The organism is Streptosporangium pseudovulgare (assembly GCF_014648055.1).
Taxonomy (GTDB): domain Bacteria; phylum Actinomycetota; class Actinomycetes; order Streptosporangiales; family Streptosporangiaceae; genus Streptosporangium; species Streptosporangium pseudovulgare.
Map to the genome: position 1 here is coordinate 226,932 of NZ_BMQJ01000007.1, position 115,343 is coordinate 342,274.

At 71.3% G+C, this 115,343-nt stretch carries 82 protein-coding genes, 1 tRNA gene and 1 pseudogene (1 of these 84 only partly in view); 27 read left to right on the plus strand and 57 right to left on the minus strand.

Annotated features, from left to right (window positions below; all coding sequences use genetic code 11):
- The 4 genes from IEZ10_RS16340 to IEZ10_RS16355 all read right to left on the minus strand — a co-directional run.
- Positions 1 to 1,230: the start of a GmrSD restriction endonuclease domain-containing protein gene (locus IEZ10_RS16340; protein WP_189247354.1), read on the minus strand. 1,299 nt of this gene lie to the left of the window's left edge; 1,230 of the gene's 2,529 nt are visible here — the first part of the coding sequence; it begins with the start codon at positions 1,228 to 1,230; its stop codon lies beyond the left edge, outside the window.
- A 431-nt stretch (positions 1,231 to 1,661) separates the two neighbouring features.
- Positions 1,662 to 2,021 (minus strand): hypothetical protein, encoded by a 360-nt coding sequence (locus IEZ10_RS16345; RefSeq protein WP_189247355.1) that lies wholly within the window; start codon positions 2,019 to 2,021, stop codon positions 1,662 to 1,664.
- 182 nt (positions 2,022 to 2,203) lie between these two features.
- Positions 2,204 to 5,098, minus strand: a complete 2,895-nt coding sequence (locus IEZ10_RS16350; RefSeq protein ID WP_229811325.1) for a DNRLRE domain-containing protein — start codon at positions 5,096 to 5,098, stop codon at positions 2,204 to 2,206.
- Between the two features lie 17 nt (positions 5,099 to 5,115).
- A complete protein-coding gene (locus IEZ10_RS16355) occupies positions 5,116 to 6,114 on the minus strand; it encodes a hypothetical protein (RefSeq protein WP_189247357.1) in 999 nt (332 codons plus the stop codon).
- A 563-nt stretch (positions 6,115 to 6,677) separates the two neighbouring features.
- On the opposite strand from IEZ10_RS16355, the pseudogene IEZ10_RS40555 reads away from it, so the two are divergent.
- A pseudogene (locus tag IEZ10_RS40555) lies at positions 6,678 to 6,755 on the plus strand (Lsr2 family DNA-binding protein); the annotation flags it as partial.
- 223 nt (positions 6,756 to 6,978) lie between these two features.
- Here IEZ10_RS40555 and IEZ10_RS16360 read toward each other — a convergent pair.
- Entirely contained in the window at positions 6,979 to 8,214 is a 1,236-nt protein-coding gene (locus tag IEZ10_RS16360; RefSeq protein ID WP_189247358.1) for an McrC family protein, read from the minus strand.
- A complete protein-coding gene (locus IEZ10_RS16365; protein WP_189247359.1) occupies positions 8,211 to 10,334 on the minus strand; it encodes an AAA family ATPase in 2,124 nt (707 codons plus the stop codon). Before IEZ10_RS16365 ends, IEZ10_RS16360 begins: the two co-directional genes overlap by 4 nt.
- 307 nt (positions 10,335 to 10,641) lie before the next feature.
- Between IEZ10_RS16365 and IEZ10_RS16370 the strand changes: the two genes are divergently transcribed.
- Positions 10,642 to 11,142, plus strand: a complete 501-nt coding sequence (locus tag IEZ10_RS16370; RefSeq protein WP_229811326.1) for a hypothetical protein — start codon at positions 10,642 to 10,644, stop codon at positions 11,140 to 11,142.
- A 177-nt stretch (positions 11,143 to 11,319) separates the two neighbouring features.
- Here the strand turns inward: IEZ10_RS16370 and IEZ10_RS16375 are convergent, their stop codons facing one another.
- Positions 11,320 to 11,976, minus strand: coding sequence for a DUF433 domain-containing protein (locus tag IEZ10_RS16375; RefSeq protein WP_189247361.1), 657 nt, complete (start codon positions 11,974 to 11,976; stop codon positions 11,320 to 11,322).
- Between the two features lie 171 nt (positions 11,977 to 12,147).
- Entirely contained in the window at positions 12,148 to 12,792 is a 645-nt protein-coding gene (locus IEZ10_RS16380; RefSeq protein WP_189247362.1) for a hypothetical protein, read from the minus strand.
- Between the two features lie 177 nt (positions 12,793 to 12,969).
- On the opposite strand from IEZ10_RS16380, the gene IEZ10_RS16385 reads away from it, so the two are divergent.
- Positions 12,970 to 13,668: a DUF6461 domain-containing protein gene (locus tag IEZ10_RS16385; protein ID WP_189247363.1), complete on the plus strand. Its 699-nt coding sequence runs from the start codon at positions 12,970 to 12,972 to the stop codon at positions 13,666 to 13,668.
- A gap of 129 nt (positions 13,669 to 13,797) precedes the next feature.
- On the opposite strand, the gene IEZ10_RS16390 is transcribed toward IEZ10_RS16385, so the two are convergent.
- Both IEZ10_RS16390 and IEZ10_RS16395 read right to left on the minus strand, forming a co-directional pair.
- Positions 13,798 to 14,064, minus strand: coding sequence for a hypothetical protein (locus tag IEZ10_RS16390; RefSeq protein WP_189247364.1), 267 nt, complete (start codon positions 14,062 to 14,064; stop codon positions 13,798 to 13,800).
- Between the two features lie 130 nt (positions 14,065 to 14,194).
- Entirely contained in the window at positions 14,195 to 14,812 is a 618-nt protein-coding gene (locus tag IEZ10_RS16395; protein WP_189247365.1) for an ATP-binding protein, read from the minus strand.
- A 359-nt stretch (positions 14,813 to 15,171) separates the two neighbouring features.
- Between IEZ10_RS16395 and IEZ10_RS16400 the strand changes: the two genes are divergently transcribed.
- From IEZ10_RS16400 to IEZ10_RS16420, 5 genes are all read left to right on the plus strand, one after another.
- Positions 15,172 to 16,065: a helix-turn-helix domain-containing protein gene (locus tag IEZ10_RS16400; RefSeq protein ID WP_189247366.1), complete on the plus strand. Its 894-nt coding sequence runs from the start codon at positions 15,172 to 15,174 to the stop codon at positions 16,063 to 16,065.
- Between the two features lie 13 nt (positions 16,066 to 16,078).
- On the plus strand, positions 16,079 to 16,288 hold the full coding sequence (locus IEZ10_RS16405) for a DUF397 domain-containing protein (RefSeq protein ID WP_189247367.1): 210 nt from the start codon (positions 16,079 to 16,081) through the stop codon (positions 16,286 to 16,288).
- Positions 16,289 to 16,822: 534 nt separating this feature from the next.
- A complete protein-coding gene (locus tag IEZ10_RS16410; protein ID WP_189247368.1) occupies positions 16,823 to 18,583 on the plus strand; it encodes a methyl-accepting chemotaxis protein in 1,761 nt (586 codons plus the stop codon).
- Entirely contained in the window at positions 18,580 to 19,116 is a 537-nt protein-coding gene (locus tag IEZ10_RS16415) for a hypothetical protein (protein WP_189247369.1), read from the plus strand. The genes IEZ10_RS16410 and IEZ10_RS16415 overlap by 4 nt, the downstream gene beginning before the upstream one ends.
- A 204-nt stretch (positions 19,117 to 19,320) precedes the next feature.
- Positions 19,321 to 19,740, plus strand: coding sequence for a PPOX class F420-dependent oxidoreductase (locus IEZ10_RS16420; protein ID WP_189247370.1), 420 nt, complete (start codon positions 19,321 to 19,323; stop codon positions 19,738 to 19,740).
- A gap of 128 nt (positions 19,741 to 19,868) precedes the next feature.
- On the opposite strand, the gene IEZ10_RS16425 is transcribed toward IEZ10_RS16420, so the two are convergent.
- From IEZ10_RS16425 to IEZ10_RS16460, 8 genes are all read right to left on the minus strand, one after another.
- Complete coding sequence (locus IEZ10_RS16425; RefSeq protein WP_189247371.1) at positions 19,869 to 22,049, minus strand: N-6 DNA methylase; 2,181 nt, start codon at positions 22,047 to 22,049, stop codon at positions 19,869 to 19,871.
- A 13-nt stretch (positions 22,050 to 22,062) separates the two neighbouring features.
- Positions 22,063 to 22,968: a serine/threonine-protein kinase gene (locus IEZ10_RS16430; protein WP_189247372.1), complete on the minus strand. Its 906-nt coding sequence runs from the start codon at positions 22,966 to 22,968 to the stop codon at positions 22,063 to 22,065.
- Positions 22,965 to 25,205 (minus strand): UvrD-helicase domain-containing protein, encoded by a 2,241-nt coding sequence (locus IEZ10_RS16435; protein WP_189247373.1) that lies wholly within the window; start codon positions 25,203 to 25,205, stop codon positions 22,965 to 22,967. The genes IEZ10_RS16430 and IEZ10_RS16435 overlap by 4 nt, the downstream gene beginning before the upstream one ends.
- 61 nt (positions 25,206 to 25,266) lie before the next feature.
- Positions 25,267 to 31,815 (minus strand): DEAD/DEAH box helicase, encoded by a 6,549-nt coding sequence (locus tag IEZ10_RS16440; RefSeq protein ID WP_189247374.1) that lies wholly within the window; start codon positions 31,813 to 31,815, stop codon positions 25,267 to 25,269.
- A gap of 124 nt (positions 31,816 to 31,939) precedes the next feature.
- Positions 31,940 to 37,225: a class I SAM-dependent DNA methyltransferase gene (locus tag IEZ10_RS16445; protein WP_189247375.1), complete on the minus strand. Its 5,286-nt coding sequence runs from the start codon at positions 37,223 to 37,225 to the stop codon at positions 31,940 to 31,942.
- Entirely contained in the window at positions 37,222 to 40,056 is a 2,835-nt protein-coding gene (locus IEZ10_RS16450; RefSeq protein ID WP_229811327.1) for a DEAD/DEAH box helicase, read from the minus strand. Before IEZ10_RS16450 ends, IEZ10_RS16445 begins: the two co-directional genes overlap by 4 nt.
- A gap of 110 nt (positions 40,057 to 40,166) precedes the next feature.
- Entirely contained in the window at positions 40,167 to 41,183 is a 1,017-nt protein-coding gene (locus IEZ10_RS16455; protein ID WP_189247465.1) for a serine/threonine-protein kinase, read from the minus strand.
- A 166-nt stretch (positions 41,184 to 41,349) separates the two neighbouring features.
- A complete protein-coding gene (locus tag IEZ10_RS16460) occupies positions 41,350 to 43,194 on the minus strand; it encodes a serine/threonine protein kinase (RefSeq protein WP_189247376.1) in 1,845 nt (614 codons plus the stop codon).
- A 258-nt stretch (positions 43,195 to 43,452) separates the two neighbouring features.
- On the opposite strand from IEZ10_RS16460, the gene IEZ10_RS16465 reads away from it, so the two are divergent.
- Positions 43,453 to 44,187: a DUF4352 domain-containing protein gene (locus IEZ10_RS16465; protein ID WP_189247377.1), complete on the plus strand. Its 735-nt coding sequence runs from the start codon at positions 43,453 to 43,455 to the stop codon at positions 44,185 to 44,187.
- A 162-nt stretch (positions 44,188 to 44,349) separates the two neighbouring features.
- Entirely contained in the window at positions 44,350 to 49,074 is a 4,725-nt protein-coding gene (locus IEZ10_RS16470) for a PDDEXK-like endonuclease domain-containing protein (RefSeq protein WP_189247378.1), read from the plus strand.
- 42 nt (positions 49,075 to 49,116) lie between these two features.
- On the opposite strand, the gene IEZ10_RS16475 is transcribed toward IEZ10_RS16470, so the two are convergent.
- From IEZ10_RS16475 to IEZ10_RS16505, 7 genes are all read right to left on the minus strand, one after another.
- Complete coding sequence (locus IEZ10_RS16475) at positions 49,117 to 50,550, minus strand: FAD-dependent monooxygenase (RefSeq protein ID WP_229811328.1); 1,434 nt, start codon at positions 50,548 to 50,550, stop codon at positions 49,117 to 49,119.
- A gap of 155 nt (positions 50,551 to 50,705) precedes the next feature.
- Positions 50,706 to 51,296 (minus strand): TetR/AcrR family transcriptional regulator, encoded by a 591-nt coding sequence (locus tag IEZ10_RS16480; protein ID WP_189247379.1) that lies wholly within the window; start codon positions 51,294 to 51,296, stop codon positions 50,706 to 50,708.
- 175 nt (positions 51,297 to 51,471) lie between these two features.
- On the minus strand, positions 51,472 to 51,882 hold the full coding sequence (locus tag IEZ10_RS16485) for a YybH family protein (protein ID WP_189247380.1): 411 nt from the start codon (positions 51,880 to 51,882) through the stop codon (positions 51,472 to 51,474).
- 307 nt (positions 51,883 to 52,189) lie between these two features.
- The gene (locus IEZ10_RS16490; RefSeq protein WP_189247381.1) at positions 52,190 to 53,395 is read right to left on the minus strand and encodes an ARPP-2 domain-containing protein; all 1,206 of its coding nucleotides are present in this window, start codon (positions 53,393 to 53,395) and stop codon (positions 52,190 to 52,192) included.
- On the minus strand, positions 53,392 to 54,903 hold the full coding sequence (locus IEZ10_RS16495; protein WP_229811329.1) for a hypothetical protein: 1,512 nt from the start codon (positions 54,901 to 54,903) through the stop codon (positions 53,392 to 53,394). The genes IEZ10_RS16490 and IEZ10_RS16495 overlap by 4 nt, the downstream gene beginning before the upstream one ends.
- A 289-nt stretch (positions 54,904 to 55,192) precedes the next feature.
- Positions 55,193 to 57,091 carry a serine/threonine-protein kinase gene (locus IEZ10_RS16500; protein ID WP_189247382.1) on the minus strand — a complete coding sequence of 633 codons (1,899 nt, stop codon included), beginning with the start codon at positions 57,089 to 57,091 and terminating at the stop codon, positions 55,193 to 55,195.
- A gap of 375 nt (positions 57,092 to 57,466) precedes the next feature.
- Positions 57,467 to 58,621 (minus strand): ROK family transcriptional regulator, encoded by a 1,155-nt coding sequence (locus tag IEZ10_RS16505; protein WP_189247383.1) that lies wholly within the window; start codon positions 58,619 to 58,621, stop codon positions 57,467 to 57,469.
- Positions 58,622 to 58,692: 71 nt separating this feature from the next.
- Between IEZ10_RS16505 and IEZ10_RS16510 the strand changes: the two genes are divergently transcribed.
- Positions 58,693 to 59,859 carry an MFS transporter gene (locus tag IEZ10_RS16510; RefSeq protein WP_189247384.1) on the plus strand — a complete coding sequence of 389 codons (1,167 nt, stop codon included), beginning with the start codon at positions 58,693 to 58,695 and terminating at the stop codon, positions 59,857 to 59,859.
- 174 nt (positions 59,860 to 60,033) lie between these two features.
- Complete coding sequence (locus IEZ10_RS16515) at positions 60,034 to 61,149, plus strand: YncE family protein (protein WP_189247385.1); 1,116 nt, start codon at positions 60,034 to 60,036, stop codon at positions 61,147 to 61,149.
- 86 nt (positions 61,150 to 61,235) lie between these two features.
- Here the strand turns inward: IEZ10_RS16515 and IEZ10_RS16520 are convergent, their stop codons facing one another.
- The 5 genes from IEZ10_RS16520 to pdxR all read right to left on the minus strand — a co-directional run bounded on the left by IEZ10_RS16520 (position 61,236) and on the right by pdxR (position 66,802).
- On the minus strand, positions 61,236 to 61,901 hold the full coding sequence (locus IEZ10_RS16520; RefSeq protein WP_229811330.1) for a class I SAM-dependent methyltransferase: 666 nt from the start codon (positions 61,899 to 61,901) through the stop codon (positions 61,236 to 61,238).
- A gap of 63 nt (positions 61,902 to 61,964) precedes the next feature.
- Complete coding sequence (locus IEZ10_RS16525; RefSeq protein WP_189247386.1) at positions 61,965 to 62,558, minus strand: hypothetical protein; 594 nt, start codon at positions 62,556 to 62,558, stop codon at positions 61,965 to 61,967.
- The gene (locus tag IEZ10_RS16530; protein ID WP_189247387.1) at positions 62,555 to 64,783 is read right to left on the minus strand and encodes a hypothetical protein; all 2,229 of its coding nucleotides are present in this window, start codon (positions 64,781 to 64,783) and stop codon (positions 62,555 to 62,557) included. Before IEZ10_RS16530 ends, IEZ10_RS16525 begins: the two co-directional genes overlap by 4 nt.
- On the minus strand, positions 64,780 to 65,034 hold the full coding sequence (locus IEZ10_RS16535; protein WP_189247388.1) for a hypothetical protein: 255 nt from the start codon (positions 65,032 to 65,034) through the stop codon (positions 64,780 to 64,782). Before IEZ10_RS16535 ends, IEZ10_RS16530 begins: the two co-directional genes overlap by 4 nt.
- A gap of 235 nt (positions 65,035 to 65,269) precedes the next feature.
- Entirely contained in the window at positions 65,270 to 66,802 is a 1,533-nt protein-coding gene (gene pdxR / locus IEZ10_RS16540) for a MocR-like pyridoxine biosynthesis transcription factor PdxR (protein WP_189247389.1), read from the minus strand.
- 81 nt (positions 66,803 to 66,883) lie between these two features.
- Here pdxR and IEZ10_RS16545 point away from each other — a divergent pair, with 81 nt between their 5' ends.
- Positions 66,884 to 67,495 carry a LysE family translocator gene (locus tag IEZ10_RS16545; protein ID WP_189247390.1) on the plus strand — a complete coding sequence of 204 codons (612 nt, stop codon included), beginning with the start codon at positions 66,884 to 66,886 and terminating at the stop codon, positions 67,493 to 67,495.
- Between the two features lie 26 nt (positions 67,496 to 67,521).
- Positions 67,522 to 68,220, plus strand: coding sequence for a B3/B4 domain-containing protein (locus IEZ10_RS16550; protein ID WP_189247391.1), 699 nt, complete (start codon positions 67,522 to 67,524; stop codon positions 68,218 to 68,220).
- On the opposite strand, the gene IEZ10_RS16555 is transcribed toward IEZ10_RS16550, so the two are convergent.
- From IEZ10_RS16555 to IEZ10_RS16580, 6 genes are all read right to left on the minus strand, one after another.
- Positions 68,217 to 70,274: a hypothetical protein gene (locus tag IEZ10_RS16555; RefSeq protein ID WP_189247392.1), complete on the minus strand. Its 2,058-nt coding sequence runs from the start codon at positions 70,272 to 70,274 to the stop codon at positions 68,217 to 68,219. The two genes, IEZ10_RS16550 and IEZ10_RS16555, sit on opposite strands and share 4 nt — an antisense overlap.
- Before the next feature lie 120 nt (positions 70,275 to 70,394).
- A complete protein-coding gene (locus IEZ10_RS16560; RefSeq protein ID WP_189247393.1) occupies positions 70,395 to 71,564 on the minus strand; it encodes a Gfo/Idh/MocA family protein in 1,170 nt (389 codons plus the stop codon).
- 72 nt (positions 71,565 to 71,636) lie between these two features.
- The gene (locus IEZ10_RS16565) at positions 71,637 to 73,262 is read right to left on the minus strand and encodes a type 2 periplasmic-binding domain-containing protein (protein WP_189247394.1); all 1,626 of its coding nucleotides are present in this window, start codon (positions 73,260 to 73,262) and stop codon (positions 71,637 to 71,639) included.
- Positions 73,263 to 73,285: 23 nt separating this feature from the next.
- The gene (locus IEZ10_RS16570; protein ID WP_189247395.1) at positions 73,286 to 74,152 is read right to left on the minus strand and encodes a carbohydrate ABC transporter permease; all 867 of its coding nucleotides are present in this window, start codon (positions 74,150 to 74,152) and stop codon (positions 73,286 to 73,288) included.
- Between the two features lie 11 nt (positions 74,153 to 74,163).
- A complete protein-coding gene (locus tag IEZ10_RS16575) occupies positions 74,164 to 75,126 on the minus strand; it encodes an ABC transporter permease (RefSeq protein ID WP_189247396.1) in 963 nt (320 codons plus the stop codon).
- A 206-nt stretch (positions 75,127 to 75,332) separates the two neighbouring features.
- Positions 75,333 to 76,478: an ROK family protein gene (locus tag IEZ10_RS16580; RefSeq protein WP_189247397.1), complete on the minus strand. Its 1,146-nt coding sequence runs from the start codon at positions 76,476 to 76,478 to the stop codon at positions 75,333 to 75,335.
- Positions 76,479 to 77,122: 644 nt separating this feature from the next.
- Here IEZ10_RS16580 and IEZ10_RS16585 point away from each other — a divergent pair.
- The 3 genes from IEZ10_RS16585 (at position 77,123) to IEZ10_RS16595 (ending at position 79,824) form a co-directional block, all read left to right on the plus strand.
- On the plus strand, positions 77,123 to 77,551 hold the full coding sequence (locus IEZ10_RS16585) for an ATP-binding protein (protein ID WP_189247398.1): 429 nt from the start codon (positions 77,123 to 77,125) through the stop codon (positions 77,549 to 77,551).
- A 176-nt stretch (positions 77,552 to 77,727) separates the two neighbouring features.
- Positions 77,728 to 78,702 carry a D-isomer specific 2-hydroxyacid dehydrogenase family protein gene (locus tag IEZ10_RS16590; protein WP_189247399.1) on the plus strand — a complete coding sequence of 325 codons (975 nt, stop codon included), beginning with the start codon at positions 77,728 to 77,730 and terminating at the stop codon, positions 78,700 to 78,702.
- Positions 78,703 to 78,924: 222 nt separating this feature from the next.
- Positions 78,925 to 79,824 carry a phosphotransferase family protein gene (locus tag IEZ10_RS16595; protein WP_229811331.1) on the plus strand — a complete coding sequence of 300 codons (900 nt, stop codon included), beginning with the start codon at positions 78,925 to 78,927 and terminating at the stop codon, positions 79,822 to 79,824.
- 144 nt (positions 79,825 to 79,968) lie between these two features.
- On the opposite strand, the gene IEZ10_RS16600 is transcribed toward IEZ10_RS16595, so the two are convergent.
- Positions 79,969 to 80,823, minus strand: a complete 855-nt coding sequence (locus IEZ10_RS16600) for a PHP domain-containing protein (protein WP_189247401.1) — start codon at positions 80,821 to 80,823, stop codon at positions 79,969 to 79,971.
- A gap of 378 nt (positions 80,824 to 81,201) precedes the next feature.
- Between IEZ10_RS16600 and IEZ10_RS16605 the strand changes: the two genes are divergently transcribed.
- Positions 81,202 to 83,466: a serine/threonine-protein kinase gene (locus tag IEZ10_RS16605; protein ID WP_189247402.1), complete on the plus strand. Its 2,265-nt coding sequence runs from the start codon at positions 81,202 to 81,204 to the stop codon at positions 83,464 to 83,466.
- Positions 83,467 to 83,513: 47 nt separating this feature from the next.
- On the opposite strand, the gene IEZ10_RS16610 is transcribed toward IEZ10_RS16605, so the two are convergent.
- From IEZ10_RS16610 to IEZ10_RS16620, 3 genes are all read right to left on the minus strand, one after another.
- On the minus strand, positions 83,514 to 84,695 hold the full coding sequence (locus IEZ10_RS16610; RefSeq protein ID WP_229811332.1) for a M20 metallopeptidase family protein: 1,182 nt from the start codon (positions 84,693 to 84,695) through the stop codon (positions 83,514 to 83,516).
- Positions 84,696 to 84,729: 34 nt separating this feature from the next.
- The gene (locus IEZ10_RS16615) at positions 84,730 to 86,220 is read right to left on the minus strand and encodes an amidohydrolase family protein (RefSeq protein WP_229811333.1); all 1,491 of its coding nucleotides are present in this window, start codon (positions 86,218 to 86,220) and stop codon (positions 84,730 to 84,732) included.
- A gap of 129 nt (positions 86,221 to 86,349) precedes the next feature.
- Positions 86,350 to 87,531, minus strand: coding sequence for an FAD-dependent oxidoreductase (locus IEZ10_RS16620; protein ID WP_189247403.1), 1,182 nt, complete (start codon positions 87,529 to 87,531; stop codon positions 86,350 to 86,352).
- Positions 87,532 to 87,593: 62 nt separating this feature from the next.
- On the opposite strand from IEZ10_RS16620, the gene IEZ10_RS16625 reads away from it, so the two are divergent.
- Entirely contained in the window at positions 87,594 to 88,166 is a 573-nt protein-coding gene (locus IEZ10_RS16625) for a PadR family transcriptional regulator (RefSeq protein WP_229811334.1), read from the plus strand.
- Between the two features lie 40 nt (positions 88,167 to 88,206).
- Here the strand turns inward: IEZ10_RS16625 and IEZ10_RS16630 are convergent, their stop codons facing one another.
- The 3 genes from IEZ10_RS16630 to IEZ10_RS16640 all read right to left on the minus strand — a co-directional run bounded on the left by IEZ10_RS16630 (position 88,207) and on the right by IEZ10_RS16640 (position 91,056).
- A complete protein-coding gene (locus IEZ10_RS16630) occupies positions 88,207 to 88,665 on the minus strand; it encodes a DNA-binding protein (protein ID WP_189247404.1) in 459 nt (152 codons plus the stop codon).
- Positions 88,666 to 88,992: 327 nt separating this feature from the next.
- Positions 88,993 to 89,724 (minus strand): ATP-binding protein, encoded by a 732-nt coding sequence (locus tag IEZ10_RS16635; RefSeq protein ID WP_189247405.1) that lies wholly within the window; start codon positions 89,722 to 89,724, stop codon positions 88,993 to 88,995.
- A gap of 375 nt (positions 89,725 to 90,099) precedes the next feature.
- Positions 90,100 to 91,056: a TIGR03885 family FMN-dependent LLM class oxidoreductase gene (locus IEZ10_RS16640; RefSeq protein WP_189247406.1), complete on the minus strand. Its 957-nt coding sequence runs from the start codon at positions 91,054 to 91,056 to the stop codon at positions 90,100 to 90,102.
- 110 nt (positions 91,057 to 91,166) lie between these two features.
- On the opposite strand from IEZ10_RS16640, the gene IEZ10_RS16645 reads away from it, so the two are divergent.
- Positions 91,167 to 92,156 carry an SCO6745 family protein gene (locus IEZ10_RS16645; RefSeq protein ID WP_229811335.1) on the plus strand — a complete coding sequence of 330 codons (990 nt, stop codon included), beginning with the start codon at positions 91,167 to 91,169 and terminating at the stop codon, positions 92,154 to 92,156.
- Between the two features lie 108 nt (positions 92,157 to 92,264).
- On the opposite strand, the gene IEZ10_RS16650 is transcribed toward IEZ10_RS16645, so the two are convergent.
- Positions 92,265 to 92,633: an STAS domain-containing protein gene (locus IEZ10_RS16650; RefSeq protein ID WP_189247407.1), complete on the minus strand. Its 369-nt coding sequence runs from the start codon at positions 92,631 to 92,633 to the stop codon at positions 92,265 to 92,267.
- 415 nt (positions 92,634 to 93,048) lie between these two features.
- Positions 93,049 to 96,018 carry a glycosyl hydrolase gene (locus IEZ10_RS16655; RefSeq protein ID WP_189247408.1) on the minus strand — a complete coding sequence of 990 codons (2,970 nt, stop codon included), beginning with the start codon at positions 96,016 to 96,018 and terminating at the stop codon, positions 93,049 to 93,051.
- Positions 96,019 to 96,451: 433 nt separating this feature from the next.
- On the opposite strand from IEZ10_RS16655, the gene IEZ10_RS16660 reads away from it, so the two are divergent.
- On the plus strand, positions 96,452 to 96,799 hold the full coding sequence (locus tag IEZ10_RS16660) for a hypothetical protein (protein WP_229811336.1): 348 nt from the start codon (positions 96,452 to 96,454) through the stop codon (positions 96,797 to 96,799).
- 126 nt (positions 96,800 to 96,925) lie between these two features.
- Here the strand turns inward: IEZ10_RS16660 and IEZ10_RS16665 are convergent, their stop codons facing one another.
- The 3 genes from IEZ10_RS16665 to IEZ10_RS16675 form a co-directional block, all read right to left on the minus strand.
- A complete protein-coding gene (locus IEZ10_RS16665; protein ID WP_189247410.1) occupies positions 96,926 to 97,375 on the minus strand; it encodes a DUF6098 family protein in 450 nt (149 codons plus the stop codon).
- Positions 97,376 to 97,635: 260 nt separating this feature from the next.
- Entirely contained in the window at positions 97,636 to 98,649 is a 1,014-nt protein-coding gene (locus tag IEZ10_RS16670; protein WP_229811337.1) for a cytochrome d ubiquinol oxidase subunit II, read from the minus strand.
- A gap of 4 nt (positions 98,650 to 98,653) precedes the next feature.
- Positions 98,654 to 100,156, minus strand: coding sequence for a cytochrome ubiquinol oxidase subunit I (locus IEZ10_RS16675; protein WP_229811338.1), 1,503 nt, complete (start codon positions 100,154 to 100,156; stop codon positions 98,654 to 98,656).
- A 268-nt stretch (positions 100,157 to 100,424) separates the two neighbouring features.
- Here IEZ10_RS16675 and IEZ10_RS16680 point away from each other — a divergent pair, with 268 nt between their 5' ends.
- A complete protein-coding gene (locus IEZ10_RS16680; protein ID WP_189247411.1) occupies positions 100,425 to 100,982 on the plus strand; it encodes a dihydrofolate reductase family protein in 558 nt (185 codons plus the stop codon).
- Between the two features lie 15 nt (positions 100,983 to 100,997).
- On the opposite strand, the gene IEZ10_RS16685 is transcribed toward IEZ10_RS16680, so the two are convergent.
- From IEZ10_RS16685 to IEZ10_RS16715, 7 genes are all read right to left on the minus strand, one after another.
- Positions 100,998 to 102,608: a beta-N-acetylhexosaminidase gene (locus IEZ10_RS16685; protein WP_189247412.1), complete on the minus strand. Its 1,611-nt coding sequence runs from the start codon at positions 102,606 to 102,608 to the stop codon at positions 100,998 to 101,000.
- 203 nt (positions 102,609 to 102,811) lie between these two features.
- Positions 102,812 to 104,377 (minus strand): NEW3 domain-containing protein, encoded by a 1,566-nt coding sequence (locus IEZ10_RS16690; RefSeq protein ID WP_189247413.1) that lies wholly within the window; start codon positions 104,375 to 104,377, stop codon positions 102,812 to 102,814.
- Between the two features lie 13 nt (positions 104,378 to 104,390).
- On the minus strand, positions 104,391 to 105,932 hold the full coding sequence (locus IEZ10_RS16695) for an alkaline phosphatase D family protein (RefSeq protein ID WP_189247414.1): 1,542 nt from the start codon (positions 105,930 to 105,932) through the stop codon (positions 104,391 to 104,393).
- 175 nt (positions 105,933 to 106,107) lie between these two features.
- Positions 106,108 to 107,442 (minus strand): ABC transporter substrate-binding protein, encoded by a 1,335-nt coding sequence (locus IEZ10_RS16700; protein ID WP_189247415.1) that lies wholly within the window; start codon positions 107,440 to 107,442, stop codon positions 106,108 to 106,110.
- A gap of 18 nt (positions 107,443 to 107,460) precedes the next feature.
- Positions 107,461 to 108,342, minus strand: coding sequence for a carbohydrate ABC transporter permease (locus IEZ10_RS16705; RefSeq protein ID WP_229811339.1), 882 nt, complete (start codon positions 108,340 to 108,342; stop codon positions 107,461 to 107,463).
- 9 nt (positions 108,343 to 108,351) lie between these two features.
- Complete coding sequence (locus tag IEZ10_RS16710; RefSeq protein WP_229811340.1) at positions 108,352 to 109,365, minus strand: carbohydrate ABC transporter permease; 1,014 nt, start codon at positions 109,363 to 109,365, stop codon at positions 108,352 to 108,354.
- Complete coding sequence (locus IEZ10_RS16715; protein WP_189247416.1) at positions 109,362 to 110,696, minus strand: glycoside hydrolase family 36 protein; 1,335 nt, start codon at positions 110,694 to 110,696, stop codon at positions 109,362 to 109,364. Before IEZ10_RS16715 ends, IEZ10_RS16710 begins: the two co-directional genes overlap by 4 nt.
- Positions 110,697 to 110,867: 171 nt before the next feature.
- On the opposite strand from IEZ10_RS16715, the gene IEZ10_RS16720 reads away from it, so the two are divergent.
- Both IEZ10_RS16720 and IEZ10_RS16725 read left to right on the plus strand, forming a co-directional pair.
- Positions 110,868 to 112,043: an ROK family transcriptional regulator gene (locus IEZ10_RS16720; protein WP_189247417.1), complete on the plus strand. Its 1,176-nt coding sequence runs from the start codon at positions 110,868 to 110,870 to the stop codon at positions 112,041 to 112,043.
- A 172-nt stretch (positions 112,044 to 112,215) separates the two neighbouring features.
- The gene (locus IEZ10_RS16725) at positions 112,216 to 113,064 is read left to right on the plus strand and encodes an NAD(P)H-binding protein (RefSeq protein ID WP_189247418.1); all 849 of its coding nucleotides are present in this window, start codon (positions 112,216 to 112,218) and stop codon (positions 113,062 to 113,064) included.
- Between the two features lie 69 nt (positions 113,065 to 113,133).
- On the opposite strand, the gene IEZ10_RS16730 is transcribed toward IEZ10_RS16725, so the two are convergent.
- Positions 113,134 to 113,207: transfer RNA gene (locus IEZ10_RS16730), tRNA-Lys, on the minus strand.
- Between the two features lie 326 nt (positions 113,208 to 113,533).
- Between IEZ10_RS16730 and IEZ10_RS16735 the strand changes: the two genes are divergently transcribed.
- Positions 113,534 to 113,902 carry a PRC-barrel domain containing protein gene (locus IEZ10_RS16735; RefSeq protein ID WP_189247419.1) on the plus strand — a complete coding sequence of 123 codons (369 nt, stop codon included), beginning with the start codon at positions 113,534 to 113,536 and terminating at the stop codon, positions 113,900 to 113,902.
- A gap of 87 nt (positions 113,903 to 113,989) precedes the next feature.
- Here the strand turns inward: IEZ10_RS16735 and IEZ10_RS16740 are convergent, their stop codons facing one another.
- Positions 113,990 to 114,586: a nucleotidyltransferase gene (locus IEZ10_RS16740; protein ID WP_189247420.1), complete on the minus strand. Its 597-nt coding sequence runs from the start codon at positions 114,584 to 114,586 to the stop codon at positions 113,990 to 113,992.
- A gap of 66 nt (positions 114,587 to 114,652) precedes the next feature.
- Between IEZ10_RS16740 and IEZ10_RS16745 the strand changes: the two genes are divergently transcribed.
- Both IEZ10_RS16745 and IEZ10_RS16750 read left to right on the plus strand, forming a co-directional pair.
- Entirely contained in the window at positions 114,653 to 115,168 is a 516-nt protein-coding gene (locus tag IEZ10_RS16745; RefSeq protein WP_189247421.1) for a DUF6328 family protein, read from the plus strand.
- A 22-nt stretch (positions 115,169 to 115,190) separates the two neighbouring features.
- Positions 115,191 to 115,340, plus strand: coding sequence for a GPGG-motif small membrane protein (locus IEZ10_RS16750; RefSeq protein WP_175593845.1), 150 nt, complete (start codon positions 115,191 to 115,193; stop codon positions 115,338 to 115,340).
- Positions 115,341 to 115,343 lie beyond the last annotated feature (3 nt).

Consider the following 115,343-nt stretch of genomic DNA (forward strand, 5'->3'; position numbering starts at 1 on the left):
CCGGGCGGGCGAGAGCCCGGCGCGTACGGCGTCGGCGGGCCTCTCCCCGCTCAGCTCCCCCGTCAGCCGCATGAAGATCCTGCTAAGGCTGCTGGCGCCGACTCTTCCGATGAGCCGGCGGACCAGGAAGCTCTCGATGTAGCGCTGCGCCTCGACCACCTCGTCCTCGGTGGCCTGGCCGTTGTCGTGCAGCTCCAGCAGGCGCATGATGACCGGATAGGCGGGGATGCCCTTCCACTCGTTGAGGAAGCGCAGACGGGCGTCGATCTCCGACTCGCCGCCGGGTTCGAGGATCCGGTGCAGATAACGAGCACGGCGGGCGAGGTCTTTGACGTAGCTCTCGACCCGGGCCTCGACGTCCCGGTTGTTCAGGATCACGGTTCGGAGCAGTTCCTGGTGGCCGCGGTAGGTGTCGTTGTACTGCGCCTCGTCGCCCCGGTCGAGGATCAGGGCGAGATACATCAGCTGATCCATCCCCTTCGCCCCGAGCAGCCTCTGCATCGGCAGCCAGTGGACGTTGTAGACGTGCTGTCCCCGGGTTGGCAGATGCATGAAGACGTAGTTGCGGATCAGGTCGACCTGGCTGAGCCGCATCCCGGTGTTGTTGATGGACTCGAAGATCCGGAAGGCGTTGTCGTCGTCCTCGACGACGATCTGCACGAGGTTCAGCCGGTTGAGCACGACACTTTCGATGCGCCTGATGTCGTGGGGGTCCGCCGGGTCGTCGACCGCCGCCAGCTTGCCGCGGAAGAACTGGTAAGCGCTCGCGATCCGGCTCTCGGTGTCGCCGAACGGCTGCCCCTCGACGCAGTCAATGAACGCCTGCCGGTCCACCTGGGTCGGCAGCAGCCGGTATCTCCGTTCGTCGGACTGGAATTTGTTGATCAGGTGGGTCTCGTTGATCCGGTCCCGGTGCAGAGGGTCCTCGGCCACCTGGTAGTCGCGAAGCGCGCATAGGGCCACCATGAGCGTGGTCAGGCGCTGCTGGCCGTCGACCACCAGCCACTGTGACCTGCCGGGCGAGTTGTCCGGGCCGGGGGCGAGCACGACCGAACCGAGGAAATGACTGTTGTCTCTCCGCCGTTCGAGCTGCTCGGCCTGCAGTTCGATGTCCCTCCACAGCGCGGTGAGTTGCTCGCGCTCCCAAGAGTAGGGGCGCTGGTAGAGCGGCACCAGCAACTCCTGTTCACCGTCGATGAGCTTCCGCAGCGTTGTCTCGTTGGCCTTCACACCGACCCCTTCCGGAATGCCGCTACCACAAAAGATCAACAATCCTTACACAATCGGTTGCCTTCTGCATACGGAAAGTCAAAAAACGCTGGGAAAACCCTCATGCCGTCACATGGGATTCCGGATCTCCACGAGCAGGCCGGATCCTAATGGGCCGGGGCGACCCTCCTGATCCGGCTGGTCTGGGGCAGCCACGACCGTATCGCCGACCGGGACTACGGTCGCACCTGCGCCGAGGCCGCCTCGAATGCCGAGTTCACACCGCTCACCAAGACCGGCCACCTACCGCAGCTGGAGACCCGGAGCGACTGGTGCCGGCGATCTGGGACTTGGCGGAGTCTTCAGGGTGCTCGACATCGTGAAAAGGACAACGGAACCCGATGCAAGGCTTCATCGCCGCGTCGGAACACGGCCGGGCAGTCGCCCGGTGATCAGCCTTGGCCGTGGCCGTTGATCAGCCAGCGGCCGCCGGTTCGCTCCAGGAAGAACCTTTCACTGTAGGGGCCGTCCTCCGTCGTGTAGAACTCGCACTGCTCGAAGGTGTAGCTCACCGGCACCCGCACACACCGCCGTATGTCCCCGCAACTCTCCACCTCGGGCTCGCCGACCTCCACGTCGGTCAGGCTGGTCCAGTTGGTGAAGCTGCTGTCCACACTCCCGAACTCGGCCTCGTACTGCGGACTGCGACGATCCCACATGGTCCGGCCGGTCCTGTCGTCATGGCCCGCCACGGCCTCCAGGTATCTCCGGACCACCTCGACCGGAGATGCCTCCTCGGGTGGCGGCGCCACGCGATGCACCTCGGCCTTCCCCCCGCATGTTCCGCACCCGGCCACCGAGCCGGAACCGAGCACGACGCAAACCGCGAGCGGCAACCCGATCCTCTTCATCACAACCCCCGGTCGTCGGCGGGCACGTGGGCGACGCCCGCCGACGACGATCGAATCACATCACGAAACCGGTGTTCCGCTGTTCACCAGTTCACTTTGGCGAACATCAGCCCCTTGAACTCTTTGGAATCGTAGCGTTCGCTCAACGACATGTAGGGTCCGCTGCCGGTTCCGTTCTGGCCACCGTGCTGTGCGAAATAGATGTCCCGGATTCCCTCGTTGTAGGGGAAGCGGTAGGTCACGATGCCCATGTGGGAGACCAGATCGGTCTTCCTGTTGATGAAGTAGATGAGGTCCCCCTTCTGGACCTCGGAGACGCTCTTTCGCATCGTCACCCGCTTCTCTCCCGCGAAGTGGTTGTAATTCTTCTGCGCTCCGGTGAATGTCCAGGAGTCGTTCCCCACTCCCGAGCTCTCCCACCAGGAGGCGTTGCTTCTCTTGTCCAGCCAGCTCCAGGAGCTGTCGTGGATCTGCCGGTAACGACCTCCTCGGGCCAAGGCCTTGGACACGAAGTTGGCGCAGTCGTTGGGATACTCCCAACCCGCACGAGACGGGCCTCCCACGTTCTTGACCGCCCAGGAAACGGCGGCGTCCAAATTGCCGGCCAGCGCGACACTCTTGCTCGCCGCACCGTTCCCTTGAAGCTCCGTCAGGGGAAGTGCGGGATCGTCCGGTATGCCACCGGCCCAGGCGTTGATCTCCATCTCATCGATGCCGGTTGACGCGTCAGAGGCTTCGCTGCCGTCCTGCCTCGTCAAACGGATGTTCGACCCGCTGACGGCGAACACGAAGTCGCTCTGGTCCTCCCAGCCGTTCTCCAAGGGAGTACCACTGACGTCGTAGGTGGTCTTCCCGGTGATACGTGCGCGCACGATGACGCTTCCGTCCGCGGCGGCCGACACCAAGGTCTGAGACAGCGAGATCTCTGAAGTGTTCCGCCCTGGAGTCCCGCCGCCCAGCAGGCTGTCCTCATTGGTGTAGAGGATGGGGAGGATGGCCGCGGCCTGGGAGTCACCGCTGACGGCCTCGGCCACGTCGGTGTAGCGCCTGTCCCGCAACCCCTCGGTCGCCTCGACGAACTGTTGAGCCGCCCCGACGAACTTCGCCGAGTCGATGACGGCACGGGGCGTCACCGAATCAGACGCCTGCCACGGGCCGGTGCCGTACGTCGTTCGGGCCCGCACCTGGAACCGGTAGCTCGTCCCATTGGTCAGACCGCTGATGATCGTGCGGTCTTCTTCCGCGCTCAACGTGCGCAGCACCCCGCCGGCCGCGTTCAGGACCTGAATATCGTATCCACTGATGGACGCATCCCCACCAGGAGTTTCCGGCTTGCCCCAGGCCAGCAGGGCACCTCCGTCTCCCTCCCGCGCCCGGACAGCGGTGACCTTTCCGGGAGCCGTCGGGGGAAGATACTTGACGACGAGGGAGATCGGCGTCTGCCCGGAGGCGGCGCCCATGGTCGTCACCGGAAGATTCTCGTCGGCGAGCAGGACGAGGCCGGGATCGACGAAGACGGTGGCCTCGGGCGTCTCACGCCGCCATTGGCGCGCGTTACCGGTGACATCGAACTGTGCCGCACTCAGATCGGTCTGCTGTTCCGGATCGGAAATCAGGTCAGAGACGAGTTCGGCGCCGGTGGGAGAGCCCGACAGCTCGGTTTTCTTCGCGTACACCGAGATCTTCGCACCCGCGGGGCACGTTCCGCCGCAGTCAGCGCTTCCCAACGCCAGGATCGCGGAAGTGATCTGAGCGCCCTCCGGAATCCCGGTGAGATCCGGCTTGAGCAGAGAGATCCGGCGGTCCGGTCCAGTTCCGCCGAGCTGTACGGCGGTCGCGTCCGTCAGCGCGCAGGGAGCGCTGCCACACCCGTCCGCCGCGGTCTTGGCGGTCCGTATGGCCAGCTTGCTTCCGTCCAGAACAATGGTGTGGGTACCTACCGGGTCCTGGGGTGCGGAACCGGCGGTGGCGAAACCGACGGCCGAGGACTTGGCCGAGCAGACCTCCTCCACGCACGCCTGCATCTGCCAGCTGTACGAACGGTTCGCCGTCAAGGTGCCGTCGGGTACCTGCAACGAGACGCGGCCGCCGCCCTTGGCGACTCCTTCGCCGAAGGGGCTGCCACCGACGGCGTTGCCCTGATCGTCGTAGAGGAAGAACCGTCCGGTGACCAGCCCGGCCGAAGGACGCGAGACCACTCCCGAAAGGATCGGTTTAGTAGGTTCGGTCAACCCGGTGACCAGGCCGGTGGGCGGGTGAGGCGCATTGGACGTGATCCGGTATGCCGGAGTCTGGCTGCACACCGGGGGCGTTCGGCCGCTGACGCATGCCTTGAATGACACCTTGAAGGAATCAGGATTCCCCATGGCGAAGGTGTATTCGTTGACCTGCCCGGACGGGATACCGGTCAGGTCCGGTGGTCCGGTTATCGGCCCCGATGCGTCAGAGATCGTCGTGGAGTAGTCAAGGTTCTCGCCGCCGGAGGATGCCGAACCGTAGACGACCCGCACCTTGTCGCTCCGTGAGATCACGTCGTTCCCGGTGACGAGGTCCGCGCTGTTCACCGTCACTTCGGGGACATCGGGCGGGGGAAGATATGTCACCGTCAGCTTCGGAGGCATATTGAACTCAAAGGCCTCCTCGGACGACGGGAAGACCCGGTAGTTGGCGCTCTTGGTCTCGGATGGAGACATCAGAACGAGACCGTTGTTACTGGTGCCACCGGCCCATTGCCGCGCCATGGCGGTGATGTCCCAGTTCATCGGAGCCGGAGCACACGAGCTTGAGGACACGCTGCTGGTGTTGATGACGGCGTTCTCTGTGGTGTTGCCAGGCTGGTTGGACCAGATGATGCCTAAAGGATCCCAGGTGCCGGTGACGCGGCGGACCTGCACGCCGGCTCCCACTTTTGTGCCACAGCTGGGCCCATCGATGTTCAAGAGGGACAGGGTGGCGTTACTGATGGACTGACCGGTCATCGATGAGAGATCGAACTTCAGATAGGCACGGGACTCCCCCCGGATGACTCGGTCCCTGCCTTGAGGTATTCGCTGTCGGCGTTGTTCCAGTCACCCAGGCTGTAGACGTCGGTGTCGGCTGTAGGCACGGTGCTGAAGACGGAGCTGATGGTCACCGGGTAAGAAGTCGCCGGATCGGCGAGGAACGATGCGTCGGGCTTGAGAACCAGTACTTTGTTCTTGCCGCTTGCATCGAGCTTGGCCGTGACCGCTCCGGCACGCCCCCGGCCCCCATGGCGGCCAAGGGATCCGGCGGCCTGGCTGGCGGGACCCGCTCCCCACATCGCCGGCGTGTCCAGCGATGCGATCCGCTCTTTCTTGTCTCTTGCGAACAGAAGCCGACCGTCTTCTCCCGATTCTGCGCTCAGTCCGTTCAGTTCGAGCGGGATCCTGAACTCGACCGGCTCAGTCGCACGTTCTCGCAGAACGACGTCAAAACGCATACCGCTCGGCAGAGCCGTAGCAGCCAAGTCGCCCTTCGCCCCTGCCGCTCCCTGATAGACAGCGGTGTTGCCCTTGAGTTGCGGTTCGGGCAGGCGCGAGGGCCAGAGCAACGCGATGGACTTTCCCCCATCGCGCCTCGCCTGTGCGAAGGGACCACGTCCGCCGGCCGAGAACCGGACATCGGCTTTGGCGACCTTGGGAACGAGGACGCCTTCGGACTCGACGAGGGTCGTATCGATTTTTGCCCAGGAGCCATCCGCTTGCTTGATTTGGACGGCTCCGGCATAAACATCGGTGACGAGTCGACCATCCGGCTGGGCGAAGGTCGTGGTGGTCTCCGTGGTGAGGCTCTGCACTTCCACGGGCTTCTTCTGCTTCTTCGCCGCCGCCAAGGCCGCCGCCTGAGCAGCATGGTTCGCGACTTTGTCGGCCGGACGCGGCAAGGTCACTCCAGCTGGAGTTTTCTTGCCGGGGGCGGGAGCCGGGGCGGCCAAGGCGGGGACGGTGACCTGCCCCGCCGCCACCATGGCCACCACACTGATGATCGTTAACCGACTGGCGATTCCGTCTGATGTTCGCCGAATTCTGCGCACTCCGCTCCTAGGCAGGTCGATGCTGGAAAACCGAAGGCCGAAAGAAGGTCAACGCAGAAAGTAAACGATCAAGAGAGCGATGTAAATGATCTTTTCCTCCACCAGTCGCGCACAGTAAGTGTTCTTGCAAGAACAGATCAAGGTCAGGCCGCCGAGCCAGACGCGAGCCATCCGTTGGAGAAGAATAAAAATAACGAAACCGTTACAAAGTCTTGGATTCCGGAGCGCCCGGCGGCGGATTTAGTGGCATCCGAAACAGGTGAAAATGGAAGAGTAGAGCCGGCGGCCGATCTCGGCGGGCGCGTCCGGCGCAATGCGAGCCAAGCGATCCAACACGACCGTCAACGAGCAGGATTCGGACTCTCAAAAGTGAGTCGTTTCGGCTCATCCAAGGTTCGAGAATCAGGATTCCCGGCCCATGTATTTAAGGACAGGTGGAGTTGAAGTGAAGACTCCGAATGCGTCGAGGGAAGCGATGAGCCGATGGCATCGGGAACGGAGCCTTGTCGCCGGACTCGTGGGCGCAGGAGAAGGGTCACCCCGTCAGCGAGCGTGGCCGCCTCGCGCGGGAGATCCCGGATGCCTTCTTCACCGCCCACCCCGAGGTCCACGAGCAGGCGGAGAAGTTCGAGATGGTCCACGCCGCCGCAAGAACCCTCCGTGAGCCACCGGATGACTACGGATGTAAGGGGACGATCGACTCGAGGACATCTACACGATCGTTTTCGTTCGCGGGCTCGACGAGCACGAGGTGCTGCGCCGGCTCGGCGCCGCCATACCTGGCGCCTCCTCCTGACCCGGCCGCTACGTCCGCCTCGGTGAGACCTCCGCCCGGAGATCGAAGCCGGCCGGGGCTTCGCGGGCGATCGATTCCGCGAGCCGTTCGACGGCCGAGAGCAGCCCGGCCGGCGGCAGGGTCAGGTCGAGGGCGTGCCGGACGATCTCGATGCCCGCGCCGCGCACCACGTGCCGGTACGGCTCGGCCTCCCCCTCGGCGTACACCAGGTGGCCCCGGTCGAGGCCGAGCACCGTGCAGTACGCCAGCATCTGGTACAGGTCGGCGTTGTGGCCGTCGGGGCCGGTGGAGATCTTGTACTTGGCGTCCACCACCCCCGCCGGGACCTCCCGCCCGTCGGGACCGGCGGCGTAACGCACCAGGTCGGGCCTGAGGCGGACCCGCTCGCCGTGGTCCAGGTGGTGGCGGCGGTCCTGCGGGTCGCAGCGCCCGCCGTACGGCCGCAGCGCCTCGGTCAGGGCCACCGTCACGAAGTCCTCGAACACCCGCCACATCTCCACGAGCAGGCCGTCCACCCGGACGGCGGTGCCGTCGTCGAGCTCATAGGAGGCGCCGCGCAGCACGAGCTCGGCCAGCCCGAGCGCGGTGTGGTAGCGGGTGTTGAGCCGGCTGGGCCGCCAGACCGGCGCGGGGCGCCCCGGCGTCGGCGGGGTGACGCCCGCCAGCCTGGCGATGACGTGCCGCAGCGTCCTGCGGGTCGGTACGGCGAGGCCCGGCAGCCGCAGCAGCCGCACCGAGGCGGCCAGCAGCAGCCGGTTCTCGGCGATGTCGACGGTGTAGTCGTCGTAGCGGACCTCGACCGGCAGCGGCAGGCCGTACCGGCGGCGGAGCTGGTCGGCCTCGCGGATCCGGCCGCGGACGACCGGCAGCGCCTCCTCCACCTCCCGGTACCCCTGGAGCACCCCCTGCCGCAGGGCACGGTCGGCGGCCCTGGCGTAGGCGTGCGCGAGCGCGGGAAGCAGGTCGGGGTGCTCCCCGGCGTCCACCTCCTCCTGCCGCCGGCCGCCGGGCCGACGGGCGTATCCGAGGAGGAAGAAGACCCGGTCCACCGGGATCTTCGGGGCGATCCGCACCTCCACCCCACCGATGACGGCCGCGCCGACGTAGCCGTTGTCGCGGACCCGCCACAGCCCGGCACGCGGGCCGGGGCTCACCCGGACGGCCTTCGTCGCTGTCAGGACCGCCGCCTGTTCGGCCGTCAGCTCGCACTCGACCGGCGGACCCCCCTCCACCAGCTTGATCACGAAGTGGACTCCCCGGCCGCCTCTTCCGGCTCCTGGCCGAGTTTGAGGGCCTTCCGCAGCGCGGACAGGCCGTACCGCTGGGAGACGTCGACGCCGTCGCCGTAGTGGTGCTCCTCCAGCAGCGGCAGGATCTGCGTCCGCCAGACCCGCTCGAAGCCTTTTCCGTCCCGGTGAACGGCCTCCCGCATGAGGTAGGAGGGACCGATCTTGAAGTCGCGGTCGTCGATGCGGGCGTTGAGCTCGGCCAGGAGGCGGGCCGCGTCGCCCGGCAGGTCCCGCTCCCCGAGCCACCGGCCGAGCATCTCCCGGGTCGGCGTCTCCTCCGGATGCAGCTCCACGAACGCGAACCGCCGCCGCATGGCCGCGTCGACCAGGGCGATCGACCGGTCGGCGGTGTTCATCGTGCCGAGGATAACGAGGTTCTCCGGCAGGGTGAACGCCTGGCCGGTCCCCTCGGCGGAGGAGTAGAGCAGGTCGATGGCCCTCCTGCGGTACTCCAGCAGGAAGTACAGCTCCCCGAAGATCTTCGCCAGGTTTCCGCGGTTGATCTCGTCGATGATCAGGACGTACGGCTCCTCGGGCCGCTGCCGGGCGGCGTCCACCAGGCGCAGCAGCGGTCCGGGCAGCGGCCTGAACGTCACGCCCTGCCCATCGGGGGTCTGCACCGGCCGGAACCCCTCGAAGAAGTCCTCGTAGGAGTAGGCCGGATGGAACTGCACGAGCTTGACGTTCTCCGGCCTTCCGCCCGCCAGGAAATGCGCGAGTTCCTGCGCGAGATAGGTCTTGCCGGTGCCGGGCGGCCCGTAGAAGACCAGCTGCGGGCGGTCACGGAGCAGCTCCACGCACTCCTGCAGCCAGTCGCGGTCGACGAGCAGCCTGCCGGCCAGTTCGTCATCGACGTCGGGGAGCGTCATCTCCCGGACGACCTGAGGCCTCGACGGTTCCGGCCTGCCCAGCTGTTCCAGCTCCTCGGCGAACTCCGTGAGGTCGAGCACGTCGTGCTGGGTCGCCAGTTTGGCCGAGATCTCGTCCGGCAGGTCGTCGGCGAAGTCCAGCGGCGAGTCCGCGTTCAGCCAGGCGACCGGGCGTTGCAGGTTGGCGCGGTTGCCGACGCTGACCCGGAACGCCGGGCCGCCGGCGAGGCGTCCGACGTAGACTTTGCCCCCGTCGTTGGTGATCACCAGGTCGTTCTCCCGCATTCGCGACAGGAACGCGTGGAACTCGGCCGTCTTCTTCAGCCGCTCGTTGTAGGAGCCGTGCGCGTAGTCCTCGGCCACGGCCGCCTGGACCGCCTCCTGGCTCACGCCCGGCGGCAGCTCACGCAGCTTGGCCGCCGGAAGCGAGCAATAGCCGTCCACCAGCCAGTCCGGCACCAGGTTCACGCCCTGCACGTTGGAGCCCCGGACGAACCAGGCACGGCGCGGGCGCTCCGAGCCGTCGTCGGGATCCACATCCGTATCCGCGTCCTCGTCGAGGAGCTGGCGCAGGTCGGCGCCGGAGATCCGCCGCCCCGGCGGCGCCATGCCGAGTACGGCGTGCAGCCCCTCCTCATCGAGGATCTCCTGCCAGGTCTTACGCAGGCGTCCGTCGGCGTGGGAATCGTCCGGGATGCCGCCGTCCCGATCGAGCACACGGTGCCAGCCCTCGGGCCGCTCCCCCTGAAGCCACCCGACCAGGTGGAGAGCGTCCACCCCCGTCTGGGCCGCCAGGTCCTCGGCCGCGACCCAGTGCCCTACGGGTACGGCCTCCAGCAGCCGCTCCGCGGCCTCGAACCCTTTCCTGTTCTTCTCCCAGTAGACGTATCCGGCCTGCGCTTCGGCCATGAAGGAGGAGCCGTCGGCATGCCGGCCGAGAGCGAGCCGGCCGAGCGGGGTCAGATACCAGCGGCCATGCGTCTTGGTGATCCAACCGGGCTTGACCAGGCGGCCGCTCTTCCACTGGAGGGCCTGCTTCGGCGTGTTGCTCACCGGCCCTCCCCCGTCCCACTCCTGGGCCAGGCCCGGCATCCGCTTCTCGACCAGGGGCCATATCCCGGAGGCGGGCAGGCCGTCGGGATGGTCGGTCAGGATCCGGGCGGCCATGAACAGGATCTGCCGGGTGAGCTCGGTCCGCGACGCCATAGCTACAAGATCGCTCAATCCGCCCTGATCATTACACCTGTGACCGAGGCAACGGCGGTCGGTTCGTACAAAGCCCCGCGCTTCCGCATCAGCCCCGCCTCTTCTTGATGGTGTCACTGCCGAACCCGGGCGAACCTCGCTTCACCTTCCATGACCTGGCGGGAGTCATCACCTGGCGAATCGCCGTCGGGGCAGGACAGGAGAAACATCCAAAACTCGCTCTGAGTGACGATATCTTTACCCAGTGCTTACGGCCTATATTGACGAGAGTCTCCGCCGTCGCTCTGACGACTGCCACGTTTATGCGATGGCGGCGGTCATCGTGGACTCCACCGATCACGACGACATCCGCGTCAGTCTGCAGGCCCTCCGCATCGGCAAGAGCCCTCGTCTGCACTGGCGAGAGGAAACCCCCGCGAGGCGGCTTGCCGTCACCAAAACACTCACCGACCTACCGATACGCGGGATCGTTACGGTCTACCTCCACGAAAAGGAGACCCGGACCGAACGGGCCCGTCGGAGGTGCTTGGAGGCACTGCTGATCGAACTCGATCAGGCCGGGGTGGCATCAGTCCTCATCGAGAGCCGCTCACCCAGTCAGGACCACTTGGACCTTCTCCTTCTGATGGGTGCCCGCAAAGCCCGTGTCCTGTCGAAGGAGATCAGGGTCTCTTGGAGGTCCTCTCACAAAGAACCACTTCTCTGGGCCGCCGACACCGTGGTGGGAGCCACGACCTGGTGGCTTGACGGATGCGCGGACTGCTTCGATCTATTGACCGACCAGGTACGTGTGATCTGTTTGGAGTGAGAGAAACGCGAAGGCCGGACGCCCGATTCCATCGGGAGGCCCGGCCTCACTTCCGACACCCACCGGGGGCGCGGCACACTCAGTTTGCCTTACCAAGTGTGCTCAGGCAAGTGCAATCAGCCATATCCGCAACGCGACGGAAGGTGGAAGGCGGCGTGAGACGGCCTGGATACGCTCTCACCCGGCACTCGCCCAACGCGGCTCTCTTCGGCGGGGGTCGTAGCTGTCGATGTAGTCGGCGAAGTCGGCGGCGTCGCGCGCCGCCGACGCCGTGACGCTCGGGTAGTAGTCGGAGATCCGCTCCGGGGGGATCCCGTCCCTGAGCAGCGCGGCGACCTCGTCGTAGGGGACGCGGGTACCCTCGATCACCGGAACCCCACCGCGGATCGCCGGGTCCACCGCCACATGCTCGCGGGGCTGCAGCAGGTCGGGGATGTGCCGGCCGTCGCGGTAGAACGGCCGTAGCACGTCCGCCATCTCGTGGATTACCACGTTGCCCTTCGTCCGCACCAGGTCGACCGCCTGGTCGGGGGCGGTGAGGTAGATGATGCTGCCGTCGGCGACCAGCGTGCAGGACGACAGGTGGTCGCTCTCCTTCAGGTCCTCGCGGAGGGTGTCGAGCGCACGCCTGATCTTCTGCAGGAAGGCGTCGTCACGCAGGCTGACGCAGGTCCACAGTGCCACCACGTCGCGGAAGGAATAGAGGACGGGCCGGGTGCCGGAGATCTCCGGCATCAGCACCGCGCCCTGGCTCGCTCCGGTCTTGCGCCAATGGGCGAGTTGGCGGAGCGTGGCGCCCGAGAGCGCCGCGACGAGCTTCGGATCGTACGCCACCGTCCCACCCCCTTCGTCTCCTGCAAATGCCGAGGAGACCGTCATAAGCGGTTGATACGTGCGATGGCCTGGTTAAGCTGAGCAGTGCGCGAGCGAGTACGAACCGCGAAGTGAGGCCGGGTTTCCCGCCGTATGACGGGCACCCGGCCATCGCGTTTCATCGGATGGCCCTCACCGGTCACCCAGGATCTTCGTGTTGGCCCGGCGCAGGCCGTCTCTCGCCTCCAGGAACTCCGACCTGAGCGCGTCGCCGACACCGGGGTCGTCGTGCTGCGGCGGCCGGGCCTCGCGTCGCGCCTGGAATCGCTCGCGGAGCGCGCCCGCCTGCCTATGGCGACGCGCCCGGTTGAGGTCGAGCAGGACTCCCCGCTCACCGGCCGCGCACGCCTCCACGATCGGAGCGGTCTCACGGAAGAGGTCACTCAGGTCGGCCTCACTCCGGCCGCCGTGGAGGTGGATCACAGCTCGTACGCGATCCATGGTGGACGGGCTGAGCGGGTCGTCGATGTCAACGGTCAGGGAGAGGGCGCGCGAGCCGTACTCGGCGGGCGGCGAGTCGCGGCGCTCCGCCAAATCGCTCTTCACGGTCCACTCCTCGGCGAGGATGAGCGCGTGGTCGTAGGGGCCGTGACCGTCCCAGCGCCAGGCGGCACCGCTGAACCGGGTGCGCCCCGACTCGATGGCGTCCAGGTCGGCCAGGTAGAGAAGCGGCGCGAGCTTCGTCCTGGTGATCTCCACGTACAGCTCGCGAGCCACTTTCAGCACCGCCAGCACGGCGCGCGCCAGAGGGGTGGGTGAGTCAGGGAATCCATCCATCGTCACTCCTTCGCGAGAAATGCTGAGGATGCAGCCCGAACCGGGGCGTAGACAGTCTTATGAACTGGTTCTGTCACCAATACCGGGTTTTGGGTTCAGATCCGGACACCGGAGCAGACATCAAGCATGCCTTCGGAAAATTTTACGTTACTGTAGCCAATAGTTCATCACAAATAGTTGATCGTCGCGAAGCACCGACGGCGCTTCGCGACGATCGGCCGTATTAAGACACCTGATACCAGTGGAAGGGCCGGAGCATTGCTCACCGACGCCGAGAAGCACTACAAAGACCTCATCGAGCGCAGCATTATTCTCGGTGAGCTCTGCATAACGTGGTGCCGGGCAGACTCCGCCGATGAGGTGATCCGGGCTCTCGATGTCGAAGTGCTCGATATCACTAATAGCGGGTTTAAAGGACTGTCCGACGAGTCGTACAAGGAGCAGATCGAGGGCGGATTCGGTGGGTTCCTAATGCTAGGAGAGGAGCCGCCCTGGTTCCTCGCGATGGAGTACACCGGCGATCGGGCTTATAGGGCGCTCGATCGACTCTCCTCCGGCGGCGAGGCGATCTGCCTCATCGGGAGCGCGACCCTCTATCGATTTGCGTTGTTCTACGCGCGTGATGGCAGGAAAATATGCAAGTTCGACTACGCGGGCGATATTTTTGGTGAAACGGCGGCCATCGATGAGCATCTCCAGGGCCTGTTCCATCTGCACGAGCGATACGCCGACACCGAGGCAGGTCGCGCCCCGGATGGAGGGCTGCTGGACGACTGGCGCATGCACGCATTAGTGCTGATGGAGCGGATCACCGGAGTCCGTCTATCCTTCGAATGGCTGACACGAGGACACGCGCTTTATCGTTTCCGAGTCTAGGGTGTGCATTCGGTTGCAATTGAGCTTGATGGGTTGAAGTCACCTCGCGCCCGATCGGCGATTGGACATTGATTGTCGGCGATCACCGTTCCGCGCCCCGGGTCGCGCCCGGAATCGCTCGCGGAGCGCCTACGCCCGCCTATGGCGACGCACCTGGTTGAGGTCGAGCAGGACTCCCCGCTCACCGGCCGCGTACGTCTCCGCGATCGGAGCGGTCTCACGAGAGAGACCGCTCAGGTCGACCTCGCTCCGGCCACCGTGAAGGTTGATCACGGCTCGCACGCGGTCCATGTCCGCCGGGCCGAGCGGGTCGTCGACGTCGACGGTCAGGGAGAGGATGTGCGGGCCGTACTCGGCGGGCGGTGAGTCACGGCGCTCTACCAGGTCGCTCTCCACGGTCCACTACTCGGCGCGGACGAGCGCGTGGTCGTAGGGCCTGTAGCCGTCCCAGCGCCAGGCGGCACCACTGAACCGGATGTGCCCCGACTCGATGGCGTCCAGATCGGCCAACCTGAGCCCAGAGCGTTCAACCGACCTCCTCGGCACCGAGCGTCTCGCGGGAAAGCATCGAAGGGGCGGTCAGGGTGCACCAGACGACTTTGCCGCCGGTGGCGAGGCGGTAGTGGCCCCAGCTTCGGGCGAGGAGGTCGACGAGGCAGAGGCCGCGGCCGCCCTCGTCGTCCGGGCCGGGGTCGCGCAGGACCGGCGGGGTACGGCCGGCGGCGTCCCAAACGCGCAGCACGACCAGGTCACAGGACCGTCGGGCGTCCTGAGCGCTCCCGGGACTTTCGGGGCTTCCGGGCTCTTCGGCGGCCTCGGTGTCCCGGACGGCTCCGGTGAACCCTTCACTTCCGGTGCTTTCAGGGGCTTCGGTGTGGTCGGGGTCGCCGGGGCGGTAGAGGTCGAGCCAGATGTGGTCGGGGGGCGGGGGTGCCGCCGTGTCCAGGTCCGCGCCGGGGACGGGGGCGAGGTGGGCCTTGATGGCGTTGGAGACCAGCTCGGAGACGATGAGCTGGGCCGTCTCGACCAGGTCGCCCCGGCCCCAGCCCTCCAGTACACGCTGGACGTGGACGCGGGCGTAGTAAGGCGAGGTCGGGAAGAGGGAGAGTTCCAGGTGGTGCTTTCCGGTGCTGAACTCGGTCATCGGCTACCCGTTCCTGGTCGGCATGACAGGCGGCAGGGCATGGGACCGGCGCCGTTCGCAGACGGGGGCGGCTGCTCTCCCCACGGGGGATGGGAGCACGGCGCCGGTCCCATGAGGGCACGACCTGGGACGCGGCAGGGGGCTGCCGCGGGTCATGCCGCTTGAGCCGGACGGACCCCGAACGGGGTGGGCCGTTTCGGGAGGGAAGATCATCCGTCCGGCTGACTCGGGAAATCACTGATTCCGCCATCCGGAATGCGCCCGATCCGGAAAGCTTGACTCTGCGAGCATGCACCATCACCCTAAGTAAGTGCAAGGGCTACATTCGTAGTGACTACATCGTCCAGAAAGGTGCAGAAATGCGAGATGAGCAGGGAATCGGCGGAAGCGTTTCTCGCCTGTCGGGTCGGCGTCAGCCGCCCACCGTTCGCCTGCGCCGACTGGCGGCAGAGCTGCGCCGCCTCCGTCAGGAAGCCGGCCTCTCCCAGGACGACGTCATGGAGAAGACCAACGTCAACAGCGTCACGCTCTACCGGATCGAGACGGCCAGGACAAAGCCGCAGCTCCGCACCCTCATAGCCCTGCTCGACGCCTACGGCGTCACCGGAAGCGAACGCGTCGACCTACTCGCCCTGCAGAAGGAGGCCAAGCAGCGCGGCTGGCTGCACGGCCTCGAAGCAGACCTTCCCGACAAGTACAGCACCTACATCGGGCTGGAAGCGGAGGCGCAGAAGGCCATCAACTACGAGTCACTGTTCGTCCCGGGGCTGCTTCAGACCGAGGACTACGCACGGTCGGTCGTCCGGGGCGTGCTGCCGACAGCCACAGAGGCAGAGGTCGAAAGCTTCGTCACCGCCCGAATGCAGCGCCAGGGCCTCCTGGAGAACGAGACGCCTCTGCGGCTATGGACGATCATCGATCAAGCGGCCCTGTGCAGGACAGTCGGCAACCACGCCATCATGCGTGACCAACTCACGCACCTCATCCAGCAGGCTCAACGCCCGCACGTCACCGTCCAGGTGATCCCGTTCTCCGCAGGAGCCCATCCCGGCATGCCGGGCAGCTTCATCGTGCTCAAGTTCGGCACGGACGGTCCCGACGTTATTCACATTGACAGCATGGCCGGTGATCTGTTTCTTGAGAAAGAGACAGATATCCAGCGGTACAACCAGATTTGCGAGCATCTGCAAGCGGTAGCGCTCAGCCCGAATGACACCACAGCGCTCATCGCATCCCTATGTAAAGATCATTAGAGAAGGAAGCAGGATGCAGAAGCCTGACCTCTCCGATGCGCTCTGGCGCAAGAGCAGCCTCAGCGGTAGCGGCCCGAGCTGCGTCGAGGTGGCGTTCGTCAACGATGCCGTCGCCGTCCGCGACACCAAGGACCGCGACGGCGGCACCCTCCTCTTCCGCCACGACACATGGGCCGCCTTCGTCGGCGGCATCAAGGCCGGCGGCTTCGACCGTCTCTCCTGATCGGCAGGCCCGCTCCAGGACCACCACCGCCTTCCGGAGGTGTGCCGTCGCGTCGCGGCACGCGCCTTCCGGAAGGCGACTCGAGCATGACGAGGAACGCGGCATACGAGGCCGCCTGAGACCTTCGGCCACAGGCCGGCCAGGCGACCGATGACGGGCCGTCCCGGTCCGCACCCATGTCCGTGTCCGTGTCCGCTTCCGGGAGGGGCGTGCCCTCGGGGGTGTCGCGCCGATGGGGAGCGCGCTGGTCACCATTCACTCCTCACCGGCGGCTGCCCCGCGGCGCCCGCCGTACGGCTCGCCGGTCTGTGACCCGTGAAGGGAGAGGTCGCCGGAGGAGAAGGCGGCCCGACCGGGTCACCGGAGGGCGACGAACGTTCCGAGACGGCCGACCGAGAGCCGGGACTCGGCTCTGCCTTCGTTGAAATGCGTGATATCTGACATCATGATCACGCAGGCCACCTCCTGGATCGATCCATCGGAACCGTCCAGCCCCGCCGTACTCCCCCGCCCACGAGAGGAGGTCGGACGTCCGTGACCGACCACACGCTCGTCACCGAGCTCCGCGATCTCGCCGACCACCCGTACCTGGCGGCGCGCGGCGAGCAGCTGCGTGACCTCGCCGACGCGATCGCCGAAACCGGGCAGAACGACATCCCGGAGAACGGGAAAGCGGTCCGCTGGTGCGAGGTCGATCTCTTCTCGGCCTTCGCGCCCGGCGACACGGTTCTCCCGTCCGGCGCCGGGGACCACCCGGGGGACCTGTCCGGCTCTCCGGAGGCGAAGCCGTCCTCCCGGGGCTCCGGCTTCCGGAGGTGGGTGCCGATCCTCAGCCACGTCCTGGTCTTCCTGCCGATCGTCGTCACCTGGCTCGGGTTGAAGATGGCGACCGACGCCTACGGCCAGACGCTCAAGGCCGACGGCGTCGAGGCGGCCCGGCACCCCTTCCTGGAGATGTGGCAGCAGGGTTTCGGCGGGCGGCTGGCCGAGTTCTGGGAGTTCGACAACGTCGCCCTGCTCACCCTGGGAGCCATCGGCGTCCTCGTCGTCGTCACGGTGGCCGACCACCGGCTCCGCAACGGCGAGGAGGACGCCGCCGACCGGCGGCAGAGGGACCTCGACCGGGAGCTGGCGGTACTGCGCGGCAGGCTCAGGAACGCCCTGACCCGGGCGAGCCTCACGCTCGGCCAGGTACGGCTCGCCTCCCCCGCGCGCTTCACCGCCGAACTCACCAAGGCGGCGACCCAGATCAACAGGGTGGGGAACACCACCCGCCGCGCCCAGACGGAGTTGGTCGACGCGCTGACCCGGGCACTGGAGGCGACGCAGAAGACCACGGACGCGCTCGTGGCCGGCGCCGCCGACGTGCAGGGCTCCATCGGGTCACTCGACCGGCACCTCACCGGCATCAACGCCGCCTGCATCGACCTCGCGACGGCGGTCGACCGTACCTCCTCGGTGGTGGACGACGCGGGGACCAGGGCCACCGAGGCGGTCGGGCAGGCCGGGGACCAGCTGGCCACCGCCATCTCGCAGACCACCCTGGGGTTGCGGGAGTCGTTCAACGAGGAGCTGGTCCGCTCCGTCGAGTCCATCCGGAAGACGGTCGCCGTCCTCGACGCCCGGGTCGGCGAGCTGGCTGGCAACGCCGCCGGCATCGGCGTCGCCGTCGACCGCGTCGCGGTCTCCGTCGGCGCGATGGGCGCCGGCACCGAGCGGGCGGTCGCCTCCGTCGGCGACCGGCTGGCCACCGCGCTCACCGGCACGTCGGCCGACTTCCGGGACGCCTTCGGCACCGTCGGCGCCGAGATCCGCGACGCCCTCGGCAACTGGTCGGACGCCGCGGGCGCGCACGCCTCCCGGATCGAGATCGTCTCCGGCATCTCGGGCCGGACGGCCAACGTCCTGGAGGACACGCGGGACGCCCTGGACCGGCTCCCCGCCATGCTGGACGGCGTCCTCGCGGGCCTGCCGTTCCGGATCAAGGAGGTCACAGAGGGCGACTTCTCCGACCTGACGCACGCCATCGTCCGGCTCCAGGACGCGCTGGACCGGGCTATCGACGTGATCGGCGGCGCCGTACCGAACGGTGCCGCGGCGGGCCTCGTCACCTCCGATGGCGTCGCGTCCGGTGGGGTCGTTCCGGACGGCGCCGCTTCCTGCGGCGTTCCCGGCGGAGTCGTGGCCGGTGGCGCCATGGCCGGTGGTGTTCTCGGCGGAGTCGTGGCCGACAGCGTCGTGGCCAGCGAAGTCGTGGCCGGCGGTGTCCCGAGCGGCGCCGGTGGACCCGTATGAGAGTCGGCCCGAGTGTCTCCCGCCCGACGCTGCTGGCCGGCTGGCTCTTCGCCGACCTGCTCCTCGGCTTGACGATCATCATGCTCGGCGCCCAGGCCCCGCCCGAGCCGCCGAAGGCGCCGGCCGGGCCGGAGACCGGCAGCGCCACGGCCACTCCGGCCCCGAGCCCCTCCCCGTGCGCGACCCGCGTCGCCGGGGTGAAGGCCGAGCCGGTGAAGGTCACCTTCCGGGTGAGCCCCGGGGCCGACGGTAAGGTGCTGAACGCGCAGGTGAAGAAGGAACTGCTCACCTACCAGGACCGCCTCACGGGGCGGCACGCCGGCATGGTGCTGACCTTCGGCGCGGGCAGCGGCCCGGGAGAGGGCGCGCGCCTGGCCACCCGGGTCAACAAGGCGGCGCGCAAGGCCTACCCGAGCGTCTTCGGGGCCGCCGCCACCCGGAACTTCCACGACCTGTCCGCACCGGGCGGAATGATCTCCATGGAGATCTACTTCGTCTCGGACGGCTGCGCCCCGGCGACCGACAAGAGCTGAGGATCATGCGATGAGCGGGGAGATGCTCCCCCGCCGCCCTGCCGGAGTTCTTCCGGCAGCTCAGCCTCCACGCAGAGCCACCACGACGACAGATGGGAAGCGTGAGATCTGACGGTATTCGAGTGCGACGCCGTGGACATACTTCTCATGAATCACACGCGTCACCCGTAACTCGGGGAACGCCGAGCCGAAAGAGGAGAGCCCATGTCGAACCCGCCGCTTCCCGAGGGCGCCGTCGAGATGCTGAAGAAGGCGAACCCCGCCGTCATCGCGACGCTCCGGTCCGACGGCCAGCCCGTGTCCACGGCCACCTGGTACCTCTGGGAGGACGACGGCCGGATCCTGGTCAACATGGACGAGGGCCGTAAGCGGCTGGACCACCTGCGTAACGACCCCCGGGTGACGCTCACCGTGCTCGACGAGGGCAACTGGTACACCCATGTCAGCATCATCGGGCGCGTCGTCGAGATACGTGATGACGAGGACATGAGCGACATCGACCGGCTGTCGCGGCATTACGGGGGCAACCCGTACCCGCGGCGGGACCGCAAGCGGGTCAGCGCCTGGATCGAGGTCGACCGCTGGCACGGCTGGGGCGAGCACAAGGACAGCAGCCAGGCCTGACGGCCGCGGGCCGGGACGGGCCGGGAAGACGCGCGTCGCGGGTCGGCGCGGGAGCACCCTGGAGAGCCGGGGAACCGCGCGTCACGGGTCGGCGGGGCGTGCCCTACAGCTATCGGGCCGGAAGGCGGTCAGCCGCGGAGGGTGCCGTCGCCGAGGCCCTGGATGCCGAGCCGTACCAGGGTCGAGCCCCGCTCCGCCAGGCCGGACGTCGCGGCCTCCACGGCGGCCAGCCGCCGGAAGGCGTCACCGAGGCGGCGCTGCTCCGCCAGGGGCAGGCGGGGCAGTTCCACGCGGCGGATGTCGGAGCGGGAGCTGCCGGTCTGGCCACGCCGGGAGGTCTGGGAGCCGGCGATCCGGAGGAAGCCGGCGAGGCAGTCGGGGTCGACCCGCTCGGGGTCGGGGCGCAGCAGGTACAGGCCGGGTCCGAGGAGCGCGCCGCCCTCGGTGACGACACGGGCGGCGAAGGACCGGCTTCCGGCCGGGACGACGACGTCGCCGGGTTCGAGGATGACAGAGCCGGGGGCGGACGGGGCCGAGGAGCCGGAGGTGGACGCGACGGAGCCGGGGGCGGGCTCGGCGCGGCCGGTGGGCGGGCGTCCGGCGATCACGTCCTCGACGGTCAGCATCGGGGTCGTGCCCGCATCGGGCTCGCCGGGGGACGCCTGCTGAACGGTGACCGCGCCCGCGCCGGGCTCGCCGCGGGGGGCCTGGAAGACGACGATCGTGCCCGCCCTGACCTGCTCGGCGACCGTGGTCCTGGGCAGCTCGTCCGCCGACGCGGTGAGCGTGCGCAGTTCCTCGACGGCCCGCTGGAGCGCGGCGGCGGAGGCGGCCAGCGCGTCGAGCGAGGCGGTGAACTCCTGTCCGGTACCCGCGGCTGACCGGCCCGTGACGTGGCGGGCGGGGGTCAGGTCGACGTCCTCGTCCAGCAGCTCGATGAGCGGTACGGCTCCCGGTGTGTCCACGCCCACCTGCGTTTCCGCGGTCCCCCGAAGACCCGCTCCCCCCTGTGCGTTTGCGGCTCCCCCGGGGACGACGGTGAAGGACCGCCAGCCGTCCAGGACGGTCTCCCGTACCCGGGGCCAGGGCAGGTCGGCGGCATCGATCATCAGGACGTGGGACGGGATCGGGTCGCCATGCTCGGGCTTGCGCAGGACCCACAGGTGAGGTGAGCCGAGGGCGTTCGGGGCGGTCCCGGCGGGCAGGGCGACCACGGCGCGCAGCGCGCCCGCGCGCAGGAGCTGGGCCCGGATGCGGCGTCCAGAGCGGCGGTCGGCGGCGGCCGAGGGCATCAGGACCACGGCGTGGCCGCCGGGCCTGAGGTGGAACAGCGCGTGCTGAACCCAGGGCAGCTCCGGCTCGCCGCGCGGGGGCAGGCCGTACTGCCAGCGGACGTCCCCGGCCAGCTCCTCGTAGCCCCAGGCGCGTTCGGCGAAGGGCGGACCGCAGACGACGGCGTCGGCCTGGAGGGAGGCGAACCGGTCGTCGCGCAGGGCGTCGCCGACACGGACCGTCGCCGGGTGACCGTGCAGCAGGAGCCGTACGGCGGCGATGCGGGCGGCGTGCTCGTCCCGTTCCTGGCCGGAGAGGGCGGTCGCGCCCGAGGCGGCTGCGGACAGCAGGAGCGTTCCGAGCCCGCACAGCGGGTCCAGGACCACGCCGTCCCCGGCGGCGGACAGGGTCGTCATGAGGTCCGCGACGTCGGGTGACAGCGTCACGACGCGCCGGGAGTGGGCGTCGAGGTAGCGCTCGCAGAGGAAGTCGAAGGTCGCGGCGGCACCCCGTTCGGCGGCCAGCTCGGCGACGGAGCGCAGCAGCGGGACGGACACCGTGGAAGGCCCGGCGGCCTCACCCCGCTCCGGGCGGTCGTCCAGGGCGGACCCGGCGGCGGGCGGCCTGCCGGGAGAGGCACCTGTCGGCCCCGGGAGGTCGTCCATGGCGAGCTCGGCGGCGAGCGGCGCGGACAGCGCGTCGTCGTCCTTCCTTGCGAGCTTCGCCCACGTCTTCGGGGACCGGTCGAGGAAGAGCAGGAACGCGCCGACCTGGCCGACGGCCTCGGCCAGGCGCAGGTCCTCGACGCCGGCCCGCAACTCCTGCCACACGCGCTCGCCGAGGGGGACCTCGGCCAGCTTGCCCTGGCGGCGCAGCCACTCCTCCACCTCGGTCAGGGAGAACAGCGGGCTGCTGGACGTTCCTCCCACCGGCACGGGGAAGTCGTCGAACCGGCGGCGCCAGTTGCTGACCGCGGCCCGCCCGACCCCGGCCAGCCGCGCGATGTCCGCGGCCGCGACCGTGGCGCTGTCACCCATGGGAACCCCAAACCTACGTACCGACGCGCTGGACGGCCGCCGCGTACATGTGCACGGGATCGGTGGACAGATCCCTGTTCACCAGCCCCGGCAGCGGCGGCACCGTCCTCACCAGGGGTGCCAGTATCTCGAAGACCCGGGCCACGTCGTCGGGGCGCCCCTCCGGAGACTTGGCGAGCAGCCGGAACGTCAGTTCCTTCAGCTCGCGGGGGACGTCCGGCCGCCTCATGGGGGGCGGGTCCTCGCGCCGGCTCCGGTCGATCTCCGTCAGCAGGTCCCGGGAGGCGAACGGGCGCGAGCCGGTGAGCAGCTCGTACAGCAGGCATCCGACCGTGTAGAGGTCGCTGGACCGGCTCGCCTCCGCGCCGTCCAGGAGCTCCGGGGCCATGTAGCGGGCCGTTCCGGGGATCTGCCCGGCCGCGGTGATCTGTGAGAACTCCGTGGGGCCGAAGGAGGTGGCCACCCCGAAGTCGATCACCTTGACGGTGGCGTCCGCGCAGACCACGAGGTTGCCGGGCTTGATGTCCCGGTGGATCAGCCCGGCTCCGTGCGCCGCGGCCAGGACGGCGCAGACCTGCGCCCCGATGAGGACCACCCACGGAACCGGCAGCGGCGTGTGCTCGGCGAGCACGTCCTGCACCATGTGGCCGTCGAGGTACTCCATGACCATGAACAGCTCATCGTCGTCGCTGCCGAAGTCGTAGACGACCGGTACGCCGGGGTGGCGCAGGCGGGCCGTGATCCGCGCCTCCCGATAGAAGCGGCGGGTCGCGTCCTTCCTGGCCGTCAACTCCTCCTCGCAGATGAGCTTGACCGCCACGGGACGGTTGAGCCGCAGGTCGGACCCCTGCCAGACCGTTCCCATGCCGCCGCGAGCGATGGGGCCGGCCAGCTTGTAACGCCCGGCGATCGTCCTCAACCCGAAAGTCCTGGGTGTCCCGGCGATTCCTGGGATCCCAGGAACCTGCTCTTCTGCCCGTGCCAGGAGATCACCAGGGTGTCCCTGGCCCGGGTGGCGGCGACGAACAGCAGCGACCGGGCCTGCCGCAGTTCGCGCCGGTAGCGCAGCGGATCGGTGTGCTCGTACTGCAGGGCGCGGCCGGAGGGGACCAGTCCGTCGGCGACCCCGGCGAGGATCATCCGCTGGTACTCCAGACCCTTGAAGCGGTGCATCGTCCCGACGTGGACAGCATCCCAGAGCTTGGGTCCGTCCGGCCCGATGGCCACGGCCTTGATGCCGGCCTTGCCCAGCCGGTTCTCGACCTCCGCGACCATGCGGCGCTCGGGAACGCAGACGGCGATCGACGAGAGCGCCGGGGCGTCCCACTCCCTGATCTGGTCGGCGAGGGCGTTCAGTTCCGCCGCCCAGGTGGACGCCGGGCGCAGCACGGGGCGCGGGCCGGAAAGGACCGACCGGTACCCGGACAGGTCCTCGCGCTTGTCGTCGAGGTCGTCCCACTCCTCCTCGCCGAGGATGCCGAGGGCGGCCTTGAGGTTCTCCTGCGTGATCCGGTAGCTGAGGGTGAGCTTGGAGGACCGTCCCCGGATGTTGACACCGAGGCTGCCGAGCGACACGTAGTTGCCGTAGATCCGCTGGTGGGTGTCACCGACGAGGAAGATGTCGTTCGGGCCCTCGGGGACCATGGCTCGGAGCATCTTCCAGTGGGCGGCGCTGAGGTCCTGCGCCTCGTCCACGACGATGTGCCGGTACCGGGGGCGGTGCCAGATCCCCGACTCGCGCTGCACCTTGACCGAACTGATCTGGTCGGTCTCGTAGGAGGCCCGCCGCCGGGCCCGTTCGATCTCCAGCCGGGCGGCTCTCTCGGCCACCTGCCGGTAGGTCCACACCTCCTTCTCGTCGAGCCGCTTGACGTAGCGCTCGACGAGCTGCCAGATCGCCGCCCGGTCCTCCCGGCTGATGGGCCGGCCCCGGCCCGCGCGGCGGGCGCGGAAGTAGTCGGCGCGCGAGTTGATCGACTGGCCGAGGATGACGTGGGACCACTCGGCGTGCAGGAACTCCGCGTCCCACCGGGTCTCCCCCTGCTCGTCGAGCAGGTGCTCCCACTCCTGCAGCGCCTTGGTGTCGTCGATCCATCGGCGGTGCCCGCCGGGTTCGGCGTCGGCGACGATCTGCGTGGCGAGCTTGTCGATGTTGACGATCTCGACTCGCCTGGCCGTCTCGTTCCCGGCGAGCACCAGCAGGCGCTGGCGCAGGTCCGCGGCGAGGTTCTTGTTGAACGTGGTGAGCAGGACGGGGGTGTCGTCTCCCGGGCCGAGCCGGTCGACCAGGTGTCTCACCCGGTGGAGCGCGACGATGGTCTTGCCGGTGCCCGGTCCCCCGCTGACCCTGGCGGGCCCGCTGTACTCCCGCTCCACCACCTTGCGCTGGGCGGGGTGCAGGAAGACGCGCCAGCGCTCGAAGCCCTCCTCAAGCGCCTCGCGCAGGGCGGTGTCGTCGGTGGTGACCTGAGTGGCGGGCCGGGTCAGGGCGGTCTGGTAGTCCTCGGCGTCGACCGGTTCGTCCGCGGCCACGGGGGTGGTGACCTGGTCGAGGACCTCCTCGTAGGTCCTGCCGTCGTGCAGGGCGAGCAGCACCTCGGTGGTGAGCTGCGGCGCGTACTCGGTCAGGCCGAGCAGCTCGTCCTCGGTGGTGATCTTCGCGATCAGCCCGATCAGCGGCTCGGCCACGCCGAGCGAGAGGAGCTGTTCGGCGGTGAAGGCGGCGAACAGCGTCTTCGGTTCAGGCGCGGGCACGGGCTCCGGCGCCGGGCCGGGCCGGGGATCCGGACGGGATGCTCCGGAGTGGATCGTCTCCTCGATGGAGACCAGGTCGAGGAACTCGATGCCGCCGGTGACCGGGTTGATCTGGTAGGCGAACCGGTCGAGGTTGTCGTAGACGTCCTTGCGGTGCTTGACCGCCACCAGGATGTAGTCGGAGTCGCCGGCGTGCAGCAGCAGCGCGCGGTAGTCCTGGTTGACCCGCGCCGAGTACAGCCTCGGGTGCCCCTTGAGCTGCTTGAAGCGCAGGCCCGGGTTCGCCGGGTCCCTCCGGAATTTGTGCTGGAAGTCGTAGATGGCGCCCTTGACCTCGCGGGGAAGCTTGAAGATCTCCCTGTCCGCCTTGTCGAGCAGCCGCAGCGTCGCCTCACCCTGCATGTTCACTCCGTCTCGTCTCCGCGTCCGCCGATGAGCGCGGCCGGCCCCTCACCCCGCATGGTCACTCCGTCCTGTCTCCGCGTCCGCCGATGAGCGCGGCCAGCTCCCCGGGGTCCCAGCCCCCCACGTCCCGCACGTCCCAGCCGGCCGCGGCGTACGCCTCGTTCCGCCTGTGCGCCTCGTCGTCGTCACCGGCCAGCACGACCGCGACGTTGGCCGACGGCCAGGCCAGCTCCGCCTGCCATGCCTGCTCGCCCAGCTCGAACCCGACGTCGCCGGAGGCGGGGGCGGGCACGCCGAGCCGGGCCAGTTCCCGGGCGAGTTCGGCCAGGCCGGGCTCCTCCGGGTCCAGCAGGTCGTAGACCTTCTCCCAGCGCGGATCAGGCCCCGCGATCACCTCCTCCGGCGCGGCCGGCGCCGGTACGGCCGGCTTCGGTACGACGCGTGTCCCGGAGTCGTCCGATGCGGGCCGTACGACCCGCATCGGGACCGTCTCCGCCTCGTCCGCCTCGTCCTGCTCGTCCGCCGGGTCGTCAGCGGGCAGGAGGCTGAGGACCGCCCGGACGCCCGCTCCCCCGGTCACGGCGAGCAGTGAGGGATCGAAGGCGTCCAGGTCGCTGAGCGCGAGCTGGCCGCCGTCCCCTCCCCCGGCGTCCAGGAACTGCAGCACGTTGCCCCAGTGGAGCCAGGCCGCCCAGCGGCGCCGGTGGCCCTCCTCGTCGGCCCGGATCGTCTCGTCGGTGTCGTCGATCACGGCGAACGCCGTCACGACCAGGCCGCCGCGCGAGTCGGCCACCACGGCGACCGGGCAGCCGGAGTGGTCCACGGCGCGCGCGGTCGTGATGCCGCCCTGGCCTTGAGCCCCGGCGGGCAGCGGCTCTCCGCGGAGCGCGGCCGTCAGCCGTTCCGGCACCCCGTCCGGGCCGGAGGTGCTCCTCTCCGCCTGCGTGAGCAGCCCGCCGGCGGCGGCTCCGGCACGGTGCAGCCACAGGTCGAGGTCCGGCTCCCGCAGGAATTCGAGCAGGGCGTCGACGGGGTTGGCCCACACCGTGCGGACCAGCTCCTCGGGGTCGCGGTCGCCGGTGAACATGCGGTAGAGCTGCCGGGCGGCGGCCTGGGCGTTGCCCAGGTAGGGGGCGCGGGCCGGCTCACCCCTGCCGAGGGGGGCGTGCCCCCGCTTCTCCCAGTCGTCGAGGTCGTCCCAGGTGAGCTGGAATACGGGACGGCCGTGCGCGCGCAGCACGGCGCGCTTCGCGGCGTCGCCCGCCAGCCGGTTCTTCTGCGGCGACGCGTGGTAGTTGTAGCCGTCGAGGTAGACGGCGACCTCCAGCGGCGCGTCGTCCAGCCGGCGGAACAGCACGTCGGGGCGGGTGCCCTTGATGGTGTTCTGCAGGATCATCTGCCAGTGCACGATCGAGCCGTCGGCGGCCTCGACGCGCAGGTCGGCGGTCTTCTTGCCGCCCACGACGCCGCCCCGGCCCAGCGTGCCGGGGGTGTCGGCCCGCCGCGCCCAGGCGTCGAGCCCGCCGAGGAAACGGGCTTCCAGCTCGCTCTCCACCTGGTCCCACAGGGAGATGGCGCCGGTGGTGGCGACCGTTGCGGTGCCCCAGTCGTCGAGCAGCTCCCGCAGCATGATGAGCGCCTCGGCCCGGCTGACCTTGTCGTACCTGTTGCCCGGCACGTGGGCGAGCAGGCAGCGGTGGCAGGCCGCCTTGACCGTGTCCTCCCCGCAGGAGCACCCGGCCACGATCTCCAGCGCGGCCTCCAGCACCCGGCGGAACCCCTCGTCGGTGGAGAGGCGGTGGAGGTAGCCGGTGCCGCCCGGCAGCGTGTCGTGCAGGACGAGGAAACGGCGCCGCCGCCCGGTCTCCTGGTCGGGCATGGTGGCCGTGACGACGGCGAGGTGCGCGGGGTCGCCGCCGTACTCGGCCGCCACCCCGGCCATCAGCGCGGCCTCGAACGAGGCCATCCGCTCCTCGATCAGCAGCGTGGCGACCGGCAGCAGGATGCGCAGCGCCTCGGTGCGCAGCTCGTGCGCGAGGATCAGCCTGACGTGTTCGGCGTCGTGGGCGGAGCGCCGGTGGACGCACCAGGGCCGGTGGTGCCTGCGCGCCGGGTCGGCGAGGGAGGTGGCGGTCAGCGCGGCCTGGGCGGCGGACTGCGGCGGCCCGTCCACCGTCGTGCCGCCGCAGGCGGGGCAGGTGTGGAAGGGGTTGATCCGGACGTCCTCCCCGGCGAACCTGTCGGTCGCCGGCCGGTCGTAGCGGGTGGTGCCGAGGTTGAAGCGCCGGATGACCGCCTTGCGGGTGAAGTCGACGCCGAAGACCGCCTTCTTGTGCCGCCACGACCCGGGCGCGATGTCCTCCGGCGCGATGTCCACCGCGACGGCCGTCTCGTAGTAGCGGCGCTGCCGGTCCTCGTGGTCGTCGCGGATCTGGGCGTCGTCGCGGCGGTCGTGCGCGGTCACCCGGGTCGGGCGCAGCACGCCGTACAGCGAGTCCAGCTCTCCGATATCCTGGCCGCCGCAGCGCGGGCACGGGGCGGTGTCCTTCTCCGCGAGGGTGGTCCGGACGTGGCCGCAGTCGGGGCAGACCCGCCACTGCTCCCACGCCTGCCGCGACGGGGTGCCGATGTCCAGGCCGGTCACGCGGTGCTGGTAGCCGCGCATGTAGAAGGAGTTGCCGGGGGCGAGCTCGGTGAGGGCCAGCCGGGCCGGGCGCTGGTATTCCCTGACCTCGCTGTGGTAGCGCTTGCCGCCCTCGACCTCCTCCTCCCAGGTGATCGTCGCCTCCAGCGCGGTGGTGGAGTCGATCAGGGAGTAGTTCGGCAGCAGGCCCAGCTCGACGAGCGCGCCCTGAGCGTTCTGCCGGCCGATCTCACCGATGCGCCTGGCCACGGCCCGCCGTTCGGCGGTCAGCGCCCGCTTCTGGGCGCGCTGCCCGGGGTCCGACTCCAGCAGCGCCTCGATCGCGGCGTCGATGGCGTCGAGCCGTTCCCGCAGGTCCGTCAGCCGCTGCCCCCACGTCCGCCTCGCCTCGTCCACGACCCGCGCCAGGTCCTCGGTGGCGAACCGCCGCAGGTCCCCGGCGGCCTCCGGGTTCACCGAGTCGCCGAACAGCCCGAGGAAGCCCTCGGCGAGGGCGGCGCCGTCCGCGAGCGCGGCGGCGGTGAACCCGGCCATCCAGCCCGTCTCCCCGAACAGCGCCGACGCCAGCCGTGGCAGCGGCGGCACACCACCGAGGCGGCCCCGGGCGCAGAGGTCGACGAGGTGGGCGACGTACTGGCGGCGCAGGATCTCCACCGCCGACAGGTAGCTGCCCGGCGGAATGATCTCCCCCGCGATCATGTCGCGCGGCTCGTTGAGGAAGTACAGGTCGCGCGGGGACCGGCCGACCATGGTGACCAGGAACGCGTTGCCGGTACGGCGGCCCGCGCGGCCGGCCCGCTGCACGTAACTCGCCGGGCCGGGCGGCAGGGACGCCAGGATCACCGCCGACAGGTCACCGATGTCGATGCCCAGCTCCAGGGTGGGCGTGCAGGCCAGCGTGTTCGGGTCGTTGTAGCGGGTGCCGTCGCGGAAGCGCTGCTCGACCTGTTCGCGCTGCCTGCGGGTCAGCGCGCCGGTGTGCTCGGCGGTGACCACCCGGAACGCGCCCCGGCCGCCCCGGGCGAGGTACAGGTCGCGGTAGTAGTCGAGCCGGTGGTCCTGGGTGCCGCGGTCGGTCAGTCGGCCGTGGCAGCGGTAGCGCGGGCAGGGCTGGCCGTACCAGTCGTCGAACAGCAGCGGGTGGACGGTCTGGACCCAGGCGCACGTGTCGCAGCCGATCCCGGCGTCGTTGACCTGGGAGTCGGTGAGGAGACGGACCTGGATGTGGCCGGGCTGCAGGCCGTACACCCGGGTCGCGCCGTCCTCGGCGGTCCGTACGGAGATCACGCCCTCTCCGGCGAGCAGCGGCAGCAGCCGGGAGAGGTACTCCCCCGAGGCGCCCCGGCCGAGGCCGAGGCAGCGGGTGGTCCAGTCCTGGTACCAGCCCTGCTCGGCGTCGATCCGGTCGAACTCCGACCTGCGCTTCTGCCGGTCGAGGAGGAACGCCGGCGCGGACAGCCCCTTGGGGAAGGCGGGCATCCCCTCCGGACGCCTGCCCCAGATCGCGCCGTACCTGCTGGTCCCGGCGTTGCCGATCCACCGGTCGAGCCAGAGATGCTTGATCGCTCCGCTGCGGCGCAGCCGCTCCAGCAGGCCCCGGACGTAGACGAGGTAGCGGTCGTCGGCGGCCAGCTCGATCATCCCGGCCATGCCGGTGTGCGCGTCCCTGGCGAGGGCGGCGATCTTCTCCGGGTCGGCCAGCACGACCTCGGCGGCGGCCGTGCGGGTCAGCTCCAGCGTGCGACCCTGCCGGGAGCGCAGACCCAGCTCCATGACGGTCGCGAAGGCCAGCCGCTCCCCGATGAGGTCCCACGCCGTCTTGGAACCGGTGGTCTCCTGCGCCAGGATCGCGTCGATCTCCGGCCGGTCGTGCAGGTCGGGCGGGACGACGGCGGGCAGCACGTCCGCCTCGCTGGCCGCCGCGGCCAGGTCGGCCATCAGGTCGTTGAGCAGCGTCGGCGTCTCGGGGTCGAGCCGGCCGGCCAGCAGCCGGCGCAGCGAGAACGCGTACGACCGGTTCGCCACGAACCCGGCCCGGTGGGCGGCGTCCTGCACCGAGTCGTTGAACAGCAGCGTCTTGCGCTGCTCGACCTCAAGCTGGTTGCCCGCGAAGAGCTGGGTGACGGTCACCGCCGCCAGCGAGGCGAGCCCGGAACCCAGGAAGCGGATGCCCTGGTCCACCCGGCAGGCCGGGCAGCGGTCCTGCTCGGCGGCGTTGTTCGCCTCGGGCCTGGTGTCCAGGTCGGTCAGGACGAACACGATGCCCTCCCGGCCGTACTCGTCCCTGGCGGGGTCGAGCGGCCGGACCCGGTCGGATTCGAGGATCGCGAGGTTCTGCACCCGCCCCTCGGCCTCGCTCCGGGTGGCCAGGATCAGCGGCCGGACGCGCTTCTTCTCCGACCCGACGGCGGCGCGGTAGATCCGCTCCGGGCTGGTGACCAGCTCCGCCGGGTCGCGTTCCGGGGAGAGCGCCGCCCAGCCGGACCGCCCGCAGTGGCGGCAGTACACCGAGGGCAGCAGGCTCTTGCCCATCACGTTGAACGTCGAGTCGGTGTCCAGCACGGGCAGCTCGCCGATCCAGGCGAAGGCCGGGGTGTGGTCGACCAGCCGCATCAGCCGGGAGACGGCCCGCACCCAGACGTGGGTCTCGATGTGCAGGAACGGCCTGCGGGGGTCCTCCGGGTCGCGGGCGTGCGACAGCAGCGCCACGAACCTCGCCAGCGCGGTGGCCGCCTGCGCGGGCGAGTTGCGGATGGCGGTGCCCCAGCCGTAGGCGCCCCGGCGCGGCAGCAGCTCCAGCATCTCCGCCGGCGTCTTCGGGCCGTCGCCGAGCAGGTCGAGCACCGCCTGGGTGAGGATGTGCTCCTTCAGCACCGCGCCCAGCGCCTGCGGGTCGAGGCCGTTGCGCCCGGTGACCGCCGCGGCGACCAGGTCCATCGCGCCCGGGTCGCGCAGCGGGTCGGGAAGGCCGGAGAGGTCCTGCACGTCGGGCAGCGGCAGCGTCACGTCGATGTCACCGACGAACTCCTCGGCGGCGAGCCGGTCCTCCCCGACCACGGCGTCCTCGGGGAACGGCGTGCCGAAGACCTGCTCGGCGACCCGGCGGACGGCGGCGGTGCCGGCGGCCCCGCCGTCCTTTCCGCGGCTCTCGCCGAGGGTGGCGGAGGTCGCGACCGGGCAGATGCCGCCGAGCGGGCTGCCCGGCCGGGCGTGACCCGTCGCGGCGGCCAGGCGGCGCAGCAGCATCGCCACGTCGGTGCCCTGCGCGCCGTCGTAGGTGTGGAACTCGTCGACCACGACGTACGCCAGGGCCGCGTCCCGCCACAGCGGCAGGTCGTCGGCGCGCTGGAGCAGCAGGTCGAGCATCTTGTAGTTGGTGATGAGGACGTCCGGCGGGTTGCGGCGGATCTCCGCCCGCTGCGTCATCACCTTCTGATAGCCGGTCTCGGGGGTGTCGCCGATGTAGAGGGCGGCGGTCACGTCGTGCAGGTCCTGGTGGAGCAGGTAGTCGTTGATCCGGTGCGCCTGGTCGGTGGCCAGCGCGTTCATCGGGTAGAGCAGCACGGCCTTCACCCCGTGCCGGCCGTTCGCCCGCTCCCTGCGGCAGTGGTCGAGCACCGGGACGAGGAACGACTCGGTCTTGCCGGAGCCGGTGCCGGTGGTGATCAGCGTCGGCTCGGCCGCCTTGCCGAGCGTGCTGAGCCGCCGGAAGGCCGCCGCCTGGTGCCGGTACGGTGTCCAGTCGCCGGGCGGCGCCCACTCCAGGACGTCGCGCCACCCTGGTTCCGCCACCCGGAACGGCGTGCGGATCCGCAGGTAGGGGCCGCGGAAGATGCCCTGCTCGGGGTGGTTGAGAAACCGCTCCAGGGCCTTGCGGACGGGTTGCTCCGCCAGGGCGAAGGTGGTCGTGAGGTACTGCGTCAGGCTCCGCCGCAACTCATCGGCGGCCAGCGTCGGTCTCACCCGACCTCCAGGTGGTGTCGTACGGTCCGCCGGCACCCGGACGTGGCCCGTGCCCGCGACACCGTCTGATCAGGATTGAGGAGGGCCGCGCCCGGCCGGAACGGGGTGACGGCGGCGGTTCCCGTCATGACGCGCCGCCCGCGTCAGGGGCGGCCGGCGACTGCCAGTCGGAGCGGCGGAGCCGCTCGGAGAAGACGGCGTGCGCCTGGCGGTACTCGGCTTCGCGGTCGGCTTTGTAGAAGGGGGCGGTGTAGCCGTCGGGGACGGGGCCGTTGACCTCGGGGTCTAGGTGGGCCATGAGCTGCTTCCATGCTTCAGATGGTTGCCCAAAGCCTTTTTGCTTTCGACCAACCTGTCGACCTGCAGCGTCGAAATACATTTCGCTTTCGTAGCCGCTTAGAACGGGGAATCTCGATGTGTAAATAGCAACAAGGTCTTCGACAGCAACCCCAAGCCATACAGCGACAATTGCATCAAGTTCGACGAGCGCTGCACGGCGCTCATACTCTGCACGAAGCGGCGTACTCCACTCCCAGCGGCCGCTAACAGCACCGAGCTCCATCAAGCCCCACCCGCGAACCCATTTTTCCTGAGTCCACATATCATCAAACAGCTCTTCCCAGATGTCTTTGTAAGCATCCGTTAGACAGTTGAGCCGAAGGGTACGCAGCAGGAGTGGACCCGCAAGTGGATGGTGGGGGCTTGGAGCGGGCATAGCCTGAGCATCACTGCCATGAAAATTCTTTTTCCCCAGCAGGCGAAGCATGTAGTCCAGTGGTAGTGATGCTAGAAACCCCGCAGCGAGAGCCGTTTCACGCAGACCTGGAAGCGACATACTATAGACGCCGTCTATATGAGCAGGACCGGGGGGGATCAAGGCAGCAAACAGAGAGCGCTCGGTATTATCAGCCACCATTTTACGCCATGCGATCCGATAGAAGTCCACATATGGCCGCATGGCCAAACTCTCCAATTCACCCCTTGTCAAATTTGAGGATTCCACCTCACTAAGTTTGGCTTTGAAATTCAGGAGATCTTCAAGATAAGAATGATCAACCCAGATTTGGCGATGCGCTTTCCGATACTCATCCTTAGGCAGGGCTCGCTGATAATCCGTACATGGAACCGCATCGACTGGAAGTTCCCTTAGGTCCCATACATCATAGTCGCTCTTGCCCAATCCTGACATATTAGGCTGTTTTGCAAAGGGTGTCGCTACAGAGAAATGTGGCCCCTTTAGAACCACCTCAGACCAATCTCCTGGGTCCGCAGTCTCCCACTTAATTATCTTACGACTTTTTGCCCCCTTTTCATGGAATCCATCACTAGTCTGAGCTCCGGCCTCACCCAGTCGCTTCTCAATTCGCCCAAGTCCGGCAATTACCCCTAACTCTTGACGCAGGATTGGATAGAGAAGCTTTGTTCTATTCAGAGGCACTCCCACATCGCCAGTAATAGGCTGCCACATCCTGAGGACATCCTCATTTACTTCAATTAGGCGATCTCTATGCGGCCGCAGGTCCCAATCCCCATTGAATTTTACACCAGGAAGAGCGCCTAAGCCATCGTGAATAAGCGACTGCTCCAGAACGGAGGGCCAAAAGAGCCAACTAAGATGCAAAAATCTTATTTTACGTGGCTCTCCATAAATGTGGACACCAAAATGCTTTGTGTGGCTAACGGGGTCGGAAAAAATCCTCTTTTCATTTACAAATTCCGCATGAATTCTGAGGCGCGGATAAGCTTCGGCCCGGAGAGCGGCTTCGCCTCGCGCGCCACCGAAATGGCTATCGGGATGAATTAAGCCGATTATTCCAAAACGTCCAGAATTTGTCCAACATTTGACCATGAATGCGCGGTAGAGGTCAGGCTGGGTTCCTGATAGCGGCGGATAAATTATTGGAGACCCTAGATACTCCGCCAATCCAGAATTAATGGATCGCTCTCTAAGGTAGTTCCACCTAAACTCGCTTCCCAACAGATCTAGACGGCGGCTAGAGTAAATGTTGGTCGAAGCGGTATCAAGCAGCTTAAACCAAGGCTCTTGCTCAGCAAGAACCTCCGGTTCATCCCATTCGGGACGCACCCATGGCGGGTTACCTGCCTGAAGGTCAAAACCGCCCTTGTGGAAGACCTGGGCGAACTGAAGCTCCCAGTGGAAGAAGCCCTGCTGTTCAGTGATGTCCTCGGTGACGTCGAACCACGGAAAACGCTCCGGCAGCCGATTCGCCGATTCCATGCCCATCCACGCCGGAAGCTCGTCCTCGTACACCTCCAGGTCCGCCAGGGAGGCGAAGCTCTCCACCAGCGAGTCCGCGGGGATGTCGGCGCGGCCCAGCATCGCCTCGGCGAAGTCGAGCCAGTCGTCCAGGTTCGCCAGCGGGATGACCGGGCGCAGCGGCTCGAAGACCGGGCTCGACTTGCGGCCGACGCTGCGGCGGGACTCACGGGCGAAGCCGTCCAGGCTCGTCTGCTTGGGCAGGCCGAGGTCGAACAGCGACTCCGTCTCCCAGCTCCCCCCGAAGCCGGGCGCCTCCACAGGCTCCACAGGCTCCACAGGCTCCACAGGCTCCACAGGCTCCACGGCCTTCGCGGACTCCGCCGGCTTCGTGGCCCCCTCGGCGGGCTCGGGCCGTACCTCTCCCCGTACGGCCGGAGACACACCGTCTGATCCGTGATCAGACGGTGCATCAGCGGCGCGACGCGCATAGACATCGGCGGTGCCGTCCAGCAGGCCCGCGCGGTCGAGCGGCCAGAACCACAGCGCGCACCAGGCGTCCATGACCTTCTTCAGCCGCCAGTACGGCGTGCCCGGCGCGACCAGGTCGCCGTAGACCTTCTCCTTCCGCACGGCGTCGGCGGGCTGGTCGATCCAGTCGGCGCCCCAGACGTCGATCCGGCGGCTGATCTCCCGCTCGGAGATGGTCAGGCGCTGGACGACGAGGTCCCACAGGTACTCGGCCCGTCCGGAGAGCGCCTGGAGCCGCTGGAGCTGGGAGGACTTCCGGCCGCCGGACTTCTTGTCGGAGACCTTGGCGCGCATCCGCCTGCGCCAGTCGCCCAGTTGCTTCACCTCGGCCGGGGCCAGCTCGCGGGCCTCCTTGGCCCCGGCGACCGCGCCCCAGCCCTCGGCGGGCAGCAGGAAGTGGTGGACCTTGCCCTTGGGCAGCGGGCCGGCCGAGAACGGCAGGTCCTCGGGGGCCTCCTTCAGCCAGGCGCCCTTGGTCAGCGACGCCGGGCCGTACACGCGGCGGCCCGCACCGATGAGCGAGTTGCCGCGCCGCAGGTGCAGGCCGAACCAGGGGGCCCGCAGGCCGGGGTACATGACGTTGAGCCAGACGGAGACCTCGGCCAGTTCGATGGCGGTCTCGTTGAGGTCGACGCCGTAGGAGTTGTGCAGCGCGACGTACGCCTTGACCTTCTGCAGCTCGTCCTCGTAGCGGTCCGGGTCGATCCGGACGTCGAGCTCCTTCTGGCGGCGGCGGAGATACTCGGCGGCCACCTGGTTGACGGCCTCGTTGAGGAACGCGCCCGACCCCAGGGCGGGCTCGCAGATCTTCCACTCCAGGATCTCGCGCGCCGGGGTGACCGTACCCTCCTGGTCGAGGCGGTGCTGCAGGGCGAGCTGGACGGTGACCTTCGTCAGCGACTCGGGCGTGTAGTAGGAGGCGCTGGTCTCCCGGTCACGGCCGGCGAGGCGGTAGACGAACGCGCCCTCCCGGTAGCGGACGTACTCGCCGGTCCGGTTGCCGTCCTCGTCGACGGCGGGCACGAACACGCTCTCGGGGTAGTCGTCCACCTTGGACGCGGGGATCATCCACGAGCCGTCCTTGGGGTCGCCGTTCTTGGCGACCTCGTACAGCTCCTCGGCGGCGATGAACCCGGTGTAGGACATCAGGCCCTCGTAGACCGCGCCGAGCTGGTTGATGCCGAGCTGGGCGTAGGAGATGAAGCCGCCGCGCTCCTTGCGCCGGCCCCGGGTGAGCATGAGCAGCCGCAGCACCCGGTGCAGGGTCGCGTTGCGCAGCCGGGTGTCGATCCTCGGCGCGTCCGGGTCGTCCTCGTCGTATCCCGGCACGACCATCGCCTCGCGGCCGATGAGCCCGGTGTGCCGGGAGTCGAACAGGTCGGCGCGCAGCGGCTCGAACCGGAGCCCCTCGCCGCGTGACCCACCGCTTTCCTCCCTGGCCGCGGGTTCCGGAGCGTCCGCCGCCGTCTCCCCGTCGTCGTCGCCGGTGTCCAGATCGCCGCCGTTGACCAGGCGGAACAGCAGGTCGAGCGACTCGTACAGGTGGAAGCCGTTGCGAGCCTCCTCCCCCACCAGGTCGCGCACCACGAGGTCGCCGAGCCGGGCGAGGCTGTAGCCCCGGCCGTAGTCCTCGTCGTCGGTCGGCAGGATGCCCAGCTCCGGCCGGGCCTCGGCGTACAGCAGGAACAGGATGCGGTAGAGGTAGCGCAGCGCCTCGCGGCCCAGCTCCTTGGCGAGGGCGCCCGGCTCCATGACGTCCTCGGGGCGGACCTGGCGGACGGTGCCGTCGTCCAGCGGCATCTCGGCCTGGCGGATCCGGTCGAGCACCTCGTTGGCGATGAGTTCGACGGACTGCTGCAGCCCCTTGCGGAGCTCGGTGGAGACGCCGACCGCGTGGTTGCGGGAGTTGGTGAGCAGCTCGGCCAGCGGCTCGGAGCCGCCCTCCTCGGGGGGCAGCAGGGAGTCGGCGCCGAACAGCGCGGCGACGACCTCCAGCTCGGCGGGGTTGTTGCGGCCCAGCGCCACATCGAGGCTGACCGCGAGGTAGCGGCCCTCGCCCCAGGTGGCCCGGTCGGCCAGGATGACCACGCCGCCGGCGAGGATCAGCACGTATCGCGGCGGCTCGTCGCCCGCGAACAGCCAGGACGCCAGCCTGGCGCCGGAGGTGATCCGTTCGTTCCCGTCGAGCTGAACAGGCTCCAGCAGCCGCCCGGCCAGGTCCTCGTCGAGGGCGGCGTCCACGTCGGCGGCCCAGCCGCACTCGACGGCGATGAGGTGCCGGTCGGCGCGGGCCACCGGGACGGCGTACTCACGGCCCGCCCGCTCCACGGTCAGCTCGCGCGGTGTCTCGGCGAACCCGAGGGCTTTCAGCGTCTCGCCGTGCAGCTCGGTCAGCTTCTTGCGCCACTCGGCGCGCTCGTCGGGGTCGGTGAGCTCACCCGCGCGCAGCCGGGCGTCGAAGTCGGCGAAGAGCGGCCGGTCTGCGAAGTACGGCCTGCCCAGCGCCCGCAGGCCCCGGCGCGGGGTGGCCTCTCCCGCCTTCTCCCGCTCGTTCCAGCGGGAGAGCAGGCCGCCGGACCTCTTCAGGTCCTTGGGCAGCACCTCGGCCAGGTAGTGGGCCGAGAAGTAATCGCCGCGGTTGACGATGGAGTCGAAGCTCACGGGTGCCCGTCCTGCTGGGTCGTGCCGGAGTCCGGCGTGGCGGGGATCAGCACGGCGAGGATCCGCAGCAGCGGCTCGCCGGTGGTCTCAAGGGATTCGAGGAGTCGCCGCTGCTCGTCGGCGGTCTCGCGCACGCCGGCCTCCTTCCGGCCGACCTGGGAGACGTGCAGGCCGTCGAGGGTGAGCTGCTCCCAGTCGGCCAGCCGCTCGCGGTACTTCTCCAGCGGCGCGGTGACCTCGGCGTCGTAGTGGGCGCGGCTCTCCTCCAGGTGGGCGCGGGCGACGGCGACGGCGGGCCGCACCATCCGCTGGAGCGGTTCGAGGTCCGGCTTCAGGCCGGTGTTGACCATGCCGGGGCCGACCCCGGCCGTCGCGAGCACCTCGACCATCGACCGGCCCTGTACGGCGAGCGCCCCGGGCGGGCCGCTGACCGCCATCCACTCCACGACCGTGGGTCGGCCGCGGCGGTTGGAGTAGATCCCCTGGATCAGGAAGGTCGGCTCGGTCACGCCGGCGATGACGACGGGGGCCCGCTGGCGACCGAGCTGCACGAGGACCTTGTCGGTCAGCCACTCGACGAGGGGGTGCAGGTCGGACAGGTAGGTGATGTCGGGCCACATGGTCTTGGTCCGGCGGGCCTCGTCGAGCTTGCGCCGGGCCAGGGCGCGGTCGAAGGTGACCTTCATCCGCCTGCGGACGTCGTGGGTGCGCAGGTACGAGGACGGAAGCGCCGACAGGCGGTGCACGAGGTCCTTCGGCGGGTCGAAGGCGAGCATCTCGCCGTCGTCCTCCAGGCCGGGCAGGAGGCCCAGCGTGTCGATCGCCTCGCGGGCGAACGCCTCGGTGCCGGTGAAGAGCCGCGGCACGTCCGCCCGGGGCGGCTCGGCGGCCTGGTGGCCCCCCTGCTGACCGCCGGTGGGATTGTCGCCGAGCAGGTTGGCCAGGAAAGGGTCTCCCGCCTGCGATTCGAGCGACTCCTCCACCGTCCGGCCGGCGAGGAGGTCCTGTACGAGGCGGCGCTCCTCGCGTTCGGCGCGGTACTCCCCGGTGACGGCCTCGGCGGTGCCGAAGTGCCGGTGGGCCGTCTCCTCCTTGAGCAGGAGCTTCTCAGCGACCGTACGGTCGTCCTTGGCGCCCTCGACCTCGGAGGTGAGGATCAGCGCGGTGAACCGGGGCTCGTGCTGCTGGCCGTAGCGGTCGATGCGGCCGTTGCGCTGCTCGATGCGGATCAGGCTCCACGGCACGTCGTAGTGGATGAGCTGGTGGCACTGGCGGTGCAGGTTGACGCCCTCGGAGGCGACGTCACCGGTGAACAGGATCCGGATCTTGCTGTCGGCGAGCGAGAAGCGCTCGACGATCTCCTGCTGCTGGATGTCGGACAGCCCGCCGTGCATGATCTCCACGGCGTCGCCGGACAATCCGAGCCGCGCGGGCACGGTCCGCTTCAGCCACTTCAGGGTGGGGACGCTCTCGGAGAACACCACCACCCGGGTGTCGCCGCGCGGGCCGACGCCGATCTCCCCGAGCCGGGTGACCAGGGCGCGGAGCTTGGCGGAGTCGTCGTCGCCGACCCGCGCCGCCAGGTCCGCGAGGACCTTCAATCCCTCGATCTCACGGCTCTCCGTGGCCTTCTTCAATCTGTTGCCGACCGTGGCGGCCAGGGCGACGTGCGAGGAGAGGAACGACTTGAGCAGCGTGTAGGGGAAGAGCCGGTGCTTGGCGTCGACGACCGGGCCGCCTTCCCGGGCATCGCCGGCCAGCCAGGCCCGGGTCAGCTCCTCGAAGATCCTCTCCTCGGCTTCGGTGGCGGCGCAGTGCAGCGGGACGGAGGGTCCGCGGTCGGGCCACTTGCTCCCCATCTGGTCGCGGACCTCGGGGTTGACCTTCGTGCGGCGGATGTAGAGGTGGGCGATGTCCTTGGCCGAGTACTCGGTGTCGTCGGCGATCGCGGCCGGGTCGAGCATGCGGATCAGCTCGGCGAAGGACTTGCTCTCGCCGTTGTGCGGGGTGGCGCTGGCCAGCAGCAGCGCGTCGGTGTTACGGGCCAGCAGCCTGGCGAGGCGGTTGCGGAAGCTCTTCTCGCCGATGAGGTTGTGCGACTCGTCGATGACGACCGCGTCCCAGTGGATCTTCTCCAGGTGCTGGCCGTACTTGCCGACGTTCTTGAGGGTGTCGATCGAGACGATGACCCGCTTGTAGTAGGTGAACGGGTTGCGGCCCGCCGGGATCTCCCGCTGGATGCGTTCGATGCCGACCGAGTCGAGGCGGACCAGCGGGATGGAGAAGCGGGTCCACAGCTCATGCTGGAACTGCTCCAGCACCTGCTGCGGGGTGACCACGAGGATCCGGTCGCCGCGGCCGCGGCGGATCAGCTCGGCCAGGATGAGGCCGATCTCCAGCGTCTTGCCCAGACCGACGACGTCGGCGAGCAGGATCCGCGGGCGCAGGCCGTCGAGCGCCAGCTGGGCCGGCCGCCGCTGGTAGGGCAGCGGGTCCAGCAGGAAGCGGTCGGCCAGGGCGAGCCCCTTCTCCGTCTGCGGCAGCGGCGTCCTGCGCAGCACCGCTTCGAGGAAGAGACGGCTCTTGGCGAACCGGGAGGTGTCGTCGTGCTCCAGGACGGTGTCCTCGGGGCGCATCAGCGTGACGCGCTCGATCGCGGTGAAGAAGACCGCGTCCTCGTCGCGGACGAACTCCGAGGCGCCGACCGCGGTGATGCGGGTCCCACCCGGTCTCCCGGGTCTGATGGGCTCGGCGGGACCGCAGGTGCGGACGATCCACTCCGCGTCGCGGACCTCGATCCGGGCACCGGGGGGGTACGGCGTCTGGGGCACGGTTCTCCTTGGAAGAGAGCGCTTCGGGGGTGAGCGGCCTTCGGGGTGCCGCCCGGGGTCTCGGCGGTCTCGGGTTTCTCGCGGGGGTTGCGGGCGGTGATCGGCGGTCCTCAGAAGCGGGCGTTGGCGGCGTAGGCGTCGCGCAGCCGTTCGGCGAGGAGGGCGACGACGGAACCCGGGACGACGACGTCGGTGAGGTCACGTCGTTTCGGCAGGGACGGCTCGGGCTCGGCGGGGTCGGACTCGCGTTCGACGTAGGTGGCCACCGCCAGTCGCCGAACGGCCACCGGCAGGGTGAGCCCGCCCGCGGTGGCGGGCCCGGTCAGCCAGGAGGTCACCTGGGCGAGCCCGGGGCGGGCGGCCGGGTCGTGGGCGAGCATCGCGGTGACGAACGGAACGAAGTCCTCGGGGAGACCGGCGAGGTCGGGGGCCTTCTCCGAGTTGATGATGTTCATCAGCAGCGCCGCGAGGTTCGCCCCCTGGTAGGGGTAGTGGCCGGTCAGGGCGAACAGGAGCGTCGCGCCCAGCGCGTACACGTCGGTGGCGGCCGTCACGCTCCTGGGAGTGTTGGCCTGCTCGGGGGACATACAGGCGGGCGTGCCCAGCGTCGACCCCGAGGTGGTGAGGTCCGTCGGCCCTTCGGCGAAGGCCACCAACCCGAGATCGATGACCTTGGGGCCGTCCCGGCCCAGGAGGATGTTCCCCGGCTTGAGGTCGCGGTGGAGCAGCCCGGCCCGGTGGACGTCCTTGAGCGCGGCGGCGAGCAGAACGCCGAGGGTGGCCGCGTCGGCGGGCGCGAGCGGTCCGCGCAGCTCGACGAACTCCTTCAGGCTCAGTCCCCGGACGTACTCGACGGCGAGCCACGGCGGCTCCTCGTCCTCCTCCGACGCGTCGACGAGCCCGGCGACATGCGGTCCCTGGACGGTGCGCAACGCGTCGACCTCCCTGGCGAACCGCGCCCGCACCTCGGCCCGATCGGCCATCTCCTCGCGGATGACCTTGACGGCGACCGGTTCGTAGTCGGCCGTCAGGCCGTAGAAAACCCGGCCCATGCCGCCCGAACCGAGCCGGCCCCGCAGGGCGATGCCCCCGATGATCTGGGGGTCGGAACGGTCCACGGGTTCCATCCGCACCTGCCTCACGGTCGCCTCGTGCCCTCCGGCCGGGCGGACCCCCGCTCGACCGCTCATGACGAGCGGCGGGACGGGGGAAAATCGGCGAAGGAGGTCTTTTTCTTTACGCGCGCTTGAACACAGTAGCGATCACTAATAAGACTTTTCAAGTGAATCTGGTTCACAATGGGGCCGCATATCGATAACCGGCCAGGTTGACGGAGGCGATGACCCGGCGATACCCCTTGCCGTCCTCGGGTCGGGCGCTCAATACGAAGAGGGCGACTTTTGATTTAGGTAGATACCAGACTTTCTGGACATATTGGCCATTCGCCATGCAAGGGATCACCCATTCGCGGTAGGCGGCCTTCCTGCCGTCCGCCATGCGCGCGAGGCTGGAGCGGCGCAGGCTCGACCCGTCGGCGTAGACGCCGTCGTAGAGGCCGAACTCTCCGATGGCGTCGTCGTAGGAGCCGTTCGGGTCGCGCCACACGGAGCCGTCCGCCAGGCATGGCATCGGGCTCCCCACCACCCAGCCGAAATGAGGATCGTCGATGCCGTTCCCCGGCCAACTCCCGGGTCCGGCACCGGTTTTGAGCACCATGGCGTCGGGGCGGCAGGCGAACTCCCACGGTCCACTGCTCCCCCGCGCGTTCGGCGACTCGATGCAGGCGAGATCCTTGCGGACGCGCAGCAGTCGCCACCCTTTCGGCAACGTCATCGCGATTCCGCGAAATGAGACGGCCTCACCTCCGGAGCGCGGGACCGTCCGGGTCTTCTCCGTCGCCCCGGTCGAGGTCTCCCCCGTTCTCACCGGTGTCGCGGAGATGGCGACGGGTGCGGGCCGGGTCGGGGCCGCGGACTGCGCGAGCGCCTTCGGCACGGCGGACGGATCGCTGGAACGTTCCTGGAAAGGCTCCGGAGGAGACGAGGTCGCCGCGGCGGCGATGATCGCGGTGACCGCCACCAGGGTGACGGCCGCAGCCGTGGCGATGTAGGCGTGCACCCACGACGGCCCGGAGCGCCCGCGCGCGCCCGCGGCGGGTTCACCCGCCGGAAGCGCCCTCACGGCCGGAACCGCCGGAGTCGCCTTCAGCGCCGGGGCCGTCGGCGGCGCGGGCGGCTCCGGCCATTCCGTGGTCTCGCCGGGTGACAGTACCCAGGTGCGCTGGATCATGACCGTGGCGTCGGCCTCCGGCTCCGCCAGGTCGTCGGCCCGGTCACGCCAGGCGTCGGTCACCCCGGCCAGGACCTCGGCGGCGGCCGGCCGCTCCGCCGGGTCCTTGGCCAGCGCCCGCTCGACGAGGCCGCGCAGGTCGGCGGGGACGGCCCCGGTGTCCGGTGTCTCCTCGCGGACGCGGTAGGCGAGCACCTCGGGGCGGCCGGTGCCGTACGGCGGCTCGCCGGTGACGGCGAAGAACACCAGCAGGGCCCAGCCGTACACGTCGGCCGGGGTGCCCGCGGAGCCCTCACCGTACTCCTCCGGGCTGATCCAGCCGGGTGATCCGACGAGCGTGCCGGTGTGCGTCATCGTGCTGCCGTCCAGCACCTTGGCGATGCCGAAGTCGATCAACCGCGGCCCGCCGGGCGCGAGGATCACGTTGGACGGCTTGAGGTCGCGGTGGACCACCCCGGCCGCGTGCATGGCCACCAGCGCCTCGGCGACCCCGGCGGCCAGACCGTACAGGGCGTCCCCGGACAGCGGGCCCTCGGCGCGCACGTGCTGCTCGATCGTGGGGCCGGGGATGTACTCGGTGGCGAGCCACGGGCGTTCGGTGCCGGGGTCGGAGCCGAGGACCCGGGCCAGGCAGACGCCCTCCACCCCGTCCAGTACGGAGATCTCTCGGCTGAAGCGCCGGCGGAACTCCAGGTCGACGGAGAGCGGCTCGTGCACGAGCTTGACGGCCACCCGCCGGCCTACGTCGTCGACGCCCGCGTAGACGACCCCCATGCCGCCCGCGCCGAGGCGTCCCACCAGCCGGTACGGGCCGATCTCGCGCGGATCACCTGACAGCAGCGGCAGCACGCGGCCTCCGTGGGGGTTCGTTCGGCTTGGGCGGAGATTGAAGCAGATGGCGGGGAGATCCTCCAGAGGAAGACGATACACACCATACGTCGGGAACCAGATTTATCCTTGTTGACTCAGTTCACAATATGGTTAACTCGTGGAACCGGGCGGCGTGCGAGCGCCGCCCGGTCCACCCACTCGCGCTCCCCGAGAGCCCACCTACTCGCGTCCCCCGAGAGTCCACCCACTCGCGTCCCCCGAAAGCGAGCCCTCGCCATGCACGGAAACGAGCAGCCCCCACAGCCCGGCCACCCGCGGCAGCCCGGCCGGCCCCCGCACGGCCCGCAGCCGCAGGGTCAGCCGCCGCAGTACGGCCCGCCCCCGCAGTACGGCTCACCCCCGGTACACCCCCAGTTCGTGGCCGCGCCGAAGAAGAAGGGCGGCTGCCTGCGGGCGTTCGTCGTCGGCGTGGTCGTGCTGGCCGGGCTGGTCCTGGTGGGCGTCGGCGTGCTCCTCAGCGGCGGGGGCGACTCCCCCCGCTCGGACACCGCCGCCTCCCCCGGTTCGGACGCCGGCACCTCCGCCCCCGCCGGGGAGGCCGGCAAGCGGGCCGCGGCCGGCATCGGCGACACGGTGAAGGACGGCAAGTTCTCCTTCAAGGTGACCAAGGTGGAGAAGGGTGTCGAGCGCGTCGGCGACCAGTACATCGGGTCGAATGCCCAGGGTCAGTACGTCCTCGTGCACGTCACCGTGAAGAACATCGGCGACGAGGCGCAGATGTTCCTGGACTCGGCGCAGAAGCTCCTCGACACGGCCGACCGCGAGTACGACGCCGACTCCGGGGCGGCCGTGCTCGGCCTGAAGAACTCCAACGCCTTCCTCAACAACATCAACCCCGGCAACAGCGTCAGCGGCATCCTGCTCTTCGACGTCCCCGACGACTTCAGGATCAAGGCGATCGAGTTGCACGACTCGCTCTTCTCCGACGGCACGCAGGTGGCGCTCCGGTGATGAGTCCACCAATGTGATCTCATTCCGGGAACGTTCCAGCCACCGGAGATCACCGGCCACTAACATCACGCCACCCGCCCGATCACCCGGACGAGAGGGGCCGGGTTCGCACCGCCATCATGCGGCGAGCACAAGCCGTACGACGTGAAGGAGAGAAGCCGCGTGAGCGCGCAGCAGTCCCGGGCCCGGGACCCCCGTCTGATCGACTCCACCACGCGCCTGGTGGAGTTCCTCCGCGACCTGGCGACCGCGCGCCGCGCCCCGGTCCGAGACGTCCGGCACCACGGGCAGGTGCTGTGGCTGGTCGACCTGCCTGACGCGGTCCGGCCCCGACCGGAGGCGGGGCCCGGCGAGGTCCTCCTCTCCGTCGACCACGTCCGGAGCGTCCCGCCCCCGTCCCCGCCCGAGGAACTCCACGGCTGGCTCCGGCCGAACGAGCTCGCCGATCCCGAGCTGAACGCCCCCGGACTGTCGGAGACCGGGCCGGGGCTCGTCGAGGAACCCGGTGAGGACGGCCGCCCGGTGTCGCGGCCGGAGACCGAGGACGACCGGCCCGACGTGGTCACCGCGTACGAGGCGTGGCTTCCCCTCTGGCGGGCGTGGGCGGACCGGGAGCGGGAGCGGGTCCGGCAGCAGCGCTGGCACCGCGACCTCTACTCGATCGCCAACCAGCTCGGGCAGATCGACGACGAGTGGGAGCTGGTGCTGGCGACCGGCCTGCTGTCCTGGACCGCCCCCGGCGGCGTCGGTGTCCGCAACCACCTGATCGCGACCCGTCTCCACCTGCGGATCGATCCGGACACCGAGCGAATCGACGTCCTGCTGGGCGAGGCGGCGCCGGCCCTGCAGGACCGTGAGCTGCTGGCAGACCTCGACGGGTTCACCCCCCAGCGGACCGACTCCCTGCGGCGGCGCGTCCGGGAGGGGGAGGCCGCCGGACTGCAGGGCGGCGTCACCGGGCTGCTGGAGGCATGGTGCGACCGCGGGCTCGACGTCAGGCCCGCGCCACGATTCCTGCCCGACTGGGCGCCCGGGAAGGCGTCCAGCGGCCCCGCCGAGGTACGGCCGGCGCCCGCGCTCGTGCTGCGCAAGCGGGACCACGGCTCTCTCATCTCCTACTACGACGAGATGATCTCCGTACTGACCGGCCCGGACGCCCAGACGCCCCTCGGGCTGGCCCAGCTCGTCGGCTCGCTCGAACCGGAGGAGCGCATGGCCTTCCTCCAGGAGCGGAAGGTCGTATCCGGGGACGTCCTCGGGCAGGACCCGCTCTTCCCGCTGCCCGCCAACCCCGAGCAGCGCACGATCATGACCCGGCTGGGGGCGGACAACGGCGTCGTCGTCCAGGGGCCGCCCGGAACGGGCAAGACCCACAGCATCGCCAACCTGCTGTCGGCGCTGCTCGCCCAGGGGCAGCGGGTGCTGGTCACCAGCCAGAAGGCGCAGGCGCTGCGGGTCCTGCGGGACAAGCTCCCGGCGGAGATCGCCGCGTTGTGCGTCTCCATGACCGACCTCGGCCGTGGCGGCTCCGCGGAACTCGAAGGCGGCGTCAAGGCGCTGTCCGGCCGTTTCTCCTCCTTCGACCCCGCCCGGCAGGCCCGGGGCATCGCCGGGAAGCGGGGGCAGCTTGAGGCCGCCCGCCGTGCCACCGCGGAGCTGACCGAGCGGATCCGGGCCCTGCGCGAGTCGGAGACCTACCGCCATCCCGAAGTCTCGGCCGGTTACGCGGGCACCCTCGCCGGCATCGCGCGGCGGCTGCGGCAGGAGGCGGCGGAGTGCTCGTGGATGCCGGTCCCGCTGCCCGCCTCCGCGACGTCCGCGGCCCCGATCACCGTCGGTGAGGCCGCGGAGCTCATCGCCCTCCTCGCCGGGGAGACGTTGCGGCGGAAGGCGCGACTCTCCCAGCGCCTTCCCGACGTGGCCTCCCTGCCGGGCGTGGAAAGGCTGAACGGCCTGATCGCGGCGGAGTCCGCCGCGCACGACGTGGCGCGGCAGGCCGAGACGGAGGTCTCCCGGCGCATCGAGCACCTCACCCCCGCCCTGCTCGCCCGGCTGGAGGGGATCGCGGCCGACGTCGCCACATGTCTCCACCGGCTCGGCCTGCCCGAGGAGGCGGCGGCCTGGGATTCCGCGGACTGGACGGTCCGCGCGCTGCAGGACGGCCTGGCCGGACGCGAGGTCACGGTCTGGGAGCAGCTCGCCGCGCACGCCGGCCGGCTCGCCGCCGCCAGGGACGCCGTCCAGACGATCGGGTTCCGGGCGGTCAGCCACCCGCCGCTGGACACGCCGGGCGCGACCGGAGCCTACCTGCAGGCGATGCGGGAACTGCGCGACCACCTCGCCGCCGGGAACCAGCTCAAGCGCGGCCCGTTCAGGCCCGCCGTACAGAAGCGGGCCGCGCCGTGGCTGGAGGGGACGCTGGTCGACGGGATCCCCCCGTCCAACGTCGAGCTGCTGTCGCTGGTCGTCGCCGAGTTCGAAGGCCGGGCCGCCGCCGCCGAGCTGCGGCGCGGCTGGCGGCTCGTCGGGGTGGAGTTCCCCGAGGACGTGCCGCTCCAGCGGGCGGTGGCCCAGCTCGGCGACGCCTTCGACCGGCTCGGCCAGGTGCGCCACGTCCTGTCGGCGGTGGCGGAGGCCACGCGGCTGCTCACCATGGCGGGCGCGCACGTCAGGCTCGGCACGCCCGCCGACTGGACCGCGTACGCCACGGCGCTGCGTGCCGTACGACTTCGGGCCGAGGCCGCGCAGGCCACCTCCGCGTTGGGCGAGCTGCACGCGGTGCTGCAGCGCGAGATCGGGTTCGGCACCCCCGCCCCGGAGCTCGTCGAGGCCGCGAACGCGGTGGCCACGCGTGACGACGCCACCTACCGGCGGTGCCTGCACGCTCTCACCGAGGCGCACCGGGAGCAGGCCGAGCAGCGGCGCTGCGACGAGCTCGCCGGCCGGGTCCGCGCCGCCCATCCGGCGCTGCTCCACCTGCTGTCCGAGGCCGGGGCGTGGCGGCCGGAGTTCTCCACGTGGGAGCGGGCGTGGGCGTGGGCGAAGGCGCAGACGTTCTTCACCGAACAGCGCCGCCCCGGCCTGGAACAGCAGCTCGAAGCCGAACTGGAGGCGGCGACCGCCCGTGAGATGAGACTGACCGCGGAGCTCGCCGCCGAGCAGGCCTGGCAGGCGGCGCTGAGCAGGATGAACTCCCGGCAGGCCACGGCCCTGCGTTCCTACCAGGACCACATCGGCAAGCTCGGCAAGGGCACCGGCCGGTACGCCGCGAAGTTCCAGTCGCTCGCCCGCGAGGCGATGCTGCACGCCCGCGACGCCGTACCCGCCTGGATCATGCCGCTGCAGCAGGTGCTGGAGACGATCCCACCTGTCCGGGACTCCTTCGACGTGGTCATCGTCGATGAGGCCAGCCAGGCGAGCATCGAGGCGCTCTTCCTGCTGTGGCTGGCGCCCCGTGTGATCGTCGTCGGGGACGACAAGCAGTGCGCGCCCTCGACGGTGAGCCACGGCGAGCTCGCACCGATCTTCGCCAAGCTGTCGACCTACCTGCCGGACCTCCCGCCGTACCTGCGGGACGCGTTCACCCCCAAGTCGAGTCTCTTCGACCTGCTGGCCACACGGTTCGGCTCGGTGCTGCGGCTCAAGGAGCACTTCCGCTGCATGCCGGAGATCATCGACTTCTCCTCGCGGCAGTTCTACGCGGACGAGCCGCTGGTGCCGCTGCGGCAGTTCGGCGCCGACCGGCTGCCCCCGCTGCGGACGGAGTACGTGCCGGGCGCCGTGACCGAGGGGACAACGACCCGGCTGCGCAACCTCGCCGAGGCCGAGGCCATCGTGGAGCGGATCCTCGCGTGCACGGAGGATCCGGCCTACCGGGAGCGGACCTTCGGCGTCGTCGTGCTGCAGGGCGGCGCGCAGGTGCAGCTCATCCACAACCTGCTGCTCGACCGTCTGGACACCAAGGAGTGGGAGAGACGCAGGCTGCGCGTCGGGACGCCGCCCGACTTCCAGGGCGACGAGCGTGACGTGGTGTTCCTGTCCATGGTGGTCGCCGAGAGGCGGTCCGCACTGACGAGCACCGAATGGCAGCGCAGGTTCAACGTGGCCGCGTCGCGGGCCAAGGACCAGATGTGGCTGTTCCACTCCGTCACGCCCGACCTGCTGTCCCCCGCCTGCCTGCGCAGGTCGCTGCTCACCTACCTGCTGAACCCCCCGTCGGCGCTGCTCTCGGCATCGTTGGACGACGTGACCCCGGACGTCTCCCATCCGGAGTTCGACTCGCTCTTCGAGCAGCGGGTCTTCCTGCGGATCCGCGAGCGCGGCTACCACGTCGTCCCCCAGGTGGAGGTCAACGGCCGCCGGATCGACCTCGTGGTGAGCGGTGCCGGCGGACGCCTGGCGGTCGAGTGCGACGGCGACTTCTGGCACGGCACACCCGAGCAGCGGGAGGCCGACCTCGACCGGGAGCGGGAGCTCAAGCGCGCGGGATGGCGGTTCTGGCGGGTCCGCGAGAGCGAGTTCCACTTCGACCCCGAGGCCGCCCTGGAGCCCCTCTGGTCCGAGCTCGCCCGGCGGGGCATCCGGCCGGGCGAGGTCGCGGGCGAGGGGGACGCCGGAGCGTCCTCGTCATGGAACGCGCTGGACCTGCCGGAGGAGGACGGCTGGGACGGGTTCGACGACCTGCTCGACGGGCTCGACGGCGTGGGCACGCCGATGGGTGTCCCTCTGGCCGGCTCATCAACGGAATCGACCACGGCCCGGATCCGCTCCTGGGCGCGCAGCCAGGGGTACGCCGTCGGTGAGCGCGGCCGGCTTCCGGAGAACGTCGTCGACGCCTACCATCGCGCGGATCACGCCGCTCAGGAGGAGGCCGTACGGCGGGCATGACTCCGGAGAATCCTGCTCGTTCGCCGTCCTGGCCGCAGTCGGTCAGCGGGTGCCGCTGAGAGATTCCAGAGTGGCGGCGGACTTGCCGATCAGGGCCGTGCCGAAGTACCTGTCGGGGCCGGGGAGGTTCATCAGCCTCAGGGCGAGCCGGCGCAGCCGCAGCCGCGCCGGGGACGACGGCAGGAACCACTCCGCCCCGCTCCGCCCGACTTTCTGCTTCTCGGTGACCACCGGGCGCCACTGCTCCTGGTAGCGCGCCAGCGCCGACTCCACGGAGCCGGGGGAGGTCGCGGGACTCGCCGGGTCGGCGGTCGCGAGCCGTTCGCCGAGGAGGTACGCGCCGGCGGCGGCGAGCGAGGCGCCCTGCCCGGCCAGCAGTGACACCGCGCCGCAGGCGTCGCCGAGCAGCGTCACCCGGCCGCGGCTCCACCGCGGCATCTCGATCTGGGCCACCTGGTCGTAGTAGACCTCCGACGGCTCGGGGCAGCGCTCCAGCGCCCGGGGGACGAGCCAGCCGAGGGTCGAGCACGCCCGCCGTACGGCCGCCCGGGGGTCCTCCGGGAGGGCGGGGTCGGTGGCGCGGTGGACGGTGAAGACCGCCACCCGGCCGTCACGCAGGCCGTACAGGCCCATCTGCCGGCCCGCCGTGTCGGTGAGGCAGAAGCGGCCGTTCACCGCCTTGTAGACCTCGGGGTCGTCGAACACGTAGGCGGCGGTGTGGAAGCCGAGGTAGCGGAAGAACCGCTCCTCCTCGCCGAAGACCAGCCGCCGCACGGTCGAGTGGATGCCGTCGGCGCCGATCAGCAGGTCGGCGTCGAGCGTCGTGCCGTCGGTGAGCGTCACCCGGACGCCACCCTTGCCGTGCCCGTCATTCCCGTCACGTCCGCTGCGGCCGTCGTGCCCGTCACGTCCGTCGTGCCCGTCACGTCCGTCGTGCCCGTCACGTCCGTCGTGCCCGTCACGTCCGCCGTGCCCGTCGCGCCCGCCGTCCCTGTCGCGTCCACCGCCCCCGTCGCCACCGTCGCGTCCGCCGTGGCCGCCGTCTCCGTCGCGCCCTCCGTCTCCGCCGCCTTCGAGGTTCTCGACTCCGGTGACGCCGCAGCCATAGCGCAGGTCGACGCGGCCCGCCACCCGCTCGCGGAGCGCCAGCTCCAGGTCGGGGCGCATGATGCTCAGCAACCGGCCGCCCAGAACGCGGTCGAAGCGCTCGTAGTCCAGGCGGGCACGGAGGCGGCCCGACTCGTCGAGGTAACGCACCTCGTCGAGCCGGTAGCCGAGCTCCTTCAGGCGGGGCAGGACCCCCATCTTCCGGGCCGCGTCGTAACCGAGCCCGAAGAAGTCGATCATGTATCCCTGGCGGCGCGGGCCGGGGGCCTTCTCGACCAGGACGACGTCCCAGCCGTGGGCGTCCAGGCGCTGGGCGGCGGCCAGACCGGCGATGCCTGCCCCGCAGATCACGGCTCTTCTCATCTTCATCCTTCCGGTTCCTTCCGGTGTGGGGGCCCGCGTCCCGGACGCGAGGACCGGCCCGGCGCACCCGGGCTTCCGGTACGGAGATCCGGTTCGGTGTGCTTCCGGCGCGAGTGGACCGGTCAGTGCTTCAGCTCCGGGGAGAGGGACCAGCCGGCGCCTCAGCCTCCGGCGCGGTGGTCGTCACCTCCGGGGCGGGTGAGGAGGCGGCGCAGGACGGGTGTGACGGCCGCCGACGTCAGCTCCGGGTTCAGCGGCCGGTGCAGCATCATCCCGTCGAGGGCGGCGGCCAGCACCGAGGCGGTCTCCTCCGGCGCCTCCTGACCGCGGGCCCGGAGCCAGCCGGCCAGTTCCCGGCGGAACCGGGTGACCAGGGCGGTGAGCTCGCGACGCAGGTCCTCGTCGCGGGCGGCGGCGAGGTAGGTCTCGGTGAACAGCACCGACACCGGGTCGCTCCCGGTGAAGGCGTCGAGCGCGCCGAGCATCCCCTCCAGCCCGTCGTCCAGGGTCTCGGCGCGCTCCAGCAGCGGACCGGTCTCCGCGACGACGCGGCCGATGACGTCGAGGGCCGCCTCGTTCAGCAGCGCCTGCAGGGACGGGAAGTGGTAGTGGACCAGGCCGGGCGCGACGCCTGCCCGTTCGGCCAGGATCCGCGTGCTGACCGCGGTCCACCCCCGCTCGGGGATGAGGTCGGCCGCGGCGTCCAGCAGCTTCCGCCGTACCTCCCGGCCGCGCTCCACCGACGTCTTCACCCGCGTGCCGCCTCTCTGATCGGACGATCGCCTTGGTCGATCGACTTGGTCACCCGTCCAAGTAATAGCACGACGCGTCCCCCGACGCCAGCCGGCGATCGGTCATGCCCCCGATGCCGGCCGGTGTCGGTCGTGCCTCCGGTCACGCGTGCCGAGCCGTTCCGGAAGAACCCGGTTACGGCGCGGGCCTGATCTCCGTGCCCTGGGCGGAGACCAGCCGCCAGCCTCCGGCCGGGTCGGCGGCGAAGACGTGGGTGTAGCGGCTGCCGGCCGTGAAGGCCGTCCCGTCGTCGCCGGTGAAGCTCATCTCGGTCCGCCCGACGACGATGCCGACGTCCCCGACGCGGCGGACGACGGCCTCTTCCGGGAAGGACCGCACGGCCGGGAACCGGAGGTCTCCGGAGGACACCGCGCCGAGCAGGTCGGCCGCGGTGGCGACGGCGCCGTCGTTGACGGCGACGATGACGAAGTCGTCGCGCAGCAGGCCACCCAGTGCCGCGGTGTCGGCGGCGACCAGCGCGTCGAAGAAACGCCGGTCGTGGTCCAGCAGGGACGCGCGGTCGCCGGAGTCGGCGGTGATGGTCATCGGTGGTGTCCGTTCCCTCGGTGTCGGTTTCTGGGCTTCGAAGGATCGCGATGCTAGACCGTGACGCCGGTGACAAGGTCAAGGGCGGGCTCGTGGCCGGTTTTCGGGGACCGGAGCCGAGCGCCCGGTACGGCTCACCCTTCGGGGCCCGCACCCGGTACGGCTCACCGTTCGGGACGCACGCCCGGTACGACGCACCCGCCCGGACCCCGCACCGGACGGTGCCTCCGCCCGGGGCGCACCGGTACGGCTCCCCGCTCCGGGACTCACGCCGGATACGGCCCATCCGCCCAGGACGCGGCCCAGGTCAGCGGGTGCGGCCCGAGCGGCGGGCGTGGGCGCGGTAGCGGTCGAGGACGTCCTGGCGCAGGAGGTGCCCGAAGCCCGCGCCCTCGATGCGCAGGCCCAGCTCCGGCTCGGTGACGCCGAGCGCGGCGGCGGTGGCGGCCAGGTTCCAGTCGCACGCGGCCAGTTCGGTCAGCAGGTGGCCGCGCCGTACCTGGTTCTCCGACAGCCGGAACGTCTTGAGGTACGCGAGCCTGCCGTGCTCGTCCGTGATGAGCTCGCCGATGTGGTTCTCCCGGTGCCGCTCGAAGGGCGGCAGGAAGCGGGACAGCCGGTAACGGCCCATCGTGTACACACGCTGGTAGGTGTATCCCGGGCCGAGCGGTCCGGCCGCCATGACCCGGTCGTGGAAGGCCGCCCACTCCTCCGTCTGGCGGCGGGCCGCCGCGCGCAGGTCGGCGAGCGAGCGCACCCCCGCGTCCGCGATGCGGGCCCTGAAGTCGGGCACCGGCATGGTGAGCGTCGCGTAGTGGTGGATCAGCTCGCCGTACAGGTCGTGGACCAGGGTGGCGTGCAGGGCACGGTAGTCGGCGGGGTGCGGCACCACGAACGCGGCGGCGAGCGCGTCCGCCGCGTAGACGACGACGCCGCACTGGCCGGGGTGGATCTCGAAGACGCGCAGCGCGTCCGCCAGCCCCCGGACCTGGGCGCCGGTGTACGCCTCCTCGACGCGGGGCGAGAGCCCGCGGCTGATCGCGCGGTGCGACCACTCCTCCCAGGAGACCTCGGGGCCGCCGAAGTGCAGCGCCAGGTAGCCCTCCATCGCCAGATGCTGGGGCATGAAGCGCAGCCGGTTCCGGTCCTCACGGCGGGCCATGCGGCGGTGGAAGCGCAGCGGCATCCGGCGGGGCGGGGAACCGTCCTTCGCCGCGTCCCGGAGCTGGGTGCCGTACGCCGCGGCGGGCGTGCCGTCGGACGTCCAGGTAGCCACGAACGCGTGCGGGATGTAGGAGATGTAGCGGTCCCGGCGCCCGATCTCGACGACGTCGAGGCCAGGACCGTCGTAGTGGCCGCGGGGGTCCTCGTCGAGGCCGGGGTCGTCGTGGAGGCGGGCGTCGAGCCGCAGGTCCTCGATCGGCTCGTCGCGGACCAGCGGCACGAGCCGCACGCCACCCCAGGTCTGCGCAGGACGGGTGGAGAGCCCGGTGAGGGTGAGTTCCTGCGTCATGCGTCCTCCTCCGAGGGCTCCGCGTCCAGGAAGGCCGCGACGCGGCGCGCGAGGTGGGCGCGCAGCTCCGGCAGCCCGGTGCGGCCCTCCGCGAACCGGGCCAGCTCCACGAGGGCGACCAGGTTCTCGGCGTCGCGGATCCCGGCGGACGGCACGCCGGCCGCCAGCCGCCGCACGTCGAAGGAGGCCGCGTCGTACACCGGGTTGAGGTGCACGACACCGCACGCGCCGTCCGGGTCGAGCCGGGTGCGCCAGATCCGCAGCACCTCTCCCGCCAGGCCCGGCGGCGCGTTGTCCCAGCCGTCCGAGACGATGACGAGGCGTTCGGGTCCGAGCTCCAGGGCGTCGAGAACGCGTTCGCCGAGCGGTGTCGCGCCGTACGGGCGGACGAGCAGCGCGTCCGAGCGGCCCGACAGCCACAGCGGCGTGTACCGCGAGGCCAGCGCCTCCAGCAGGAAGTGGCAGGCCAGCGCGACGGCGAGCGGGCGGCGGCGCTTCTGCGCCGAGCCGTACGCCGAGAAGCTGTCGTCGAGCACGGCGGTCACCCTCCCCCAGCGCCCGGCCTGCTCGCCCGCGGTACGGCGGGCCGCCGCGCGCAGCGCCTCCGTCAGCTCGGCGCGGCGGCGCACGCGGTCGTCCGGCGGGAGGCCGAGCACGTAGGACGCCAGCCGGGTCAGCGGCATCGCGGTGAGGTCGGCGCGCACCGCGCCGGCCTTGAGGGTGCGGGCCGACTCCTGCAGGCGCAGCCGTTCCAGGCGGGTGAGCCGGGGCGCGATGCGCTCCAGGAATGCGGCGCGGGGGATGCCGTGCTTCGCCGCGAAACCCTCCGCCACCGTGTAGGGCAGGTCGTAGATCGCCTCCTGCCGGTAGTGGGCCTGACGCCAGCTCTCCAGGATCGGCGTGGCGTAGGCGGCCTTCCTGCGCGGGGCGAACAGGAACGTCCCCAGCTCGCCTCGCGGCTCCAGGTGGGCGTGGCGGAAGGCGGTCTTGACGGCGCCGCGGTACTTCACCGCGTCGAACGCGAGGTCCGGCCGGGCGGCCAGCCAGTCCCGCATGATCGCCCTGGTGCGGCGGTTGTTGACCCTGGCGCGGCGCAGCTCGCGGAACAGCCGGTAGACCCGGGGCGGCGGCAGCAGAGCCAGCCGCCGGGCGATCAGACGCCCCTCGGCGCGGCGCCGCTCCGGGTCCGCCTCACCGGCGGTGACCAGCAGGTTCCGGATGATCAGGGCGGCGTTGTGGTCGTTGACGTCCAGGGCGAGGGTGGCCGCGTACAGGTCGCGGTAGTTGCCGAGCAGGTACTCGTGGAGGAAGCCCAGGGACAGGCCCTGCTCGTCCTCGCCCGAGTGGAACTCGCGCTGCCCGGTGGAGGTGATCGCGGCGTTCACGAACAGCAGGACGTCCTCGGCGGCGACCAGGTCCGCGAAGGTCTCCGTGCTCTCGGCGGTCACGGCGGTCGTCCTGCTCTCGGTGGTCGCGACGGTACGGCGCCGGCCGGGGTGTGAGGGCACGAACTGCGAATCATCGCTTCACAGGCGGGTTCCGGAAGTCGCGCCGAAGTCCCGCGGCCGGCCCTGGAACGATAACACCGGCTTGTCCGCCTTTTCCCGGTCTTTTCCGCCGTCGCCGATCATCCGTACCGGTCGTCCTCACCCCGCACAGGCACGGCTCGCACACAGGCACGGAATCGTCAGTGGTCACTCCCGCCCCCGCACAGGTACGGAACCGTCAATGGCCGCGATGGACACGTCCCACCGGATGGATCTTCCGGAGTGGGGGCCGATCTTCGTCGGCCCCGCGTCAGCGGTCGCCGAGGTTCTCCAGGATGGCGCGTACCTTCCTGGCGTTGGCGTGGTGCGGGCCGTACCTGCGTTCCAGGTCGGGCAGCAGGCGGCCCAGCGTGCGCCCGGCCCGCGTCGTACGGCCCGCGCCGAGTTCCACCAGGCCGATCTGGCAGCGGAGTTCGAGGAGGCGGTCCTCGTCGGCGCCGAACCGTCTCTCGTCGTCGAGGAGCCGGCGGAGATCGGACAGCGCGAGGTCCGTCTCGCCCACGGCCGCGTGGCAGTTGGCCTCCATCAGCCGGCAGCGCAGGGCGAGGTTGCTGCCGGGGCCTTCCACGGCGGCGACGTCGGCGGCCAGCCGGCGGAACTCCGGCGCCGCCCTGCGGTAGTCCCCACCGAGGAAGAGGAGCTCGGCGAGTTCGATCCGCAGGCCGATGACCTCGGAGCTGGTCGGGCCGAACGACCCGGCCGCGGGGCCCACCATCTCCGCCAGCGCGTCGGCCGCCTGGCCGAAACGGGACGCCGCCTTGAGCGCCTCGGCCTCCCGGCGGGCCCGTTCGATGTCCTCGTGTTCGATCTGCACCAGCCCGGCGGCGAACCGGAACCGCGCCGGCCGCACCGGGTGGGCGGGGCCCCGCCCGTACTCCGGTTGCCGTTCGTGGCCGGGGCGCCGTTCACGGCCCGGAGTCGCCTCGTGGCCGGGGTGACGCTCGTGGCCCGGCCGTTCGTGGCCCGAGTGCCGTTCGTGGCCCGTCCGGTGCTCGCCGTACGGTGGCCGTTCGCGACGCGGCGCCCGTTCGCCGTCGGGCCGCCGTTCGCGGGGCTGCTGCCGTTCGGCATGCGGGGCATGTTCGATGTACGACGTCCGTTGGGTGTGCTGCCATTCGATGTGCGGCGGCCGTTCGGCGTGTGACGTCCGTTCGGCGTGCGGTGGCCGCTCGGTGTGTGGAGGCCATTCAGTGTGCGGCGGCCGTTCGGCGTGCGGTGGCCGCTCGGTGTGTGGAGGCCATTCAGTGTGCGGCGGCCGTTCGGCGTGCGGCGGGGCGGTCATGCGGCCCACGACCGTGGCGTACATCCGCGCCGGGTGGGGCGTGTCCAGGTCGACGTAACCGGGGAAGGGCGGCAGCTCGCGGCAGAAGTCCAGCAGCCGGTCGTAGACGACGTCCGCGCCGCCCGGCCGGTCCTCCGGTTTCTTGGCCAGCAGCCACAGGACGAGGCGTTCCAGCCCCTCGGGGACGTCCGGCCGCCTGGCGCGCAGCGGCCGGGGCGGGACGTCGGTGTGGTTGCGCATCGTGGCCAGCGCCGTGGGGGCGGTGAACTGGTTGTCCCCGGCGAGCATCTCGTCGAGGATCACGCCGAGGGAGTACAGATCGCTGCGCGGGCTGACGGCCCCGGTCATGGCCTGCTCGGGCGCCATGTACGCCGGGGTGCCGAGCACCTCGCCCGTCCTGGTGAGGCGGATCTCCCCACCGGCGGCGTCCGCCCCGGCGGAGGCGAGGGCGGCGGCGATGCCGAAGTCGAGGACCTTGACCGTGCCGTCGGGGCAGAGCATCAGGTTTCCGGGTTTCAGGTCCCGGTGCACCAGTGCGCCGTCGTGGGCCACGGTCAGCACGGAGCACACCTGCGCGGCGATGGCCGCGGCCCAGGCCACGGGGATCTCGGTCTCGTCGAGCAGCGCCGAGACCGGGTGCCCCCTGACGAGCTGCATGACCATGTAGAGGTCGTCGCCGTGCGGGCCGCAGTCATAAACGGTGGGTACACCGGGGTGTTCCAGTCTGGCCGTAATTCGTGATTCGCGTATGAAACGCCTGGCCAGTTCCTTGTCCGGACGGCCATCGGGAAACCGGGCTGTTTTGATGAATTTGATGGCGATCCGCCGGTCCAGACGGTTGTCGTAACCGAACCAGACCTCCCCCATTCCACCGGAACGGCGGGATGCGGGATCCAGCTCGTAACGCCCGCCGATAACGGTTCCTCTGCCCAAAACCCCGCCCCCAGAAAAGGCGTCGACTCGTCGGATAAATCCGGAGAACCTTACGACGAGAAAATACAGGTTCGCGTGCCGTGCCGCTGAGGCGTCCCGCCGCTGAGACGATCACAGCGTCCGTCATCCCGCCGACGGCCGTCCTCTCACGGGCCGATCACCGCTCCCACCACCCCCGCCGACGGCCGTTCCCCACGGACCGATCACCGCTCCCGCCACCTCCGCCGACGACCGTTCCCCACGGACCGATCACGACTCCCCTCGCCTCCTCGGCAAGCGTCCTCCAGACGGTTTCCGTGGACGGCGGGATCAGCCGAAGATCCTGTCGCGCGTGAGATCCAGGGCGGTCAGGACCGCGCCCTGCAGGACGGCGTTGCCCGCCACCGTGCTCGCGCGGACCTCCGTCGGGGCCGGGGACAGGTCGCGCAACCGCTCCTCGACCAGTTCCGCGAGGTCGTCGCCGCCCTCGCGGCCGATGCTCCCGCCGAGGATGACCAGGCCGGGGTCGAGGATGGTGACGAGGGCGGCGGCGCAGGCGGCGATCCGCCCGGCCGTGTCGTTCGGGCCGAGACCACGCAGGACATCGGGCCCCACGAGGTCGCAGAAGAACCCGCCGTCCGTCCGCAGCATGCCGATCTCGCCCGCGCCGCCCGACGCGCCGCGCCGTACCCGGCCGTCCAGCACGAGCGCGGCGCCCACGCCCTCGTCGAGCCAGAGCAGCACGAAGTCGTCGCGTCCGGTGGCGGCTCCCGTGCGGTGCTCGGCGACGGCGGCGAGGTTGACCTCGTTCTCCAGCGTCACCGGGACGTCCAGGTCGCGCCGTACCGCCTGGAGCAGGCCGGGCTCCCAGCCGGGCACGTCGTTGGGGGTCACCAGGTCACCGCGCCGCGGGTCCACCAGGCCGGGGGCGCCGAGCACGACGGTGTCCGGGGTCCGGCCCGCGGCGGCCTCGGCGACGGCGCACCCGATCAGCGCGGAGAGGCCCGGCGTCCCGCCGGAACCGGGGGGCGCGGAAACGGCGCCGGTCCCGCCCGGTTCCGGCGTCCCGGAAGAGGCGGAGAAACCGGAGGGCCCGCCCGGCCCCGCGTCCCCGCCGGAAGCGGGGGCGGAACCGCGGCCGGACCCGGGGAGGCCGCGTACGGCGGAGCCGACCGTCCGGCCGGTGATGTCCGCGACCGTCACGTTGACCGCCGTGCACCGCACGTCCACCCCGGCCACGTGGGCGCGGCCGGCCACGATCCCGAACAGCCGGGCGTTCGGTCCCCGCCGGTTCTCGCCGCACTCGCCGGCCACTTCGATCAGGCCGCCGTCCCGCAGCCGTTCGATCAGGTCGGACACGGTGGGCCTGGACAGGCCGGTGAGCTCGCGGAGCTGCGGGGCGGTCAGCGGACCGCGTTCGAGCAGCAGGTCGAGGACGAGCCGATCGTTGATCGCCCGGGCCGTGGCCGGGGTCGCGGTCTTCATCCCGCCATATTAGTCAGGGTTCCTGCCTGTTCAGCTTTTCATCAGGAAGCCTGCCTGTTAGATTCTCCGACATGACCCCCCACCGTGCCATCGCCGCCGTCTTCGCCCTCCACGGCGCCGTCGCGGGCAGCCTGGCCACCCGCATCCCCTGGATCCAGGACCACCTCGGCCTCAGCCCGGCCACCCTCGGCTTCGTCCTGTTCTGCCCGTCGATCGGTGCCTTCGTGGGGATGCCGATGGCCGCCCGCCTGGCCCACCGCCTCGGCGGGACCACCGCCACCCGCCTCCTGATCACCGTGTGGTGCGCGGGCCTCGCGCTGCCCGCCCTCATGCCCGCGCCCGCCTGGCTGTTCCCCACGTTCCTGCTGTACGGCGCCGCCGCCGGCATGAGCGACGTGGTGATGAACTCCCACGCCGTGGTGGTCGAGCGGCACCTCGGGCGGTCCATCATGTCCGGGCTGCACGGCATGTGGAGCGTGGGCAGCCTGGTCGCCGCCGGAGCCGGAGCCCTGGCCGCCCAGGCGGAGATCGACGCCCGCCTGCACCTCGGGGTGACCGCGCTCGTGCTGGTCGCCCTCGCCGCCGTCGCGGGGCGCGGCCTGCTGGCCGACACCACTTCCGCCGGCACCCCGGTGCCGCGCCGCTTCGCCCTGCCCTCGCGGGCCGTCGCGATCATCGGACTCCTCGGATTCTGCGCCACCTTCGCCGAGGGGTCGAGCACGAACTGGTCCGCCCTCTACCTGACCGAGGTGACCGACGCCGGGCCCGGCGTCGCCGCCGCCGGCTACACGGTCTTCATGTTCTGCATGGCGGGCACCCGCCTCGCCGGGGACCTGTTCGTCCGGCGCTTCGGACCGGTGGCGACCGTCAGGGCCGGCGGCGTCGTGGCCGCGATCGGCGGCGCCGTCGTGGTCGCCTCCCGCGCGCCCGCCCTGGGCATCGCCGGATTCGCCCTGCTCGGGCTCGGCATCGCGGTGATCGTGCCGCTGGTGTTCGTCACGGCCGGCAAAACCGGTCCGACGCCGGGGGACGGCGTGGCGGGCGTCGCGACCATCACGTACCTGTCGGGGCTGCTCGCCCCCGCCGTCACCGGCTGGATCGCGGACGGCCTGTCCTACCCGGCGGCGTTCGGGGTGATCACCGGTGTGATCGTGCTGGTGCCGCTCCTGGCCGCGGCCCTGCGCCCGCGCACCGCGGCCTCCGCCCCGGAACCGGCGGCCCCGGCGGGCCGCGGGTAGCGGCGGCCCTCATAGGCCGCGGGTAGCGGCGGTCCTCGCGGACCGCGCCGTTCCCGGCGCAGGAGTACGGCAAGTTCCGGCTGAACCAGAGCTAATACTGTCGAACTTCTCCCCGAATCCGGCGGTCCAACCGGGTGAAGTCCATACGGGGGACTCGTCGACTCGGGAGGTCCGATGAGGACGAAGGTCGCAGTGGCCACGGCGGCGATCCTGGCCGCCGCGGCACTCGGAGGGATCCAGGTCGCGAACGCCGCACCGGCGCCGCAGGCGGGGGCGGCGCCGTACACCGGGACCGCGCCCCACCCGGGGGCGGCGCCGTACGGTGAAGCGGGACCTCATGCCGGCGCGGCGCCGTACACCGGGACCGCGCACGACACGGGCATGGAGCGCCACGCGGACGCGGTGCCGCACTCGGAAGCGGTCCGGTACGCCTCGGTGCGAGGCTGCTCCGACAAGCACGAGGTGCAGTACCCCTGCGGGAAGTGGCGCCTGGTCACCCACGGGGGTGAACGCCGGGGACTGGCGGACGCCCGCATCACGCCGCTGGACGCGAAAGGCAGGCCGCAGAAGTACTCCGTCGCGCCGATCGAGGTCAGCGGCAACGGCCTGCACGTCGCCTACTTCAGGAAGTCCGACGGCCGGCTGGTCGTCCGGGAGATCGGCGGGAAGGTCCGCGCCATGGCCGGCGCGCTGCCCGCCCGCGTCGGGATGGACGACGTCACCCTGATCCTGTCCCAGGACGGCGCCCGCCTGGCGGTCGTCCTCCCCGAGGACCGGAAGCTGCCCACCCGGGTGTACGACACCGCGAGCGGCGCGCCGCTCTGGACCGTGCCGTGGAACCGGGTGCTTCTCGGGTTCAGCGCCGACGACGACGAGCTTCTGGCGTACGGCGAGACCACCGAGACGACCCTGCGCGTCCTCGGACCGTCCGGAGAACGGCTGCGCGGCCGGACCCTGGACAAGGAGGGCGTCTACGCCCCCTACGGCCTCGCCGCGGACGGCGCGACCGTGGTGACGGCGCAGGAGAAGCGCGGCCGGTGGGACGTCGTCGTCCACGACCTCGCGTCGGGCAGGGTGCTGACCCGGGTGCCGGTCGGCAGGAGCGCGCCCGAAACCCTGGCCTGGACGGGGCCGGAGCAGGTCACCGCCCACTTCGTCACGTACGACGGAAGCTCCCGGCCGGCCCGGGTGCGCGTCCTGCGGATCGACACGGCCACGAAGAAGACCAGGGTCCGGGAGTCCTACAAGGTGCTGTCCGACACGATCGCGTTCGCCGCCTGCGGCGGCTGACCGTACCCGGCCCGCGGGGCGTTCCGGCCCCGCGGACGGCGGTCTCGCGGACGCCGTGGCCCGGGTGGTGGGGCGGGTGCTGCGCTTCAGACGGTGGCGGGCTTGCGGGCGGCGAACCGCTCGATGACGCCGAGCTTAAGGCGTTCGTGGCGCTCGATCCCGAATCCCATCGCGCGCACCCCCGGCAGCGGCCGGCGGCGGTAGTGCTCGCCCTGCAGCGGCACGGACACGGCGTCGGCCAGCGCCTGCAGCACCCGGACCGGCCAGGAGGTCGAGACCACGTGATCGGCCAGGAGCAGCAGACCACCCGGCCGCAGGACCCGCGCCATCTCGGCGAGCGCCGCCCCGTCGTCGGGGATGGCGCACAGCGAGAACGTGCAGACGACCGTGTCGAAGCGCCCGTCGGGGAACTCCAGCGCCCGCGCGTCGCCCTGCCGCAGGTCGGCCGCCAGACCGAGGTCACGGGCCCGGCGGCGGGCGACCGCGAGCATGGGGTCGCTCCGCTCCACCCCGGTCAGCCGGACGCCGGACGGGTAGTGGGAAAGGTTGAGGCCGGTGCCGGCGGCCACCTCCAGCACGTCGCCGGCCGCCTGCCGGCACAGCCACCGGCGGGTGTCGCCGAAGAACCTGCGTTCCACGGACGCCATCCGCCGGTCGTAGGATCCGGCCTGCCGGTCCCAGTACCGGCGCAGCCGCTTCTCCCGGTCGTTCTCTTCCGCCCGCCCGTGTCCCACCGCCGAGGAGTCCGCCACCGCTTCAGCGTAACTCCTCCCGAACCGGGTGTTTCGGGTCATGGCGAAGCCGTATCCCCGACGCTAGGCACCGGGCGTGCACCCGTGGAGCAGGCCGTAACGCTTCTGCGCGATCCGCATCAACTCGACCATGTCCTTGATCCCGTCTCGTCCCTTGGATACCTTGGCCAGGGCGAGATCTATGATCCGGTCCTTGCCGCCGCAGGAGAATCGGGCGGTCACCTGGTAGGGACGATCGCTGAACGGCCCCTCCGGGAAGTAGACGGCATACCCCTCACCGAGGTCAGACGACAGCTTCATCGCTCCGTGCCTGGTGAAAACCTTGCGCCTGTCGTCCATGAGGTCGTCGAGATATTCAGGCGACGAACCGGCGGTCTCCCGTATCCATACGACTTCCAGCAGACCGGGCCCGGTGGTGGGAACCAGGCAGTCGCCGTCCTCGCCGGTACCGTTCGTCCTCTCCTCAAGGGGCCCGGCCACACCGCCGGCCAAGCGGAATGCTCGTTCAGGGACCAGCCCGCAAAGGTAGGGAGCCGAATCAGCGATCATTTCCGTGTTATCCGGCGTGGGCGTGGAAACACCTTCGTTCTTCATGGTGCATGCCGAGGTGATCAGCAGCCCCAGAAGGAGCGGAACGCCGAGCCGGGGAAGCCTCACTTGCCACCTTCCTGGGAAGCAGGAATCCTTAGGTTGAGGTAGTCATCCACATCACTGGTCCTGCGGAAGGTGCCGCTGAACCGATCGAACAGATCCTGGCTCGCGCCGTTCCTGCTGACCCAGCGGAGGAAGCCGCTGTACTCCTCGGGTTTCATCTCCGTGAATGGTTTGATCATCGGCGGGGAACCGGTCGCGAACGGTTGTCCTTTCAATTCGATCCCGTCGAGCAGGCCCTTCTGCAGCATGGTGGTGGCGATCATCTGCTCGGTCAGTTTTTCCACCGCGAGCCGGTCGTTCGCCAAAGTCTGATAGGCCGCTCCCAGATCCAGCCCCTGGTCCGACACCTGCTGTGCGATCCGCTTGGCGGCCTGGTCGTAGCCCGCGCCGGTCGCCTTGTCATACGACTTGGTGAGCAGCGAGCCGAAGGCACCGGTGGCCAACTCACCCACCTGCTTGGCGCCCGGCACCGGGAACATCCCGATGGCGTCGCGCACCATCGTCTGCAGCGCTTCGCTGGCCTTCTTGTCGTCCAGCCCCTCGGCGATCAGCGCCTGACGCCTGATCTCCACGATGTGCCCGAAGGGGCGTGCCTCACCCACGATGCCATCGAGGAGGAACTGCCGGACGTCGTCCTTACCGACGCGGCCGTCCTCGTCGAAGTCGTACGTCTTCAGGTCTGCCGCGCTGAATCCCAGCTCCTTCAGGTTCGACTTCTCCAAGCCGACCGGGGGCATCTTGTCCAGGGCCGCCCTCATGTGCTCGGTCTGCGCCCGGATCAGCGCCTCGTATCCGGCATCGTCCCGGGCTGCCAGCGCCAGTGCGTACGACATGTCCTTGGCGTCGGCCTTGCCGAAGGTGGCGTGGTTGAGCAGGAGGCTGGAGACCTGGCCGATGTTGGCCGCGATCGCCCGGGCCAGCGGGTAGCGCAGCGGGGCGAGCCGGTCGAACGCGGCCCGGTCGGTGATCTCCAGGTTGCCGTCACCGGCCTTGCCGAAGACACGCTGCGCCTGGTCGGCCGCCGCCTTGGTCAGTTCGGCGGCCAGTTTCCTGGAGGTGGCGTCCTGGCCCGTGGTGGCCGCCAGCAGCACCTGGCTGAACGGTCCGTGACCGTCGCTGTAGGCGAAGGCGTCCAGCCGGGTGGTGAGCAGGTAGCTCAGCACGGACTCCTTCCGGCCCGCGGGGGTGTGGTCCAGCAGTGCCCGGGACGCCTCCCCGCTCGATCCGGCGGCGTGGAACAGGTCGTCCACGACCGCGGACTTGACCTGTTTTCCGGGCCGGGTCACGACCCCCTGACCGGGCCGCAGCAGCGTGCCCAGCCCCAGCGCGGCGGCCAGGTCGAACATCGGGACCTGCCTGCCACCGCCGACGGCCTGTCCGAGTTTGTCCTTGCTCGCCGCCCACCTGCGTTCGTACTGCTCCTTCTCGTAGGCGATCGCGTCGCGGCCGACGGTCTCCATGAACTTCGCGGAGAACGGCGGCCGGCCGTCGTGACCGCGCCATGCCAGCGCCTGGGACTGGTAGCCCGCGTACTTCACATTCCCTGCGGTGTGTTCCGCCCGGCCCTGTGCGGCGAGTTCCTTGAGGAAGTCGTCGCCCGCGTACGCCTTGCCCTTCGGGTCCGTGCCGGTCGCGAGGGCCGTGCCGAGCAGGCGGAGGGCCTGCTTGCCCTGGGCGGACAGGGCGGCCACGCCCACGGTGTCACCGTGGTCCAGGCCGTCCCGCAGTCGCTCCGCGAGGGTGGCGGGCAGTTCGGTGACGCCCTTGGCACCCAGTTTCCGCAGGAAGACCTTGGCGAACTCGGGGTCCGCGCCCCGGTCTGCGTACTTCTGCAGGGTGGCGAGTGCCGTGACGTCCCCGCCCGCTGCCTGCCTGGCCGCCCGGGAAGCCACGGTGCCGTCCAGCAACCCCTGGGCCGCGTTCAGCCCGTCGGGCATCTCCAGGAACGATCCCTTGACCGTGGAGGCGCCGAAGACGACGTCCTGCTTCTCCATCTCGCGGACCAGTGCCTGCCTGCGTCGCAGGTCCTCGGCCTGTTTGCCGACGCGGCCGGCCAGTTCGCGCAGGCGCAGCGCCGGGGAGGTGTCCAGCCCCGCGCCCTGCAGTTCGCCGTACAGCGACTGGGCCAGCCGTTCGAGCTGACCGGCGGCCTGGGTGTGCTTTCCCGCCATGGTGTCGAACTCGGGCTGCTTGACGCCGGTGAAGTCCGCGGAGCTCGCGCCGGTCACTGCTTGCCCGATGACGCGGCCGGCAGGGAGGCGAGTTTCGTCTGCGCGCTGTGCACCGCGCTGGTGAGCAGCGCACGCAGTTCCCGCTGGGCGGCGTGTATCTCGGTGCCGAAGCGGCTGCCGGTGGGGCCCACCCACGCGTCGTTCTCCATCAGCCGGCAGGACGGGTCGAGCACCGACCAGTGCTCGTCCGACAGCCGCTGGATTCGTTCCACCACCGCCTGCATCGCCTCGCGGTCGAGACTGGCCACATCGATCTCCCGGGATGGCTTTCCGTACAGAAACGATCATGAGGCGGCCCCCGTGCCCGTTCAGATTAATCGCCCATCCATTTACGAACAAGGCATGAATTTTGCAATGTCGAATCACCGAATCGATGTATCAAAAAAATATGCCGCCGAAATCGGTGCGCCATGCTCGTCCGGCATGCCCCATGGGCGGCCGGAGGCGAACGGCCGGTCCTTGCGTCGTGCGCCGAGGTCCGGGTCACGTCAGGTGGCGTAGGGCGGCGCCGATGGCCGCCACGCCCGCCGCGATGTCGGCCGGCGTGCTGACCGCGTAGCCCAGGACGAGCCCGGGGCGGGAGGGGCACTGGCGGTGCCACGACAGCGGCTGGACCTTCACCCCGCGGGCGAGCGCGGCCGCGGCCAGGTCGGTGTCGGCGAAGTCCGCGTCGAAGGTGACCGTCACGTGCAGACCCGCCGCGGCGCCGTGCACGACGGCCCCCGGGAGGCGGGCCGCTATCGCCTCGACCATCGCGTCCCGGCGGCGGCGGTGGCGCCGCCGCAGGAAACGCAGGTGCCGTTCCATCTCCCCGGATTCCATCAGCCGTGCCAGCACCAGCTGCGGCAGTACGGCGTTGCCGAGGTCGGCGTACCGCTTGGCGTCCACGAGGGCGTCCCGGTATCGGCGGGGCGCGAGGACCCATCCCGTCCGCAGCGCGGGGGCCAGGAGCTTGGACACGCTGCCGGCGTAGCAGACCCGCCCGGGGAGCATCGTCCGCAGGGCCGGGACCGGGGGCCGGTCGTAGCGGTGCTCGGCGTCGTAGTCGTCCTCGATGACCAGCCCGCCGTCGGCGGCCCAGCGCACCAGCTCGCGGCGGCGTCCACCGCCGAGCACGACCCCGGTGGGGAACTGGTGCGCCGGGGTGACCAGTACGGCGGGGGCTCCCGACGCCCGCAGCTCCCCGACGCGGATCCCCTCGTCGTCGACGGGGACCGGCGGGGTGCCCATCCCCCAGTGGCGCAGGTGCAGGCGGGCGCCGAGTGATCCCGGGTCCTCCACCGCGACCCGCCCGATCCCGTCGTCCTGGAGCACCCGCGCGAGCAGCGCGAGGGTCTGGGACGTGCCGGAGACGACGAGCACCTCGTCCGGGTCCGCCCTGATGCCGCGGTTGCGGACCAGCCAGTTGACCACGGCGAGACGCAGCTCCGGGGCCCCGCGCGGGTCACCGTACCCGAGTCCGGTCGCCGGGAGGCGGCCGAGCACCACACGCTCGGCGCGCAGCCATGCCGACCGCGGGAACGCCGCGAGGTCGGGCACGCCCGGTGACAGGTCGATCCGGGCTGGGACCGCGCGCAGCATGTCGAAGACGTCGTCCCCCGGCGGGGCGGCGAACGGCCCACCCGTCACCGGCGCGGCGGGGACGGCGGGCCGCACCGGGAACGCGGACGGAGGAGCGGCCGCCGACGCGGCCACTGACGTGGGCGGCGGCGCGGTCATCGGGGTCGCGACGACGACCGTGCCGGCCCGGCCGCGCCCGGCGACGTGCCCGTCCTCCCTCAGCCGCTGGTACGCCTCGGTGACGACGCCACGCGACACCCCCAGCTCGCCGGCCAGGACCCGGGTGGCCGGCAGCCGGCTGCCCACCGGCAGGCTGCCGTCCGCCATGGCGAGCCGGAGCCGCCGGGCCAGCCAGTCGGCCAGCCCGCCCGCCGGGGCGTCGTCGATGTTCAACTGGAGGAAGTCCGAGCCGGACCTTATGGACCTGTCCTGTGCGTCGTCATTGGACCTTTCCATCGGACCATTGTGGCGGCAGGGTGAACTCGCGAGCCGGGCGGCACCCACCCGGCGGGGACCGGACAACCTCGGAGGCGGACAGTGAGCGTCGCATTCCTGGTGACCGCGCTCATCGTGGTCGCCACCCCCGGCACCGGCGTCGTCTACACGCTGTCGGCCGCCCTGTCCCAGGGGCGCCGCGCGAGCGTCGTCGCCGCGTTCGGCTGCACGCTGGGCGTCGTGCCGCACCTGGTGGCCACGGTCACCGGCCTGGCGGCGCTGCTGCACGCGAGCGCCGTGGCGTTCCAGGCCCTGAAGTACCTGGGGGTCGCCTACCTCCTCTACCTGGCGTGGGTCACGTTCAGGGACGGGGGCGCGGTCGTCGTGAGCGAGGACGCCGTTCCCCGCCCGGCCTCCGGGGTGATCCTCTACGGCGTGCTGGTCAACCTCCTCAACCCGAAGCTGACCATGTTCTTCCTGGCGTTCCTGCCGCAGTTCGTGAACACCGGCGACCCGGGCTCCACGGCCCGGATGCTGGAGCTGAGCGTGGTCTTCATGCTGATCACCTTCGCCGTCTTCACCGTCTACGGGATCTTCGCCGCCTCGGTGCGCGATCAGGTCGTCTCCCGGCCGCGGGTGACGGCGTGGCTGGCGAGGGTCTTCGCCGCCTCCTTCGTCGCGCTCGGCGTCCGGCTCGCCCTCACCGACCGTTGACCCGACCCACGACAGAGGTCCATCCCATGCATCTGCAGCACTCGCCCGAGGTCTGGGCGGAATACCCGGAGCTCGTCGCCGGTGCCCTGTTCGTCACCGGGATCACCGCGGACGTCTCCGCCGAGTCCCGGATCGCGGCGTACACCGCGATCGCCGAGTCCCGGCTCGCGGACGGCCCGGAGACCGGGTTCCCCGAGATACAGGCCTGGCGGCGCGTGTTCTCCCGGATGGGGCTCAAGCCGACCCAGTACCGGTGCGCCTCGGAGGCGCTGCTGCGGCGGTTCAGGAAGGAGGGCGTGCTCCCGCGGATCCACCCCCTGATCGACCTGTGCAACGCGATCTCACTGGCGTTCGCGATCCCGGTGGCGGCGATCGACCTCTCCCGGGTCTCCAAGGGGCTCGACGTACGGCACGCGGACGGCGACGAGGTGTACCAGACCTTCTCCGGGGAGACGGAGCACCCCGACGCGGGCGAGGTGATCTTCACCGACGCCGCGGGACGGGCGCACGCCCGGCGGTGGACCAACCGGCAGAGCGGCTACTCGGCCGTCCGGGACACGACGGCCACCGTACTGATCGTCACGGAGGCGATGCACGACACCGCGTCCGCGGACGTCCCGGAACTGGTGGCCGCGGTCACCGGCGAGCTGGGCCGCGTGTGGGGTTCCACGCCGCAGAGCGCGGTGCTGAGCCGTTCCACCCCCCGCTTCGAGTTCCCGGCTTAATCCCCAACCCAATCCAGGATCAGGTACCCGCGGTGCGGCACCTCCGCGTCGACCAGCACCCGGTCGCCGTCCCGCCGCGCCGTGACCTCCCGCGGCTCGGCGAGCGGTTCCAGCAGGGTGGCGCGGAGTCCGGTCCCGGCGGGGACGCCGGTGACGACGGGCGCGGCGGGGTCGGCCGAGCCGTTGGCGACGGCCAGCCGCCACCGACCGCCCACCCGCGCGTACTGCGGCATCAGGTACGGCCCGCCCGTGACCAGCGGCAACCCGGGCGGCCCAGGCGATCCAGGCGATCCAGGCGATCCACTGTCCACCCCGTCCGGAACCGACGATCGCCCGCCGCCCGGCCGGCCCGGCGTCGCATCACCCGCGACCGACGGTGGACCGTCATCCGGCCCGCCCGGGACCGGCGGTGACCCGCCGAGCCAGCGGACCGCCGCCTGCGCCAGGAGCCGTCCGTCGTCGCACCGGCCCAGCAGTTCCGGCGCGCACGCCGCCATGGTGAGGACGCGCCCGCCGAGGGCGTTGACGTGCGCCACCCGTCCGGCGCCCCAGTGCTCGCCGCGCGGGGTGAGCACGTCCGTCCACACCTCGGCGTCGTCCGCGGCCGTCAGCCGGGCCACCGCCGCCTGCACGTTGACGCTGAGCAGCGCGCCGCCGTCCCGGACGCGCTCCACGGCGTACGGCCGCGGCGACGTCGTCTCGCGGGTGACGACCTCGGCCACCGACACTCCGAGCAGATCGCCGTACCCGCGCTCGGTGAGGATCGCCGCGGCGGCGCCGTCCAGCAGCACCCCGCCACGCAGCAGCTCCGCCGGGTCCGGCACCGCCCAGGCCGTCGCGCCGAACAGCGCGGTGACCGGTGCGACGCCCGCCCGGACCGGGATGCCGTACGGGAGCAGGAACTCCGCGGCCCGCAGCGGGTCCGCCACGAGGCCGCCGAGCGTCCCGTCGCCGTGGACGCGGGCGGCGGTGTCCTCCCACCAGGGGACGCCGACGCCGAAGGTCTCCAACGCGCCGGTGACCGTGGCGTCCAGCGCCGGGCGGGACCGGGTGAGCATCCGCCCGACCCGGGGGTAGCGGCCGGGGTCGCCGGTGACGAACGGGAACACGTCGAGCAGCAGGGCGTCCGCGCCCGACAGGTGGGCGGCCACCATCTCCGACCACGTCTGGGTGTCGGACTTGCTCCACTCGGTGTGGGTCCAGTTCTCCACCTCGGGCGCGACCTCGACGCCCGCGGGGCGCAGCGGCCGTTGCAGTTCCAGCATCGCGATGGAGTAGGCGAGCCGTCGGCCGGGCGCGTCGCCGTACGGGGCGAAGTGCGGGCGGTGCGCCTCCACCAGATCGAAGAGCGCGCTCCACGACCTTCCCTCGGCCGAGGCGACGCCGAGGCCCGAGCTCATCAGCCCGAGCCGCGCGCGGCCGGCGACGGCCCGCCGTACCAGCGCGACGACTTCGAGCTGCGCCTCGCGCCAGGTCCGCTGGAGCAGTGCCCGCCACGGGTGCGGCTCGCCGGGCGCGGTGATCGCGGCGACGAGTTCCTCGCGGGTGGGCTCCTCCCCGGCGAGGCGGTGGAAACGTGCCAGCATCCCGGGTTCGAACCCGCCGCCCCAGGTCAGCGGCGCGTGGTTGTGGAAGCGGAAGTCGTCCTCCAGCCACATGACGCGGAAGCCGAGCCCGGCGAACCGTCCGTAGTGCGCCGCCAGCCAGTCGCGCCAGATCGGGCAGGCGAGCGACGCGGCGGCCGTGGAGGTCTCGCCCGCGGGTGAGACCAGCGGCGCGAAGCCGAGGTCCTGGATCCGCCCGCGGTCGGCGTGGCCGACGGTGACCCAGGGGTTGAGGCTGACCTGGACGCCGCGGGCGGACAGGGCGTCCCGGGCCGCGCGGACCGTCTCGAACCACAGGTCCTCGCCGTCGCCGGCCGGGTGTCCGGCGTGGAGTTCCTCGGCACCGGTCATCAGCACGACCTCCTCCACCCCGTGTGCGGCGCAGAAGTCCGCAAGCGGGCCGGGGGCGCGTCCGGGGAGGACCTGGTAGCGCAGGTGGTAACGGGTCATCGCCGGCCGCGCTCGAAGCAGGCGGCCGGCTCCGCGTCCAAACACAGGTGGCGGCGGGTCATCGCCGGCCCCGCTCGAAGCAGACGGCCGGCTCCGCGTCCAGACGCGGGTGGCGGCGGGTCATCGCTGGCCCCGCTCGAAGTAGGCGGCCAGCTCCGGATCCAGCGGCGGCACGTCGTACGGCGTGCCGCCGTCGCGCAGCGACATCGTGGCCATGTATCCGGCGGCGACGCTCATCCGGGCCGACACGGGCGAGGTGTCGGTGGCACCGCCCTCGCGTACGAAACGGTTGAACTCCGCGATGATCCCGGTGTCGGCGCCGCCGTGCGAGCCGACCGCCGCGGGCACCCGGTAGGCGATGTCGCAGTCGTCGCGGTAGCCGCTCGGCCCGGTGTTCCAGACCTTGACCGTGTCACCGGGGCCGTCGCCGAAGTTCTCCAGCCGCCCCTCGGTGCCGATGACGGTGTAGTTGCGCACGTAGTCGGGGCTGAAGTGGCACTGCTGGTAGGCGGCGATGACGCCGTTGTCCAGGCGCATGTTCATCACCGAGACGTCTTCGACGTCCACGACGTGGTTCAGGTCGCCGCGCCGGGTGGGCGGCCACTCGAACTCCTTGAGCCAGTTCTCCGGCCGGGGGGTGTCGGGCGCGCGGCGCGGCAGGTCGCCGTAGAGCATCAGGTCGCCGAAGGCGTTGACGCGCGTGGTGTAGCCGCCGGCCAGCCAGTGGACGACGTCGAGGTCGTGGGCGGCCTTCTGCAGGAGCAGGCCCGTGGTGCGGGTGCGGTCGGCGTGCCAGTCCTTGAAGTAGTAGTCGCCGCCGTAGGAGACGAAGTGGCGCACCCAGACGGTCTTCGGCTCGCCGATGACGCCCTTGCGGATGATGTCGCGCATGGTCCGCACCACGCCCATGTGCCGCATGTTGTGCCCCACGTAGAGGCGGGTGCCGCTCTCCTTTGCGGTACGCAGGATGTTGTCGCAGCCCTCCACGGTGATGTGCAGGGGTTTCTCCAGGTATACGGCCTTTCCGGCGCGCAGGCAGTCGATCGCGACGCGCTCGTGGGTGTCGTCGGGGGTCATGACGATGATCGCGTCGAGGTCGGGGCGGTCGAGCAGCTCGCGGTAGTCCTCGGTGAGGATGTCGGCGTCGAACCGCTCGGACTGCCGTTTGAGCACCGCCGGATCGGAGTCGCACAGCGCCGCGACCACCGAGCCGCGGCCCGGCCGGTGGGCCGAGAGCGCCAGGCTGGTCCGCAGGCCGAGGCCGATGACTCCGATGCGCAGGTCTTCCACTTCTCATCCCTTCTCAGGCCGTACGGCCTCTCAGCTCGTACGGCGAAGCGTCCAAGGTCGTACGGCGGGGCGTCAGCCCTTGGCGATGGACGCCTCGTACTCGGCCTTCATCGCGGCGCCGCCGCGGTCCATCCACTTCTTCACGAAGCCCTGCCACTCGGAGAGCGATTTGCGGCCGGTGACGACGTCGACCACCATGTCCGAGCCCATGGTGGACAGCTCGCCGCCCTTGGTGGTGAAGGTGTCGGAGAAGTGGCCGGTGGTGACGCGCTCCTGGAGTATGGGCGCGACCTTCGTCTCGAAGTCGTGGATGAGCCGGGTCCCCTCGGGCTTGCCGGGCAGATAGATCGCGGAGGGCGAGCCGATGACGAACGAGATCGGCTGCTGGGTGGCCGGGACCTCGGCGGCGCCCCGGTCGGTGAAGGTCAGCTCGCCGTCCTTCCGGGTGAAGTGGACGCCCTCGACGCCGTAGTTGACGAGCTGGTTCTCCTCCGTGCCGAACGGCGCGGCCATGAAGTTCAGCACGTTGAGGAGCATCTCGACCCGCTTGGGGTCGGCCTTCTTGCTGATGGCGGTGAAGCCCACCGAGCCGAGGCCCGCGTTGTAGACGGGCTTGGCGTCCGGGGTGGCGGCGAAGGGGACGATGGCCCCCAGCTCGTACTTCTGCGTCCGCGCGTCGTTGTAGAAGCCGGGGAAGGACTCGACGTAGGCGCCGAGCTGGCCGTTGGCCACCTTCTCCTTGGTGGTGGCGAGCGTGGCGTCGGGCCAGAAGAGGCCGGCCTTGAAGCATTTGACGGCGAACTCCAGGGCGGCCTGGTATTCGGGCGTCTCGTACTGGTGGACCAGCTTGCCCCCCGTCAGCCGCCAGGTGTTCGGCGCGCCGTACCACTGGCTGAACATGTGGACGTGGTTGACGTAGGCGGGTTCGAGCACGTACCTGTTGCGCTTGGCGTCCAGGAGTTGGACGGACTTCTGGAAGAAGTCGTCGGCGCCCGTGAAGCCGATGCCGCCGACCGGCCGCCAGAAGTCCTGGTTGACCAGGTAGACCTGGCCGAAGCGGCTGTAGGAGACGGCCACACCGAAGATCTTGCCATTGGTGACGGCCGACTTCCAGGCGACGTCGCCCAGATTCGCCAGGTTCGGGTACTTCTTGATCGCGTCACCGGCGAGGTGCGGGGTGAGGTCGTGGAACTTCGCCTCCAGCAGCTCGGGTACGCGCTGCAGGCCCTGGTTCGGCGGGAACCACACCAGGTCGGGCAGGTCGTCGCTGGCGATGATGGCGTTGAACTTGTCGGGGTAGCCTTCGCCGACCACGATGTTCATGTCCCATTGAGCGTTGAGGCGCTTGCCCAGTTCCTGCAGGTAGGCGCTCTTGTCGGCGCCGGGCGGCGCCACGTCCCAGGTCTGGGTGAGGGCGGTGATCCGGCTGCCGTCGCCGGGCGGCGCCGGGACCGACCTGACGAGCTGCTCGGGGTACTTCAGGTACGACGGGTCCTGGCCGGCGTCGATCGGCAGGTCGGGGGTGGGGATCTTCGCGGGGGTGTAGGTGGGGAGCCGGAGCTTCCTGGACAGGTCGGCGCCGCCCTTCCCGGCTCCGGCGGCGCCGCCGCCCTCGCCTCCGCAGGCGGCGAGCCCGGCGGCCGTGGCGCCGGCGAGCGCGAGTCCGAGGAAACCGCGGCGGGACATGCTCATGGACATGGGTCTCTCCTGGGGGGTGGTTCTCAGCCCTTGATGGCGCCGGTGAGGACGCCCTTGGTGAAGTACTTCTGGAGGAAGGGGTAGGCGAGGAGGATCGGCACCAGGGCGATGACGAGCACGGCCATCTGGACCGAGGCCGTGGGCAGGTCGCGGACGATCGCCACGTCGGTGCCCTGTGCGGCTCCGCCGCGGAAGATGTACTGGCGCAGGACGAGCTGGATCGGGTGCTTGTCGTGGTCGTCGATGTAGAGGAGCGCGCTGAACCAGCTGTTCCAGTAGCCGACGGCGTAGAAGAGGCCGACCACCGCGATCACCGCCTTGGACAGCGGGATCGCGATCCGCCACATCATCCGCCACTCGCCGGCGCCGTCCATGCGTGCCGCCTCGAACAGCTCGTCGGGCAGCCCCTGGAAGAAGGCGCGGACCACGACCACGTTGAAGGCGTTCACCAGGACCGGCACGATCACCGACTGGTAGGTGTTCAGCATGCCCAGTTCTTTGACCATCAGGTAGGTCGGGATCATGCCGGGGGTGAACAGGAAGGTGGCCAGCACCATCATGAGGATCGGCTTGCCGCCGAGCATGCCCCGGCGCGACAGCGCGTAGCCGAGGAAGACCGTGCACAGCAGGCTCAGCGCGGTGCCGCAGAGGGTGATGCCGACGCTGGTCAGCACGGCCCGGGTCACCGCTCCGCCGGACAGGATCAGCCGGTACGCCTCCAGCGTCGGGTGGGCGGGGAGAAGCACGTAGCCGCCGCCGTTGGCGACGCTCTCCGCGCGCCCGGTGAGGCTGGTGCCCACGGCCAGACCGAACGGGTACAGCACGGCCAGCACGATCGCGGTCAGCGCGGCGGTCTTCAGCGCGCGGCCCGCGACGGTCGGGCGTTCCATCCACGGCGGCCTCATCGGTAGATCCCCTGCTCTCCGAAGCGGTGGGCGAGCTTGTTCGCGGCGTAGATCAGGGCGGCGCCGATGAGGCCCTTCATCAGGCCGGCGGCGGTGCTCATCCCCCAGTCGCCGTTGATGACACCGTGGTAGTAGATGTAGGTGTCGATCACCTCGGACGCCTCGGCGCCGACGGCGTCACGCTGGAGCACCATCTGCTCGAAGCCGACCGACAGGATGTCGCCCAGCCGCAGGATCAGCAGCATGATGATCACGGGCCGGATGCCGGGCAGCGTCACGTGCCACAGCCGGCGCTTCCAGTCGGCCCCGTCGATCGCGGCGGCCTCGTACTGGCTCACGTCGATCGCGGTGATGGCGGCCAGGAAGATGATGGTCCCCCAGCCGGTGTCCTTCCAGATCACCTGCGCGGTGGCCATGAGCTTGAACAGTCCCGGGTCGGCCATCAGGTTGCCGATGGTGACGTCGTGCGCGGCCAGGAACGTGGTGATCGTGCCGGCGCCGCCGATGACCTGCTGGAACATCGCGACCACGACCACCCACGACAGGAAGTGCGGAAGGTAGACGACGGTCTGGACGAGGCGCTTGACCCGGTTGCCGACCAGGGAGTTCAGCAGCAGCGCCAAGGCGATCGGGGCGGGGAAGTAGAGCAGGAGCTGGAGCGCGGTGATCTGCAGGGTGTTGCCCACGGCGGTCCAGAACTCCGGCTCCTCCAGGAGCATCACGAAGTTCTCCAGCCCCACCCACGGGCTTCCCTCGATCCCCAGGAACGGCGCGTAGTCCTTGAACGCGATCACGTTCCCCAGCAGGGGGACGTAGAAGAAGACGACGAAGTACAGCACGCCCGGCAGGCACAGGAGCAGCAGCGTCCAGTCGCGTTTCAGCCGATCGCGGAGGGTCCGGCGCTGAGGGCGGGCGCCCACCTGGACCTCCGCCGCGGGGGCCGCCGTGGATACGACCACGTCTCACCTCCAGGTCAGAACGAATTCCCTGGAGGCTAGCGCCCATTTATGCAAACAACTAGAGTAAATAGCGCAGGAACGAGCAATCGATGCGCGGCGGCGATCCGGCCGTGACCCAAGAGTTACGGCGGTCCGGCCGCTCTCAGGCATGCCTGACCTAGGGGAACGGCGTCACGGCCGGATCGCCCCGGCTCCGGATGGAATATTCAAGCGGGGAGCGTAAACAGCAGCCGCTCGGCGTGATCGAGTGCCAGCCGTACGGCGCCCACGGCGATGCACTCGCCGCCGAGCCCGGAGACGACGGCCCGCGGCGGGTACAGGCAGTGCTCGTCCAGCGACTCCTGGATCGGCTCCACCAGCAGGTCGCCCGCGGAGGAGAGGTCACCCCCGATGATCACCATCTCCGGGTCGAGCGGGTTGACCACGGTGAGCAGGCCGGCCGCCAGGGCGCGCCCGAACTCCCTGACCGCCAGGCGGGCCTTCTCGTCGCCCGCGCGCGCCCGGCCGACGGCGAACTCCGCGCTCTGCCGGCCGCCCCGCAGCTCACCGGGCTCCACCGCCATCGAGTAGTCCATCACGTGGCGGAAGGCCGACCAGTTGTCGTTGGGCTGGGAGCCGATCTCACCCGAGGCGGCGTGGGCGCCCCGGTGCACCCGGCCGCCGATGAGCAGGCCCATGCCGATCCGGTCGGCGGCGAAGAGGTAGACCACGTCGTCGCAGCCCCGGGCCGCCCCGCGCCAGTGCTCGGCCGTGACGGCCAGGCGCATGTCGTTCTCGACGACCACCGGCGCCGGGAGCCGAGCGGACAGCTCGGCGTGCAGGTGCAGCCCGGTCCAGCCGGGCAGCACGATGCTCTTGACCACGCGGCCCTCGCCGTCGACCACGCCGGTGGTGCCCACACCCACGGCCGTCAGCTCGGCGACGGCGAGCCCGGCGTCGGCGGCGGCCAACCGGATCAGCTCGGCGACGGCGGACAGCCGGTCGGGCACCGGGGTGTCGACGGGCAGCGGCCGCCTGCGCACCGCCCTGACCTCCCCTCCCAGGTCGCAGACCATGACCTGGAGGTTGGAGCTGTCGATGTGGACGCCGGCCACGTGCCCGGAGGAGGCGCGGAACCGGAAGCGCCGGGCCGGACGGCCGCGCTGGCGGTCGGCGCGCTCGTCCTCGGCGTATTCCTCGACCCAGCCGTCGGCCAGCAGGTCCTCGACGATCCCCTCGGCCGTGGGCCTGGACACGCCGGCGGCGGCGGCCAGCTCCGTCAGGGTGGCGAGCTCCCGGCCGCGCAGGATGCGCAGGATCGCGTCGGAGTTGAGTCTTCTCAGGACGGACGCGTCCCCGCTCACCTGTCTCATACCCTCGATCCTACTTTGACAAGATCCTTGAATAAAACGGAATTCCCCCGGCCCGCTCGGGGGCGCCGGTGTCTGGACCGAGGAAAGCCGCGAGGGGGCGCCGGTGTCTGGACTGAGGAACGCAGGAGCGGAGCGACGGAGTGACGAGGGAAGACACCGGGCAAGAGCCCCCGAGCCGCGACGCGCAGCGTCGCCATGAACCCGCGAGGGGGCGCCGGTGTCTGGACTGAGGAACGCAGGAGCGGAGCGACGGAGTGACGAGGGAAGACACCGGGCAAAAGCCCCCGAGCCGCGACGCGCAGCGTCGCCATGAACCCGCGAGGGGGCGCCGGTGTCTGGACTGAGGAGCGGAGGAGCGGAGCGACGGAGTGACGAGGGAAGACACCGGGCAAAAGCCCCCGAGCCGCGACGCGCAGCGTCGCCATCAACACAGCGTCGCCATCAACACAGCAAGGGCCCTTTGGTCAAAGCTTGCCGGAGATCGCGGAGCCGGCCCGCGGACCGCTCCCGCCGCCACCCGCACCTCCTCCGACCAGCGAGGACACCGCTTCGACCGGGGTTTCCCCCGAGATTACGTGACCACATTCACATGATGAGAGCCGTCTGGAAGACATGACCCGGCTCATTGCGGGGACGGTGATTTCGTGAAGGGATCCGAGCTGCTGGGGCACATCGCACTTCCAGGAGACGCCGCGTCCGTTCCGCAGGCCCGGCGGTACGTCCGTGACCTCCTGGAGGCCGCGGGCCATCCCCGTACGGACGACGCGCTCCTCCTCGTCACCGAGCTGGTGACCAACGCGGTACGGCACTCCGACTCCGGCCGCCAGCCCGACGGGAAGGTCACTCTGATCATCATGAGCCGGGACGGGACGATCCTGATCGACGTGATCGATGAGGGATCGCCGGGCACCGCCCCCGAGCTCAGGACGGACGTCCAGGCCGACTGCGGCGGCGGCCGGGGGCTGTGGCTGGTGCGGGAGCTGTCCACCGCGTGGGGCTGGCGTGACGACCAGGCCGGGCGGGTGGTGTGGTTCCAGATGGCCGAGAACGACCGTGAACCGGCCCACGTGTGACCGGCCGGACCATGCCCGGCCACGGGCGGACCCGTACCTGACCGCCCCGACCGCCCCGACCGCGCCGGATGCGGACCGGCCCGCGTGACCGCCACCGGCCCGCGCGCGACCGCCCTGACCGCCCTGACCGCCCCCGGAGGCCGCCCGGTGGACGGGGCGCGGAAGAATGTCCCTCCATGGAAGAAGCCCGCATCGCGATAGCACCGCCGTCCGATTCGGAGGCGGAAGGGGCAGGTGACCGCGCCAACTCCCCCGCCCTCGACCACCTGCGCGCCCGGGTCGCCGAGGCCGTGACCGCCGGAGGCGGTTCCAACGTCCCGCCCGCCGAGGCCAACGGGCTCGTGTGGCTGGTGCCGGGCGACCCGGACGGGCTGGCGCGGATGCTGGACGACCATCCCGGGATCGGGTGGGTGCAGTTCCCCTGGGCGGGCGTGGAGAAGTTCGCCGAGGCCGGGATCCTCCGCCGGCCGCAGACCTTCACCTGCGCCAAGGGGTCGTTCGCCGGGCAGGTCGCCGAGCACGCGCTGTTGCTGACGCTGGCCTGCCTGCGCAGCGTCGTACGGCAGGCCCGCACGCCCCGCTGGTGCTCGGCGGACCCGCGTTCCCTGCACGGCCGCCGGGTGACGATCCTCGGCGGCGGGGGCATCGCCACGGAGCTGGTCCGCCTGCTCGCGCCGTTCGGCTGCCGCGTCCGGGTGCTCCGCCGCCGGCCGGACAAGGTCGAGGGCGCCGAGGAGACGCTGCCGTCCTCGGCCCTGCACGACGTGCTCGGCGACACCGACGTCCTGGTGCTCGCCCTGGCCCTGACACCCGAGACGCGGTACGTCGTCGACGCCGCCGAGCTGGCGCTGCTGCCGCGGCACGCCGTCGTGGTCAACGTCGCCCGGGGCGAGCACATCCGGACCGGCGCGCTGGTCGAGGCCCTCCGCTCCGGGACGATCTCCGCCGCCGGGCTGGACGTGACGGACCCCGAGCCGCTGCCCGAGGGGCATCCGCTGTGGGACGACCCCCGGGTGCTCATCACCTCGCACAGCGCCGACTCCGCCGACTACACCACCCGGGTGCTCAGCGAGCGGGTCGAGCGCAACGTGCGCAACCTGCTGGCCGGTCGGCCTCTGGAAGGCATGATCGATCCCGACGCGGGCTACTGACCCCGCGCCGGGCGCACGGCGGGGTCTCCCGGACCGCGTCTTCGGCCGCACGGCGGGGTCTCCGGGACCGCGTCTTCGGTCGCGAAGGGGCGGCCCCGGCACCCGGTGGCGGTATCCGCTCGGCTCGCGGTACTCTCCCAGCCTCTGTTTGATCTTGGGCGCCGTGAGGCCGAGCGCGCCGCTCCGCTCATGGAAGGCTCTCACGGAAGGCACGGTGTCACAGTGGACGGACAGAACGGCCACGGCGTCGGCGACGTCCGCGCCGCGGTCGCCGCGCACCTGCCCAGCCACCGCGCCGGCACGGTCGTGCGGAGCGGCGCGGGGCAGGACAACGTCGCCTACGAGGTGGACGGTGAGCTGATCGTCCGCTTCAGCCTTCAGGACGACCCCGCCGAACGGGCCGCGCTGGTGGAACATGAGTCCCGCCTGCTCACCGCCGTCGCGGAGATATCACCGCTGCCCGTCCCCGAGCCGATGTTCGCCGATCCTGGCCGAGGCTGCCTGGCCTATGCCAAGCTGCCGGGCCGGCCCCTGCTGCACCTGCCCGGCCCGGCGCGGGAGGCGTACGGCCCGTCGGTCGCCGCGGTGCTCGGCGGGCTGCTCACCGCGCTGCACGCCGTACCGGCCGAGCGGCTGGCGGACCTGGTGGAGCGGGACGACTTCCCGCCGGAGGAGTGGCTGCGAGAGGCCGTGGAGATCTACGAGGCGGTCTCCGGGCAGGTGCCGGCGGCGCACCGCCGTGCCGTGGAGGCGTTCCTGGCCGCGCCGCCGCCGCCGACGGGTGGGTGGGAGCCGGTGTTCTCCCACAACGACCTGGGCGTCGAGCACGTCCTCGTCGACCCCGACACCGGGCGGGTGACCGGCGTCATCGACTGGGGTGACGCGGCGATCACCGATCCGGCCTACGACTTCGGCCTGCTGTACCGCGACCTCGGCCCCTCCGCCCTCGACGCGGCAATCGGCCGCTACCACGGCGGTGCCGAGCCCGCGTCCCTGCGCGAGCGGGCCGTCTTCTACGCCAGGTGCGGCGCCCTGGAGGATCTGGCCTACGGCCTGGAGCCCGGACAGAAGGTGTACGCCGACAAGAGCATCGCCGCGATGACGTGGCTCTTCCCGGTTTAGGACGTGGCTCTTCCCGCGTTCAGCCGTGGTCGCCGGTCCGGTTCATGACCCGGCGCGGTTCACAGCTCGGCGCGGTTCACGGCCCGGTGACGGATACGGCCCGGCGCGGTTCACGGCCCGGTGGTATTCACGATCCGGCATGGTTCACGGCCCGGTGACGGGTGCGGCGCCGGTCGCGGCGTCGACCAGCTCCCGGTAGACGAGCGGGTCGGTGACGCAGGCGCCGAGCCGTACGGTCTTGTTGGTGCCGTGGTAGTCGCTGGAGCCGGTGACCCGCAGACCCAGGTCACGGGCGAGGGCGCGGACGTTCGCCCGATCGGCCTCGACGTGCTCGGTGTGGTCGGCCTCGACGCCCCACAGGCCCGCCTCGGCGAGGCTCGCGATGAGCGCGTCGGGGAGGGCGTGGCCCCGGACCTCCGCCTTCGGGTGCGCCAGCACCGACACCCCGCCGGCCTCGCGCACCAGCCGGACCGCGGTGAACACGTCGATGTCGTCCTTGGGCAGGCGGTAGCGGCGGCCCAGCCACTCGGGCCGGAACGCCTCGTCCACGTTCCTGACCAGGCGGCGCCGGACGAGTGCCTGCGCCAGGTGGGGGCGGCCGACCGTGCCGCCCGCCGCGTACCGGCGCACCTCGGGGACGGTCACGTCGATGCCGTCGGCGTTCAGCAGCTCGACGGTCCTCTCGGCCCGGCGCTCCCGGGAGCGGCGCACCCCGGCCAGCTCCGCGGCCAGCGGCTCGTACGCGGGGTCGAACAGATAGGCCAGCAGGTGCAGCCCCATCGTCGGCTCCGTGCCGTACCACCGTCCCGACAGCTCGGCGCCGCGCACCAACGTCAGCCCGGCGGGCAGCGCGGCCGCGGCGGCGTCCCACCCGGCCGTGGTGTCGTGGTCGGTGATCGCCACCACGTCCAGCCCGGCCGCGGCGGCCGCGGCCATCAGCTCCGCCGGGGAGTCGGTGCCGTCGCTGGCGGTGGAGTGGGTGTGCAGGTCGATGCGCATACCGCCAGCTTCCCAGTGATCCGCGGACGATGCGCCATGGGCAATCAATGCGTCCCGGATAAGGGAGAAGACGCGTAGATCGGGCAGTGGACCGGGATGCGGATCGGACACGGCGAAACGAGCGGCCTCTCTCATGCGCCGGACGGCTCCCATGTGCCGGACGGCCCCGACATGCCGACCGGCTCCCACGTGCCGGACGGCTCCCACGTGCCGGACGGATCTCATACGCCGGACGCCGACGGCGCGCCGGACGGCCCTGAAGCGCCGGGCGGCCCTCAGCCAGGCGATCCTCACATGCCGGAGACCGGCTTTCACGTGCAGGAGACCGGTCCCCACGTGCCGGAGACCGGCTCTCGCACGCAGGAGACCGGTCCTCACATGCCGGAGGGCGGTTCGCGTTCGCTGGCGGGCCGTTACCGGCTGCTGGCCCCGCTCGGCGCGGGCGGCATGGGCGTCGTCTGGCGGGCCCGGGACGAGCTGCTGCACCAGAGCGTGGCGGTCAAGGAGGTCTCGCTGCCCGCCCACCTGTCCGAGCGGGACCGCGAGGAGCGGCTGCGGCGCACCCTCCGGGAGGCCCGTACGGCCGCCGCGCTGCGTGACCACCCCGGCATCGTGACCGTCTACGACGTGGTCGAGGAGGACGGCCGTCCGTGGATCATCATGGCCCTGGTCGAGGGGTCGTCCCTGGCCGGGGCGATCCGGGCCCGGCGGCGGCTGCCCGAGGCCGAGGTCGCCGCGATCGGGCGGCAGGTGATCGCCGCGCTGGTCGCGGCCGAGGCTGCGGGGATCGTGCACCGTGACGTCAAGCCCGCCAACATCCTCCTGGGGAACGGCCAGGCCGTGCTGACCGACTTCGGGATCTCGGCCACCGACGACGACCACACCGACCTGACCGGCACCGGCCGGCTCCTCGGCACGATCCCCTACCTGGCGCCCGAGCGCTTCGCGGGCCGTCCGGCCTCCGCCGCCACCGACCTGTGGGCCGTGGGCGTGACGCTGTACGAGGCGGTGGAGGGCCGCAAACCGTTCGCCCGGGGAAGCACGGCCGCCACGATCGCGGCGATCATCAACGGGCTCCCGGACCCGGCCGAGCACGCGGGCCGGCTGCGTCCGGTCATCGAGGGACTGCTCCGTAAGGATCCGGCCGAGCGGCTGACCGCGGCCGAGGCGCTCGCCCTCCTCGCGCCGGTCGCCGGGACCGGTCCGGCCGTCCCGTCCCCGGCGCCCGGCCCCGGTCCGGCCGTACGGCCCGGCGCGGCGCAGGCCCCAGACCGTACGGTGGCCCCGGATCATGCGGCGGGTCCCGGCCGGAGCCCGGCGACGGACGACATCCCGGCCACGCAGGCGGGCGGACCCGACTCGTGGACGGGCGCGCCGGAGTCTCAGCCGGACAAGCGGGCGGCCGCCCGGCGGGACGCGGCGGCGGGCGAACCGGGGTCGACCGCCCGGCAGGCCGCCGCGGAGCCGCAGGACCGGCGCGACGCGGAGCCGCGGAGTCCGGACACCGGGAAACCACGGGACCCGGGCATCGATGGATCACGGGACCGGAGCGGCGCGGAGCCGCGGGACCGGGCCGCCGTCCCGAGGTCGCGTTCCTGGGCCACCGCCTCCGGGTCGCGTTCCTGGGTGACGACGGTGGGATCGCGGACGCGGAGGACCGCGGCGGCGGGCACGGGATACCTGCGGGCGCTGACGGCGACGGCGCCGGAGCGGCTGCGCGAGCCGCTGCCGGCGGTGGCGGCGTGGTCGCGCGCCCTGCTCTCCGAGGGGACGGCGCTGCGGCGCTCCCTGATGTCGGCGGCGGCCGGGACCGCGCGAATGCGCGCCCGGGTGTCCGTGGCGACGGGCGCCGCCCTGCTGGCGACCATGGTGACGATCGCGGTGGTCGCGGTGGCCCAGCGGGACGCCCCCGGTGCGGGCACCGGCCGGACGTCCGCCGTCGCCGAGGGGTCGGTGATGTCCACCGTCCCGACGTCCGGACCGGCCACCGGCCGGGCCCCGGAGGCCGCGGCGAGCCGTACACCCGGGCCGGACCCGAACGGGACGGCCGGACCCGCCACGAGCCCCGCCCCGAACGGGACGGCCGGTCCGGCCGGGAACCCGAGCCCGGGTCCGGGTCCCACCGGGGACCGGAACTCCGCCGGGGAACCCGCCATCGCCTCCCCCGCCACGCCGCCGCCGGGTTTCCGCCTCTACCGGGACGGCAGGCACCGCTTCTCCCTGGCCGTTCCCGAGGGCTGGCACCGGGAGGTGCGGAAGAGCCAGGTGGGCTGGGTGTCCGGCAAGGGTAAGGGCGTCTCCGTCCGCCTCCTGGGCGTCCTCGCCGACCCGAAGAAGAAGGAGAAACGCTCCCCGGAACGCATCCTCGCCGAGCTGCGTGACGGGCTGAAGCCGCTGCTGATGGCGCGCGGCTCCTACCGGGAGTTACGGAAGGGCCCGGTCGCCTTCCCCGGGGGGAAGGGCGCCGAACTGGAGTTCCGTTTCGCGCGCAAGGGGTCGCCGAAGCAGATCCACCGTTTCTACGCCCGGTGCGTGGTCCGCGACGGCGGCGGCGCCGGGATGTTCTGGTTCTCCACCCCCGCGGAGCGGTCCGGCACCGCCTCGTACATCAACGCGTTCGCGAGCACCTTCAGGCTGGGCTGACGGCCGCCCCACGCCGTCTTCGGGCCCGGTGCGCCATCACCCGGCGGTCACCTCCGGGCGGGCCGGTTCCCGCCGGTGGCGACGACGCGGGCCGCGGCGAGGTAGGCGGCCAGCAGACTCTCGGCCACCGCCCTGACCGTCTCGTCCCCCGGCAGGAACGTCGGGGTGTGCAACCCCGACACCGTGTCGGTGCCCACGAAGAGCATCAGCGACGGCACGGCCGACGCGAAGTGGGCGAAGTCGTCGGCCCCGCAGGAGCGCAGGATGGCGGGCGTGTGCCAGGCGGTTTCGGTGAGCAGCCGGGCCGTCTCGTCGGCCAGGCGTTCGTCGTTGACCAGCGGCGGCTCGCCCAGCGCGATCCACACCTCCGCCTCGCAGCCGTGGGCGCGGGCCATCCCCTCGGCGATCTCACGGAACCGGTCCTGCAGCCGCCAGCGCCAGGTCTCCGACATCGCGCGGAGCGTTCCCCTGGCGACGGCCCGGCCGGGGATGGCGTTGGGGGCGGTGCCGGCGCTCACCGTCCCGAAGGTGATGACGGTCGGCACCATGGGGTCGGCGTCCCGGCTGACGAGTTGCTGCGCGGCCACGACGATCTGGGACAGCGCCAGGACGGGGTCCCGGCCGAGCTGGGGGTAGGCGGCGTGGGCGCCACGGCCCCGCACGGTGAGGGTGAACTCGTCGGCGGAGGCGTTGACCGCGCCGGACGTGCAGGCGGTCTGGCCGGTGGCGAGCACCGGCTGGACGTGCGCGGCGATCATCGCGCCGACCCGGTGCCGTCCGAGCGCGCCGGACTTGACGATGTCGAGCGCCCCCGAGGGGTGGGTCTCCTCGCGCGGCTGCAGGACCGCGACCATCGGGGTCTCCGGCCGTACGCGGTCGACGGCCCTGGTCAGCGCGGCCAGCGCGGCGAGGTGGACGTCGTGGCCGCAGGCGTGCATGGCGCCGTTGCGCGAGGCCCAGGGGACGCCCGTCTCCTCGGTGATCGGCAGGGCGTCCAGCTCGCCGCGCACGCCGATGGCCGGGCCGCCCTCGCCGACGCGGAGCATCGCGCCGGTTCCGGCCACCCGCTCCAGGACGCCGTCCCCGGGCAGCGCGTCGAGCATCCGTTTGAGCGTCGGCTCCTCGGTGCCCGCGAGGTACGGCTCGGCGTGCAGTTCCCTCCGCAGCTCGTAGGCGGCGGGGAGTTCGTCGTGAAGCGCGGCGTACAGCCGCTCGTGGACGTCCTTCACTTGGCCTCCCCGGCGCCGGGACGATGGGAGCCGGTCACCCCGCTTCCCTCCGGGCTTCCCGCGGGCCGATGGGCGTGGGTGCCGTACATGCTTCCTCCCCGAGATAGACAGGCGATAAGTCCGTTAAGTCCGCTAATAGTTGTTCCGCTTCCCCACGAGACACGGATGATGCGGCCCGCGCCGTTTCCCGGGTCACACCGCTCCCGCGGGGTCCGGTCTCCGGACCGCGTCCCCGATCAGGCCGCTCCCCGTCCGGCCCGTCACCGGACCCGCCCGAGTCGCCGCCCGGCCCGTCCCCGGACCCGCCCGAGTCGCCGCCCGGCCCGTCACCGGACCCGCCTGAGCCGCCGCCCGGCCCGTCCCCGAACCCGTCCGAGTCGCCGTCCCCCAGCCCGTAGACCCGGCGGGCGTTCTCCGCGCCGATCATCGTGGCCACCCGCACCGCCTGCTCCGCGCTCCACTCCCCCTCGGCCACGAAGCCGCCGAGGACCCGGGTCATCGCCCGCCGCCACAGCAGGGCGCCCAGGTGGTGCAGCTCGGCGGGCCCGCAGGCGTCGGAGGAGAAGAGGATCTTGGCGAACGGCGCGAGCTCCAGGCTCTCCGCCACGACGGCCGCCGCCCGCGCCCCGGTGTGGTGCACGCCCAGCCCGACGTCGAAGAAGACGTGCGGGTACGCCTGCGCCAGGAAGCCCGCGCCGCGATGGAACGGGTAGCAGTGCAGCAGGAGCAGCGGGATCCCGCGCGGCTCGGCCAGTTCCGCGAAGCCGCGCAGCAGCAGCGGATCGGCTCGGCGGAGGTCGAGGTCGGGGTCACCGTACCCGGTGTGGAACTGCAGCGGCAGCCCGCGCCCGACGCCCGTCCAGACGAGGTGGCGTACCAGCACCGGGTCGTCCAGGCGGGTCCCGCCGGTCCGCTCGACCCGCCGCAGCCAGCGGCCGGCCGCCGCCGTCACCTCCCCCGGAGAGGGCGGGGCGGGGTCGAAGTCGAGGCCGCAGCGGTAGGCGGCGACGGTCTTCAGGCCGCGCGCCGTACGGCTGCGCTCCCACAGGGCCGCCTCGAAGGCGGCGGCGAAGGCCGCGGCGCCGACGCCCTCGGCGGCGACCCGCTCGGCGACCGCCTCCAGCCGGACGATCTCGTCGGCGGGCCGGCCGGTCAGGGCGGACATCCCGGACGGTCCCAGCAGTTCACCGGCCCGGTGGCCGGTCTCCACCAGGAAGCGGCCCACCCCGGCGGCGGCGAGCAGCCGCCGGCCGGCCTCCTCGGCGCCCAGCTCGGCGCGGCGGGCGAGGTAGGCGTCCGGTTCGGGATGCGGATCGAGGCCGAGCACGGGCGCGCAGTGGCGGAGGACGGCGAAGCCGAGCTGGGAGTCGAACTGGGTCGCCCAGGCGGGCACCGGCCGGTCCGACTCGGTGAGCGCCTCCTCGAACTCCCGCCGCGACAGGTCGCGGACCAGCACCCCGTGGACGTGGTGGTCCACCAGCGGGATCTCCCCGATCGCCCGCCGCAGGTCCTCCAGGCCGGCCATCGGACCACCTCCGCCCGCCTCACGGCCGCTCTCCCACCATTGTGGGCACCGGCCGGGCGCCCCGGTCGTACGGCCGGGTAGGCCGGACGGGCGGGTCCGGCGGAGCCCCGGCACGGAACCGGCGGGCGCTCAGCGGGACGGCGCGGTCACCGGGTCGTCCCAGGAGAGGCGGTAGTCGTACATCCAGGCCAGCATGTCCTTCTTCTCCACCTGCCGCATGATCGTCGGCAGCACGAGGTCGCGGAGGAACGCGCCGGCGGGTCCCGGGGCCTTGCCGCTGCCGTTGCGCCTCCCCTGGGCCACGACCTTCTCCACCCGCTCGCGCCGCAGCCGTTCGAAGACGGCGAACGCCTCGCGCGTACCGGGCACGTCGCGCAGGCACCTGGCCAGCACCACCGCGTCCTCGATGGCCATGGACGCGCCCTGGCCCGAGGAGGGCGAGGTCGCGTGCGCGGCGTCGCCCAGGAGCACCATGCGGTCGTTGAACCACGTCGGCACGGTCGGGAAGTCGTAGGTGTTCCAGGGGCCCAGGAGGTGGCGGGTCGCGCCGATGACGTCGGCCATCGGCCCGGTGTCGCCCTCGAACAGCTCCAGCAGCCCGGCCCGCCACCGCTCCGGGTCGATCGCGGCCAGTTCCTCCGGGGTCGGCTCCGTGGGGCTCGCCGGGTTGGCGAACCACCACACCTCGCCGTCGGGGTGGATCAGGTAGCCGAAGAAGCACCTCCTGCCGAAGATGAAGTAGCTCGTCCCGGGGACGCCCGGCACCGTGACGCCGCGGGCGAAGCCGCCGGTGTTCAGCAGGCCGACGTGCCGGGCCCGCGGCGCGCCGGGGTCGATGATCGTCCGGGTGCGCGAGCGCAGGCCGTCGGCGCCGATCAGCAGGTCGCCCTCGGCCGTGCTCCCGTCCGCGAAGACCGCCCGCACGCCGTCCGGGGTCGCCGAGGCGTCGGTGAGGCGTCTGCCGTAGTGGATCGGCACGCCGCGCCGTACGGCCTCGTCGCGCAGCGCCCGGTAGAGGTCGGCGCGCCGGATCGTCCGGGAGGGCTGACGCTGGACGGCGAGCCGCCTGCCGCGCCGGTTGAGGATCTCCATCCGCGGCGAGTCCATGCCCAGGTCGCGGACGAGGTCGTGCAGGCCGAGCAGGCGCAGCGCCTCCATCCCGTTGGCCGCGAGCGTGAGGAAGGCGCCCACGCCTTCGGAGCCGCGGTCGTACGCCTCGAACACCTCGCCGTCGATGCCGGCGCGCCGCAGGGCCATGGCCGTCACCGGACCGGCGATGCCCCCGCCGATGATCAGAGCTTTTTGGGTCATATCATGAATATACATAATATGACTATCAAGGACCAGGGGTGACCGCCGTTACGATGGCAGACATGTCGACGAGGCGATCTCCCCTGGCCATGGCACTGCTCTCCCTGGTCAGCGAGACGCCGATGCACGCCTACCGGATGCAGCAGCTGATCAAGGAGCGGCACAAGGACGACGTGGTCAACGTCGCGCAGCGCAACAGCGTCTACCAGACGATCGACCGGCTGCTGCGCGCCGGGCTCATCGCGGTCCGGGAGACCTCGCGCGAGGAGAACCGTCCCGAGCGGACCGTCTACGAGCCGACCGGCGAGGGCCACGAGACGCTGCGGCGGTGGATGCGGGAGATGCTCTCCGCCCCCGCCCGGGAGTTCCCCGAGTTCCCCGCGGCCCTGGCCTTCCTGCCGGCGCTGGAACCCGACGAGGTCCGCGCGGCGCTGGAGGAGCGGGTCGCGTCCCTGGAGTCCCGGCTGGCCTCGCTGGAGCAGGAGCTGGCCGAGGGGGCGGCCTTCCTGGAACGCGTCTTCCTCGTGGAGAGCGAGTACCAGCGGACCGCGCTCACCGCGGAGCTCGGCTACGTCCGCGGCCTCGCCGAGGACCTCCGATCGGGCCGCCTCACCTGGGACTACCGGCTCCCCTAGCCGACCGGCACGGCCCGGCGGGCGGCCCCGCGGCCGGAGGTCAGCCGGAGCCGCCCGTCTCGGCGGCGATCCGGCCGGCCAGGCGCTCGTAGCGCTGCCGGGCCGCCTGGGAGGTGCCCAGCCCCAGCCCGAAGGCGATCTCCTGCCAGGTGAGACCGCGACCCCGGGCCATCTGCAGGAGCCCCGCCTCCAGCTGGTCCATCTCCGCGCGGGCCAGCGGGATGAGGGTCAGGGCGGCGGTGATGTCGGTGTTGTCCACCTCCGGCTCGCCCTCCTCCGGCAGGGCGGAGCCCGCGGCGAGGAACGAGACGAGCCTGACGGCCTCGTGCGGGCCGAGCACCGACGGGTGGACCTGCCGGGAGCGCTGCTCCTCGGTGGCGGCGTGCCGGTCGGCGATGTGCGACAGCGCGGCGTACACGCGGTGCGCCCGCGCCTGCCCCGGGTCGGGGGGCGTGAAGGGGTCGAGTGACTGCGATGGCTGGTCGGTATCGGAAGACATGCGACCAGCATGATCCTGACAACACCGCGTTGTCAACGGATTGATGTAAACGAAATGTTCAAAAGAGGGTGACGGTTCGGCGCTCTCCACCACCGCTCCGCGTGGATCGCCGCCCCGGTCGGCCGGTCACGTGACACTTCCCCTGACGTGCCACCCGTCACACCGCACGACTCCACCCGCCCCGGCACGCATCCGCCGCGCCACACGACTCCACCCGCCGCGCCGCACGACTCCACCCGCCCCGGCACGCATCCGCCACGCCGCACGACTCCACCCGCCCCGACACGCGTCCGCCACGCCGTACGGCCCCGCGCCTCGACCCGCCCGTCACGCCGTGCGGTTCAGCCCGTTTCCGGCGGCCGGGGCACCGGGGGTCCTCGGATGCGGGACGGGCGCGCCGAAGACGAACCAGACGATCTTCCCGCCGGCGGCCGGCCAGGTGACGCCCCAGCCGTCGGTCAGGACGCCGACGATCTGCAGGCCACGCCCGCCGGTGGCCTCGTCATCGGCCTCGCACACCCGGGGCGCCCCGGCCCCCGGGTCGAACAGTTCGCCGTACACGTGGCCGGCGCCGCAGCGCAGCCTGAGCGCGCACGCCGCGCCGCCGTGCCGGACGGCGTTGGTGACCAGCTCACTGACGACGAGCACGCAGTCGTCCACCAGGTCCCCGGCCCCGGACAGGGCGAGCTCGTCCCGCACCAGGGAACGCGCGTCGCGCACGCTGGCGGGGGTCGCGGGCAGTAGACGCTCGGCCGTGCGGGTGAACACCGTGCCGGCGGAGACCGCGGGCGCGGGCACGACAGGCGCGGGTACGGCATGCCCGGACGCCGCGCGGACCGGCACGGCGTGCGCGGACGCGGCGTGGACGGACGTGGCATGGAGGGACGCGGCATGGACGGACGCGCCGTGGACGGACGCGGTGTACGCGGGCGCGGCAGGGGCGAGTGCGGTGGGCGCGACGTGGGCGGACGCCGCCCGGGGGGTCACGGTGTGGGCGGCGGGTCCGTGAGCGGACGCCGGGCCGAGCGGCTCGACGCACGAGCTGGGCTGGAGGGTCACCTGCTTCTCCTCTGTATGGGAGCGCTCCCACAATCCAATGTAGAGGAGATGACCGGGTTATGTGAACTGATTGCGACACAACTGTTTCGTCCGGGTCTCCTTTCCTCACCGAACCTTCGGCGAATCGCCGGGCCTTTCCACGCCGAGCCGCCGGGCCGACGGACCTTTCCACGCCGGGCCGCCGAGCCGCGTCACCGGACCACCCGGGCCGCCGAGCCCGTCGCCTGACCACCGCCGGGCCCACCGAGCCCGTCGCCCGAGCACCGCCGAGGTTTCGCCGGACCCGCCCGCGACCGGCGAGCGGACCCGGCACGGGCGGGTCCGGCGGAGCCCGCAGGCTCAGGGGGTCCGGCGGGTTCCGGGAAACCCGCGGGCTCAGGGAAGCTGCGGCAGGACCTTCGCCCCGAAGGCGTCGATGAACGCCTCCTGCTCCTGGCCCACGTGGTGCAGATAGATCTCGTCGAAGCCCAGCTCCACGTACTCGCCGATCCGGGCCGCGTGCCATCCCAGGTCCGCCGAGACGTTGACCGACTCGGTCACCTTCGACGGCGGCACGTCGGCGGTGATCATGTCGAACAGCTCGGCGGTGTCGATGTCCCAGCTCGCCGGGGGACCGAAGACGTTGCTCCGCCACTGGTCGTGGGCGGTCGCCAGCGCCTCGTCCTCATTTTCGGCCCAGCTCAGGTGGACCTGCAGGACCGCCTTGCCCTTCCCCCCGGCGTCGCGGTAGGCGCCGAGGACCTCGCGCAGCGTCTCCACGGGGCCGTTCACCGTGATCAGCCCGTCGGCCCACTCCGCGCACCAGCGGGCGGTCCGCGCGCTCACCGCCGCCCCGAACAGCTCCGGCGGGACCTCCGGCCTGGTCCACAGCCGGGCCCGGTCCACGGTGACCAGGCCGTCATGACTGACCTCCTCGCCCGCCAGCAGCGCCCGGATGACGTCGACGCACTCCCGCAGCCGCGCCGTACGGACGTCCTTGCGCGGCCAGCGGTCGCCGGTGATGTGCTCGTTGCTCGCCTCGCCGGTGCCCAGCGCCGCCCAGAACCGCCCGGGGAACATCGCCCCCAGGGTGCCGATCGCCTGGGCGATGATCGCCGGATGGTAGCGCTGGCCGGGAGCGTTGACCACGCCGAACGGCAGGCTCGTGGCCTGCAGGGCGGCGCCCAGCCAGGACCAGGCGAAACCGGAGTGGCCCTGCCGGGTGCTCCAGGGCGAGAAATGGTCCGAGGACATCGCCGCCGCGAACCCGGCCTGCTCGGCCCGCGTCACCGCCTTCAGCAGCTCGGCCGGATGGATCTGCTCGTGTGATGAGTGGAAGCCATAGGTCGCCATGGCGCCCGGCTACCCGAACCCGGACAGTTCACGCGGAACCGCGCGTGACGGTCCCGCGCCGGTCGCGCATGCTGGTGGACGGAGGATCTTCGACGAGGAGGGAGCCGGGAGTGGGCTCGAACGTACCCCGGATGATGTGGCAGTTGCTGGAACCCCTGCACGCCGTCACCTACTTCGCGCCGGAGGCGCGGGCGGCGGCCGACGCGGCCGGAATGCGCGGGTTCTGGATGGGATACTTCGCGACCCGGGCGGCTCCGCTCGGCACGGTGGGCCCGGAGGTGGTCACCGCCGCCTTCCACGGTTTCCCGCCCGCCCGGGTGGCGCGGGCGCTGCCGGACGCCTGGGGGTTCGCGTCCCCGGAGGCCGTGCTCCGGGCGCGTCTCGACGGGGCCGGGGCCGCCCTGCGGCGACTGCTCGCGGACGCGGTGGCGCCGGGCTCCCCGGAAGGAGCCGGTTCGCTGCCGGACGCCCCGGAGAAGGCGGGCTCGCCGGCGGATGTCCCGGAGCAGGCGGATCCGCTGCCGGACGTCCTGGAGAAGGCCGGTTCGCTCGCCTGGGAGGCTGCCCGCCGCGCCGACACCGCCGGGCGGGTGCTCGCCGCGGCGAACCAGGCCCTTCCCGAACCGGCGGAACCGTATCTGCGGCTGTGGCAGGCGGCGACCACGCTGCGCGAGCACCGCGGTGACGGGCACGTCGCCGTCCTCGTCGCCTGCGGCGTCTCCCCCGTCGAGGCCCACCTGCTCAAGATCGCAGCCGCCGAGACCGGCGCGGACGGGCTCCGCCTGGCCCGGAAGTGGGACGAGGCCGAGTGGGACGCGGCGCTCGGCTCCCTGCGCGCGCGGGGATGGCTGGACGGCGCGGGCCGCCTGACCGGGGAGGGCGCGCGGGAGCGCGACCGGATCGAACGGCTGACCGACGAGGCCGCCGCCGGCCCCTGGCGGGCGCTGGGCGAGGAGTCCACCGCCACGCTCGCCCGGCTGCTGTGGCCGCTGGCGAACGCGGTGATGGAGTCGGGCGTGTTCCCGGTGCCGAACCCGGTCGGCATGCCGTGGCCGCCCGAGCCGGTGGACGGCCTCACCGGCGGCCCCGTGACGCCCTGATCCATGACGCCCTGACCTGCAACGCCCGGATCCGCGGCACCCGGCTCCGTGATGGCCCGACCCGTGGCGCCGGGCGCGGCGCCCCCTCCCGGGCCGCGGCCGGGGCCGTCAGCCGCGGGTCCGCGCGCTCGCCAGGGAACCGGCGACGTCCGGGTCGATGATGAAGAAGGAATGGAGGTCGGTGATCTGCAACAACCGCTCCAGGTGGCCGCCCACCCCGGCCAGCCGCAGCCAGCCGCCCGCCTCGAAGGTCGCGGTCATCCCGCTCAGGAAGGTCCGCAGGCCGGTGGAGTCGCAGAAGGTGACGCCCTTGACGTCGATGACGATGTGCGCCTGCCCGCCGGAGACCAGGCGGTCCACGGCGCCCCTGAGCAGCGGGCTGGAGGTCCGGTCGATGTCGCCGGTGACGGTGACCACGGCGCAGTCCGCGTCATGATGGTGGGCGATGTCGACGAACAGCTCTCTACTCATCGTCATCCACTCATTCCACGCGGCTGAGATGCCACCCGCGCCGGTAGCCGGCCAGTGATCAAGGTATACCCCCGGCACCGGGCCGGCCGGGCGACGCTCAGGAGACATGTGCGTAACGGCCCCGCCCGCGCCGATCGGATCGCCCTCCGTCCAGTGGAAGCGGACCTGCGGCGGCTCGCCGGTCCTGTCGCGCGGAACGCCCACCCGCGCCGCACGAGGCGGCCGGGGCCGTCGTGGCCCCGGCCGCCTCACGTCCCGCCCGGCCGCACCGCACCGCCGCCCCGCCCCGCCCCGGAAGGACGGCCGGCCGCCGCGGTCGCCGCGGCGGCCGGCCGGACGGCGGCCGGTGTCGCGCCGGATCAACCGAGCGACAGCCGGTGTGGCGGCGGACCAACCGAGCGGCGGCCGGCGTCGCGCCGGATCAGCCGAACGGCAGCCGTACCAGCGACGTGTCACCCGCGCCGAGGGTGGTGGCGCCGGTGCCGATGGCGTTCCAGACCTCGACCCGCACCGTGCCGCCGGTGAGGTTCCCGTACGCTCCGGACGCCGACTGCAGCCCGGCCGCCTGGGTGTAGTGCTCCCACCCGGCCAGCGGGTCGGTGGCGAAGTAACGGTAGGTCTCCACCCGGTCCCAGCTCCCGTTCCCGGTGAAGTCGTAGGAGATCCTGAGCTGGGTGCCGTTGCCGACCGTGGTCCCGGCGTCCAGGAACAGGTCGAAGGCGGTCGTGCCGCCGTTGTGTGCGGCGGTCAGGCCGGTCGCGGTGAAGACCCGCGCGTTCGTGGGCGTGCCGTCGTGGTTGACGCCGCCGGCCGAGGCGATCGTGACGGCGCCCGCCGTGCCCTTGGCGCCCGGGAGCGTCCCGTCCGCCCGGAGGTACCGGGTCGCGGTGAAGGGGGCGGCGGTCACCGTCGGCGTCACCGTCGGGGTCGCCGTCGGGGTCGCCGTCGGGGTCACGGTGGGGGTCGCCGTCGGGGTGGCGGTCGGGGGGAGGCCGCCGTCCGCGTCGCCGCCGCTCCAGTTCAGGGCGCCCGAGGCGACCGTCCTGCCCGCCGGAACGGTGAGCCGGGTGCCGTTGGAGAAGGTCACCGTCATGTCGGTGCCGGTGATGTTGGACGCCACGTAGGTGCGGGCGCCGTTCCTGCTGAACACCTTGGCCAGCGGGTGGTCGGCGACGACGGTGGCGTCCACCGTGCCGAGCGCCGCCAGGTTGCGGATCCAGTGGAAGGTGTGCGCCCGGCTCTCGCCCTCCTCGGGGGTGTAGCCGGGTGCCGCGCGCAGCTTGGCCAACGCGGCGTCGCCGTCGCCGAGCGCGAGGTACTCCCACAGGATGTCCTGCCACACCGTGGGCTCTCCCCCGTTGTTCCTGACCACCTCGGCGTAGTTGCGGCGCACGTAACCGGGGTCGTCGCCCAGGTAGAGGTGGCCGCCGGTGATCGGAAGCATGTTGATGCCCTGGATCATCTCCGGTTCGGCGCTGAACCAGGTGGCGTAGGCGCCGCCGTCACCCCAGACCATGCCGACCGCGCCGTGGCCGAAGTCCCCGGGGAAGTTCCGGTCGCGGATGTCGAACCAGTACTCCTTGATCGCCTCGGCCTGGGTCGTGTACATGTAGACGCCCGCGTCGCGGACGGCGGTGTCGCCGGTGGCCTGGCCCCACTGGATGAGGGCGTTGGCGAAGTTCATGCCCTCGGACGAGGACTCCTGGTTGTTTCCCGCGGCGAACGCCCCGTGGCCCGACGCCCAGTCGTGGCCGGCGTAGATGTCGAAGTCACGCAGGTACGGGAAGCGTTCGTCGCCGCGGTCGTAGTTGTCGGCGTCGCGGATCAGCAGGTCCACCATGCCGCCGTACCGGCTCTTCTTCGCCCAGTCCGGCTGGAACTTGGCGAGCGTCGCCGCGGCGGCGATGTAGTAGCCGTAGTGGAAGTGGTGGTCGTTGAGCTCCTGGTCGGAGCCGTAGGAGGCGGGGTAGCCGATCAGCGTGCCCCAGTTGGGGTCGTAGTAGAAGACGCGGGAGGTCTTGCCCGCGGCGGCGGTGAACCAGTCGGTGAGGCGGGTTCGGACGGCGGTCAGCGCCGCGTCGCGGACCGAGGTGAGGCCGAGCTGGTCGGCGATCTCCGCGATCCGGGCGGCGCGGCCCAGGCCCTTGCCGGTCCAGTAGGTGTCGTCGCCCCTGGCCGCCATCGGGTCGCCCAGCTCGGCGTTGAGGTGGCCGGTGACCGTGGCCAGGTCGGCGCCCGAGCCGTCGGCGACCGCGGGAACCTCGGGCAGCACGCCGGTGTAGGCCATCGTCGTCGTGAACCCCGTCCCGGTGATGATCTTCATCGGGCCGCGCGCGGAGGCGTACGTGGGGGTGAGGGGGGTCGCGCCGGTCAGGTGGTTCCACTGGTGGGGGTACAGGGCGATGACGGTGCCCCGCTCCGTGCCCTGCCTGGCCGCGGTGGTGAAGCCGTACGTCGTGGTGACCCTGCCGCCCGACGGGTCGTACGCGTAGGAGACGCGGGTCCCGGTGACGTGCGCGTGCGCGTACCTGGCGTAGGTGGCGGCGAGGGCCGCCCTGTCCTGGCCGCCGGGCAGCACCGCCACCGAGAAGAAGCCCTTGCCCGCGAGGGAGGAGGTGATCGTCGTCCCGCTGACGGTCCAGGTGGAGCCCGCCGGGGCGTAGGCGACGTAGTCGCTGCCGCCCGCGGTGAACCCGATGACGGGGCCGTCGTTCGACCAGACCGCGGGGACGCCCGCGGTGCCGTTGATCCGCGCGTCGCCACCGGTGACCTGGAAGTAGGTGAACGGCAGGCCGTGGCCGATGGTCGCCTTCATGGTCCGGGTCCCGCCGTTCCAGTACGGCGTGACGGTCCAGTCGCTCCAGCCGTCCACCTTGACGTCGGGGGAGCTCATCCCGGTGACGCCGACCCGGATGTCCTCGCGGTACTCGTACTTGTACTCCCCGACACCGGTCGCCGTGCCGGTGATCGAGGTCGGCCCGGAGTCGTAGGAGAGGCCGATGCCGTCGGGGAAGGTGTCGTAGGAGACGGGGTGGGCGTGCAGGGTGTCGCTGTAGGCGCAGTCGTTCCGCTTGAAGAGGAGCGAGGACCACCAGTCGTTGGTGGGGACGGCGCCCTTGGGCGCGTTGCCGGTCACCCAGCGGCGCGGGTTGGTGGAGAGGTCGGCGCAGCCGGTCGGCAGGGAACGGCCGGCGGGCAGCGTGTCGGCGTAGCCGCCGGCGCCCACCGTGGCCGCCTCGGCGGGACGTGCCGCGCCGAGGCCGGCGCCGGCGCCGAAGACGCCGGCCAGCAGCGCGACGGCCGCGAGCACGGCCAGGCCGCGCCGGCGGGCGGGGCTTCTTCCCGGGGGTCGTGGTGTGTCCGGCATCGCGGCGTGGTTCGGGTGATCCATGGGGGTGCCTCCAGGGGAGGGGTCGGATCTGGAGCGGAGCGGCTGAGAGAGCGCTCTCACAGCGGAACGTAGCCAGCCGTCCGGCCGTCGTCAATGTTTCACCGCGATTACCGCCGGACGAATTTCCGCCGTTCGCTTTTCTCAACGGAACCGCTGACGGGAGGGGTTCTCCTCGGGCTCCGGGAACCTGACAGGGAGCCTGACCGGCCGCCCCACCCAACGTCCGATGTCTTGAGAGCGCTCTCCCAGCAATGCCGGGGAATTCGGGCGGCGCCTCCCGGCCGCGCCCGCCCGGAGAGCGCCGGCCCGCGCGCCGCAACTGGCGGGACGGCCACAAAACCATGACTGGACACGCTGAGTGATTGTTCGTTTACTGTCAGTGTTCACTCCGGCACCCCCTGCTTCAGGAGGAATCATGCGGCACGGAAAACTCATGGCCATCACACTGGCGACCGTCGTCGGCTGCGCGGGTCTGGCCGCGGCGGCGGCCGCCCCGGCCACCGCCACCGTCGACGCCCCCACCAGCTCGGCGGCCGACTTCACCGGCTACCAGATCGTCAAGCTCCCCAACGCCAACGTCCCCAACTTCTCCCGTCGCGTGGTCCGGTGCCCCGACGGTAAGCGGGCGGTCGGCGGCGGCGCCGAGGCACAGGGCGCGGACGCGATCCTCGTCGGTTCCTTCCCGACCGACGACGGCACCGGCTGGATCGGCCTCGGCCGGCAGAACCGCTACGGCGACGTCGGCATCAGCGTCTACGCGGTCTGCGCCAACGTCAGCTGATCCGCCTTCCCTTCGCTCTGGCCAGACCTCCCCCGGGTCTGGCCAGAGCCTTTTTCGGATCCAGGTCCGGGCTCGGGCCCCGGGCCGGGGCCTGTTTCGATCTCCCGCGGCGGCCCGGCCACCCCGTCAGCGGGACCGCTTGCGATCCAGCGTGCCCCAGGCGCGGCTGTTCTGGGCCTCGACGAGTTCCGCGGCCTCCCGCATCACCGACTCGTCCACGGTCGCGACGACCTCACCGCACCGGATGAGGGGCTCGTTGTCCGGCCCCCGGGACACCTCCTCCCCCGCGAGGATCCACGCCCTGACGTCCGGCCCCCGGTCGCGGCGGATGTGGGAGTAGTCGTAGAGACGCCGGGCGGCCCACAGCCTGGTCGAGCGATCCCCCCACCAGCTCTCGACGTCCAGCGGATTGGCGGACAGTCCGGGCAGCTCGGCGCCGGTCAGGGCGTCGCGGCTGCGGCCGGTCGTCTCGTCACGGTCCAGGTCCCGCGACCACCGGATGAAGAGCCCGTGCCGACTGTCCAGCAGCGTCGCGAGTTCCGACAGGCTGGTGATCACAGTCGGTGCCGACGCCATCGTCTCCACCTCGCTTCGACGTGCTTCCCCGATCGGGCCCGCCGGGCTCACCGGCGGGCCACCTCCGGCTTCCCGCCGGGCGACATTCCCACGGTTCCCACGTTCTCCCAGCTCACACCTGACCCGGGAATCCCTCCCCGGCGACGGCGTGCGGCTCAGCCGTGCGATCCGGTGTCGTACAGCGTGCGGCTCAGCCGTGCGATCCGGTGTCGTACAGCGTGCGGCTCAGCCGTGCGATCCGGTGTCGTACGGCGTGCGGCTCAGCCGTGCGATCCGGTGTCGTACGGCGCGCGCCGCTGCAACAGCAGCAGCCACGCCATGGACGGCAGGACCAGCAACGCGCCCACGGCGAGCACGAGGAGCGTGGCGCCGAGCACCGACCGGGTGGCGGCGGCCTGGTAGACGGTCAGGCCGGGTGGCAGCATCGCGGGGTACTGGGCGACCGGCCACCCCCACAGCACCGCCGTGACGGCCAGCGCGGCGGTGACCCGGACGAGCAGGAAACGCCTCAGCCACAGCAGGACCAGGGAGACCAGGCCGAGCACGGCGCTGCCCGCCACCAGCGGCAGCGCCCGGTGGATGAGCCCGTCGAACAGCCGGGGGGCGTCCCAGCGCAGCACGGCGACGCCGGCCAGCGCGACGGCGCCCACGACCAGGCCCGTCACCAGCGCCCGGCGCCGGAACCCCTCGGCCAGGTCCGGCAGCCCGGCCCGTCTCGCGTCGTCGCACAGGTACACGGCGGCGAGGTAGACGCAGACCCCGATCGCGAGGACCCCGCCCAGCATCGAGGTGGGGTTCACCCAGCTCGCCATGATGTCCCCGGCCCCCAGCCCCGGCGGGACGCGCCCGGAGGCGATCCCCCCGGCGACCGTGCCGAGGAAGAAGGGCGTCAGGACCGAGGAGATCGCGAAGGCCGCGCCGAACAGGCGCTGCTGCCACAGCTCGGTGCTGGCCTTGCGGAAGGCGAACGCGGCGCCCCTGGCGATGATGCCGAGCGCCACGAGCGTCAGCGGGATGTAGAGGGTGGACATCACCGCGGCGAACGTGGACGGGAAGGCGGTCCACAGCACGACGAGCACGAAGATCAACCAGACGTGGTTGGCCTCCCACACCGGCCCGATCGTGTGCTCGATGAGCCGGCGCTGCGGCATGCCCGCCCTGGCGCGCCCGGCCAGCAGGTCGAGGACGCCGCCGCCGAAGTCGGCCCCGGCCAGCAGCGCGTACAGCGTCACGCCGACCCACAGCACCACCAGCATGGCCTGCACCAGGTCCACCGGGTCACCCCCGGTCCCCGGTCGCGGGCGTCGCGCCCCGGGCGGGCTCCTCCGGTTCCTGGGGCGCGTGCGTCCCCTCCTCCCCGGCGGCCTCCGGCGTCCTGGACGCGCGCGCCATGCGCCGCAGCACGTAGACGGTGGCGACGGTGAGGAGCGCGTAGACCAGCAGCACGACGGCGAACCCCACCCACAGCCCCGGCACCGGGTTGACGGCGTCGACGGTGCGGAGCCTGCCGTACACCGTCCAGGGCTGGCGGCCGACCTCGGTCACGATCCAGCCGGACTCCACCGCGACCGCGGCGGCCAGCCCGGAGATCGCGGCCAGGCGCAGGAACCACGGGGAACGCGGCAGGTCGCGGCGGCGCCACCAGGCCACGGCGAACCACGCCGACAGCAGGAGCAGGAAGAACCCGACGCCCACCATCGTGTCGAAGGCCAGGTGGACCGTGGTGACCGGGGGCCGGTCGGCCACCGGGACCGTTTCGAGGCCGCGGACCACCGTGCTCGGGCTGTTGCCGACCAGCAGGGACAGGCCGCTGGGGATCTCCACCGCGTAGCGCATCTCCTCGCCGACCGCGACGCCGCCGAGGCTCAGCGGGGCGTGCGACCGGGTCTGGAAGAGCCCCTCCATCGCGGCGAGCTTGACGGGCTGGTACTCGGCCAGGAACCGGGCCGCGTAGTCGCCCACCACGATCTGGATCGGGGCGAAGACGGCGCCCAGCGTGAAGGGGATGGCGAAGCCGAGGCGGTGGTAGCGGTCACGCCGCCCGCGCAGCAGCGCCACGGCGTAGACGGAGGCGACCGTGAAGCCGGTCACCATGAACGCCGCGATGATCATGTGCAGCGTCTGCGGCGGTGTCGCCGGGTTCATCATCGCCCGCCAGGGGTCGACGTCGCGGATCCGGCCGTTCTCCAGGGTGAACCCGACCGGCTGGTTCATCCAGGCGTTGGCAGTCACCACGAAGAACGCCGAGGCCACCCCGGCGACCAGCACCGGCACCCCGGTCAGCAGGTGGAGCCGGGGCGACAGCCTGCCCCAGGCGTAGAGGTAGACGCCGATGAAGATGGCCTCCAGGAAGAAGGCGTTGCCCTCCAGCGCGAAGGGAAGGCCGATCACCTCCCCGTAGACGCCCATCAGGCCCGGCCACAGCAGGCCCATCTCGAAGCTGAGGATCGTCCCGGAGACCGCGCCGACGGCGAACAGCACGCCCACCGCCTTGGCCCAGCGGTGGACCAGCCGCATGTGCTCGTCGTCACCGGTTCGCAGGGCCCGCCACTCGGTGAACAGCAGCAGCGCGGGCATGCCCACCCCGAGGCAGGCCAGCACGATGTGCCAGCCCAGCGAGAAGCCCATCTGCATGCGCGCCGCGAACATGTCGGCCGGGCTCGCCGGGCCGGCCGCCGCCACCGGCGTCGGTACGGCGAGCCCGGTCAGCCCGGTCAGCCCGGTCAGTCCGGACAGCCCGGTCAACCCGGTCAACCCGGTCAACCCGGACAGTGCGGACACGGCGCCCCTTCCCCCCGGGCAGCGGTCCCGCCGGTCCTCGCGCGTTCCCCGGCTTCCATGACGTTCCCCCAGGTCACATGGGCACCCATGGCCTCATGGGCCCCTCACCCATACGGCCTTCCCCCCGCCCGTTTCCCGGCAAACGGCGGAAAGCCGCGTTGGAACCACCGGACTGCCATCGCTTTCCGTAGTGTTTCCATGACGCAACGTCACACCTCATCGGGTGTCGCGGCCCCGCGCGGCACGCCCTTCGGCGGAGGAGAGCAGCATGAGAAAGGTCATCGCGTCGGTCTACACGACGCTGGACGGCTTCATCGACGACCCGCACCTCTGGTCGCTCAAGTACTGGACGGACGAGGCCGCCGCGTACTCCCACGACCAGCTCTTCGCGAGCGACGCGCTCCTGATGGGCCGCGTGACCTACGAGGGGTTCGCACTCGCCTGGCCCGGCAGGACCGGGGAGTTCGCCGACCGGATGAACGGCATGCCCAAGTACGTGGTGTCCTCGACACTGGACAAGGCCGACGAGTGGCACAACACCTCGGTCATCCCGGGCGGCGAGGTCGTCGAGACGGTGGCCGAGCTGAGGCGGCGACCCGGCCGGCAGATGCTGATCTACGGCTGCGGCCGGCTCACCGACACGCTGATGGAGCACGGCCTCCTCGACGAGTACCGGATCTGGGTCCACCCGCGGATCCTGGGCGGGGGCAGGCGCCTGTTCCGGGAGGGCACCGACGCCCGGCTGAGACTCCTCGACACGCTGAGGTTCGGCTCGGGCGTCGTCGTCCTCTCCTACGCCCCGCAGGACCCCTCCCCCACGACCTGACCCCTCCCCCGCCGCTCAGGTCCCCCGGATGTTGCTGGTCAGGGTGGCGATCCTGGCGGCCCAGGCGTCCCGCTCCTCGGGGCGCCCGATGACGCCGGGGCGCCGCTGCCAGGGCAGCGGCCCGTCCTCGCGCCGGTACTCCACGCCGAGCGCGGCGAGCCGGTCCTCGTGGACGCGCATCCGGTCGCGGAAGCCGGCGAAGTCCCGGGCGCGCGGGCTCCACACCGTCTCGGCGAAGGCGCACATCCGGGGGAAGACCATGTAGTCGACGTGCCGGGGCGAGTCGATCAGCTCGGTCCACAGGCAGCACTGCGAGCCGATGACGTGCCGGGCGGCGTCCTCGCCGTCCAGCTCGGCGGGCACCGGATCGAAGGAGTAGACGTCCTCCAGGGTCAGCACGGTGCCGAACGGCACCGGCTCGTCGTCGCCCGGCGCCTGCCGGTAGTCGAGATAGACGGAGGTGTTCGGGCAGGTGATGACGTCGTGCCCGGCCCGTGCCCCCAGCACCGCCCCCAGGGTGTCGCGCCAGGAGGCGACGACCGCGCCCGGGGCGAGCCCGCCCTCCAGGATCTCGTCCCAGCCGACGAGCCTGCGGCCGCGCGCGGTGAGGTGGTCGTCGAACTGCCGGATGAACCAGCTCTGCAGGTCGTCCTCGTCGCGCAGGCCCAGCTCGGCGATCCGGCGCTGCGCCGCGGGGCTGGCCCTCCACTGGTCCTTGCGGGCCTCGTCGCCGCCGACGCACACGTACGGGCTCGGGAACAGCTCCATGACCTCGTCCAGCACGTTCTTGAAGAACGCGATGGTCCCGTCCTCGACGTTGACGACGTTGGGGCCGACGCCCCAGGTGGTGCGGACCTCCAGCGGGACGTCGAGGTTGCCCAGCTCGGGGTAGGCGGCGATGGCCGCCTGGGTGTGCCCGGGGATGTCGATCTCGGGCACGATCGTGACGTGCCGCCGCGCCGCGTAGGCGACGATCTCCCGGATGTCGTCCTGGGTGTAGTAGCCGCCGTGCGGCCGGCCGTCCGTGGGGCCGTTCCAGCCGGTCGAGCTCTCGCGGCGCCACGCGCCGACCTCGGTGAGGCGGGGGTAGCGCCTGATCTCCAGCCGCCAGCCCTGGTCGTCGGTGAGGTGCAGGTGCAGGACGTTGAGCTTGTGCATCGCCATCAGATCGACGAACCGCATCACCTCCCGCTTGGTCATGAAGTGCCGGGCGACGTCCAGCAGGCAGCCGCGCCAGGCGAACCGCGGCCGGTCCTCGATCCGCACGGCCGGCAGCGACCACTCCCGCGGGCCGTCCGCGGCCCTGCGGAACGCCTCGGCGGGCAGGAGCTGGCGGAGCGTCTGCGCTCCGTAGAACGCGCCGGCCGGCCCGCCGGCCTCGATGCGCACGCCGTCGTCGCCGACGGTCAGCGTGTACTCCTCCGGGCCCATCGCGCCGACCGCGAGGACGATCGCCCCGGGACCGGGCTCGCCCGGGAGCAGCTCCCAGCCTCCGGCCGGGCCGAGCTCGCTCCGCAACCAGGCGGCCACCCCGGCCAGCGCGGGGTCGGACGCGAGGACGGTGGCGGGGCCCAGCGTGAGACGGCCCGGTCGGGTCTCGAACCGGACGGGCTTGGGGATGATCATTTCTTCCTTTCGGTGGGGCTTCTCCCCGCGCGGCCCCCTGCGGGCCGCGCGGACGCGACACGGTTCCCCGTACGGCTCCGGCGCGGCTCCGGCACGGGTCCGACGCGGCTCCGGCGCAGGTCCGGCGCAGGTCCGGCGCGGGTGGGCCGCCGGCGCCCCGCGGGGGCGGGACCCCCCGGGGAAGGGGGCGCCGGCGGCCGGTCTCAGGGGGCCTGGGCGACCAGGGCGGCGGCGGACGAGGTGACCTCGGCGCGGCCGTCGAAGGACGCCTTCGCGCCGATCTCGTACCGTCCCGCCGTGACGCCGGCCGGCGGGGTGACGGCCCAGGTGACGGTGAACGCCTCGCCCGCGGCGAGCTTCTCCGGCGACGCCGCCGGGGTCACCGGCCGGGCCCGCCAGCCGTCCGGCAGGGTCAGGGCGATCTCGGCGCCGGTGAGCTTCTTCGTCCCGCCGGTGTTGACCAGGCGGGTGACGATCTCGCCCTCCCGGCCCGCGGTGAGCGTGGTGAGGCGGTCCTCGCCGAGGGTGGCGGCGGGGTCGGTCTCCAGCGTCACGAGGGGCGCCGCGCGGTCGCCGCCCGCGTCACGGGTGGCGACGCGGTACATGACCGCGCCGTGCGCGGGCACGTACGCCGCGAGGTCGCCCTGGGTCGCGGCGACCTCGCCGGTCCACAGGTCCTCGACCCGGTAGTGGGGGGCGCGGGGCAGCTTCAGCTTCGCGGCGGTGACCGCTATGGTGGCCGCCCGGTCGCTCTCGTTGAACAGCACCACCGCGCTGTCGCCGTTCTCCAGCGGCTTGACCAGCGCGTGGTACCAGCCGTCGGTGCGGGCGTAGCGGCTCTGCACGCCCAGCCGGTCCTGGTTCACCGCGATCACCTTGGGGTTGGCGACGATCGCGGCGGGTGCCTTGGCCGGGTCGGCCTGCAGGATCAGCGGGGAGGCGCCGATCGCCCACAGGCTGAACTGGGCGCGGTACTCCCGTTCGGTCATCTTGCCGAGCCCGGCCTGCAGCAGGTCGGGGTCGTTCCAGGAGCCGGGCCCGGCGTACTCGTGGCGGAGCATGTTCGTCTCCCACACGTCCACCATGTGCGCGTAGGAGTCGGTGAGCGGTTTCGTGACCACGTTGGTCCGCCAGGTCGTGGCGACCTGGCGGCCCCACAGCCAGGGGACGGTGCTGCCCTCCTCGTTGTTCATGGCGAACGCGATCCCGTCGCCGAGGGCCTGCCGCATCGCCGGGTAGAGGATCTGCGCGATCTGCTGGACGTTCTTGCCGGGGAAGTCGGCGGTGGGGATCGAGCACCAGTCGTACTTGAGGTAGTCGACGCCCCAGCTCCGCAGCAGGGCGCCGTCGGCGGCCTCGTTCCGGTAGGCGCCGGCGCCGCCGCCGGCGCACGCCTTGGTTCCGGCCGACAGGCCGAGGCCCAGCTTCAGGCCCTTGCCGTGGACGTAGTCGGCCAGGGCCCGGATGCCGGAGGGGAACCGGGCGGGGTCGGCCACCAGGCCGCCGGAGGCGTCACGTCCGGCGGCGGTCCAGCAGCCGTCCACGATGACGTACCGGTAGCCGGCGGCGGCGAGGGGGCCGTCGGCCAGGGCGTCGGCGGCCCGCCGTACCGCGGTCTCGGAGACCGAGCAGGCCAGCGCGCGGCTGTTCCAGCCCATGGGCGGGGCGTCGACGCCGGGCGGCGCGGCGGAGGTGCGGGCCGTCGCCGCCGAGGGCACGGCGAGCGCGCCGAGGAGGACCGCCGACAGGGCGGCCGTGCGTGTGCGCATGGAAGGACTCCCGTCAGGCAGGGTTGAGGGCCGGGTTGCCGGGCTCGATGACGAAGGACCCGGAGGTGTAGGCGCGGGCGTAGGGTTCGGTGACCCGGTCGATGGAGCGGAAGTCGACCTTCATCTCCCGTTCCGACACCACGGTGCGCACGTAGCCCCGGCGGCCGTTGAAGAACTTCACGTGCGGGTTCTCGGCGAGCAGGGTCTTGGTGTCGGGGTACTCGTCCCGGCCGTCGCCGGCGGAGGTCACCGAGGTGGTGACCAGCTCCACGGCGACCGACTTCGACTCCGGGTCGCGGTGGTCGCGCTTGACCTCCCCGGCCCAGTGGGAGTGGACGTCGCCGGTGAGCACGACGCCGTTGCGCCGGTTGTCGGCGATGGAGGCGGCCAGCCGGTCGCGGCTGGCGACGTAGCCGTCCCAGCCCTCGTTGGAGTAGCCCTTGGCGGGGCCGTTCGCCCAGTCCATCTCCATCATGAACACCTGCTGGCCGATCAGGTCCCAGGTGGCCCGCGACTCGCGCAGCTCGCCGGTCAGCCACGCCTCCTGCTCGCCGCCCAGGATGGTGCGGTTCGGGTCGAGGCGCTCGGCGCAGTCGTCGCCGACCGTGCCGCTCTTTCCGGTGCAGGCGTACAGGTCGCGGTACTGGCGGGTGTCGAGCAGGTGCAGGTTCGCCACCGAGCCCCAGTGCAGCGTCCGGTACAGCTTCAGCGACGGCCCGTCGGGCCGCTGCGCGCGCCGCAGCGGCATGTTCTCGTAGTACGCCTGGAACGCGGCGGCCCGGCGGGGCAGGAACGGCGGGTCGGGCTGCTCGGGCACGTCCCCGGCCCAGCCGTTCTCGATGTCGTGGTCGTCCCAGACCACCACCCAGGGCGCGACGGCGTGGGCGAGCTGCAGTTCGGGGTCGGTCTTGTGCTGGGCGTGCCGGAGGCGGTACCCCGCCAGGTCGAGGCACTCGCCGCCGGCCTGGTCGCGCACGGGGTACTTGTAGTCGCCGTACTCGTAGATGTAGTCGCCGAGGAAGGCGATCAGGTCGGGCTCGTCCTCGGCCATCCGGCGGTAGGCGGTGAACCAGCCGGTCTGGTAGTCGGCGCAGGAGGTGAACGACAGGTTCAGGTCGCGGCCGCGGGTGCCGGGCGCGGGCGCGGTGAGGGTCCGCCCGGCGGGGGAGATCTCGCCCTCGACGCGGAATCGGTAGAAGTACTCGGCGCCGGGGTCGAGGCCGTCCAGCTCGACGTGGACGCTGTGCGCCTCCTCGGGCCGGGCCGTCTCGGTGCCGCGCCGGACGATCTTGCTGAATCTCTCGTCGGTCGCGAGCTGCCACTGGACGGGAACCGGCCGGTTCGGCATGCCGCCGAGGCCGTCGGGGGTGAGGGGGTCGGTCGCCAGGCGGGTCCAGAGCACGACGCCCTGGGCGTCGGGCTCGCCGGAGGCCACGCCGAGCTGGAAGACGTCGGTCAGCGGGGTACGGCGGGTCGCCGCGCGCACGGGTGAGCCGAGCGCCGCGGCGAGTCCGAGACCCGCGCCGCCGGCCAGGAGAGTACGCCGGTTGATCATGGGGGGAACCGCTCCTCAAGGGGGGTGCCTGCGGGGAAGGGGGATGGGGCCACCGGGGAGCCGGCGGCCGGGGATCGGAGGGGCGAAGGCGGAGGGAGGGTTTCGGGGCCGGGGCCGGGGGCGGGCGGAGGAGGGCGGCGCCGCCCGGGGGTCGGGGCGGACGGTGCCGGGCGGGTCAGCCGATGCTCGCGTTGCCCTCCTGGACCGCCTGGTCGGCGGCCTGCTTGGGGGTGATCCGGCCGAGGTACATCTCGTTGAAGATCTGCACCAGCTTCGGCTCGTAGCCGGGGAAGCCGGTGACGACCGGCATGCCGTACGTGGTGCCCTTGGACTCCTCAAGGAAGGGCGAGACGTCGAGCTTCTTGCTGTTCTTCCAGTAGTCGACGTAGTTCTGGCCGAACTCCACCAGGGCCGGGAAGACGTAGCCGCCGTCGGCCATGATCTTCTGCGCCTCGGGCGAGCCGAGGAAGGCGGCCAGCTTGTTCGCCTCGGCCGGGTGCTTGGTCTTGGCGTAGACCGCCTCGGACAGGCCGTTGAGGTTCACCGAGCGTCCCTTGGGGCCCTCGGGCATCATCGCGATGCCGATCTCGAAGTTGATCTCCGGGGCGATGAACGGCAGGAGGGCGTTGTTCGCCGGGAACATGGCGACCTCGCCCCGCTCGAACATCTCGGTCATCTTGCCGGTCGGCAGGTTGGTCTGGGAGGCCGGCGGCGCGACGTGGTACTTGTTCACCAGGTCGACGCCGAACTGCAGGGCCTGGACGGAGGCGTCGTCGTTGAAGGTGTAGCGGCCGAAGTTCTTGTCCACGAGCTTGCCGCCGTTGGACTCCACCCAGTTCATCCACTGCGTCTGGTAGTGGTTCCAGGAGCCGAAGCCGTACTGCTTGACCTTGCCGGCGTCGAAGCCGGGCTCGTCGGGGTGCTTGCCGGCCTCGTCGACGGTGAGCTTGCGGGCCGTCTCCAGGAGCGTGCCGGAGCCGTCGGGCGCCCAGGTGAGCTTCTCCGGCATCTCGACGCCCGCCTTCTTGAAGGCGTCCTTGTTGTACAGCAGGCCGACGATGCCCCAGTCCTTGGGCACGCCGTACAGCTTGCCCTGGTAGGTGTAGGCGTCCACGACGGTCTTGTGGTACTTGCCCGTGTCCAGCTTCAGCGGGCTGAGGTCGGCCAGTACGCCCTTGGTGACGAACTCTGGGAAGTAGGAGGTCTGCATCCAGAAGACGTCGGGCGCGGTGCCCGCCACCGCGTCGGCGGTGATCTTGGTCCAGTACTGGTCCCAGGGCAGCATCTCGACGGTGACGTCGATGTTCGGGTTGGCCTTCTCGAAGGCGGCCATCACCTTCTCGTAGCCGACCTTCTGCTGCTCGTCCCAGAGCCGGTAGGTGAGCGTGACCTTCTCGCCCGACCCCCCGGAGGAGGAGTCGGAGGAGTCGGAGGAGCCGCAGGCGGAGACCGCGGTGAGGAGCGCGGCGCCGGCGAGCGCCGCGGCCCAGCGGATGCGGGGGGTGTGCATGTTCTGGCCTCTCACTGTTCATTTCAGGCCGGTCAGGACCACCGACCGGACGATGTACCGCTGGAAGAAGATGAAGATCAGGAGCATGGGCAGCAGCGCGATCAGGCCGCCCGCCATGATCAGGTTCTGGTCGACGCCGATGCCGTTCTTCAGGCCGGCCAGCGCGACCGTGATGACCTTGGTGTCGTCACCGCTGGTGATGATCAGCGGCCACAGGAAGGAGTTCCACGAGGAGATCACCGTGATGATCGCCAGCGTGCCCAGGGCGGGCCGGCACAGCGGCAGCAGGATGCGCACCAGCACCGTCAGGGGCCCGGCGCCGTCGATCCGCGCGGCCTCCTCGATCCCGGCGGGCAGGCCGCGGAAGAACTGCCGCATCAGGAAGATCCCGTACGGCGTGCCCAGCAGATGCGGGAGGAGCAGGCCCCACCAGGTGTTGATCAGCTCCAGCTCGCGCATGATGAGGAACAGCGGGATCACCGTGACGGCGCTCGGCACCATGAGCGTCGCCAGGTACAGCCCGAACATCGCGTCCCGGCCGCGGAAGCGCAGCCGCGCGAAGGCGTAGGCGGCGAAGGTGGTGAAGACGAGCTGACCCACGGTGAGCGCGACGGTCATCAGCAGCGTGTTGCCGAGATAGCGGGGGAAGTCCGACGCGAGCAGCGTGGTCAGGTTGGCGGTGGTCGGTGGGAGGCCCGGCAGCCACGGCTCGGTGGAGTTGAGCTGGCCCCTGCTCTTGAACGCGGTCAGCACGACCAGCAGGTAGGGGAAGACCGTGACGAAGGCTCCGGCGGCGAGCACCGCGTGCAGCAGGATCCGCCGGGCCCTCCCACGGGGCGCCTTCCCGGCCGGCGGTCCGGGCAGCGGGCCGGTCGCCGTCTTGGTCTCCGTCATCGTCATCGTCGTCCCTCAGCTCAGGTCGTAGGTGGTGCGCTTGGCGAAGAACCGGACCTGGACCAGCGTCACGGTGAGGATGACCACGAAGAGCAGCATCGACAGCGCCGAGGCGTACCCGAAGTCGAACTCGCGGAACGCGGTGCCGTAGATCTTGAAGTTGATCACCTCGGTCCGGTGGCTCGGCCCGCCGTCGGTCATCACGAAGACGGTGTCGAAGATCTGGAAGGCACCGATCAGGTTCGTCACCAGGACGAAGAACATCGTGGGGTTCAGCAGCGGCAGGGTGACCCGGAAGAACCGCTGGACGGGCGCGGCGCCGTCCACGGCGGCGGCGTCGTAGAGCTCGCGCGGGATGCCCTGCAGGCCGGCGAGGAAGAACAGCATGTTGTAGCCGGCGTACTGCCAGATGTTGACCAGGGCGATCGCGGGCAGCGCCCAGGTGGGGTCCGACAGCCAGGCGGGCCCGGTGACGCCGAACAGGTCGAGGATGTTGTTGACCACGCCGTCGCGCGGGTCGAAGATCCACTTCCAGGTCAGGCCCAGCACGATCGGGGTGGCCATCCACGGCACCACGTACAGCGCGCGGTAGAACCGCACGCCCGCCAGGCGCCGGTTCAGCAGCAGGGCGAGGACCATGGCGAGCACGGTCTGCAGCGGGATGCACAGCAGCACGTAGCCCACGGTCACCAGCATCGAGCGCCACACGCCGCCGTCCCCGGCCATCCGCCGGTAGTTGTCCAGGCCGACGAACGTGGGATCGGACAGCAGCTCCCAGTCGAAGAAGCTCAGGACCAGGACGATCAGGACCGGCAGCAGCAGGAAGGCCAGCACGCCGAACAGGCTCGGCGCGATGAAGAGATAGGCGTGCAGGTCGCCGAGCCCGCGGAGCCCGCGCCGGGGCCGCCGCGCGGGGCGGGAGACCGCCGTGCCCACCGGTCCGGCGGGGGCGGCGGGCTCCTCGGCGTCCGGGGCGGTCCCGGAACCGGGGGGCGCGCCGAGGCCGGAGCCGGAACGGGGGGCGGTCACGACGGCTCCGTCGCGGTGGGGACCATCAGCTCCCTGGTGGTCCGCAGCCCCCACTCGTCCAGCGCGGCGATGGGGTCGCTCGACCCGCGCAGGCCCCCGGTCGCGGCGATGTGGGCGGCCCACTCCTCGCGCGCCTCCACCTCCGGCCGCAGGATGACGCAGTCGGGGTCGTTGACCCACCAGCGGGCGTGCAGGAACTCGCGGGCCGCGCCGGTGAGCCGGGCGCCGAGCTGGGACGGCTGGCTGATGTCGCCCGAGCGGGGCATCAGGTTGGGCGCCATGTCGGGGCTGACCCGCATGATGTCCACCAGGCCGATGCTGGGCAGCAACGGGGCGCCGCAGCCGTGCAGCGTGGCGTCCGGGCCGGCTCCGGCGCGGACCAGCTCCAGGCCGCGCCGGTAGGCGGTGATCGGGTCCACGTCCTCGTGCCGCGCGCCGGCCAGCGCCCCGGCGTAGCAGTAGTCGAGCTTGAAGTGGGTCACGCCCAGGCGGGCCAGGCCCTCGAAGACGCCGACCAGGTGGGCGGCGGCGTCGGGGTGGGTGACGTCCAGCACGGCCAGTTCCTGGTCCCACATGCGCCCGGCGCTCACCGGCCCGTCCTGGCCGCCGACCAGCCAGTCGGGGTGCTCCCGGAAGAGGCGGCTGCCGTGGCCCACGAGGTACGGCGCGACCCAGATGCCGGCCCGGCGGCCCGTCCCGACGACGGCGTCCACCGCCCGTTCCAGCGAGCCGAACCCCGGCCGGATCTCCAGCCAGTCGCCGATGCCCGCCTCGTAGCCGTCGTCGATGAGGAACATGTCGGCGTCGATGCCGTGCCGGGTGGCCAGGTCGAGGTTGTCGACGATGTCCTTCTCGGTGACCCGGTCGAAGTAGCCGTACCAGCTGCACCACATCGGCGGCACCGCCGGGAAGGCGGCGGGCGCGTGCCCCTCGGCCATGGTGTCGGCCCAGCCGCGCAGCGCGGCGTCCAGGCCACCCTCGGCCAGCCAGTGCCGTACCGGGCCGTCCGCGGAGACCACCAGCCGTCCGCCCTCGGCGCGGGCCCGGATGGAGGGGACGGTCAGCGGGTCCGGAGCCGACCAGACGGCGACCGGGCCGCCGTCTCCGGGATCGACGGCGAGCAGTCCCTCGCCCTGGAACGTCCCGGCCGGGACGGGGGTCTCCGGGCGGTAGCAGATGAGGTGGATGTTGTCGCCGGCCGGCCGGGGAGGCGTGCCGTCGAGGGGGTAGGCGCCGGTGGGGCTCCAGGATTGCCAGCCGTGTTCGAAGACCCGTGCCCGCCGGGGGTCGCACGTGGTCTCGCCCACGTCTGTGAAGCCGGTACGCGGCATCGAGCTTCCTCGCTCTCGCTCAGTTACGAAGGAGTCCATCATTATTAGCACCGCGGCCATCAGCGGGCAATGGCCGTTTTCCAGGAAAAGTCCGGACCGGTTCCCACCGTCCAGGGCGGGGATCGCTGGCATACTTTGGCGTTAAACAGGAGACCTACATTAGGGATGGCGATGTCGAATCCCCCGCCGAGCGGCGGAGACCTCTCCCGGCTCCGGCAGCTCAACGCGCTGTCGGCGATCAGGGCGCTGCGCGGGGCCGAGCCGCTCCCCCTGTCGGCCATCGCCTCCCGCACCGGCCTGTCGAGGCCGTCCACCAAGGAGGTCGTGGACGAGCTGATGGGCCTGGGCTGGGTCGAGGAGGTCCCCCCGGCGCCGGGGTCGGTGGGCAGGCCCGCCCGTCGCTACCGGTTCCGTTCCGGCAGCGGTCACCTGGCCGGGGTCGACATCGGGGCGCACAACGTGCGCGCCGCGGTCGCCGACCTCGACGGCAACATCGTGGCCGAGACCCGGCAGGCGGTCCGGCCCGACACCCCCGTCGCCGACCGCCTGGCCGCGGTGGAACGGGCGGTCGCGGGCTGTCTGGCCATGAGCGGACTGACCACGGGGAACCTGTGGACGGTCGTGATCGGCACCACCGGACTCGTCGACCGCGACGGCCGGGTCATCTTCTCCGCGGCGATCCCCAACTGGAGCGGCCTCGACCTGGCCGGCCTGCTGGGCGGGGAGTTCCCCTGCGACGTGCTGGTCGAGAACGACAGCCGGCTCGCCGCGCTGGCGGAGACCCGCCGCGGGGTGGCCCGCGGCTCCCGGGAGGTCGTGTTCCTGCACATCGGGCGCAGGATGGGCACCGGTCTGATCATCGACGGCAGGCTGCACCGCGGGTTCGGGGCCGCGGCGGGCGAGATCGGCATGCTGCCGGAGACCCGCTGGAAGAGCGCGATAACGCACCTGCACGACTGCGCGATCGTGCCGGAGGGCACGCCGCCGGAGGACGCCGCGGGCTACGTCCTGGCGGCGGCGCGCACCGGCGACCCGGCCGCCGTGGCGGCCGTCGAGCGCTACGTCGACGAGCTGGCCGTCGGCGCCGCCGCGACCGTGCTCACCCTCGACCCGGAGCTCGTGGTGCTGGGCGGCGGTTTCTCCCGCTCCGCCGACGTTCTGCTGCCCCCGCTGCGCAGCAGGCTGGAGGCGGTCTGCCTGCACATGCCGGAGCTGCGGGCCTCCACGCTGGGCGACGAGTGCGTCGTCCTCGGCGCGATCGACTACGCCGCCGACCACCTCGACCGGCAGCTCTTCGCCGCCGACACGGGACCCGCCCTGCCGCTCCCGCTGTCCGCCACCCGCTGACCGTACGGCCACCGGCCCGCGCGGCCGGCCGTACGGACCACCGCCCGGCCGCACCCTGATCTCCGCCCCGGCCCCCGCCCCCCCCGGCCCCGGCCTCGACCGATTTGACCTCGACTTTGGTTGAGGTTGCAGGCTGATCTCAGCACTTCCACCGAGGAAAGAGATCACTCTCATGATTCTGGTCACCGGGGCGACCGGCAACGTCGGCGGGCACGTCGTCTCCCAGCTGCTGGACAGGGGCGTCGCCGTGCGCGCGCTGACCCGCGACCCCGCCGCGGCGGCCCTGCCGGACGGCGTCGAGGCGGTGCGGGGCGACCTGGCCGACCCCGCCTCCCTGGACGCCGCACTGGACGGGGTGGAAGCGGTGTTCCTGCTCTGGCCCACGCTGGTGGCCGACCACGCCGCCGCGGCGGCCGTCGAGAGGATCGCCGGGCGGGCGCGCCGCGTGGTCTACGTCTCCGCGCGCGGCGTGTCCGACGACCTGGAGCGGGCGCCGGGCTCGATCCTGGGCTCCCACGCCTACCTGGAGCGCCTGATCAGGGGGACCGGCGTGGAGTGGACGTTCCTGCGTCCCGGCGGGTTCGCGGTGAACACCCTGCTGTGGGCGCCGGAGATCCGCGCCACGGGCGTGGTCCGCAGGTCCCACGGGGCGGCGGGCCGGGCGCTGATCCACGAACAGGACATCGCGACCGTCGGGGTGCTCGCGCTGACCGAGGACGGCCACGCCGGGGCGGTCTACGAGCTGACCGGGCCGGAGACCCTGACCCAGGCCGAGCAGGTGGCCGCCATCGGCGAGGCGATCGGCCGCCCGGTGCGCTGGGAGGAGGTCTCCCCGGAGAACACGCTCAGGGAGCTCGTCGCGGGCGGCATGTCGGCCGCCATGGCCGAGGGCATCGTCGCCGCCCACGGCGCGATGGTGACGTCGCCGGAGACGACCACCGCCACGTTCGAGAAGGTCACCGGGGTTCCGGCGACGCCGTTCCGGCAGTGGGCGGTCGACCACGCCGGCGACTTCCGCTGATTTTCCGCCTCCGGCGGCCGGGAACGAAGAAGGCCCGGGTCGGCATCGCCGACCCGGGCCTTCTTTCCGTGCGCCGCCAGGGACTCGAACCCCGGACCCGCTGATTAAGAGTCAGCTGCTCTAACCAACTGAGCTAGCGGCGCCCGACTTCGACAAGACTACCGGACTCGCGACAGTGGTCCGTACCCGAAATGACCCGCCCCGTCCGCCACCACCGGTTCGGGATCGCCGCGCGGTCCGGCCCTGCCGGTAAGCTTCGCCTCACTCCCAGGTGACATTTCGCCGCCGGGCGCCGATCGGCAGGCCCGCACCGCCGTACGCCCATCCCCTGGTCGAGGCCGATGATCTTTTCTCTCGGGTGAGGCAAGCCGTCCCCCCGGTTCTCCCAGGCGCCGTCAGGTCTCGTTTAGGTCTCATTCCCCGGGTAGCAGGGTGGAGTCCGGAGAACCGACCAAGGGAGACAGACATCATGCAGCCTGATCTCTGGAACTACCGATCCGACGTCTACGGTGACGACAAGTCCCTGGATCTCGCGGGCTACCACGTCGAGGCGACCGACGGGAAGATCGGCTCCGTGGACGAGGCGACCTACGACGTCGGCGAGAGCTACATCGTCGTCGACACCGGCCCGTGGATCTTCGGCAAGAAGGTCATGCTGCCGGCCAGCACGGTGACCCGGATCGACCCGCAGGAGCGCAGGGTCCATCTGGCCCGTACCAAGGAAGAGATCAAGAACGCTCCGGAGTTCGACGAGGCGGCCTTCAAGGAGCCGGCCTACCGCCAGACGGTGGGCGACTACTACGGCCGCTTCCCCTACGACGGGCCCGGCACCTTCTGACCCGGCCGCGGCGAAACAACCGAAAGGGGCCCCGCCCGATGGCGGGGCCCCTTCGCGTGGCGGACCGGCCGGCCCGCCACGGGGAGTTCAGGGCCACGAGGAGTCACCCGTGGCGTCGACGGGGCCGGGGACCACCTCCAGCCGCTCCAGCAGGGTCAGGAAGGTGGAGGCGTACGGCGAGGCCTGGGCGACCGACGCCACCCGGTTCCAGTCGACCTGCTCACGCAAAGCCCTGACCTGCGGCAGGAGCGAGCCGTAGTCGCAACTGTGCTCCGACAGCGGCAGGAGCCAGGAGATCACCAGGTCGGTCGCCTCCAGGACCGGCACGATGACGGCCGAGGCCTTCATCTGCTCGGACCGCTCAAGCAGCTCCGGGGTGACCGGGTTACCGCAGATGTTGAAGATCAGATCTACCAGTCTGCCCTCGTCGTAGGCCTTGACCAGCCAGTCCTCCGGGGGCTTGGCCGTCTCGAAGCCCAGCTCGCGCAGCGCTTCCAGGGCCGTCGGCACGTCCTCCTGGGGCAGGACGAAGTCAACGTCGTGCAGTGAGGGCGCGGCCCCGCGGGCGTAGGCGGCGCACCCTCCGGCGAGCGCGAATCTCACCTTCGCGTCCTTCAGCGCCGTGCTCGCCCGCTTCAATGTCTCCAGGATCGAATCCGTTACCTCATGGCTGTGACTTCCCATGGGACTCGCTTACCCCGTGTCTCCGCAGGTAGGCATGGCAATCTTTTACCAGGGCATTGGAATGGCATGATTCAGCCAGAATTTGCCCAACAAGAGCCGATCGCGGAGGATCCCCAGCCGAACGAGAGCCACAAGGAACGGGTGGACCGGGAACTCGGGGAACTGCTGCAGGGGCTGCGGGTCGCCGTCACGGGCGTCCAGGTTCTGTTCGCGTTTCTGCTGACCCTGCCGTTCGCCAGCGGTTTTCATAAGGTTGACGCATTGGGCCGCTGGCTGTTCTTCATCGCGTTGCTGAGCGCCGCCCTCGCCTCCGTCTGCTTCATCACCCCCGCAGCCCAGCACCGCCTGCTGTTCCGGAGCGGACTGAAGGAGAGGATGCTGCACCGGGCCAACGAACTTGGCATCGCCGGGGCCATCGGGCTCGCGATCGCGATGACCACCTCGGTGGCGCTGGTCGCGGAGACCGTCATCAACGCCTGGCCGGCCGCGCTGTTCGGCGGCGTGATCGCCCTGTCCAGCGTCTGGCTGTGGATCCTCCAGCCCATCGTCGATCTCTACCGGAGCAAGGATGTTAAGCAGTGAAACGTGAGGGCAGTGCATTGTCATGGCTACCTTGCTCTGGATCATCGCAGTCGTTCTCGTCATCGCCGGGATCTACGTCATCCTGGCCCGCCGCGATCTCCTCTGGGGGATCGTCCTCATCGTCCTCGGTTTCCTGGTCGGCCCCGGAGGCGTGAGCATCTTCAATGTCTGACGC

Coding starts and splice junctions, on each gene's coding strand:
- IEZ10_RS16350 (WP_229811325.1), bottom strand. CDS start 5,098: ATGACCGGTCAGTCCATCAGTAACGCCACCCTGTCCCTCTTGAACATC.
- IEZ10_RS16365 (WP_189247359.1), bottom strand. CDS start 10,334: ATGGCGTCGCGGACCGAGCTCACCCGGCAGATCCTGTTCATGGCCGCC.
- IEZ10_RS16370 (WP_229811326.1), top strand. CDS start 10,642: ATGGCGGCGGTCATCGTGGACTCCACCGATCACGACGACATCCGCGTC.
- IEZ10_RS16380 (WP_189247362.1), bottom strand. CDS start 12,792: ATGGATGGATTCCCTGACTCACCCACCCCTCTGGCGCGCGCCGTGCTG.
- IEZ10_RS16395 (WP_189247365.1), bottom strand. CDS start 14,812: ATGACCGAGTTCAGCACCGGAAAGCACCACCTGGAACTCTCCCTCTTC.
- IEZ10_RS16400 (WP_189247366.1), top strand. CDS start 15,172: ATGCGAGATGAGCAGGGAATCGGCGGAAGCGTTTCTCGCCTGTCGGGT.
- IEZ10_RS16405 (WP_189247367.1), top strand. CDS start 16,079: ATGCAGAAGCCTGACCTCTCCGATGCGCTCTGGCGCAAGAGCAGCCTC.
- IEZ10_RS16415 (WP_189247369.1), top strand. CDS start 18,580: ATGAGAGTCGGCCCGAGTGTCTCCCGCCCGACGCTGCTGGCCGGCTGG.
- IEZ10_RS16420 (WP_189247370.1), top strand. CDS start 19,321: ATGTCGAACCCGCCGCTTCCCGAGGGCGCCGTCGAGATGCTGAAGAAG.
- IEZ10_RS16425 (WP_189247371.1), bottom strand. CDS start 22,049: ATGGGTGACAGCGCCACGGTCGCGGCCGCGGACATCGCGCGGCTGGCC.
- IEZ10_RS16435 (WP_189247373.1), bottom strand. CDS start 25,205: ATGCAGGGTGAGGCGACGCTGCGGCTGCTCGACAAGGCGGACAGGGAG.
- IEZ10_RS16455 (WP_189247465.1), bottom strand. CDS start 41,183: ATGGAACCCGTGGACCGTTCCGACCCCCAGATCATCGGGGGCATCGCC.
- IEZ10_RS16465 (WP_189247377.1), top strand. CDS start 43,453: ATGCACGGAAACGAGCAGCCCCCACAGCCCGGCCACCCGCGGCAGCCC.
- IEZ10_RS16475 (WP_229811328.1), bottom strand. CDS start 50,550: ATGAAGATGAGAAGAGCCGTGATCTGCGGGGCAGGCATCGCCGGTCTG.
- IEZ10_RS16485 (WP_189247380.1), bottom strand. CDS start 51,882: ATGACCATCACCGCCGACTCCGGCGACCGCGCGTCCCTGCTGGACCAC.
- IEZ10_RS16490 (WP_189247381.1), bottom strand. CDS start 53,395: ATGACGCAGGAACTCACCCTCACCGGGCTCTCCACCCGTCCTGCGCAG.
- IEZ10_RS16500 (WP_189247382.1), bottom strand. CDS start 57,091: ATGGGGGAGGTCTGGTTCGGTTACGACAACCGTCTGGACCGGCGGATC.
- IEZ10_RS16505 (WP_189247383.1), bottom strand. CDS start 58,621: ATGAAGACCGCGACCCCGGCCACGGCCCGGGCGATCAACGATCGGCTC.
- IEZ10_RS16510 (WP_189247384.1), top strand. CDS start 58,693: ATGACCCCCCACCGTGCCATCGCCGCCGTCTTCGCCCTCCACGGCGCC.
- IEZ10_RS16515 (WP_189247385.1), top strand. CDS start 60,034: ATGAGGACGAAGGTCGCAGTGGCCACGGCGGCGATCCTGGCCGCCGCG.
- pdxR (WP_189247389.1), bottom strand. CDS start 66,802: ATGGAAAGGTCCAATGACGACGCACAGGACAGGTCCATAAGGTCCGGC.
- IEZ10_RS16550 (WP_189247391.1), top strand. CDS start 67,522: ATGCATCTGCAGCACTCGCCCGAGGTCTGGGCGGAATACCCGGAGCTC.
- IEZ10_RS16555 (WP_189247392.1), bottom strand. CDS start 70,274: ATGACCCGTTACCACCTGCGCTACCAGGTCCTCCCCGGACGCGCCCCC.
- IEZ10_RS16565 (WP_189247394.1), bottom strand. CDS start 73,262: ATGTCCATGAGCATGTCCCGCCGCGGTTTCCTCGGACTCGCGCTCGCC.
- IEZ10_RS16570 (WP_189247395.1), bottom strand. CDS start 74,152: ATGGAACGCCCGACCGTCGCGGGCCGCGCGCTGAAGACCGCCGCGCTG.
- IEZ10_RS16580 (WP_189247397.1), bottom strand. CDS start 76,478: ATGAGACAGGTGAGCGGGGACGCGTCCGTCCTGAGAAGACTCAACTCC.
- IEZ10_RS16590 (WP_189247399.1), top strand. CDS start 77,728: ATGGAAGAAGCCCGCATCGCGATAGCACCGCCGTCCGATTCGGAGGCG.
- IEZ10_RS16600 (WP_189247401.1), bottom strand. CDS start 80,823: ATGCGCATCGACCTGCACACCCACTCCACCGCCAGCGACGGCACCGAC.
- IEZ10_RS16605 (WP_189247402.1), top strand. CDS start 81,202: ATGCCGGAGGGCGGTTCGCGTTCGCTGGCGGGCCGTTACCGGCTGCTG.
- IEZ10_RS16615 (WP_229811333.1), bottom strand. CDS start 86,220: ATGGCCGGCCTGGAGGACCTGCGGCGGGCGATCGGGGAGATCCCGCTG.
- IEZ10_RS16620 (WP_189247403.1), bottom strand. CDS start 87,531: ATGACCCAAAAAGCTCTGATCATCGGCGGGGGCATCGCCGGTCCGGTG.
- IEZ10_RS16625 (WP_229811334.1), top strand. CDS start 87,594: ATGTCGACGAGGCGATCTCCCCTGGCCATGGCACTGCTCTCCCTGGTC.
- IEZ10_RS16630 (WP_189247404.1), bottom strand. CDS start 88,665: ATGTCTTCCGATACCGACCAGCCATCGCAGTCACTCGACCCCTTCACG.
- IEZ10_RS16640 (WP_189247406.1), bottom strand. CDS start 91,056: ATGGCGACCTATGGCTTCCACTCATCACACGAGCAGATCCATCCGGCC.
- IEZ10_RS16650 (WP_189247407.1), bottom strand. CDS start 92,633: ATGACGATGAGTAGAGAGCTGTTCGTCGACATCGCCCACCATCATGAC.
- IEZ10_RS16655 (WP_189247408.1), bottom strand. CDS start 96,018: ATGGATCACCCGAACCACGCCGCGATGCCGGACACACCACGACCCCCG.
- IEZ10_RS16660 (WP_229811336.1), top strand. CDS start 96,452: ATGGCCATCACACTGGCGACCGTCGTCGGCTGCGCGGGTCTGGCCGCG.
- IEZ10_RS16665 (WP_189247410.1), bottom strand. CDS start 97,375: ATGGCGTCGGCACCGACTGTGATCACCAGCCTGTCGGAACTCGCGACG.
- IEZ10_RS16680 (WP_189247411.1), top strand. CDS start 100,425: ATGAGAAAGGTCATCGCGTCGGTCTACACGACGCTGGACGGCTTCATC.
- IEZ10_RS16685 (WP_189247412.1), bottom strand. CDS start 102,608: ATGATCATCCCCAAGCCCGTCCGGTTCGAGACCCGACCGGGCCGTCTC.
- IEZ10_RS16690 (WP_189247413.1), bottom strand. CDS start 104,377: ATGCGCACACGCACGGCCGCCCTGTCGGCGGTCCTCCTCGGCGCGCTC.
- IEZ10_RS16695 (WP_189247414.1), bottom strand. CDS start 105,932: ATGATCAACCGGCGTACTCTCCTGGCCGGCGGCGCGGGTCTCGGACTC.
- IEZ10_RS16700 (WP_189247415.1), bottom strand. CDS start 107,442: ATGCACACCCCCCGCATCCGCTGGGCCGCGGCGCTCGCCGGCGCCGCG.
- IEZ10_RS16705 (WP_229811339.1), bottom strand. CDS start 108,342: ATGACGATGACGGAGACCAAGACGGCGACCGGCCCGCTGCCCGGACCG.
- IEZ10_RS16715 (WP_189247416.1), bottom strand. CDS start 110,696: ATGCCGCGTACCGGCTTCACAGACGTGGGCGAGACCACGTGCGACCCC.
- IEZ10_RS16720 (WP_189247417.1), top strand. CDS start 110,868: ATGTCGAATCCCCCGCCGAGCGGCGGAGACCTCTCCCGGCTCCGGCAG.
- IEZ10_RS16725 (WP_189247418.1), top strand. CDS start 112,216: ATGATTCTGGTCACCGGGGCGACCGGCAACGTCGGCGGGCACGTCGTC.
- IEZ10_RS16735 (WP_189247419.1), top strand. CDS start 113,534: ATGCAGCCTGATCTCTGGAACTACCGATCCGACGTCTACGGTGACGAC.
- IEZ10_RS16740 (WP_189247420.1), bottom strand. CDS start 114,586: ATGGGAAGTCACAGCCATGAGGTAACGGATTCGATCCTGGAGACATTG.
- IEZ10_RS16745 (WP_189247421.1), top strand. CDS start 114,653: ATGATTCAGCCAGAATTTGCCCAACAAGAGCCGATCGCGGAGGATCCC.
- IEZ10_RS16750 (WP_175593845.1), top strand. CDS start 115,191: ATGGCTACCTTGCTCTGGATCATCGCAGTCGTTCTCGTCATCGCCGGG.